The sequence below is a fragment of the Candidatus Bathyarchaeota archaeon genome, from assembly GCA_026014735.1.
Lineage (GTDB): Archaea > Thermoproteota > Bathyarchaeia > Bathyarchaeales > Bathycorpusculaceae > Bathycorpusculum.
This window is the reverse complement of sequence record JAOZHT010000003.1, coordinates 1-115,343: the sequence shown is the minus strand read 5'-3', so window position 1 is coordinate 115,343 and position 115,343 is coordinate 1. Positions and strand designations below refer to the sequence as shown.

The 115,343-nt window shown below is 49.0% G+C and carries 116 protein-coding genes and 1 rRNA gene; 37 read left to right on the top strand and 80 right to left on the bottom strand.

Annotated features, from left to right (window positions below):
• Positions 1-258 precede the first annotated feature (258 nt).
• From NWE93_10885 to NWE93_10845, 9 genes are all read right to left on the bottom strand, one after another.
• A complete protein-coding gene (locus NWE93_10885) occupies positions 259-753 on the bottom strand; it encodes a shikimate kinase (GenBank protein MCW4000735.1) in 495 nt (164 codons plus the stop codon).
• A gap of 94 nt (positions 754-847) precedes the next feature.
• On the bottom strand, positions 848-1,063 hold the full coding sequence (locus tag NWE93_10880; GenBank protein ID MCW4000734.1) for a hypothetical protein: 216 nt from the start codon (positions 1,061-1,063) through the stop codon (positions 848-850).
• 306 nt (positions 1,064-1,369) lie between these two features.
• Entirely contained in the window at positions 1,370-1,603 is a 234-nt protein-coding gene (locus NWE93_10875) for a hypothetical protein (protein MCW4000733.1), read from the bottom strand.
• Between the two features lie 283 nt (positions 1,604-1,886).
• Positions 1,887-2,156 (bottom strand): hypothetical protein, encoded by a 270-nt coding sequence (locus NWE93_10870; GenBank protein ID MCW4000732.1) that lies wholly within the window; start codon positions 2,154-2,156, stop codon positions 1,887-1,889.
• Positions 2,156-2,788 (bottom strand): hypothetical protein, encoded by a 633-nt coding sequence (locus NWE93_10865; GenBank protein ID MCW4000731.1) that lies wholly within the window; start codon positions 2,786-2,788, stop codon positions 2,156-2,158. The genes NWE93_10870 and NWE93_10865 overlap by 1 nt, the downstream gene beginning before the upstream one ends.
• A gap of 95 nt (positions 2,789-2,883) precedes the next feature.
• A complete protein-coding gene (locus NWE93_10860) occupies positions 2,884-3,528 on the bottom strand; it encodes a hypothetical protein (protein MCW4000730.1) in 645 nt (214 codons plus the stop codon).
• Positions 3,529-3,534: 6 nt separating this feature from the next.
• On the bottom strand, positions 3,535-4,131 hold the full coding sequence (locus NWE93_10855; GenBank protein MCW4000729.1) for a hypothetical protein: 597 nt from the start codon (positions 4,129-4,131) through the stop codon (positions 3,535-3,537).
• A 155-nt stretch (positions 4,132-4,286) separates the two neighbouring features.
• Complete coding sequence (locus tag NWE93_10850; protein ID MCW4000728.1) at positions 4,287-4,598, bottom strand: YhbY family RNA-binding protein; 312 nt, start codon at positions 4,596-4,598, stop codon at positions 4,287-4,289.
• Positions 4,561-4,917, bottom strand: coding sequence for a hypothetical protein (locus NWE93_10845; GenBank protein MCW4000727.1), 357 nt, complete (start codon positions 4,915-4,917; stop codon positions 4,561-4,563). Before NWE93_10845 ends, NWE93_10850 begins: the two co-directional genes overlap by 38 nt.
• A gap of 367 nt (positions 4,918-5,284) precedes the next feature.
• Here NWE93_10845 and NWE93_10840 point away from each other — a divergent pair, with 367 nt between their 5' ends.
• Complete coding sequence (locus tag NWE93_10840) at positions 5,285-5,632, top strand: hypothetical protein (protein MCW4000726.1); 348 nt, start codon at positions 5,285-5,287, stop codon at positions 5,630-5,632.
• Between the two features lie 103 nt (positions 5,633-5,735).
• Here the strand turns inward: NWE93_10840 and rfbD are convergent, their stop codons facing one another.
• The 4 genes from rfbD to NWE93_10820 form a co-directional block, all read right to left on the bottom strand.
• Positions 5,736-6,632: a dTDP-4-dehydrorhamnose reductase gene (gene rfbD, locus NWE93_10835; GenBank protein MCW4000725.1), complete on the bottom strand. Its 897-nt coding sequence runs from the start codon at positions 6,630-6,632 to the stop codon at positions 5,736-5,738.
• Positions 6,629-7,636, bottom strand: a complete 1,008-nt coding sequence (rfbB, locus tag NWE93_10830; protein MCW4000724.1) for a dTDP-glucose 4,6-dehydratase — start codon at positions 7,634-7,636, stop codon at positions 6,629-6,631. The genes rfbD and rfbB overlap by 4 nt, the downstream gene beginning before the upstream one ends.
• A gap of 9 nt (positions 7,637-7,645) precedes the next feature.
• Entirely contained in the window at positions 7,646-8,149 is a 504-nt protein-coding gene (locus NWE93_10825) for a dTDP-4-dehydrorhamnose 3,5-epimerase family protein (GenBank protein MCW4000723.1), read from the bottom strand.
• Between the two features lie 66 nt (positions 8,150-8,215).
• Positions 8,216-9,274 carry a glucose-1-phosphate thymidylyltransferase gene (locus tag NWE93_10820; protein MCW4000722.1) on the bottom strand — a complete coding sequence of 353 codons (1,059 nt, stop codon included), beginning with the start codon at positions 9,272-9,274 and terminating at the stop codon, positions 8,216-8,218.
• Positions 9,275-9,417: 143 nt separating this feature from the next.
• Between NWE93_10820 and NWE93_10815 the strand changes: the two genes are divergently transcribed.
• Complete coding sequence (locus NWE93_10815) at positions 9,418-9,621, top strand: hypothetical protein (protein MCW4000721.1); 204 nt, start codon at positions 9,418-9,420, stop codon at positions 9,619-9,621.
• A 19-nt stretch (positions 9,622-9,640) separates the two neighbouring features.
• Here NWE93_10815 and NWE93_10810 read toward each other — a convergent pair whose 3' ends face one another.
• The 5 genes from NWE93_10810 to NWE93_10790 form a co-directional block, all read right to left on the bottom strand.
• The gene (locus NWE93_10810; GenBank protein ID MCW4000720.1) at positions 9,641-11,221 is read right to left on the bottom strand and encodes a flippase; all 1,581 of its coding nucleotides are present in this window, start codon (positions 11,219-11,221) and stop codon (positions 9,641-9,643) included.
• A 165-nt stretch (positions 11,222-11,386) separates the two neighbouring features.
• Positions 11,387-12,619, bottom strand: coding sequence for a glycosyltransferase (locus NWE93_10805; GenBank protein ID MCW4000719.1), 1,233 nt, complete (start codon positions 12,617-12,619; stop codon positions 11,387-11,389).
• A gap of 12 nt (positions 12,620-12,631) precedes the next feature.
• A complete protein-coding gene (locus NWE93_10800; GenBank protein MCW4000718.1) occupies positions 12,632-13,468 on the bottom strand; it encodes a hypothetical protein in 837 nt (278 codons plus the stop codon).
• A gap of 253 nt (positions 13,469-13,721) precedes the next feature.
• Complete coding sequence (locus tag NWE93_10795) at positions 13,722-14,435, bottom strand: adenylate/guanylate cyclase domain-containing protein (protein ID MCW4000717.1); 714 nt, start codon at positions 14,433-14,435, stop codon at positions 13,722-13,724.
• Positions 14,436-14,507: 72 nt separating this feature from the next.
• Positions 14,508-14,732: a hypothetical protein gene (locus NWE93_10790; protein MCW4000716.1), complete on the bottom strand. Its 225-nt coding sequence runs from the start codon at positions 14,730-14,732 to the stop codon at positions 14,508-14,510.
• A 409-nt stretch (positions 14,733-15,141) separates the two neighbouring features.
• On the opposite strand from NWE93_10790, the gene NWE93_10785 reads away from it, so the two are divergent.
• Positions 15,142-17,229 (top strand): exosortase/archaeosortase family protein, encoded by a 2,088-nt coding sequence (locus NWE93_10785; GenBank protein MCW4000715.1) that lies wholly within the window; start codon positions 15,142-15,144, stop codon positions 17,227-17,229.
• Positions 17,230-17,698: 469 nt separating this feature from the next.
• Here the strand turns inward: NWE93_10785 and NWE93_10780 are convergent, their stop codons facing one another.
• A complete protein-coding gene (locus NWE93_10780; protein ID MCW4000714.1) occupies positions 17,699-20,209 on the bottom strand; it encodes a hypothetical protein in 2,511 nt (836 codons plus the stop codon).
• A gap of 304 nt (positions 20,210-20,513) precedes the next feature.
• Here NWE93_10780 and NWE93_10775 point away from each other — a divergent pair, with 304 nt between their 5' ends.
• Together NWE93_10775 and NWE93_10770 are read left to right on the top strand one after the other, a co-directional pair.
• Positions 20,514-21,128, top strand: a complete 615-nt coding sequence (locus NWE93_10775) for a hypothetical protein (protein MCW4000713.1) — start codon at positions 20,514-20,516, stop codon at positions 21,126-21,128.
• Positions 21,129-21,398 carry a winged helix-turn-helix domain-containing protein gene (locus NWE93_10770; protein ID MCW4000712.1) on the top strand — a complete coding sequence of 90 codons (270 nt, stop codon included), beginning with the start codon at positions 21,129-21,131 and terminating at the stop codon, positions 21,396-21,398.
• Between the two features lie 44 nt (positions 21,399-21,442).
• On the opposite strand, the gene NWE93_10765 is transcribed toward NWE93_10770, so the two are convergent.
• The 20 genes from NWE93_10765 to NWE93_10670 all read right to left on the bottom strand — a co-directional run bounded on the left by NWE93_10765 (position 21,443) and on the right by NWE93_10670 (position 44,281).
• Positions 21,443-25,330 (bottom strand): hypothetical protein, encoded by a 3,888-nt coding sequence (locus tag NWE93_10765; protein MCW4000711.1) that lies wholly within the window; start codon positions 25,328-25,330, stop codon positions 21,443-21,445.
• A gap of 493 nt (positions 25,331-25,823) precedes the next feature.
• Positions 25,824-26,447, bottom strand: a complete 624-nt coding sequence (locus NWE93_10760; GenBank protein MCW4000710.1) for a DUF1616 domain-containing protein — start codon at positions 26,445-26,447, stop codon at positions 25,824-25,826.
• A gap of 106 nt (positions 26,448-26,553) precedes the next feature.
• Complete coding sequence (locus NWE93_10755) at positions 26,554-27,324, bottom strand: hypothetical protein (GenBank protein MCW4000709.1); 771 nt, start codon at positions 27,322-27,324, stop codon at positions 26,554-26,556.
• 443 nt (positions 27,325-27,767) lie between these two features.
• On the bottom strand, positions 27,768-29,138 hold the full coding sequence (locus NWE93_10750) for a putative glycoside hydrolase family 15 protein (GenBank protein MCW4000708.1): 1,371 nt from the start codon (positions 29,136-29,138) through the stop codon (positions 27,768-27,770).
• Positions 29,139-29,298: 160 nt separating this feature from the next.
• The gene (locus tag NWE93_10745) at positions 29,299-30,312 is read right to left on the bottom strand and encodes a glycosyltransferase (GenBank protein MCW4000707.1); all 1,014 of its coding nucleotides are present in this window, start codon (positions 30,310-30,312) and stop codon (positions 29,299-29,301) included.
• A 19-nt stretch (positions 30,313-30,331) separates the two neighbouring features.
• Positions 30,332-30,979, bottom strand: coding sequence for a class I SAM-dependent methyltransferase (locus tag NWE93_10740; protein ID MCW4000706.1), 648 nt, complete (start codon positions 30,977-30,979; stop codon positions 30,332-30,334).
• Between the two features lie 58 nt (positions 30,980-31,037).
• Positions 31,038-32,771 (bottom strand): hypothetical protein, encoded by a 1,734-nt coding sequence (locus NWE93_10735; protein MCW4000705.1) that lies wholly within the window; start codon positions 32,769-32,771, stop codon positions 31,038-31,040.
• Positions 32,772-32,996: 225 nt separating this feature from the next.
• Positions 32,997-33,203, bottom strand: coding sequence for a hypothetical protein (locus tag NWE93_10730; protein ID MCW4000704.1), 207 nt, complete (start codon positions 33,201-33,203; stop codon positions 32,997-32,999).
• 443 nt (positions 33,204-33,646) lie between these two features.
• A complete protein-coding gene (locus NWE93_10725) occupies positions 33,647-34,774 on the bottom strand; it encodes a glycosyltransferase family 4 protein (GenBank protein MCW4000703.1) in 1,128 nt (375 codons plus the stop codon).
• Positions 34,762-35,223: an NUDIX domain-containing protein gene (locus tag NWE93_10720; protein MCW4000702.1), complete on the bottom strand. Its 462-nt coding sequence runs from the start codon at positions 35,221-35,223 to the stop codon at positions 34,762-34,764. Before NWE93_10720 ends, NWE93_10725 begins: the two co-directional genes overlap by 13 nt.
• A 12-nt stretch (positions 35,224-35,235) precedes the next feature.
• Positions 35,236-36,177 carry a GDP-L-fucose synthase gene (locus tag NWE93_10715; protein ID MCW4000701.1) on the bottom strand — a complete coding sequence of 314 codons (942 nt, stop codon included), beginning with the start codon at positions 36,175-36,177 and terminating at the stop codon, positions 35,236-35,238.
• Positions 36,177-37,226: a GDP-mannose 4,6-dehydratase gene (gmd, locus tag NWE93_10710; protein ID MCW4000700.1), complete on the bottom strand. Its 1,050-nt coding sequence runs from the start codon at positions 37,224-37,226 to the stop codon at positions 36,177-36,179. The genes NWE93_10715 and gmd overlap by 1 nt, the downstream gene beginning before the upstream one ends.
• Before the next feature lie 59 nt (positions 37,227-37,285).
• The gene (locus tag NWE93_10705; protein ID MCW4000699.1) at positions 37,286-38,434 is read right to left on the bottom strand and encodes a glycosyltransferase; all 1,149 of its coding nucleotides are present in this window, start codon (positions 38,432-38,434) and stop codon (positions 37,286-37,288) included.
• A 20-nt stretch (positions 38,435-38,454) separates the two neighbouring features.
• Entirely contained in the window at positions 38,455-39,381 is a 927-nt protein-coding gene (locus NWE93_10700) for a hypothetical protein (GenBank protein ID MCW4000698.1), read from the bottom strand.
• Between the two features lies 1 nt (position 39,382).
• Positions 39,383-40,378 carry a Gfo/Idh/MocA family oxidoreductase gene (locus NWE93_10695; GenBank protein ID MCW4000697.1) on the bottom strand — a complete coding sequence of 332 codons (996 nt, stop codon included), beginning with the start codon at positions 40,376-40,378 and terminating at the stop codon, positions 39,383-39,385.
• 96 nt (positions 40,379-40,474) lie between these two features.
• Positions 40,475-41,053, bottom strand: a complete 579-nt coding sequence (locus tag NWE93_10690) for a DUF1616 domain-containing protein (protein MCW4000696.1) — start codon at positions 41,051-41,053, stop codon at positions 40,475-40,477.
• Between the two features lie 19 nt (positions 41,054-41,072).
• A complete protein-coding gene (locus NWE93_10685; protein ID MCW4000695.1) occupies positions 41,073-41,582 on the bottom strand; it encodes a hypothetical protein in 510 nt (169 codons plus the stop codon).
• 377 nt (positions 41,583-41,959) lie between these two features.
• Positions 41,960-42,481: a glycosyltransferase family 2 protein gene (locus NWE93_10680; GenBank protein ID MCW4000694.1), complete on the bottom strand. Its 522-nt coding sequence runs from the start codon at positions 42,479-42,481 to the stop codon at positions 41,960-41,962.
• 192 nt (positions 42,482-42,673) lie between these two features.
• Positions 42,674-43,027 (bottom strand): winged helix-turn-helix domain-containing protein, encoded by a 354-nt coding sequence (locus NWE93_10675; protein MCW4000693.1) that lies wholly within the window; start codon positions 43,025-43,027, stop codon positions 42,674-42,676.
• A 453-nt stretch (positions 43,028-43,480) separates the two neighbouring features.
• Positions 43,481-44,281, bottom strand: a complete 801-nt coding sequence (locus NWE93_10670; protein MCW4000692.1) for a glycosyltransferase family 2 protein — start codon at positions 44,279-44,281, stop codon at positions 43,481-43,483.
• A gap of 514 nt (positions 44,282-44,795) precedes the next feature.
• Between NWE93_10670 and NWE93_10665 the strand changes: the two genes are divergently transcribed.
• The 3 genes from NWE93_10665 to NWE93_10655 all read left to right on the top strand — a co-directional run bounded on the left by NWE93_10665 (position 44,796) and on the right by NWE93_10655 (position 49,015).
• Complete coding sequence (locus NWE93_10665; protein ID MCW4000691.1) at positions 44,796-45,863, top strand: hypothetical protein; 1,068 nt, start codon at positions 44,796-44,798, stop codon at positions 45,861-45,863.
• 222 nt (positions 45,864-46,085) lie between these two features.
• Positions 46,086-47,936 (top strand): glycoside hydrolase family 15 protein, encoded by a 1,851-nt coding sequence (locus NWE93_10660; GenBank protein MCW4000690.1) that lies wholly within the window; start codon positions 46,086-46,088, stop codon positions 47,934-47,936.
• A 116-nt stretch (positions 47,937-48,052) separates the two neighbouring features.
• Positions 48,053-49,015 (top strand): hypothetical protein, encoded by a 963-nt coding sequence (locus NWE93_10655; GenBank protein ID MCW4000689.1) that lies wholly within the window; start codon positions 48,053-48,055, stop codon positions 49,013-49,015.
• On the opposite strand, the gene uvrA is transcribed toward NWE93_10655, so the two are convergent.
• The 5 genes from uvrA to NWE93_10630 form a co-directional block, all read right to left on the bottom strand.
• Positions 49,002-51,899, bottom strand: coding sequence for an excinuclease ABC subunit UvrA (gene uvrA, locus NWE93_10650; GenBank protein ID MCW4000688.1), 2,898 nt, complete (start codon positions 51,897-51,899; stop codon positions 49,002-49,004). The genes NWE93_10655 and uvrA overlap by 14 nt on opposite strands.
• An 81-nt stretch (positions 51,900-51,980) precedes the next feature.
• Positions 51,981-53,948, bottom strand: a complete 1,968-nt coding sequence (gene uvrB, locus NWE93_10645) for an excinuclease ABC subunit UvrB (GenBank protein MCW4000687.1) — start codon at positions 53,946-53,948, stop codon at positions 51,981-51,983.
• A gap of 197 nt (positions 53,949-54,145) precedes the next feature.
• Positions 54,146-54,757: a hypothetical protein gene (locus NWE93_10640; GenBank protein ID MCW4000686.1), complete on the bottom strand. Its 612-nt coding sequence runs from the start codon at positions 54,755-54,757 to the stop codon at positions 54,146-54,148.
• Positions 54,758-54,797: 40 nt separating this feature from the next.
• On the bottom strand, positions 54,798-55,091 hold the full coding sequence (locus NWE93_10635) for an OB-fold nucleic acid binding domain-containing protein (GenBank protein MCW4000685.1): 294 nt from the start codon (positions 55,089-55,091) through the stop codon (positions 54,798-54,800).
• 108 nt (positions 55,092-55,199) lie between these two features.
• Positions 55,200-56,477 carry a hypothetical protein gene (locus NWE93_10630; GenBank protein ID MCW4000684.1) on the bottom strand — a complete coding sequence of 426 codons (1,278 nt, stop codon included), beginning with the start codon at positions 56,475-56,477 and terminating at the stop codon, positions 55,200-55,202.
• Positions 56,478-56,785: 308 nt separating this feature from the next.
• Between NWE93_10630 and NWE93_10625 the strand changes: the two genes are divergently transcribed.
• Positions 56,786-58,204 (top strand): hypothetical protein, encoded by a 1,419-nt coding sequence (locus NWE93_10625; protein ID MCW4000683.1) that lies wholly within the window; start codon positions 56,786-56,788, stop codon positions 58,202-58,204.
• Between the two features lie 17 nt (positions 58,205-58,221).
• Here NWE93_10625 and NWE93_10620 read toward each other — a convergent pair whose 3' ends face one another.
• Together NWE93_10620 and NWE93_10615 are read right to left on the bottom strand one after the other, a co-directional pair.
• A complete protein-coding gene (locus tag NWE93_10620; protein MCW4000682.1) occupies positions 58,222-59,730 on the bottom strand; it encodes a hydroxymethylglutaryl-CoA synthase in 1,509 nt (502 codons plus the stop codon).
• Positions 59,727-60,929 carry a hypothetical protein gene (locus NWE93_10615; protein MCW4000681.1) on the bottom strand — a complete coding sequence of 401 codons (1,203 nt, stop codon included), beginning with the start codon at positions 60,927-60,929 and terminating at the stop codon, positions 59,727-59,729. Before NWE93_10615 ends, NWE93_10620 begins: the two co-directional genes overlap by 4 nt.
• A 135-nt stretch (positions 60,930-61,064) precedes the next feature.
• On the opposite strand from NWE93_10615, the gene NWE93_10610 reads away from it, so the two are divergent.
• On the top strand, positions 61,065-61,232 hold the full coding sequence (locus tag NWE93_10610) for a hypothetical protein (protein MCW4000680.1): 168 nt from the start codon (positions 61,065-61,067) through the stop codon (positions 61,230-61,232).
• On the opposite strand, the gene NWE93_10605 is transcribed toward NWE93_10610, so the two are convergent.
• Entirely contained in the window at positions 61,229-62,629 is a 1,401-nt protein-coding gene (locus NWE93_10605) for a nicotinate phosphoribosyltransferase (protein ID MCW4000679.1), read from the bottom strand. The genes NWE93_10610 and NWE93_10605 overlap by 4 nt on opposite strands.
• Positions 62,630-62,760: 131 nt before the next feature.
• On the opposite strand from NWE93_10605, the gene NWE93_10600 reads away from it, so the two are divergent.
• The 4 genes from NWE93_10600 (at position 62,761) to NWE93_10585 (ending at position 68,044) form a co-directional block, all read left to right on the top strand.
• A complete protein-coding gene (locus NWE93_10600; protein ID MCW4000678.1) occupies positions 62,761-65,664 on the top strand; it encodes an ABC transporter permease in 2,904 nt (967 codons plus the stop codon).
• A complete protein-coding gene (locus NWE93_10595) occupies positions 65,661-66,569 on the top strand; it encodes an ABC transporter ATP-binding protein (GenBank protein MCW4000677.1) in 909 nt (302 codons plus the stop codon). Before NWE93_10600 ends, NWE93_10595 begins: the two co-directional genes overlap by 4 nt.
• Before the next feature lie 77 nt (positions 66,570-66,646).
• Positions 66,647-67,732, top strand: a complete 1,086-nt coding sequence (locus NWE93_10590; protein ID MCW4000676.1) for a zinc ribbon domain-containing protein — start codon at positions 66,647-66,649, stop codon at positions 67,730-67,732.
• Between the two features lie 72 nt (positions 67,733-67,804).
• Positions 67,805-68,044: a cytochrome B5 gene (locus tag NWE93_10585; protein ID MCW4000675.1), complete on the top strand. Its 240-nt coding sequence runs from the start codon at positions 67,805-67,807 to the stop codon at positions 68,042-68,044.
• Here NWE93_10585 and NWE93_10580 read toward each other — a convergent pair.
• Both NWE93_10580 and NWE93_10575 read right to left on the bottom strand, forming a co-directional pair.
• Complete coding sequence (locus NWE93_10580; GenBank protein MCW4000674.1) at positions 68,041-69,267, bottom strand: class I tRNA ligase family protein; 1,227 nt, start codon at positions 69,265-69,267, stop codon at positions 68,041-68,043. The two genes, NWE93_10585 and NWE93_10580, sit on opposite strands and share 4 nt — an antisense overlap.
• A gap of 8 nt (positions 69,268-69,275) precedes the next feature.
• Entirely contained in the window at positions 69,276-69,752 is a 477-nt protein-coding gene (locus NWE93_10575) for a peroxiredoxin (GenBank protein MCW4000673.1), read from the bottom strand.
• Positions 69,753-69,865: 113 nt separating this feature from the next.
• Here NWE93_10575 and NWE93_10570 point away from each other — a divergent pair, with 113 nt between their 5' ends.
• Positions 69,866-70,474 (top strand): alpha/beta hydrolase, encoded by a 609-nt coding sequence (locus NWE93_10570; protein MCW4000672.1) that lies wholly within the window; start codon positions 69,866-69,868, stop codon positions 70,472-70,474.
• Here NWE93_10570 and NWE93_10565 read toward each other — a convergent pair.
• Positions 70,471-71,028, bottom strand: a complete 558-nt coding sequence (locus tag NWE93_10565) for a class I SAM-dependent methyltransferase (GenBank protein MCW4000671.1) — start codon at positions 71,026-71,028, stop codon at positions 70,471-70,473. The two genes, NWE93_10570 and NWE93_10565, sit on opposite strands and share 4 nt — an antisense overlap.
• A 3-nt stretch (positions 71,029-71,031) precedes the next feature.
• Positions 71,032-71,343, bottom strand: a complete 312-nt coding sequence (locus tag NWE93_10560) for a hypothetical protein (protein ID MCW4000670.1) — start codon at positions 71,341-71,343, stop codon at positions 71,032-71,034.
• A 186-nt stretch (positions 71,344-71,529) separates the two neighbouring features.
• On the opposite strand from NWE93_10560, the gene NWE93_10555 reads away from it, so the two are divergent.
• On the top strand, positions 71,530-71,769 hold the full coding sequence (locus tag NWE93_10555; protein ID MCW4000669.1) for a hypothetical protein: 240 nt from the start codon (positions 71,530-71,532) through the stop codon (positions 71,767-71,769).
• Position 71,770: 1 nt separating this feature from the next.
• Here NWE93_10555 and NWE93_10550 read toward each other — a convergent pair whose 3' ends face one another.
• Together NWE93_10550 and NWE93_10545 are read right to left on the bottom strand one after the other, a co-directional pair.
• Positions 71,771-71,914 (bottom strand): hypothetical protein, encoded by a 144-nt coding sequence (locus NWE93_10550; protein MCW4000668.1) that lies wholly within the window; start codon positions 71,912-71,914, stop codon positions 71,771-71,773.
• Positions 71,907-72,209, bottom strand: a complete 303-nt coding sequence (locus NWE93_10545; GenBank protein ID MCW4000667.1) for a hypothetical protein — start codon at positions 72,207-72,209, stop codon at positions 71,907-71,909. Before NWE93_10545 ends, NWE93_10550 begins: the two co-directional genes overlap by 8 nt.
• A 129-nt stretch (positions 72,210-72,338) precedes the next feature.
• Between NWE93_10545 and NWE93_10540 the strand changes: the two genes are divergently transcribed.
• Both NWE93_10540 and NWE93_10535 read left to right on the top strand, forming a co-directional pair.
• Entirely contained in the window at positions 72,339-72,842 is a 504-nt protein-coding gene (locus NWE93_10540) for a uracil-DNA glycosylase (protein MCW4000666.1), read from the top strand.
• Between the two features lie 26 nt (positions 72,843-72,868).
• On the top strand, positions 72,869-73,405 hold the full coding sequence (locus NWE93_10535; protein ID MCW4000665.1) for a hypothetical protein: 537 nt from the start codon (positions 72,869-72,871) through the stop codon (positions 73,403-73,405).
• 40 nt (positions 73,406-73,445) lie between these two features.
• Here the strand turns inward: NWE93_10535 and NWE93_10530 are convergent, their stop codons facing one another.
• The 5 genes from NWE93_10530 to NWE93_10510 form a co-directional block, all read right to left on the bottom strand.
• Positions 73,446-74,048 (bottom strand): GyrI-like domain-containing protein, encoded by a 603-nt coding sequence (locus NWE93_10530; protein ID MCW4000664.1) that lies wholly within the window; start codon positions 74,046-74,048, stop codon positions 73,446-73,448.
• Positions 74,049-74,149: 101 nt separating this feature from the next.
• Entirely contained in the window at positions 74,150-75,118 is a 969-nt protein-coding gene (locus NWE93_10525; GenBank protein ID MCW4000663.1) for a hypothetical protein, read from the bottom strand.
• 48 nt (positions 75,119-75,166) lie between these two features.
• Positions 75,167-76,222: a BtrH N-terminal domain-containing protein gene (locus NWE93_10520; GenBank protein MCW4000662.1), complete on the bottom strand. Its 1,056-nt coding sequence runs from the start codon at positions 76,220-76,222 to the stop codon at positions 75,167-75,169.
• A complete protein-coding gene (locus tag NWE93_10515) occupies positions 76,206-76,640 on the bottom strand; it encodes a hypothetical protein (GenBank protein ID MCW4000661.1) in 435 nt (144 codons plus the stop codon). The genes NWE93_10520 and NWE93_10515 overlap by 17 nt, the downstream gene beginning before the upstream one ends.
• Entirely contained in the window at positions 76,641-77,354 is a 714-nt protein-coding gene (locus NWE93_10510) for a hypothetical protein (GenBank protein ID MCW4000660.1), read from the bottom strand.
• 166 nt (positions 77,355-77,520) lie between these two features.
• Here NWE93_10510 and uvrC point away from each other — a divergent pair, with 166 nt between their 5' ends.
• Complete coding sequence (gene uvrC / locus NWE93_10505; GenBank protein MCW4000659.1) at positions 77,521-79,311, top strand: excinuclease ABC subunit UvrC; 1,791 nt, start codon at positions 77,521-77,523, stop codon at positions 79,309-79,311.
• Here uvrC and NWE93_10500 read toward each other — a convergent pair.
• Both NWE93_10500 and NWE93_10495 read right to left on the bottom strand, forming a co-directional pair.
• On the bottom strand, positions 79,271-79,828 hold the full coding sequence (locus NWE93_10500; GenBank protein ID MCW4000658.1) for a manganese efflux pump MntP family protein: 558 nt from the start codon (positions 79,826-79,828) through the stop codon (positions 79,271-79,273). The genes uvrC and NWE93_10500 overlap by 41 nt on opposite strands.
• A gap of 57 nt (positions 79,829-79,885) precedes the next feature.
• Positions 79,886-80,293, bottom strand: coding sequence for a nucleoside 2-deoxyribosyltransferase domain-containing protein (locus NWE93_10495; GenBank protein ID MCW4000657.1), 408 nt, complete (start codon positions 80,291-80,293; stop codon positions 79,886-79,888).
• A gap of 169 nt (positions 80,294-80,462) precedes the next feature.
• Here NWE93_10495 and NWE93_10490 point away from each other — a divergent pair, with 169 nt between their 5' ends.
• Together NWE93_10490 and NWE93_10485 are read left to right on the top strand one after the other, a co-directional pair.
• The gene (locus NWE93_10490; protein ID MCW4000656.1) at positions 80,463-81,290 is read left to right on the top strand and encodes a sulfite exporter TauE/SafE family protein; all 828 of its coding nucleotides are present in this window, start codon (positions 80,463-80,465) and stop codon (positions 81,288-81,290) included.
• Positions 81,281-81,664 carry a DUF1634 domain-containing protein gene (locus NWE93_10485; GenBank protein MCW4000655.1) on the top strand — a complete coding sequence of 128 codons (384 nt, stop codon included), beginning with the start codon at positions 81,281-81,283 and terminating at the stop codon, positions 81,662-81,664. Before NWE93_10490 ends, NWE93_10485 begins: the two co-directional genes overlap by 10 nt.
• A gap of 33 nt (positions 81,665-81,697) precedes the next feature.
• Here the strand turns inward: NWE93_10485 and NWE93_10480 are convergent, their stop codons facing one another.
• Complete coding sequence (locus NWE93_10480; protein MCW4000654.1) at positions 81,698-83,203, bottom strand: NAD(P)/FAD-dependent oxidoreductase; 1,506 nt, start codon at positions 83,201-83,203, stop codon at positions 81,698-81,700.
• A 140-nt stretch (positions 83,204-83,343) separates the two neighbouring features.
• On the opposite strand from NWE93_10480, the gene NWE93_10475 reads away from it, so the two are divergent.
• Positions 83,344-84,087: a class I SAM-dependent methyltransferase gene (locus tag NWE93_10475; GenBank protein MCW4000653.1), complete on the top strand. Its 744-nt coding sequence runs from the start codon at positions 83,344-83,346 to the stop codon at positions 84,085-84,087.
• Positions 84,088-84,105: 18 nt separating this feature from the next.
• On the opposite strand, the gene NWE93_10470 is transcribed toward NWE93_10475, so the two are convergent.
• Positions 84,106-85,251: a carboxypeptidase-like regulatory domain-containing protein gene (locus NWE93_10470; GenBank protein ID MCW4000652.1), complete on the bottom strand. Its 1,146-nt coding sequence runs from the start codon at positions 85,249-85,251 to the stop codon at positions 84,106-84,108.
• Positions 85,252-85,697: 446 nt separating this feature from the next.
• Between NWE93_10470 and NWE93_10465 the strand changes: the two genes are divergently transcribed.
• A complete protein-coding gene (locus tag NWE93_10465) occupies positions 85,698-85,934 on the top strand; it encodes a hypothetical protein (GenBank protein MCW4000651.1) in 237 nt (78 codons plus the stop codon).
• A gap of 16 nt (positions 85,935-85,950) precedes the next feature.
• On the opposite strand, the gene NWE93_10460 is transcribed toward NWE93_10465, so the two are convergent.
• Positions 85,951-86,451, bottom strand: a complete 501-nt coding sequence (locus NWE93_10460) for a DUF1947 domain-containing protein (GenBank protein ID MCW4000650.1) — start codon at positions 86,449-86,451, stop codon at positions 85,951-85,953.
• Positions 86,452-86,485: 34 nt separating this feature from the next.
• On the bottom strand, positions 86,486-87,103 hold the full coding sequence (locus NWE93_10455) for a VTT domain-containing protein (GenBank protein ID MCW4000649.1): 618 nt from the start codon (positions 87,101-87,103) through the stop codon (positions 86,486-86,488).
• Between the two features lie 178 nt (positions 87,104-87,281).
• On the opposite strand from NWE93_10455, the gene NWE93_10450 reads away from it, so the two are divergent.
• On the top strand, positions 87,282-87,509 hold the full coding sequence (locus NWE93_10450) for an LSm family protein (GenBank protein ID MCW4000648.1): 228 nt from the start codon (positions 87,282-87,284) through the stop codon (positions 87,507-87,509).
• A 5-nt stretch (positions 87,510-87,514) separates the two neighbouring features.
• Complete coding sequence (locus NWE93_10445) at positions 87,515-87,703, top strand: 50S ribosomal protein L37e (protein MCW4000647.1); 189 nt, start codon at positions 87,515-87,517, stop codon at positions 87,701-87,703.
• Between the two features lie 61 nt (positions 87,704-87,764).
• On the opposite strand, the gene NWE93_10440 is transcribed toward NWE93_10445, so the two are convergent.
• The 7 genes from NWE93_10440 to NWE93_10410 form a co-directional block, all read right to left on the bottom strand.
• Complete coding sequence (locus NWE93_10440; GenBank protein ID MCW4000646.1) at positions 87,765-88,361, bottom strand: hypothetical protein; 597 nt, start codon at positions 88,359-88,361, stop codon at positions 87,765-87,767.
• A 41-nt stretch (positions 88,362-88,402) separates the two neighbouring features.
• Positions 88,403-89,275 (bottom strand): PDC sensor domain-containing protein, encoded by an 873-nt coding sequence (locus tag NWE93_10435; GenBank protein MCW4000645.1) that lies wholly within the window; start codon positions 89,273-89,275, stop codon positions 88,403-88,405.
• A gap of 88 nt (positions 89,276-89,363) precedes the next feature.
• Positions 89,364-90,230 carry a PDC sensor domain-containing protein gene (locus NWE93_10430; GenBank protein ID MCW4000644.1) on the bottom strand — a complete coding sequence of 289 codons (867 nt, stop codon included), beginning with the start codon at positions 90,228-90,230 and terminating at the stop codon, positions 89,364-89,366.
• Between the two features lie 107 nt (positions 90,231-90,337).
• Positions 90,338-91,093: a hypothetical protein gene (locus NWE93_10425; protein MCW4000643.1), complete on the bottom strand. Its 756-nt coding sequence runs from the start codon at positions 91,091-91,093 to the stop codon at positions 90,338-90,340.
• 99 nt (positions 91,094-91,192) lie between these two features.
• Positions 91,193-91,807: a hypothetical protein gene (locus tag NWE93_10420; GenBank protein MCW4000642.1), complete on the bottom strand. Its 615-nt coding sequence runs from the start codon at positions 91,805-91,807 to the stop codon at positions 91,193-91,195.
• A 133-nt stretch (positions 91,808-91,940) separates the two neighbouring features.
• Complete coding sequence (locus NWE93_10415) at positions 91,941-92,594, bottom strand: HAD family hydrolase (GenBank protein ID MCW4000641.1); 654 nt, start codon at positions 92,592-92,594, stop codon at positions 91,941-91,943.
• Positions 92,595-92,836: 242 nt separating this feature from the next.
• Complete coding sequence (locus tag NWE93_10410; GenBank protein ID MCW4000640.1) at positions 92,837-93,262, bottom strand: HIT family protein; 426 nt, start codon at positions 93,260-93,262, stop codon at positions 92,837-92,839.
• 71 nt (positions 93,263-93,333) lie between these two features.
• Here NWE93_10410 and NWE93_10405 point away from each other — a divergent pair, with 71 nt between their 5' ends.
• Positions 93,334-94,356 (top strand): hypothetical protein, encoded by a 1,023-nt coding sequence (locus NWE93_10405; protein MCW4000639.1) that lies wholly within the window; start codon positions 93,334-93,336, stop codon positions 94,354-94,356.
• On the opposite strand, the gene NWE93_10400 is transcribed toward NWE93_10405, so the two are convergent.
• Complete coding sequence (locus NWE93_10400; protein ID MCW4000638.1) at positions 94,353-95,990, bottom strand: thiamine pyrophosphate-binding protein; 1,638 nt, start codon at positions 95,988-95,990, stop codon at positions 94,353-94,355. The genes NWE93_10405 and NWE93_10400 overlap by 4 nt on opposite strands.
• A gap of 298 nt (positions 95,991-96,288) precedes the next feature.
• Between NWE93_10400 and NWE93_10395 the strand changes: the two genes are divergently transcribed.
• Together NWE93_10395 and NWE93_10390 are read left to right on the top strand one after the other, a co-directional pair.
• On the top strand, positions 96,289-96,582 hold the full coding sequence (locus tag NWE93_10395; protein MCW4000637.1) for an AbrB/MazE/SpoVT family DNA-binding domain-containing protein: 294 nt from the start codon (positions 96,289-96,291) through the stop codon (positions 96,580-96,582).
• Positions 96,563-96,967 carry a type II toxin-antitoxin system VapC family toxin gene (locus tag NWE93_10390; GenBank protein MCW4000636.1) on the top strand — a complete coding sequence of 135 codons (405 nt, stop codon included), beginning with the start codon at positions 96,563-96,565 and terminating at the stop codon, positions 96,965-96,967. Before NWE93_10395 ends, NWE93_10390 begins: the two co-directional genes overlap by 20 nt.
• A gap of 13 nt (positions 96,968-96,980) precedes the next feature.
• Here the strand turns inward: NWE93_10390 and NWE93_10385 are convergent, their stop codons facing one another.
• The 3 genes from NWE93_10385 to NWE93_10375 form a co-directional block, all read right to left on the bottom strand.
• Complete coding sequence (locus NWE93_10385) at positions 96,981-97,112, bottom strand: hypothetical protein (protein ID MCW4000635.1); 132 nt, start codon at positions 97,110-97,112, stop codon at positions 96,981-96,983.
• An 8-nt stretch (positions 97,113-97,120) separates the two neighbouring features.
• Positions 97,121-98,044, bottom strand: a complete 924-nt coding sequence (locus NWE93_10380) for a trypsin-like peptidase domain-containing protein (GenBank protein MCW4000634.1) — start codon at positions 98,042-98,044, stop codon at positions 97,121-97,123.
• Positions 98,045-98,230: 186 nt separating this feature from the next.
• On the bottom strand, positions 98,231-99,280 hold the full coding sequence (locus tag NWE93_10375) for an AbrB/MazE/SpoVT family DNA-binding domain-containing protein (GenBank protein MCW4000633.1): 1,050 nt from the start codon (positions 99,278-99,280) through the stop codon (positions 98,231-98,233).
• A 132-nt stretch (positions 99,281-99,412) separates the two neighbouring features.
• Between NWE93_10375 and pstS the strand changes: the two genes are divergently transcribed.
• From pstS to phoU, 5 genes are all read left to right on the top strand, one after another.
• Positions 99,413-100,513 (top strand): phosphate ABC transporter substrate-binding protein PstS, encoded by a 1,101-nt coding sequence (gene pstS / locus NWE93_10370; protein ID MCW4000632.1) that lies wholly within the window; start codon positions 99,413-99,415, stop codon positions 100,511-100,513.
• Between the two features lie 71 nt (positions 100,514-100,584).
• Positions 100,585-101,517, top strand: coding sequence for a phosphate ABC transporter permease subunit PstC (gene pstC, locus NWE93_10365; protein MCW4000631.1), 933 nt, complete (start codon positions 100,585-100,587; stop codon positions 101,515-101,517).
• Complete coding sequence (gene pstA, locus NWE93_10360) at positions 101,517-102,392, top strand: phosphate ABC transporter permease PstA (protein ID MCW4000630.1); 876 nt, start codon at positions 101,517-101,519, stop codon at positions 102,390-102,392. The genes pstC and pstA overlap by 1 nt, the downstream gene beginning before the upstream one ends.
• A gap of 7 nt (positions 102,393-102,399) precedes the next feature.
• Entirely contained in the window at positions 102,400-103,167 is a 768-nt protein-coding gene (gene pstB, locus NWE93_10355) for a phosphate ABC transporter ATP-binding protein PstB (protein ID MCW4000629.1), read from the top strand.
• A 15-nt stretch (positions 103,168-103,182) separates the two neighbouring features.
• On the top strand, positions 103,183-103,827 hold the full coding sequence (gene phoU, locus NWE93_10350; protein MCW4000628.1) for a phosphate signaling complex protein PhoU: 645 nt from the start codon (positions 103,183-103,185) through the stop codon (positions 103,825-103,827).
• 177 nt (positions 103,828-104,004) lie between these two features.
• Here phoU and NWE93_10345 read toward each other — a convergent pair whose 3' ends face one another.
• Genes NWE93_10345 through ppk1 form a run of 3 tightly spaced genes read right to left on the bottom strand, consistent with a single transcriptional unit; the run spans position 104,005 to position 109,992 of the window.
• Entirely contained in the window at positions 104,005-105,585 is a 1,581-nt protein-coding gene (locus NWE93_10345) for a Ppx/GppA family phosphatase (protein MCW4000627.1), read from the bottom strand.
• A complete protein-coding gene (locus tag NWE93_10340; GenBank protein ID MCW4000626.1) occupies positions 105,570-107,882 on the bottom strand; it encodes a YfcE family phosphodiesterase in 2,313 nt (770 codons plus the stop codon). Before NWE93_10340 ends, NWE93_10345 begins: the two co-directional genes overlap by 16 nt.
• On the bottom strand, positions 107,854-109,992 hold the full coding sequence (gene ppk1 / locus NWE93_10335) for a polyphosphate kinase 1 (GenBank protein MCW4000625.1): 2,139 nt from the start codon (positions 109,990-109,992) through the stop codon (positions 107,854-107,856). Before ppk1 ends, NWE93_10340 begins: the two co-directional genes overlap by 29 nt.
• A 318-nt stretch (positions 109,993-110,310) precedes the next feature.
• Here ppk1 and NWE93_10330 point away from each other — a divergent pair, with 318 nt between their 5' ends.
• Positions 110,311-110,775, top strand: a complete 465-nt coding sequence (locus NWE93_10330) for a hypothetical protein (GenBank protein ID MCW4000624.1) — start codon at positions 110,311-110,313, stop codon at positions 110,773-110,775.
• Here NWE93_10330 and NWE93_10325 read toward each other — a convergent pair.
• Positions 110,772-111,317 carry a class IV adenylate cyclase gene (locus NWE93_10325; GenBank protein MCW4000623.1) on the bottom strand — a complete coding sequence of 182 codons (546 nt, stop codon included), beginning with the start codon at positions 111,315-111,317 and terminating at the stop codon, positions 110,772-110,774. The two genes, NWE93_10330 and NWE93_10325, sit on opposite strands and share 4 nt — an antisense overlap.
• Before the next feature lie 478 nt (positions 111,318-111,795).
• Between NWE93_10325 and NWE93_10320 the strand changes: the two genes are divergently transcribed.
• The 3 genes from NWE93_10320 (at position 111,796) to NWE93_10310 (ending at position 115,114) form a co-directional block, all read left to right on the top strand.
• Entirely contained in the window at positions 111,796-112,497 is a 702-nt protein-coding gene (locus tag NWE93_10320) for a glycosyltransferase family 2 protein (protein ID MCW4000622.1), read from the top strand.
• Positions 112,498-112,791: 294 nt separating this feature from the next.
• Positions 112,792-114,270 (top strand): hypothetical protein, encoded by a 1,479-nt coding sequence (locus NWE93_10315; protein MCW4000621.1) that lies wholly within the window; start codon positions 112,792-112,794, stop codon positions 114,268-114,270.
• A 679-nt stretch (positions 114,271-114,949) separates the two neighbouring features.
• Positions 114,950-115,114, top strand: coding sequence for a hypothetical protein (locus tag NWE93_10310; protein ID MCW4000620.1), 165 nt, complete (start codon positions 114,950-114,952; stop codon positions 115,112-115,114).
• 181 nt (positions 115,115-115,295) lie between these two features.
• Here NWE93_10310 and NWE93_10305 read toward each other — a convergent pair.
• Positions 115,296-115,343 (bottom strand): 16S ribosomal RNA (locus tag NWE93_10305); the annotation flags it as partial.

Genomic DNA, 115,343 nt, shown 5'->3' with positions numbered 1-115,343 from the left:
TCTCTATCCTATTGGTTTTTCCTTGCACTAAAACAGTGAAGCCTAATATAAATATTCTCTGAATCAGAGAGCAAACGCTGTTGCTCTGCCGCATCTATCCCCCCTCTATTTATAGGCTCAACACCTGCAGGTGGCTTGATGATGATACGCATCAGTTGCAGGCAGTTCACTTGTGCCATCCAATGTTTGTGGCGGTATTAAATGGTTTTCTAGGCAATCGCAGCCAAACCTGTTTCTGCCCGGGCTGCAAGCGATGGACTAAAATATTGCCGCGACAATCCCCTCAACCACCGCCCCGTCATCTAAGCCAGCCACCTCCACGGTCACGTCCGCGTAGCGCCGATACAGCGGCAGCCGCTCCAAAAAAACCGCCTCCAACCCCCTCGCACGCAAACCCACAATGCCCCGCTCAGAAAAATCCCCCGTGCGCCGCCTGATCTCCGCCAGGGAAGCATCCAAAAACACCACCGTCGAGATGCCCCTCAGAAAACCCATAGCCCTCTGCGAATAAATCGAACTGCCACCCGGAGAAACCACGCAGTCCCCAACCGCGCCCAAACCCAAAATGGCTTTCTCCTCCAACGCCAGAAACTTGGAATCCCCCAAACTGTCAACTAAATCCTGAAGCCTCCGCCCATGAACTGCCTCAATGACACGGTCCACGTCGATAAAACGATAATTCAGCCGCTCAGCCAAAAGCGCCCCTACACGACTCTTCCCAACACCAGACATACCAATGAGGGTAACATTCATAATGACACTATACTTTAATCGCTGTTATTTTCTTTTTTATGGCGATAGAACGGTGCGAAGAAAAGGGCACATCAACTTATTTACCTATGATTAACTATTTTTTGGTGTCCTCTTCGTTTGAAACGGGCAAAAATGTCTCGATTCTTTTGGTGTTTTGATTTTTCATTTTAACCGCCTCTTTGGGTCTATATTTGGTGAAGTCTGTTTTATGTGTTAATTCATTATTTTTTGTTTTTTTCGATGTCATTTTCTTAACCTCTAAAATTTTCTGAATTTTATTTTCATTAGGGCAGGGAAACATTGTTTCCATAAAACTATCTGAGCGGTGTGAATAAGCAGTTTTGGGTAGTCCAACGAAATGAAATCTACAATCTACACATTGTCACTTTGGCTCAGATGCCTTTTACCTTTTGCCATCGGTATACTTGCCCATTCCACAAACCGAACATTTAACTTCTTTCTCCGAGCTCTCAAGAGCGCTACTTCCGCAATAAGGACAACTATTTAAAAATTCTTTAGACATAAGAAATCATGTTCTCCAGAACATTATAGGCGACACATCTCCCTGTTAAAGATGTGGGTAACAAATGTGTAATTTTAAAAAGTGCCACGCTGATTACCTTTCTTCTTTTACCCAGATTCTGAACATTTTTTCCTTACCTTTCTTATAGCAACTAAAATCTGATGCAGCTACTTCCTCAACCTCCACAGTAACTTCCCCATAAATTTCCTTATACTGCTCCAACCAATTAACAAAATGTGCGCCCCCACCCACATATTTCTTAACCCACCTCTCACCATGCGCATTCAAGAACCAACTCTTTGCGGGGGTAAACACAGATTCTGGCATAGTTCAAAGCCTAAGGTGCCTTGGAATAAGAGATTTATCCTCGTAAGATTGCTGCAAAGAACGGTTGTGGCCCCCATTTCTGCAGTCGCATAAACAACCGCCGCTATCGCTCAGAACACTTAACACCATGCCGAAAACTAAGATTCACCGATGTCCTCTAGAAATTTTGCTATTAGTCTGTTGTCGAAATAATGGCCGTCTTTGAAGGGCTGTAACATTCCACGTTTTAGTTCTTTGCAGGTTTCGACCCGCAATGCGCTGCTTGAGCAGGCGAACTTACCGGTTATAGTCTAAACTCAGGGGTATCATCAAAGAGGTGACGGTATGTCTTGTTAAAGAGGGCGATGTATTCGCTGGCTTGCTCGGTGGATTTGAGCAGGGTCAAATCGCCGTTTTCTACTTCCACAAGAAAGTTCCGCTGTTTTAGGAAGTCTATGTGGGTTTGCCCAATCTTCGAGTTCAAATTACAGCGGTTGATTATGCTGGTGAAGCTGCGGGGCGTGCGGCAGAACGTGAGGATCTCCCAGAAGATCTCATAATGCGTCCGCTTCATTACGGCTCACCCAGAACTTTTTGCAGCGCCGCTTGGGCTTTCTCGGTTTGGGTTAGCCGCTTATCCCAAACCGCGGAGTACCTGCTAAAGAAGTGGGGAAGCAGATAGCAGGCAGCGGCGACCCCATAGCAGATGGCGATGCTTAGCAGCGAGAGCCAAAGTTGCATGCCCCCTATTCCTGAGAACGCCAGCGAGATAAGCTGCAGCGAAGCCATAAGCGCGAAGGCGGCGCAGGCGACTTTGCTGATGGTCACCATCAGTTTTAGGGTTGGCTTGTTTTCTCGGTAAGCAGCCAATAAATCAATGATTATACCCGTTAAGGCTTCCTCGTCGAGGGTGTTGTCTTTTCGGTGCTGCTTGAGGCTGTTGCCTAAATCGAAGGCGGGCTCCATTATTTGGATGGTGGAGAAAATCCATTTGAAGGCAACCGCGAAGGCCAAGCCGCCCAGCACCATCAGCCCCAGTTGGTCAAGGGGGGGAAAAGTCAAAGTTGTCGCTGCCAAAACCAGGTTAGGCATCAGGAAGTAGGCGCCGAAGGCAAACCCAAAGGCGCTGCACATCAAGTTAATTATGACTAAGCCCTGTAGGCTGCTGAGTTCATTCTGAAGTTTATGCGCCGTATCCGTTGACATGTAATGTTTCACCAGGCACAGTTAGGGTTGACTTTGAATATAAACGGGCACGAAACATCGTTACATACGCAAGTTACACAAGAAAAGCCGGAAGATTAGGGCTGGGGCACTGCGGGGGCTGCCGGAGCAGGAGCGGGTGTCGGAGCGGGGGTTTGGGGGCTGGATGCGGGGGCAGCAGGGGCCGCTGGAGGCACCACTTTTCGGTGGTAAACCCTTGCGATGATGCAGAGCGCCGCCACCACGATAGCCAAGTAGAAGGGAAAGAGAAATGCAGAGCTAACTTCAACCCGTATGTTTACGCCTCCGGGGGCAAGCCCGGCGGGGAGCCCAACTTCGCCTGCGCCCATCAGGGGGAAATTAAAGCCTGAGAGCAGGGTAACGGAGAAGTACATGATGAGCAACGAGACTACAAAGAGGATGAGTGCGTAGAGGGGTTTTTTGTAGCCGAAACTCAGGAGTGTTTTGGCGTAGGATTTGGTTGGGATAACTGAGTAGATCAGAAGGGTGATGCCGCCGGAGAGCAAGGTAAGCAGCGCGGCTAGGTTTAGAGCCCAGATGAGGGGGACTGTTAGGATGCTGCCGAAGAGGGAGAAGTTGAAGTTAACGGGGGAAAAGTTGACGGTGGCAAAGGAGGGGTTGCCTACGTTGAATTGCCACCAGGGAACATACGCTGAGACGGCAACCAGCACAACGGTGAGGATGCCGGCGGTTAAAGCTATGTAGTTGATGGCTCGCGGCATAGTTGTCTACCCTGTGAAGTTGACTCCGGAGGCGGAGAGGGGAACCGTGGCGGTGTAGGGTCCGCTTAAATCAACTTTTATGCCGTTCACGTCGATATGGAAGTTCACGACTGATATTGTGACTGAGCCGCTCTGCTGGTAGTTGTTGAGGATGTAGGTTTCGCCGCTTTGGGTCCATGAACCCACAACGGTGACGTCGGCGGTTTGGCCCGACACGATGGTTAAGGGAGCGCTTAGGCTGACGGTGGCAAGTGCCTGTCCATCCTGGGTTTGCACGTCAGCGTTTAGTGAGTTGAGGGTTAAGTCGTAGTTGAGGGGGTTGGTGAAGTTCACGGTCACACGGAAGGTTCGGCTTGTGTAGTCAACGTCTGCGCTGACTAGCTGGGGCATAACAAAGCTGTTGAGGAGTTCACTGGGGTTTTGGCTGCCTCCGGTTACGGTTTGGTTTAAGAAGAAGCTGGTATCGCCATTCATTAAGCCCTCAACCTCGGAGGGAATGACTAGCCCAGTTAAATCATCCTGGTACATAACGACGACTGCGCCCACTGGCCCAACCACTAAGCCTATGCTGATTAATGTTAATAAGACACTAATTATCTGCATGCAAACATCCCTAAACTAGAGTTTATGTTGCGATTTAGTTTTAAGGTTTGTCCCTATCATCCAAGCCAAAGCCCTGTGTTGAACAGAAATACAAAGCCAACTCATAAGCGGGGCAGTCAGGGCATCGGTTGCTTTCTGGCAGGAAGCTTCAAAGCCTAACTTGTAGGCTCCGCCTCTGGCTCGGGCGAACGCCGTTTCCTAAACAGTATAAACACGTGCCCCCGCACCTCAACAAGCGCCGACTCCGTTGCCGCCGCTGCTTTCTTGGCGATTTCCTCGGCTGTGACGAGTTCACGAAGCGCCGCGGGCAATACCCGCACTTTCACCATCTTGTTTCTTTGAAGTTGCTTTTCGATTTCCGCCACTGACTGCTCGGTTAAGCCGTCTTTGCCCACCCATATGGTGGGGTTCTCGTCTTTGAGGACATGCTTAACGTGACGTTTCATCCTTGTGGTTATCTTGCTCACTACTATGCACCTTTTTTCTGGTTCTATAACGGGTTTGGTTCCCGCAGTTTAAACATGTTACTACCACATGAGGCTCCCTTTTCTGCTTTACCCTAACACGGCAGTTGATGCCATGCACAAAGAAGCTGTTGCATTGTTTGCAGGTTTGGCGGCGATACTCCTGTGGCATGCGAATCCGTGCTGCCATGGCGATTCGCCTAGCTAAACCCACATACTCCAATGCAAGTTTGGGGTTGCTTCGCCGCAGCTTCTGAGCTTGCTCATAGAGGATTGCGATGCGTTGATGCGCGATCTGCTTGATGCTGGTCTGCTTCATCATGGCCTAACAAATGCAAAGGCGCAGAGGTGTTACATAACAATTGCGCCTAACAAGGAAAGTTCTGGGTCTGCTGCTAATTCTTTTCTATAGTTGTTGCTGCAGAGGACCCCTTTTACACAACAACAACCCGCGGGTTGCAGTAAACAATCCTTTTTTGCGTCAGACGTTGTGGCATATTGCAGGCGGGTTGTGGCGTTTTCCACAAGCACATCAACACCCAAGCATAGAGTTGTTGCTCAGCCTATACCTCCCGCCCCCATATAATAAAGGTGGCATTACTGATAGACAAACCAAATAACAAACATTGAAATTGCGAAAATTAAGGGCTGCGAAATGCAGATATATGGCTTATTTATAGTTTGATGTTATGTCATTTGCAACTCCAATTGTCGATTTTTTGCCGCCCCCTAACCCATTTATACCATTGTTATTCATTCTGTGGTTTTTATTTCCTATTTTGAGCCTAAGCGCAGTGTTGCTATTAAGAAACAACAAATCTGTCTCCGCACATACCGTTGGCGCAATGGGGCTTTTTTTGGGTGGACTTGGATTGGCCATAAATATTGGGGTTATTGCCTTTATTGATGCTTTAGCGATGAGCGGTTTCAATGACTTAATCGTTACCTTAGATCTGCTTATGATCATTGGATTACAGATGCCCAACCTGTACGTTGGTTACTCTAAGTTCACACAAAAATCAGTTGCTCAAAAATAAAAACTTGAAAATCGAAATAACGATAAATTTATCTGAACATTGCTAAACCAAAACCGCGCCGCTCAACAACCCTCGGAAAACGAACAATTAAGGGGTGAAGCCGCTATTCTGGGTGGGGTTCGGGGGATAGTTCATGTTTTAGCTGCTTTAGCGCCGCTGCCAGCGGAAGAGGCTTGCATTTGAGTTGGCGCTGCGCTTTAGAGGTGTCAAGGGAGGAGTCGGTGGGGCGCTGTGCCATCCAGTTGAACTGTGAGGTGGTTACCTTGTCGATCAGGGATTTGTCGAGGCCGAAGACTTCGGCGATTTGCTGGGCGAACTCTAGGCGGCTGACTCTGGTTGCTCCGCAGAGATGGTAAACCCCGGTTAGGCGGCGGTCGACCACTTCAAGAGTCATCTCTGCGAGGTTAGTGTTTAATGTAGGGGTGATCCATTGGTCTTTGACGATTTTGACGCGGTTGCCTTTGCGGAGGGATTCTATTAGCCATAGCGCAAAGTTGACTTTGCCAGCGGCGGGGGTAGCGCCATATATGACGCTGGGCCGAACGACACAGGAGTTAGGCAGATAATAAACGATTATTTCCGCTTCAAGCTTCGTTAAACCATAGTAGTTGAGGGGCTCAGGCGAATCGGATTCAACGTAGCAGCCTTTTTCGCCGCTAAACACGTAGTCCGTGGACACATAGAACAGGAAGGACTCGGTTTCCTCGCAGGCGTCAGCTACGTTTTTGGTGCCCTCCACGTTGACTTTCCATGCAAGAGCCTTATCCACCTCGCATTTATCAACATCAGTCAACGAGGCAGCATGAACAACAACATCCGGCTTCAGCTTTTTTATCGTCTCGAGAACTTGTTCTCTATCAGCCACGTTTAACCGCACAAAGTTTCCATAAACCGATAGTTCCTGGATGTCTGAGGAGTAAACCTCAAAACCCCGCGCCAATGCAAGCTGCGCCAGTTTGGAGCCATATAGGCCGCTGGCGCCTGTGATGAGCAGCTTCAACGCAGACCACCCAGCTTCCAAGGTGTCGGATGCAGAATTACGTCGGTTGCAAAGGGCGTCCACCAGCGCTCATTAGCCAGATACCACTCCACAGTAGACCGCAGCGCCTCATCAAAGCTCGCGCTTGGCTTCCAGCCTAATTCACTGCGAAGTTTAGAGGAATCAAGGCTGTAGCGGACATCATGGCCGGGTCGATCCTCCACGTAGGTGATGAGGGCTTCGGGCTTCTTGAGCTGCGAAAGGATACGCTTGACGATGTCAAGGTTAGCTAACTCGTTGCTTGCTGAAACATTGTAGATTTCGCCGGGTTTGCCCTTCTCAAGGACAACGCTGATGGCTTTGCAGTGGTCACCCACATATATCCAGTCGCGGATGTTGGTGCCTTTACCGTATATGGGTATGGGCAGGTCACGTAGCCCACGGATGATGGTTTTGGGAATCAGCTTCTCGGGCAACTGGTAGGAGCCAAAATTGTTGGTGCACCGAGTGATTGAAACGTTTAAGCCGAAGGTTTTATGGTAGGAGAGCACGAACATGTCGGCGGCTGCCTTTGACGCCGAATAGGGATTCGAGGGGCGTGGCGGCGTGTTCTCTGTAAAGGAGCCCTCCAAGGCTTCCCCGTAGACCTCGTCGGTGGAAACCTGCACGAACCGCGCCTTGTGGTTGTGGCGGCGGATGGCTTCCAGAACCGTGAAGGTGCCCAACGTGTTGTTCTGCAAAAAGACGTTTGGGTCAGCTATGCTGCGGTCCACATGGGTCTCCGCGGCTATGTTAACAACGGCGTCAACCTGGTGGACTAGGCGATTAATCAGCTGTGGGTTGCAGATGTCGCCTTTTATGAAGGTATAGTTCTTGTTGTTTTCGACGTCATGTAGGTTCGCGGGGTTCGCGCCTATGCCGACTTTGTCGACGTTTATGATTTCATAGTCGGGGAAGGCTGCAAGCATATATCGAATGAAGTTGCTGCCGATAAATCCTAAACCGCCTGTAACTAACACTTTCATATCTATCACCTACTTATGCGGGGGATAATTCCAGTCCCAGCTTTTACCAACACGGATGTCAGATGCTTTGCCGTTGACGATTTTCGGGATGAGTGTTGGATCATTCCAGTCACGGCGTTCCTCATCGGGGGCTTTAACGTCATAGAGGTTAGTGGTGAAGTACACCAGCATAGCCGGCTCGTTGCCCACCGCTTTAAAGCCATGCCAGTAATGCCCCGGCATACGGACCAACTGCAAATCGGTGCCGCTTGAAACCACCTCGTTAACCTCGGATGTTACCTCGTCAAAGGCACAAATCTTTATTGTACCTCGCAGCACCAAGAAGTAATCCACTTGCCCGCGGAGGTGACGGTGCCAGGCACGGATGACGTCGGGGTAAGTGTAGGAGAAATTTGCCTGCGCTATGTTGTCTTCGCCAAATAGGTCCCTCCAGTCGCTGCGCATGATTTCGCAGAAGAAGCCTCTTTCGTCAGGAAAACGTTTTATCGGTTTTATTCTTATGCCGTCCAACATTGACTTTCTTACCCACCATCAAATATATCGTTTGAAAATATTAATATAACATTCCCCAAATCTTTGCTAAACTTCAAGCTCCGAGTATTCGCCAACATGCAACTTCAAGGTTCGGTTCCGCTGGTTGCGGGTTACCTTCGCATTCTTGCCGATTAAGCTGTCCTCCAGCCGCTCGATGTCCTTAATCAACACGCAGTCCTGCACCACACAGTACTCGATGTTTGAGTTACAAATCGTTGAGCCATCACCGACGCTCGTGTAGGGACCCACAAAGGAATTCTCAACCAAAACGTTCTTGCCGATGACGCAGGGACCACGGATGGTGCTGTTGACGATTTTAGCATCCGCATCAACCTTAACGCGGCCATCCACAACGCTGCCGATGACTGAGCCCTTGACGTCATATTGGATGTATTCATCAAGGATTTTCGCGTTGGCTGAAAGTATATCGTCTTTTTTGCCTGTATCAAGCCACCAGGAATGCAGAATCTCAGCTTTAACCGAGAAGCCCATGTTTATCATTTCCTGGATGGCATCGGTGATTTCGAGTTCTCCACGCCAAGACGGCTTTATCCGCTCGATAGCCTGATGGACTTTGCTGGAGAACAGATAAGTGCCTATGATGGCGAGGTTTCCCATCGGCGTTTTAGGTTTCTCCACCAGCTTTATGATGTTGCCCTGAGAATCAAGCTGTGCGATGCCAAAGCTGGAGGGGTTCTCAACTTCCTTAAGGATTATAAGGGCATCTAGATGCTCTTTTTGGAATTTCTTAACAAACGGCGTTAAGCCCTGCCCCGTCACGTTGTCGCCCAGACACATAACAAAGGAATCCTGCCCCAGAAAACGCCGGGCAGTCTTAACGGCATGCGCCAGCCCCAGCGGCTGCTGCGGGATATAGCAGACATCTAGCTTCCAGTCTGCGCCGTCCCCGACGTATGCTTCAACGTGGTGTCCAGTTTCGGGGGCAGTGATGATGCCGACTTTTCTTATGCTGGTGGCGGCAACCTGATCGAGCACGTAGCCCAAGATGGGTTTGTTTGCCACTGGAATAAGCTGTTTTGCACATGTGAACGTTAAGGGTCGAAGGCGGGTTCCTTTGCCGCCGCTGAGTACAAGCGCTTTCATACCAGTCACCTAAGCAACCATACCTATATGCATCTTTGCTCCTACTAAAAATTTCTGTTCTGTGATTGCTACGTGACAGCAATATATACTTATAAGCTTCAGAAAGATAGTAGTAATTAGCGCTTTTTCGGCAGTTGTTTTTTATGAAAAAACCCTTCATTTTAGAGAATCCACAAACACGGAGAGCCAAATGCAAATTCAGCACAACTTGTGAATTGTTCTCGCAGACCAGCCACACCTGCATGCATACCGGCGGTAACTACTGCGGGAGATACCGTAGACTCAACGATGAATTAAAGGCTGGACCAGAATTCGGAAACGGCTACTTAACCCAAACATCCCAGTAGCACCAAGTTACTGCCCAATCTAGGCGGCCTTCTCTTTAGGCATCAACTTCTCAATGACATCAAACACTGCATTTAGGGGTTTCTTAAGGGGCCCCAAGCCGCCGATGATTTCCCGGATGTTACGCATGTCAGACTTTTCGATGCTTCGAGTTGCCAGAGCTGCAAACAGGAATAGGACAGCGAACACAAGGACCCCCAGCACCAGCCGTACGGGGCTACTGAAAGGCAAAGCCTCAACGAAAAGAAAAGTCAAGATCCCCGCTACCGCGGAGGAAACAGTGATTTTGGTTGAGGATTTCCAATCAACCGATACGCCATACCGATTTTTTATGTAGCGCAAACCCAGCAGCATACTCGGGATACCCGCAAAAATGGTTGTCATAATCAAACCAATTATGCCAAGCTGAGAAATCAGTATGAAAGCAAGCGGGAAACCAATGGAGACAGTAAGTAGCGTTAGTTTAAGGTTGTATCGGGTGTCGCCTTGGCTGTTAATCAGGTTTCCCATGCTTAGGTTTCCAGCTGCGGAGAAAAGGTAAATCACCGACAGCAAAGACAGGTACAGGGGAGCTTGCGTGTAGCTTTCCTGAAAGATTGTGCTGATTGCAGGCTGAGAGAGAGCCATAACCATAGCGGTTATGGGCATGACGATGAGCGCCGCATACTTAACAGAGTACTGAAAAACGTTTTTGAGGATATCAGGCTGCCGAGTGAAATCTAACTTGGAGAAGGCGGGCAGAAGCATCGTGGTTACTGGCGTCGCAAAAAACGTGATTAAGACAACAAAGTTTTGGGCCACAGAGTAGTTGCCGATTAAAGCGTTATCCGTCACGAAATACGCCATGATATAGTTGTAGTAGGTGCTTAGAAATCCCGCAGCTATAACGCCGATCGAGAGGGGCAAGCCATACTTAAGCATCGTTTTGATGGTGCCTAATAATTCTAAGCTGCCGCCATTAGACTTTGGCAGGGACCGATAAATCGTGAACATAAGCAGCACCCCCGTTATCCCCGCGATTAAGAGGGCAATTATGTTACCGACGACGGCTCCGAATGTCCCGAATCCCAACAGGACAAGCGCAATTATCAAACCCGTTTTAACAACGGACTGAATAATCATCATGATACTGTTGAGGTGCATGCGTTCCATGCCGGTGAAGGCAGAAGTGGCGGTGGTGGTTAAAGCGCTTGTTAGAATAATCAGCGAAGAGATCTGGATAAGTTGAGCTATAGCCGGCCTAGAAAACACGTTAGCTAAAAACCCCGAAAGAGAAATCGACACAACAGTCAGCAGGACCCCGACGATGATTTCGAAGGCAAGCCCCGACACAAATATGCTTCTTATTTTTGCTATGTCGTTTTGGCTGTTGTACTGCGCAGAATACTTGACCATCGCGGTGGTTAAGCCCCAATCCCGGAAAGTGGCGATGAGGGCTGGTGCAGCTAAAGCAATGGTGTAGAGGCCCATGTTGTCTTCGCCTAGAAACTTGGCGATGAGGATGGTGCCGACGGCTGAGATAAGCGTGGAGACTACGAGGCCCCATAGAACATGGAAGCTGCCCTTCGCCGAAACCTTCGCCATCTCGGTAGCCTTACTCATAGCTTGCGCATCCATTCGGTTATCGTTGTAACTTAAGAGTTGGGTCAAAGAGGCGTTTATCACTTGTGGTATATATGAGAGGAGAAAAGTTTTGTATCCGTGAGTAATGCCTGATTTGCCCGCTTAAAGACGAAAAGTTTATTCCCATAAAAATGGGTGGGGATGTTATCTTGTGCCCCATTTTTTGTCTTTCAAAGTAAACAAGCTATAGACAAATATGGGAACGCTTATGATGGAGAAAATCAACTGGAAAGTCACACGTGAAGTCCATGCATGCGTGTGCTTGCGTGCGTAGAGGGCATAGAGCAGACCCAGCAGGGATAAGCTGAAGAGATAAAACACTGTGCCTATCCATCCGTCCTGGATAAGGAAGGGACAGAGGTAGAGCATAAACACCAGAAAACCATAATTAACAAAATGCACAAGCGTGCTCAGGTAGAAAAATATGCTTTTAGATCGCCGCTTGTAAGCAAACGTCATCATGTAGAGGGTTTCGCGTATCCAGCTTTTGGTCCAGCGGACCTGCTGCTTGAGGAATTTCTTGGTGGTTTCAGGCACCTCGGTTTGGGCTACCGCATCCATCTGATAAACCGCTTCGTATCCCTCTCGGATGATTAGGTTGGTTATCGCTCGGTCAACGCCGGCGGTGACTTCTAAACCTAAAAACTTCCCGTAGAGCCACTCGTACTCCACCTGCGGAGTGATTGCTGCGCGGCGATGCGCCGAAAAAGCGCCTGCACAGCAGGAAACCATGCCGATTTCAGATTCGGCGCCACGGTAAACACGGAAGCCAATGAAGTACCAGACCTCCTGGAATTTAGTTAAGATGTTCTTGCTCCAGTTCTCAACAGTTAAGTGGCCGCTGACCGAGCCCACCTTGGGGTTTTTGAAGGGTGCAACCACATTGAGCAATGCGTTCTCGTCGAGGGTGGTGTCTGAATCCAGAAACACCAGGATTTCGCCTGTTGCAGCTCTTATACCCTCCATCCGCGCATATTTGTTTCCGCGGTTCTTCTCGAAGAAAATAATTTTTACTTTTTCGGGGTCAACGAGTTTGCTTAGCTGCTTTACGGAGTCGTTGGCGCTTCCGTCGTCCACGACGATTATTTCTTTTTTGCCTTCAGGATACTTTGCGTTTAAGGTAGAGTCAATTACCTTTTTGAGGACATCGAGGGGCTCGTTAAAAACAGCCAGAACCAAGCTGACTTTAGGTTGATAGCTTGGGTCAACGGGCACTGTCTTGTATTTCACGGATAATGTTAGAACTATGCCTAGAACCGTTGAGGTGCCGATGGCATACACGAAGAGGGCGGGGTTGTAAATGTGTGAAAGCCGATAAGAAAGCACAAGGGCTATCCCGATTATTATGGTTGCAATCAGCACTTTTTTATGTTGCATAGCAGTACCCGCTTAGGACGAACGCTGCTTTGCCAAAGGCAGCAAGGTTTCCTTGCGAAGAGGCGCCGTTTGAGGTTTCACGCAGTTTTGGATGTAGTTCTCGTTTGTCTGCATGGCGCCGGTTAAGAGCCCCGCAGATGGGCAAAGACTTGCCAGAAACGCAGTGTCTTTAGGAAGACACTCTTTACCGATTCCATCACGCGCCTCCAGAAGACTCACGTTCCATTTCGTGTTTATGGCCTCTCGCCATTCATCGAAGTCTATGTCGTTTTTGTCGGCAATTAGTTTTAATTCCTCAACAAAAGCGATCTGGATATACCTGTGAGCGTTTTCTGCTATCTTTGTAGCTTCAGCAACCTCTAAACTTGATACCTGATGAAGCGGAATTTTGAGTTTACTATAGAAATCGTGTGCCTGCTGCATGCTTTGGGGATCATAAGCGCCTATAACTCGGAGTTGCTTAACCCCGTGGCTTTCTTGATCTTCCTCCCACCACCTATGGGGGCAAACAGCCACTTTTCCCAGGTCATATTTAAGCCGCATTTTCCGTGCGGTACCAACCTGAAGTGTCGATTCAAAGCAGACAAGCGCATTTTTATTTAAACTGCCAATATGGCTGCAGCAGCTTTCGATGGCAGTCATGTCGGCGGTGTTGTTGCGGTAATAGGTATTTACACAGATAATGTAAGTGTCGGCCAGCGGCGGCTTTGTTGTGGCTTTAACCCCATGTGTAAGAGCCTTAGTTACAGCGCATTCATTGATGTCATAACCGATGACGTTAAAGAATTGCTGTGTGTACTTTGCAACGGGCAAGCCTATGTTGCCGAGACCCATGATGCATACTTTCACTTTCCTTTCCTGCCACCCGAGTTTGCCATCTATTATATTTAAGTTAAGATAAATAGCTATTGCCTAAGCGGTTTTTTGTTTTCTGCACCACTCTTAGACGAATGAACCTTTTTTGATTTTTTGTGCTGTTTTCAAAGGGGGATTTTTTTCATTTGATGCTGTTTTATGAGACCCGATATATCTGGACATGTGCATTTTTATTTTGCAAAAAAACCATAATAATTGCAGCTTGATTGGCAAGCGCTCGACAAAATCAAGGGCAGTTCTGTTTGTACCATTTAGTCAAATGTGAATTAACTATGCTTCCGTGATAGCAGTCTCTGGCTGAATTAAAAAGCAATAGCTTTTTGTTTTCATCATCGAGGTTATGGTAGACAATCTCCGAAACCATCGTCTCTTTATCGGCGGATTCCTTGTTTCCATAACTTGCAAGCCTTAAAGCTTCATTCAACACTTCACCAGCCCAAATAACCTCGCCGGCATCGTTGAGTTTTTGGCTCAATTTAATCATCAGGGCTTTTCCGTATGAAAGGCCAATTCCGATCTTAATCGGATTAGCCATAAACTTTTGATTAATCAATCGAACAACCGCGGAAATTTTTCCAGCAACAGCAAAAACCTCGTTGATGTCATCTTGCCATGGAGCATCAAAGATGCCTGAAACGGAGTTGCCTGCGACGGTTATTTCTACACATTTTGGGTTGCCGTTCATGACGGCGGTGACTTCGGAAAGGTAGGCTTTGTACTGCCTGGCGAGGGGGTTGTTTTCATTAAAGCACAGTTCAGCAGGTTGGCATATTTTCGCGGAGAGGACAGCGCATTTAACGTGGAAGCCGTTGGTGTTGGTTAGCAAGTTGCGAGCGGGGATTTCGTCATGTTTTTCAAAATTGGAGTCAGAGCTTTGGCTTATCTGATTGATTCGCTCGATGCCGCGTTTAGGGTCGTATTCTGCATAGTTGCTTTTCATGGCTCCACCTCATGCTCGTCTATGCTGACATGCATTCTATATACCGTCGCTTCCCCGTTAAGGCTGTTTGAGTTAGCGTTCCCTTGATTTCGCGGTTTCAGAAAGCGATTGGCTTTTTTCTGTCTTAACCAAGGATTGCAGTGAGGATAACTCCTCCTTAAGAGATGCAATATCAGCCTCTAAAGAGGCGGCTTTGGCTTCAACGATTTTTTTAAGGTCCTCGACTTGCGCTAAGAGGCTAAGCTTCTCAGCTTCCAAGCCCTTTAGCCTATCAACTGTCTCCTTTAAACTACTCAACCCTCTCTTCTCCTCTTAGCATAGAGATAACACTCTTAGCACTTAAAATTTATGTAAAAAAGGCTGCCTGCAGTTTCCAAAAAAGTAGACACCTCAAGGGACCTTAGGTAAGTTTTGCTGCGTCTTTCCCAGGCAATTATCCTAAAGGTAAGTGCCAATCGCAAACATAACGTTCCCTTTTTGGCGCAATATTAGAAGTAAGCAACAGTATACCGTCAAAATTATTACTGAAAAAGAAAAGGACACACCGGTCAAAGGGGAAACCAATAATACTTCGCCAGGTCGTCAGTGGTGGATATCTAGCCTCAATTAAGCTACTGACCGGTAAATATCTTATATATGTTATAAAGAAGCTATTGACAATACTTAAATTTTAAATACCAACCGCTTAATATTCGATGGTTGCCTCATGCACGGTCTAAATGTTTCTTCTAAAGAAAAAACGGGAGTATATCTTAATCAACATAGGCTGACATTAGCCATAAAGTGCGCTGTAATTGCAGCAGCCGTGATTGCACTGTATTTTCAGGACTTAAGCCTAATTTTTCAAGGGGCCTTAGTTGATGAATCATCTTTCCATATACTCGCTATTCCCTTCATCTTTGCATATTTGGTTTTTCGAAAACGTAAAATGGTAAAAGCGTCCTTGGAATCGGATGTTAACAATCAATCGGTTTTCCAAAAAAACCTTGGGACAATATTAGGCATAACTCTTTTTGCAATATCTATACTGATTTACTGGTATGGGAGTTATTCATTCACTCCATTAGAATTTCATGTCTTGACCTTGCCTTTCTTAACCGCAAGCTTAGTGCTTATTCTTTTTAACGTGCAGACGCTGAGGCAATTAATATTCCCTATTGCCTTCCTGATTTTCCTTGCGCCTCCACCATCAGAAATACTCTACACGGTCGGTTCAGCGCTGGCTAACTTAAGCGCAGTAGCATCCAATGGATTAGCAAACATTTTTGGGTTGAATGCAACCCTAACTTCTAGTAACGCCGGCCCAGTCATCACAATAATTAGGCCAGATGCTTCTGTTTTACCGTTTAATGTCAGCGTGGCTTGCTCAGGTATCTATAGCATAATCGGGTTTATGATATTTGCAGTAACCATCGCTTACATTACCCAGGGGAAGATATTCAATAAGCTTGTTATCCTCATTTTGGGTATCCCATTAATCATCGCTCTAAATATTATTCGAATAACTGCAATTCTGGGGATAGGCTATGCTTGGGGCGAAGACTTGGCTCTTGAGGTTTTCCATAATTTCGGTGCAACCGTGCTTATGTTTATTGGAACAGTAATCTTGCTTGGCGTGACAGAAAAAATCCTCAAGAAACCCGCCTTACCCACGCCATGCCCAACCTGCAGCACCACATCAAAGTCCCCCGCCATTCCCTGCTGTGTAAGCTGTGGGAAACTCTTCGCATACCCGAAAATGAAACTCCGCAGAGCTGACATAGCAAAAGTAGCGGGGATTCTATTAGCTACGGTTATGCTGCTTTCTATTCAAGCCCCTGTTTTTGCGTTAACTCAGGGTCCGCCAGAGGTTTTAGTTCAGACTCCTTCGGGCGTTGAGATCAGCAAGTCAACTTCAACGTTACCTGAAATATCAGGCTACAATTTGGCTTATTCATACCGTGATACGTCGTATGAGCAATTGACTGGAAACGACGCCGCCATCGCTTATGCTTATCGCCCAACTAGTGGAACCGGTTTATCTGTTTCGGTGGCGATACAAATCGGTTCCAGTTCCTCTGGGCAGCACCGCTGGGAAACCTGCCTGATCAATGTTCCCCTCAGTGCAGGTGAGGAGCCAACGGTAAAGCAGCTTGATCTGCGTGATATTCAATTGCAGGACAATCCTCCTGTGATGGCGAGGTATTTTGCTTTCCAATACACAAAAACTAGCCAGACAGAGGTTGTTCTCTACTGGTATCAGACGGCGATGTTTAACATCAATGGAACTGCCCAGACAAAAAGCGTAATGATGAGCGTTATTATGTATCCGGATTCGCCTCAAGATGTCTCGGCTTGTGAGGAGCAAGTTTTGGTGGTCGCGCAGGCAGTGAACGATCACTGGCAACCGATAAAAACTTGGACAAGCATCTCGTTGATAATTAGCCAGAATGGTCTTGCGCTTTCGTTAGGGGCAATTGCATTATTTTTGTTAATTGCCCTTTTTGCTTTGTACTTGAACTGCAAGGAGAAGCGGTCTCTTTTAATCCTATACAATAAACTTTCAGCGCAAGACCAACTCCTTATGCGCGCAATCGATTGTGCCCGCTCAAAAACGTTGCAGGCAATAACCAGTGAATACCAAAAGCTGTCTTCAACGCCCATATCGGAAAACGATATCCAACAGAGGCTGGACGAAGCAGAACATGTCGGCTTAGTTAAGAAGTCGATGAGAAATGAGCGTGATAATCCGGTGCTTGTTTGGAAAAGCCAGTTGCCTAAGCGCGGCGGCTTTTTTTCTTTACTTTCTTTTTAGCGGTGCCTTTCTTTTTGGGATTCTCTGTTCATTGCCCTGTTGCTAACTTTTACCCGGTTGATTGTGTAAACCTTGCTTCTTTTCCATGTGGACTCGCGATTTACGCACTGCAGATATGGCGCCGCGCCCTACCTGGTAGTTGCCCCCGTAGGATAAGCTTTTGCGCATTTCTCTAGGCCTTAGCTTCAGCGCTAAACTTGCCACATGCCACCGCCACCGCAAGCACCCGACCAAAACGAATTTACAGTTCCTAACATCAACCAAAAAACCAATAGGGACCAAACAAAAAGCTCATCACAACCCAACAGGATCACTCAAATTGCACTAACCCAAAAGCAACCGCCCAACAAACCAAATATACCCAAGTCCCATGGTGCCCACAAACGACCCGAATAGACTCTGACGTTAAGGCTAAAACAATACTGTTTTAAAACAAAAAAGAGAAGGGGAAATTTGTTTAGGTTTGGTTTTATGGTCGCTTTTTGATTGCAAGCAATAGGACTGCGCCGACTATGGCGATTGCGATGACTATGGCTACGACTGAGGGGAGGAAGTAGGTGTCTACAACAGATGAAATGGGCTGCGCTGTAACCGTTGGGGTTGGCTCAACTGGTTCTTCAACGTTGATGTAGGTTTGTGCAGTGGATGGATAGTATGCTCCTGAACCTTCAAAGACCGCGTAGATCGTGTATTGGCCGGGTATTTCAGGTGTCCATGAGAAGCCAAAGGTGCCGCTTGCATCAGCGGTGGCTGTTCCGATGCTGTAGACGTTGTTGTTGGAGTCAAGTACCATCAAGGAAACATCGACGCCGGTTGCGTTGCTGGGACGAGCAAACTGCTGGTAGACGTATTGCATCCATGCCGCTTGGCTGTCGTCAGAAACTGCGGGGACACCGTTGGGGAATCGCGCCGTAATTGCGTAGTTATCGACTAAGCCTGGCGAAATGTCTGTGACAGCGCCTTTAATGACAACGGAATTGCCTAAGGATATTCCAACATCAGGTGCGGTAACAGTGAGTGCGCTGGGGCCTTTGCCGATTGCATAGACCTGCTGGTCATAGGTGTTGAACAGTGAGATGACGCTGTCGCCCATGATTGGAGTTCCACCCCAGTTGGTTGTTCGGAAGAGTCCATCTGCTCTCCAGACTACGCTGCCGTCAGTGGTGTTAAGACAGACTGTGGGTGCGCCTCGTGATAGGGGCTGGTTGCCAGAGTGCTCCATGAAGAAGAAGTACGCTAATTCGTTGCTTGTTCCGTAGCAGAATAATGGCCAGTCGCTGCTCCAGAGAATTTCAGTGTATTGGTCACGGTTATTGTAGGTCCATAATAGATCGCCGTTGGATAAATCATAGCCGTTAACGATGCCTGCATAGCCGTAGGAAACGAGTTGGCCATCGATGATTTGTCTGCCCGGCCCATACATGTTAAGGTAATGTTCCGGTTCAGTGGCCCATAAGAATTTGCCGTTTTCCAAGTCGAAAGCGTAGTACTTCCTAAGTTCCTTCATCCAGATTAAGCCGATGTTCTCATTGAGGTCAGTTAAGCACCAGCTGCTTCCGTAGGTTACGAACTGTAGGCTTCCTTCAGTCCATTCAGAGGGTGTAGACCAAACATTCTTGTACAGTAATGCTCCAGAGGGGGCGCCGTTAGAGTCGTCGATGCTGAATGCCCAAGTGACTACGTGTGTGGTGTTTTGGCTGGAACCGACAACTTTCTCGCCGAGTGCAACTCCATTGACAGCACCAGGTAAGCCTTTAGGTATGGTAATGTTCCATGCCCATGCACGTTGAGCTGCCGTTCTTGCAGTGCCAGTTGTTGCTGATGCATTGATTGTAGTGCTGACGAATGATCTGCCAAAGCTGCCTTCCATCGAGATGAGGGCAGTCATGTTCCAGAGTGTCATGTAGCCAGCGTTTAGGTTGACGTTGTAGAGGAAGACGTTGCCTTTTTCATCGGTGATTCTTGTGCCTGTGGGTACGTTTGTGATTGTTCCACGCCAGTCACCGGTGTAGGGGTCAAATGCAGTCCAAGTTGTACCATCGACTACCCAAAGGTACGCGAATACACCTTGAGAGTTGTAGGATTCCCAGTAGAGTGCTTGGCAGAAGGTTATGGTTTTGTTGTTAAGGAACGTCTTTGCCCAGTATTCTTCACCGGTTCGTAAATCTACACAGTGATAGACTACAGGCATGTTACTGGCGACTGCTCGGAGTGTGCCGGGGGCATCTTGATAGTATAGTCTGCCTGCGAGGATAAAGCTGTTAATCCATTTGCCTTCATATGCGTCACCGTTCTCAAACGAAACCGAAGTACCGCCTGAACCGACAAGACCCAACTCGCCGCCGAATAGGCCCGCGTTAGTGAGTTCAGTTGCCCAAAGCACGTGGGGGGTGGTTGGTCCATCGTTGAAGTTGCCCGACATCCAAGAACTGCCGGATATTGAATACCATTCTCTGAGTTGCGAGTTAATGGGGCGAGTCCAATATTCACCTGGCAACGGGTTACCGGGGTATATTGCTATGGGGTCAGACCTTACGACAAGAGTCAGATTTTCGCTGTCGCTTGCAAGCATGGTTGTGTTAGCTGCGATGCCGCCTGCAGTGGTGGGCATTTTCTGCTCGGGGAAATGTGATTGGATTGTGTAGTTGCCAACTTTTGTTGGGGTATAGACTGTGCCTGTTCCGCCTGTGGAGTCTGTGTTGATGCCGGTTATTGTTTCTATTTTGCCGTCGGGATCAATGATTGTAACGCTCATATCTTTCCAGCCGAGGTTTGCGGTGGAAAGCTGTGCGGATATGCCTACGTGGATGAGCACTTGTTGGTTGACGCCCACTGGGTTTGGTGTTGCGCCGACGAATGGAAAAGTTTTGACTGAAGCGTCAGCGGCGCTAGCTGTTGGCAATGTGGCAAGGGGGATAGCGGTTGAGATAATCATAAGAACTGCGAATAATGTGGCTAAAGATTTAGTTTTAATTTTCATTCTATATTCTCCATTTTTTGTGAACCCCAATTCGTCGCTTGTTAGTTATAATACTCACTCCTCTTTGATGAACGTAAAAACATGTCAATACTAAGGCGCAGCACATTTTTATTTACGATAAAATTTTTGTTTTTCTGTCAAATGGGGTGGGGTTGTATTAACGTCAAGGCCTTTTTTATTATGTTGTTAAAAGGAAAAGCCCATAAAGTACCAAAGTGAATACTGTTCTATGTCTGATTTCCAGGAGTTCAGGATAGCCTTTGAGGTAGTTTCAGCCGTACTCTTTTTTGTCCTGGTATGGTTTATGATGAAACCGTACCGCTTCACAAAAAAGGGGCAGTACGTCGGTTTGCCCCTTGCTTTCGGTTTACTTGCCGCATCGCACGTTTTCTCAGCAGTTATTTATACCGAACCCAGTTTTCTTCAAAAAGATACATTTCTGTGGATTCAACTGGTAGCCAGAACCTTCGCCTTTGTCTTTCTTGCGGCAACTTACCATTTTTCCCGAGAGCAAAGCAAGCAAAGCGAGACTAACCAGCTTATCTGGAATATCACCTTCAGCGTAATCTTGGTTGCGATTATAGCCTCCGTTATATCGGCGATTTTTCTGCCTCAACTTAATTTCGCAAACTACAGAGTAGCTTCGCAGTACGTTCGCATTTTCATAATCATAAGCTTAAGTTACATTATCGTTATGGCGTTAAAAAATCAGGTAGCAAACCCCCAGCCTGCCAATGTATTGACTCCTATAGGCTACATGTTCTTTGCAATTAGCCAGTTCTTGATAATTATCTGGGCTGCAGATTCGAGTATGCTGGCGTGGTGGGGCTCACAGCTAATCCGGGGCGGCGGTATAGCGATTTTCCTATTCGTTGCATACATAACATTTTATCGATCACCTAAAAAGGACACCGATTAAATGAAGAATGCACGCAGAGACAAAGTCATCATATACGGTGATTTACTGGCTTTGCTGAACGAGGAGTCAAAGAACGAGAAGATTCTGTTAACTCATGTACAGGTTAAACTCAACGTGTCCTTTGATCGCTTAAAGAAGTACGTGAATAAGCTTGAAGATCTCGGCTTGATTGAGGATGCGGCTTCGCCTAGGCTAACGGAGAAGGGACGGCAGTACCTAAAGGAGTACGAGAAAGTCTTAGATTTCATTAAGCGCATGAATCTGGCTTAGCACTCGGAAATCACCTTTGGATTAATCATTGCCGGCCGCAGCAGCTAAATTTGTCCGGCAGCATCCACGGCGGGTTCACTGCGATTTAGCCTGCGGCGACGCCTAACCCCATAGTACCTAAACGCTCCCAGCCCAGCCAGCAGACCAGCCAGCGCCAACAACACTGCCTCCAAATATAGGTACAAGTTCACGCTTTGCTCAGTCACCGTTAACACTGCCACGTCAACCAGCCCCTCGTAGGCTGCGGTTACATTGTAGGAGCCTGCACTGCTTGCCCTAACAGAATTGCCCTCCACTAAAGCGCCCGCTGCACTGAAATTTGACAGCGCCGTAACGTCACCTAAACTGTTGCCCTCTTTGTCGTAAGCTGTAACCGTATAGTTCTGGGCAACGCCAGCCGCAACTGATGCTTTCTTGGGGCTGATTGCGATGTGGTCAACCACAGCTGAGCTGGAATTCACCATCAAACGGGCATTTCCATAGACGCTGCCTAAGGTTGCCTTCACTGTCCAGTTGCCTGCTTTAGATGAAGTGTAGGTTCCAGTTGCCTGGTTCCAAGAGCCCCCTGCAGATGCATCGATGCTCCATGTGACTTTGCCAGTAACGCTCCAGCTGGTATGGCCATCGGAGGCTAAAGCCACAAACGTCATGGACCCGCCCGCTGCAACCGATGACGATGCAGGTAACACCACTATCGATTTAATTGTCCCTACACCACTCGAGGAGCCAGAGCCAGAGTCCGAAGACGAAGACTGCCCGACTACATTGAGGATGGCAGAATCCGATTTTCCACTATACACCCCTGTGATGGTGTATTGGCCGTTGATGCTTGAACGTGCAGAGTTCCCCGAAACGACGACGTTGGAGTTGGGGCAGCTGTAGGCGGCCTCAACGGCCCAGCTGTTGCCGAAGTTATCAAAGGCAGTGGCACTATAATACTGTGCAACTCCTCTATCAACAGTTGACTCCTTGGGTGCAATCACGATTCGGTCAAGATATGCTCCGTCGACGGCGTGGGTGACTTCCAGGGCGACGCTGGCGGTTTTGCCGCTGTATGCTGCCTGTATGGTGTAGTTTCCGGCTGTGTGGGATGTGTAGACGTTTGCGTCCCAAGAGCCTCCGTCCCCACCCTTAGGTATACTCCATGTTGCCTGTGAGCTTATATCCCAGCTGTTACCAAAGGTGTCGTATGCCGTTGCTTTGCCTGTGACTTTGTTTGGTGCAGCAACAGTTGCAGGGCTTAAGGACGCAGCGATGTGGTCGAGGTATGCTGTGTCGGTTGCATGAGTGACTGTTAGAGTGGTTGTTGCGGTTTTGCCGCTGTATGAAGCTTCAACGGTGTAGTTGCCAGCGGTTTTTGAGGTGTAAACATTCTTAGCCCAGACGCCGCCGTCGTTTCCTACGGGTATGCTCCAAGCTGCCAGTGTGCTGATGTCCCAGCTATTACCGAATTTGTCGTGTGCCGTGGCTTTTCCGGTGGCATGGTCTGGTGCAGCTACGGTTGTTGGGTTGATTGATGCAACTATATGATCTAAGTATGAGACGTCAGAGGCATGTGTCACCGTCAAATCGGCGTTTGCGCTCTTGCCTCCATAAGACGCCTGTACAGTGTAGACCCCTGCTGTGTTTGAGGTGTAAACGTTCTGTTGCCAGACGCCCCCGTCGCCTCCAGAAGGAATACTCCAGATAGCTGCGGTGCTTATGTCCCAGCTGTTACCGTAAATGTCGGTTGCTGTGGCTGTTCCAGTAACCGTGTTGGGGGCAGCCACTTTAGTCGGATTCACTGAGGCGGTGATGAAAGCTAAATATGCTATATCCGTCGCGTGAGTAACAGTCAGGCTTGCAGAAGCTGATTTGCCCCCGTAAGTAGCCTGTGCAGTGTATGTCCCTGCTTTGTTAGATGTGTAAATGTTCTTTAGCCAACTGCCGCCGTCATTGCCCGCAGGTATACTCCATGCTGCTTGGGTGCTTATGTCCCAGCTGTTGCCGAATGTGTCATATGCCGTGGCTGTGCCGGTAACGGTGTTTGGTGCAGACACGGTTGTCGGGTTTAAAGAAACCGTTATGTGGTCGAGATACACGGGATCGGTTGCATGGGTGACTGTTAAGGCCGCGGTGGCGGTTTTTCCTCCGTAGGCGGCTTGTATGACATAGTTGCCTGCCGTGTGGGAGGTGTAAACGTTGCTGTTCCATGAGCCGCCGTCGCCTCCAGCTGGAATGCTCCAAGTTGCCACTGCACTTACATCCCAACTGTTGCCGAATTGGTCGGTGGCTATGGCTTTTCCTGTAGCTTGGTTTGGCGCGGCTACAGTTGATGGACTGACCGATGCCACGATACGATCCAAATAGGCAAAGTCAGTTGCGTGTGTTACCTTCAACTCAGCGGTTGCAGTCTTGCCCAAATAAGCGGCTTGCACGGTATAGTTCCCAGCTTTGCTGGAAGTGTAGATATTTTGTTGCCATGAGCCCCCATCGTTCCCTGCAGCTATACCCCACGTTGCCGATGTGCTCACGTCCCAACTGTTACCGAAGGTATCAAAAGCCCTTGCCGCGCCCGTGACTTTGCCTGGAGCGGCTACGGTGGTCGGGTTCACTCGGGCGGTTATGTAGGCTAGGTGGGCTTGGTCGGTTGCATGTGTTACTGTCAGGTCGGCGGTTGCGGTTTTGCCGTTATATGATGCTTGTACGAGGTAGCTGCCGGCTGTATGGGATGTGTAGATGTTGCTGCTCCAGGAGCCTCCGTCGCCTCCCTTAGGTAGGCTCCATGCCGCCTGGGTGCTGATGTCCCAGCTGTTACCAAAGGTATCATATGCCGTTGCGGTACCTGTGACAGTATTTGGCGCTGCCACCGTTGTCGGGCTCAAGGAGGCAGTTATGTGATCAAGATAAGCGATGTCTGTTGCATGGGTAACTGTTAGAGAAGCAGTGGCGGTTTTACCGCTATATGATGCCTGCACCGTGTAGGCTCCAGCATTCTTTGAGGCGTAAACATTATTCGACCATGTTCCCCCGTCGCCTCCGGCGGGTATGCTCCAAGCTGCCAGTGTGCTTATATCCCAACTGTTGCCGAATTTGTCGTATGCTGTCGCCGAGCCCGTTGCCGTGTTGGGTGCAGCTATGGCGGTTGGGTTGACTTGGGCGGTGATGTGGTCTATGTATGAGGGGTTAGTGGCATGTGTTACGGTTAGGTTGGCTGTGGCTGTTTTTCCCTGATAGGTGGCTTGTACAGTGTAGACTCCTGCGGTGTTTGAGGTGTAAACGTTCTGTTGCCAGACGCCGCCGTCGCCGCCAGAGAGGATTATCCATGTTGCCAAGGCACTTACGTCCCAGCTTTTACCATGAATATCATATGCTGTTGCTGTACCGACTGCGTTGCCGGGTGCCTCAACAGTTGTGGGGTTAATGGAGGCAGTTATGTGGTCCAGCTTTTGGACGTTTGTATCCTTCACCACTAAAGTTGCGGTGCCATTTTTGTCGCAGTAGCTGGCCGTAACTACCCAGGTACCGGGTTTGGTTACTTGAACAGAATTAGCCGTCCAAACATACGTGCCTTCACCACTGTTGATGCTCCAAACGATGTCTTTCGATGTGGTAATGTCCCATCCGTGGCCACATGAGTCGTATGCTGTGGCTTGGTAAGTTTGGGATTCATTAGCTTTGATTGTTGCGTTTTTTGGAGTAACGGTGATGTGGTGAACTACTGTGCACTTATCGCAGAAACATTGGTCGAAGGGGTTATGGTTTGGGTTATATGAGCAGGATAAATCTTGCATCAAGGTGTTTGGGGCGTAGGGGAAGAAGCTTTGGTTTTGGGGGTTTTCATTCAAGATGGCTGCTGGGGTCAAGTCGCCTTTGATTAAACTTGCAGAGACACACAATTGAATGATTATTAATGAAAAAACGATAAGAGTGCAGAAACTTGATTTTTTCAAGTTACCTCAAACCTGAATTGTTGCTTATCCAGTGGAGGTGCTTGGGAAAGAAACTGTACCCTATAATTGACTGAATTGTTTTCACTGAAGCCTTCTCCTCTTTACCTTGCCCTCTTCTTCAAGTGTAACTTTCTGGTCATTTATAAATTTTAATAGTTGGGCTGATATAATTTGCTTTTAAAATATTCTGGAGATTGTAATATGCATTTAATAAGATTATAGAGCGAAAAATTAAACTGATGCTAAACATTCAGGCCACGTATTTTTCATTCACCTAACAAGTGCGCTTGAAAAATTAGCAAGCCCTATTTTGTTCAGATCACTATCTCAACTCATATTTCACCATCTGATTTTAAGGCCACAAAAAAAGCAGCCAATTAATTCTGCCTTTTGCTTGTTATCCCAAGCCTGTCATAAGCAGGATTATCCACCTATTCACCACTACAGAATCGATAGTAAACAGAAAAGACTCCAATAAAAGGCAGGTTTGTAGTTAATGCTGCTCGTGAAGCACAAATTGTTTGCTTGAACGCCAAACTGCTAAAATTGCGAAAAAAACCGTTAATAAAAGTAAACAGGTGGTGAGGGGAATCAAACGTATACCCCAGGGAGTATAGTTCAAGATTAAACCCACCATGGGCACGAGCACTATACTGGTTCCAAAGCTCATAGCTATACGTTCTATGTCATCCATGTTTTGGCTTTGGGTTGTTATCGGAACTTTTATGGGAAAAAGCAATCTTATGATTGCGTAACCCGGTAGAAACAAGACGAAAATAGAACTGAAAACTAAACGAATAGGTGACGCACTATCTGAAATGATAAATGTAGACAGACAACTTCCGATTGACAGGATAATGACCACCCAGAACCAAGAGGCTTTCTTTGAAAAAATATAGCTTCTAAAATTTGAAGTTGAAGAGCGGTCAGTAAAAATCAGGTTGCCTTCGTTTTCAAGTTCAACGATCAAGTTGAGGATGGATTCAGTGTCTAAGGCGTCGGTTTTATCTTTTACGGCAGCAATTAACTGATCAGTAGTTTCTGGCGCCTGTTTTTCTATCGTATCAAGTATAAGTTGTTTAATTTGACCTCTTGTTTGGTTTAATCCTTGGGTCATTAACTTTACCTTGCCCAGCTAGATTTGTTTATTATGCTTATAAGAATCAATAAATCGAGAAGATAGCCATTAGCTTGCTCACTAGCCGCCTATACCGCGCGCATTTCTATTTTTCGACTATCGACTTAAATTGAATTGTTGTGGTTTTTGTATTTGGATCTGTGGTTTCGCTTTCGATTATGATGGGGTTTCCAATAACTTTTACCAATGCACAGGCCAATGCGCTGGAGAAAAGGCACCCGACTTGATTGTGGGCGCGGGGGGATTGGCTTGCCTGATTGCAAATTTCGCTAAAGAGACTTCCGGAGATCACGATTGTTGTAAGGTTCTGTTTAACGTTGGTTTCTATTTTTTCTGCTGATTCAAAGTCTTCGATTAGGATCTTTTTAAGTGTCGGTTCCAATTCTCGGATATCAAGTTTGGTAAACGAGACTTTGCCCACTTTTTCCATGACCTTCAGTAGTCCTTTACCGGGTGGCGTGAGGAATAAGCCATCGTTTTGTCTTAGACGCAGGTTTTCGTCGCTTTTTGTGGTAGGTATAAGGGTTTGTGGGGATTTTGGGATAAAAATTAGGCTTGATTCCACGTCTGTTAGGTTTTTCGGTGGGAGATAAATGCCTTTTTCGTTTAGGTTGAATTCAGTAAGTATACGCTCGATATTGTCAAGTTGGAAGTTTGTTGAAGCTTCAAGGTAAGATAGGGGCACGTGTTTTGTGGGGGTTAAATAGAGTAGGATTGCGCCCCAAAAAAATGCGGCTGTGCCAAGTATAGCTATGTAGGAAGAAGCGTTAATTGCTGAAACAGCCACTAGGCTCAGTCCGGCAATAAACATAATTAAGCTAAGAAGTCGGTTAAAGCCCATTTTTTTATTTGACATTCTGGTCGGCACCCGTTTATTCTTTGTAGAATTACAATTAAAGCTTTAAAATTTTATAACCTACAGCCAAAAAAGCATACCCTTCAGGTGGGCGCCTCGCAAGTTATAATCTCATAGTACGTTAAAGAAACGCAGGGCAAAGGTCAAGAAAAACAAGACGGCAAAGACATACGACAACCCCAGAAGCTTCCTCTTATTCACTACAAAATTTATGGAGCCATAATGGTGGGAAACAAATTCTGCGGTTATAAGCAAAACAATAGCTGTGATAGCGATCAAAAAGGCTAAGTCTCCAACCATTAAGGGGGGCATCTGCATACCAATCACTCTTTTTATCATTTTTCGGCGGCAACTTTGTCTGCTGCCTTGTTTTGCTAGTCTGGCGCCACCTGTTCACGTCATCTTGTTGGCGGAGAGATGCGGAGGGGTCTGTGGATTGCATCTCAAGGCTGCTTTTGGTTAAGCAGGATAACACCCTGATGTGGATTTATCACCAAAGACTGCGGCGTAGCGCTGCCATCCATCAGATAATAGTTATGACCAAGCGGGTACGTAACTGCATTATCGGATGGATTAACCAGCACTAACCCCCCCGTGAAGGTTCGGGCAAACAAAGAGGACCCAGAGGCTTGGTAGTAGTTACCAATCGGTAATCCAATGTCTAGGTTTCTGATTTGCTGAGCAAACGATAACAACTCTGTGTCTTGGCTCATTGTGCTAGGGGTTCCACCGAAGCCTATGTTGTTCTGATCGGATTTCTCAGCCGCTAAGAGTAGAGAACAGTATCCAAACATTGCTAAATCAAGTTTTGAGGTGCCTTCAGGAATGATGGAGGCTGCAGCGGGCACAAGCGCGATGAACTGATTTTCTGGGTTGGATAGGAAATTATCTTGAATCCACTTCACCATGTTGATTGACTGTTGCCATTCCGTCACGGAATAGTAATGTGTGGAATACGATTGGTAGAATGGACCTTCACTCATAATGCCCTTTAAGCCGGGGACTTGAGATAGAATATATCGGTAGTTTTGTCCCGCCATAGGAACTTCGGTGCTTGCTAGGTCGAAACAAAAGCCTGTCCATATCCCGTTAGCTGTCACCATTTTATCTGGGCCAAGGGCATTGATTATCGCGTTTAGGGTTCCTGCGCAACCATCGAGGATTTTTTGGGTAGTAAACGGCAGGCCTGTCGATTGGTCGATGGGTGTTGAGTTGGCAGCGCCAGCCCATTCAGAAGCACTATATTTTAGACCATTATCAGCCATGACACCGGCAAATTGAGGGTGCTGCTCAAGCCATAGTGCACATCTATTGGCTACCCATTGCTGATAAGAGGCATTGGTGATGTCAACCATATAATTATCCGAATACGAGGATTCAGTAACATAATTTCCCTGTGAATCCTTAAGAAGCCAGCCTTGACTGTTCGCGTAATTCCACTCATCAGACCAATAACTGTAAATTGTCATCACGTTCCTGTAGACTAAAAACTTAAAGTCAGGGTTCGTCTCTAAAACCTGAGTCATTTTTGAGTCATAATGGTTATAGGGACTGCTCGGGTCAATCCACCAGGACTGAGACATACCAAATGTATTGGATAATGTGGTTTCATTGTATTCATTGAAATTCCATGACGATTCATAAATCCTTATTTTAAGGGAACCGGTGTTTTCGTGAGTTTTTTTAATAGTGCCACTGGTAGAGATAGAAATAGTGATATCGCCTGTAGCAAGGACTTGGCCTAGAGGTAACAACATTGAGAGACATAAAATCACTACTAGAAAAGATATGACAGTTTTTGTTCCTAAACCCATAAATATCGTATGGGTTACGATTTAATATATGTTGTGTATGCCACCGCGCCGCCAACAGACATGAAACCAAAATTATAAGAAAAAATATTCCCAACAGGAAGAAATTTAAGATTTTAAGCAAATTTAACACCAAAAGACAAAAACATCGACAAGAACCCAACTAAAGAAAGTTATACAGCAAACCTTTTCGTTCCCCATTCTTAATTTGAATAATCACAGGTTCAAGCTTTGAATGTCCCCAGTTATATACTTGAGCGGGAAAACACGCGGATAAATAACGAAGATACAGACTTATTGAGCGCTTGTCCAGCTGTATCGCCTGGGAGTACTCATGCCTTGCCCTTGAATTAGCTCCATATTGAAGGTAATCAGTGCCCAAGAGCACGCGCCAACACCTTAATGCCTCGTTTTTATTAGGAGCTGAGGCAATATCCGTTAACACTTTCCGGAAAAGCAATTGTTGAGCTTTTATTATTGGGGTATAGTCGTTACTCAATCTTTTTCGGTGAAGACGATACATGTAGGTTGGGCCATCTACGCTTACAAAATTATTTTTTTTGGCAAGTCTAATCCACATATCCCAATCCTCAGAGGCAAAAAGCTGCTCATCAAAAAAACCAACTTCTGTGAAACAGTCTTTACTTGCCATAAATCCAGAACAATTTCCAGTTACGTTGCTTTTTAGTAGTTTATGATACATATCGTTGTTATTGTTATTCGGCTCGAAAAATTTAGACCCCAGAATCACACCATCTTCGTTGACCAAATAACAAGAAGAACTATAAACGCATCGAACTCCATCATTTTTCAAGACAGATACTTGTTTTTCAACGTGATGCGGTAGCCAAACGTCATCATCATCTAAAAAAGCGAGAAATCTACCCTTAGCTCGTCCAATGCCGAAATTTCTGGCCGCAGATACCCCTCGGCCACCTTCCTGGAGGTAATAACGGATTCGCTTATCCTCCAATTTACCCACCATTTCCCCAAAAATACGATTTGAGCTGCCATCGACCAGAATTATTTCTAAATCATTAAAAGTCTGGTTCAAAGCGCTTTGAACGGCTAAAGTAGCATAACTAGGCCTATTTTTTGTGGGGATAATAACACTTACCAAAGGATGAGACATTTTTTTGTCCACCAAACCATTAGGCAATAGCCGCTTACTAAACAATAATAAAATACCTGAGAGACTACTTCTTTTTGAGAAGCAGCATCACTTGGAATCCGAACCGATTTAACGGGAATCGTGTTGAACTGGAAAACCTAACATGACTTCCAAACCACCATTTTCTGTCGATATGCTCTGAAAAGATATGTGGTAAAAAGTAGTAACCGACTAATGTTTCCACTTTAAAACGCTTCTGAAAATAAGAAAGAAATTCACAAGAGGTAAAAATGTGTTTGTGCGCATCGTTCCAAGCGTTCCATTCCTTTTTAACAACATACTTTTCAAGTTTACCTTTAGCGCCTTCTAAAGACAACCTGTTTGGAGTGGAAATAAGGAGATAGCCGTTGTCAACGAGCAAATTAGCCAGTCTGTCAAGAAAGATTTCAGGGTTATCTAAGTGCTCAATGATTTCTAATGCAGTAATTAGGCTGAAACAAGACCTAAATGGAGGTGAAGTGGCATCAGCTAGCATAAGGTGCCTGTATAGATTGCAATCATGACAAGTTGAAATAGCATCTTTGGAGATATCCAAGCCTATGTATGTATACCCGCTACTTTCAATAGCCTCAGCCATTATACCGGTATTGCAACCTATATCAAGAGCAAGTTTGGTTGAAGAACTTTTTGGAATAAGACTGGCCACTTGTTTTGTTCTCTTCACATCATACATAGATATCAATTTTTTTCACCGATAATATGCGACATTTGAATTATAACAAAATTAAATATCAAGGCTGATTAAACAAAACATAAGATTCGCCATTGTTATATACGACACTATCACCCTGAACAGTTTTTGCTATTTCGGAAGGAGACCTAAATTGTGCAGGTTCAGCAAAAACTCCAGCTTTTCCAGGAAGATGAGTTACAAATATATTGTAACTCTGCAATGGTTCACCGCCTAGAGGGTAATAATAAACAGGCATATGTTCGCGGACATAACTCTCATTAGCTAAGCCAACTATTTGATTTCTCGTAACTAAATCTGAGGCTATAATGCCATAAGATGCATAACTTGTGAGGAATCCAGTCAGCGTTCTTTGATAAATTGAGTTATAAGTAAATACGTTAGCAATAGGAACATCATCAGGTAATTCCGGATACAATATGTTAGCTTGTGGAATAAGAGGTTCAGCACAGTAAACCTCTATGGTTGAAAAAAAAAGCAAGCCTACAACAAGCAAAGGTAGTACCCATCTTAATTTTTTACTAAAATAGTATAATGCGTAACCAACAAAGAAAGGAGCTAATATATTTGCAAAAGTCAGGAAACGAGCGGCACCCAGACCAAGCGCTAATCCTATTAAAGAACCAAATATTGAAAGACCAAAAAAAATTAAAAGAAAATGATCAACCCCAGTCAACTTCTGTTTTTTGAAAATTATGACAAAAATCCCCGAAGCTGCCAGTAATAGAGCAAAAAGCTCAGCCCCATAATACACCATGACTGTTGTAAAAGCGGCCAAAGGGTCAGCACTTGCTAAAGAAAATAAGACGGAGGGCACCGCTTCGGCTTTTGGGCCTGATCCACCGTAAAAAACTGAAAAAAAATAAATTGACATCTGATTTAGAGTGGCGGAAGCGTTATACATAAGCCAAGTTAGACCAATTATTGCTATCGATAAAGCAGCAGGCAACAGCACTCCTTTTGACTTTATTAGCCGTATTCTCTGCAATACAGGCATTTTCTGTAGAGCAGCAATTACGACAAGAAATACCGCAAGAAAAACAGAGGAAATCGTGTGAGCGATTGCCAACCCTAACACAAAAAAAATACACAACATCCAATACCGACGATCTTTTTTGGTAATTATTGAAACCAAGAGATACAAAATAATCAGGGAAAGTAACATCCCGAGCAATGTACCGGTAACAAAATAGCTATAGAGCGCTAGAGGAACAGAGGAGACAAATATCACGAATTTTGTGTATGTATTATTTCTAGCCAAACCTATGTTCCTAACAATTGCATAGGTCAATAGGGGATAGAGGGCTCCAAGTAAGACTGGAAGGAATTGCAGCACCGTTGCTAGCTGGATGTTTGGAAAAATCGAAGTAGCTGAAAAAAGTATGTGCTCTAAGGGCGCACTAATGTAGTATTGGAAGGATATGTCGGATGAGGAGGCGATGTGACCGGTCCAAATTACGGTTGAAGCTAAGTTGAATTGTTGTTGCTGGTCGATGTAGCCGCCTGGGAACCACATGTATTTTAAAGCTGGAACCAGAGAAAAAATGATTCTGCTGGCAACAGCAATGCATAGAATGTGAGTTATTTTTTTCTCGGTGAAGAAGACTAAGCAGAACGTTAGCAGGAACAGTATGAAGGGAATTTCGATGCCTTCAAGGACCCAACTGTCCTGGTAGTCTCTGCGCATCATCAAGGCGCTAATAATTAGATACGCTATCGCAAAGACGAATAGTATCCAGGAGAGAGAGCGCAGAGTGATTTTGTCTTTTAACATGCAATTGCTCCAAGGTAACAGGGATAATTAAATCCACAGAATATTACAGCTGATGCTTGAAAAAATGATGCTACGATGATTGTTTACTACAGTGCCAAATTATATTTTACTGGCATACGCCGAGTTAACACCTACAACCTTGTTTGCGTCTATTCTGATTGTACCACAGAATAGTCTTTTGCAAACCATCAAAAAGACCAGTTTTAGCTTGAAAACCAAAATCCTTCAGCGCCTTACTGTATCCAAATGTCTTTTCGGTTGCCCGCCAGGCGTATCTTTGTTCCAGATGATTTCGCCTTTAAACCCCGTCAACTCAGCAACCAAATTGACCAAATCTTTAATGGTTATTTCGCTGCCGGTACCGATGTTTACCGGTTCAGAGTTTTTGTACTTCTCGGCAGCCAATATTATGGCTTCGCTTGCGTCATCCACAAAGAGAATTCGCGGGAAGCCTTACTGAACCCCAAACTTCTACCGGCGAATCACCTTTTGCGTGGGCCCATACCACCTTTGTAATTAACCCAGGAATCACATGGGAGTCTTCGGGTTCAAAGTTATCATGTGGACCGTAGAGGATTGCAAGCAACAGGTGGATAACGTTAAAACCATATTGTTCTGGCTTTGGCTTTTATTCAAACTTGTGCTTTATGGCTTTTAACCCAGCAATCAAAGCGGATGTCCCAGAATTTAGCAACTGTAGTTTACCCCGACATATTCGGAAAAATGATTTTAAAAATCCTTAACCATCCTGCCTTTAGAAATCTGCCCGTAATTTAATACCTCGTTTATAATGTCCTTTTCAAGTTAACCTGCCTTAAACTCGCCCACTCCTATTCGAAGTTGGTGCCTCGCATTCAATTCAGCCCTCTGAAAGTTTATAAATCCCGATAAACCTCGTTTAATTCTCGCATAATACTTTCAGGTGAAAAAAGTTTTTTAATCTTATCGATATTTCTGACGCCGATGATTTGTCTAAGTGCAGAATCATTTGCTAAAACAACAATCTTTTCAGCTAATAAAGTAACATCACCGGGTTCAATTAAGAACCCATTAATATTGTCCTCGACAACTTCCGGAATCGACCCTACAGTAGTGGTGACAACAGGCAACCCTGCAGCCATTGCCTCAAGCAAAGCACAAGGTAAACCTTCTGCATAACTTGGCAGCGTATAGATGTCGGAACTCTGGCGAACCAGCAACATTTCGCTATTATCAAGGTAACCCAAGCATTCAACACACTTGCATTGTGCTTTGGTTTCGTTTATGGCACGCAGTTTATCACTGTCATATATTCCTGCAAAGAGGAAAACAACCGGCACTTTAGACTTTTCAAGTACAATGGGTATAGCTTTTATAACATCAAAAAAACCCTTTCTTTTTGCTTCTTCACTTCCAAGAAAAAGGACGCGTACTTTAGCATCTCGTTCGCTAAATTTTTCATTAACCAGTTTAGCAGGAATTTCTGCCGTGTTAGGTATCACTGAAATCTTACTTGACGGGGCTATCTTCGTAAAGAAAGCCTGAGTGTTCGGGGATAAAACAATCAGTCTATCAGCCGCATTCAAGGTTTTTCTAATTACTGCTTTAAAAATGGCATTGCTGCCATCATAAAAAGCTTCAAAATAGGTAGCGTGGATGTGCATAATAGATTTTTTTCTAAGCATCTTTGCTACGAACAAATAGACAGAATTCTCAAAAAAGTTAAGGTAATCTGTCGCATTTATATGCACGATTGAAGGCGATTCTGTTAATAAGGTGAAAGGATAGCTAAAAACATGATAAAAAGTCACCATAGCTGATTTAAATAGAAAAGCAGGCTTCATTTTCAAAATAATTGAGTAATCTGTTGCGTCTTTTCTCATTCCAACTGTCGGTCTGCCCGTTGTAAAAGGCAAAAAATAATAACTCTCCTTCAAAGAATTCATTATATTTAACATGCACGAAGTAATGCCACCTACCGTAGGTGGGAACGGACCAACCATAAGGATTTTCATTCTTTGCATTCTATAAAGCCCTTCAAATTCTCTGCGCAGTCAATAATCACTTCTTGAAGGTAAGGGTGCAAATCTGCAGGCGGTTCCTTTAACAGCATGTATTCCAAGTGCTCATTGTCAAGGACAACTTTTCCCTTACATTTGCATAAATAAAGTATCGTAATATCATGCCGCTCTGAAAAAACTCTTGAATACACGTTTATTAATTGAAGAGACTCGATTTCAAGCCCGGTTTCCTCCTTCACTTCCCTATGAAGGGCATCTTCGAAAGATTCGCCCTTATGGATTCTTCCACCCGCAAACCACCATAACCCCGCGGCGGGTGGGTTCTTCCTCTTTAGGAAAAGCAAAGAACCATCAAGCACTGTAACAGCTTCCACTGAAGCAATCGGCATCCAATCTACTATCTGGCTAAACAGGGGCTCTGGAATAAAGCCACATTTTCTCTTAGAAATCATCCTTAAAGCCTCTTAGACCTTGTTTACTTTATACCATTCAATGGTCTTTTTTAGTCCTTCAACAAAATCTGTTTTAGCTTCAAAACCAAACTCAGACTTTGCCCTGCTCACATCTAAGCGTCTTCTCGGTTGACCATCAGGTTTCGAAGATTCCCAAACTATTTCACCCTCAAAACCAGTTAATATCGAAATTAGCTCAACGAGATCTTTAATTTTAATTTCATGCCCTGTCCCCAAATTAACGGGGTCGGCTTTATCATATTTTTCAGTGGCAAGCATGATGCCTTCAGCCGCGTCATCGACAAACAAGAACTCACGCGAAGCAGAACCAGATCCCCAAACAGGTACTTCTTTATCATTTCGCTCAACAGCTTCTACGAATTTTCGGATTAGTGCTGGAATAACATGGGAAGAAGCCAAATCAAAATTATCCTTTGGACCATACAAGTTGACTGGCAACAGATAAATTATGTTCATGCCATACTGCTGTCGATAAGCATTAGCCATGACAAGCAGGGACTTCTTGGCTACACCATAGGGAGCGTTGGTTTCTTCAGGATATCCATTCCATAAATCGTCTTCTTTGAATGGGACGAGAGTGAATTTTGGGTAAGAACAGACTGTCCCCACCTGAACAAATTTTTCAACCCCTTCACGCCGAGAAGCCTCCATAAGCTGAGCACCCATAAGAATGTTATCGTAAAATAAAGTTCCAGGATTCTTTTGGTTGAAACCTATACCGCCAACCCTCGCGGCAAGATGGATAACGACGTCTATGTCTTTTACTGCTTTCCTGCAATCTTCCCAAACTCTCAAATCTACCGTGCTACTCCGAGGAATAACAATCTGATTCTGCAAAACGCCTCTCCGCGTAGTTAGATTCTGAAAAACAGCAGAGCCCAAAAAGCCAGCTCCACCGGTTAAGAGAATACGCTTATCAGCCCAAAACGACATCAATCGTCACTCCACCATTTATCAGGAAACTTTCTCTGTAGAATAGCATCGCCCTCACCTATTGGCTTTAATCCGGCTCTACGCATGTCAGCATCAATCATTATCTTAACCAAATCCTTAAACCTCACTTTAGCTTCCCATTTGGTAACTTTTTTAATCTTCTTAGCATCAGCGGCTAAATCATCAGTTTCGGTCGGTCGGAAATACCTTGAGTCTGTTTTAGTATGCCTTTCTGAATCTAGTCCAACATACGCGAAGGCTTCATTGACAAATTCCTTTACTGAATGTTGCTCACCAGTTCCGACAACAAAATCATCAGGAACCTCTTGCTGTAGAATCTTCCACATAACCTCCACGTATTCTGGAGCGTAACCCCAATCACGTTTGGGTTCCATGTTACCTAGATAGAGAAACTCTTGTTTCTTCGCCAGTATGCTAGCGATAGCCATAGTTATCTTTCGGGTAACAAACACTTCACCCCTCCTCGGAGACTCATGATTAAAAAGGATACCGTTACAGGCAAACATATTGTACCCCAATCGGTAATTCTTAGCCATCCAAAAAGCATAAACCTTAGCCACCGCATACGGGCTTGTGGGGCTGAAAGGGGTCTCTTCATTCTGCGGCGAGGGCGACCGCCCAAACATTTCGCTGCTTGAAGCCTGATAAAACTTTGACTTAACACAACTACGCCTAATAGACTCAAGCAACCTTACAGTCCCCAACCCCGTAACGTTCCCAGTATACTCAGGCATACTAAAACTAACTTTCACATGGCTCTGAGCGCCCAGATGATAAATCTCACCCGGCGCCACATCACTGAGAACAGTTGAAGTCTGCTCCGAATCGGAAACATCACCGTAGTGCAGGAAGAGTCGTGCTCCACGTTCATGAGGATCTGAATAAATGTGGTCAATTCTACCCGTGTTAAAAGTGCTGGCCCTCCGGATAATTCCATGCACCTCGTAGCCCTTCGAGAGTAAGAACTCAGCTAAGTAAGAACCGTCTTGACCAGTTATCCCAGTTATTAACGCCTTCTTCGTTTCCATCTTTTCCATACCAAAAACCCTCGATTCTTCTCTTGCCATTTTAACTAAATAAACCAAGCCTAGACTCTTCGAGTCGATGCAACCGTATCAATTTTGTCGTGCACTTTTTTGACAAAAATGATTTGATAGATAGCCTTAAGCAAAGAATATTCGAATTCGACGAAAGTAACCAAAATCCGTCGAGAAAAAACTAACAACAGCAAAACTGCAATACCAATTAAAGACCAAAAGTAAACAGCCGCACTCAAATTCAAGAAAGTCAGAACAACAAGTGAACAGGACCAAACTAAAATAAAAACAGGTAAAAGAGTCAATAGCGCAAAATTGAAAGGCAAAATCAAGGAACCATATTTGCCGTATCCTGGTTTAAACATCATATCCTTGTATCGCCAGAGAACCCTCATCAAGTGAGCGGCTCTAATCGTCTTTTGCTGAACCCTGCCTGAATGAGTAGCAGGCGCATACTCATGAAAGCTAACAGTAGGATCATAAATAACCTTGAAACCTTCGCGTCTTGCCGCTAACCCCACAGTCGTATCAAATGTTTCAGTTGACGCCTGCAAGTTATCTAGAGCACTCTTTCTAACAGCAGCTGCTTCTCCCTTAATGTAGAAGGTTGAATCCATGTTAGTTTCAGCAACTCTCAAGAAATTATAGAGCCTCTGATAGATACTCTCTGACTTGCCCGCATCTTCGTCAGTATTTAAGATAACGTCGCGTCCGCTAACAACGCCAATCTTTGGATCCTTGAAGCGCTCCACCATAATCGATATAGAGGATGGCTCAAGAAATGAAGCAGCATCGTTTAAGATTATAATCTCACCCTTAGCTGCCTGACAACCGGCAAGCATCGATGGACTATACCCCATCCTCTTCTCAAAATGCATCAATCGGATGTTAGGCGACTTTTCCGCATACTTAGAGATAATTTGTGGGGTAGCGTCATTCGAATCGTCGGCAAATAGAATTTCGAGTTTGGCTTGTGGATATGAACTGGATAGAAGATTCTCAATTTTTTTTGAGATAATCTTTGATTCATTATGGGTTGCCACTACAACTGACACGGAAGGCTCATAAACTTGATTCGGGGGTTTTAGCAAAACTAGGTTTTTCCTTCCATAATAAACGATGATTGAACCGTAACTTATTAAAAGCCCGATAGGAACAAATGTTAAAATATAAAAAACAGTTGAAGCAATATCTAGCATATCTAAAACACACCTAAACGCTAAACTATTAAGGGCTTTTGCAGTTTACCTTTATTGTAAACCAGATTGTTCTTGAAAAGCCCAAAGGTTTCAACCGCTTGCTTCTGACTCGACACTCCAGCAAGGACACCTCTAAGATTCCTCAGAGTATTAAGATAAGCCAACGTTTGAGGGGGTTTAATGTAGCCAGCCGCAAAAACGCTTATGGCAATGACGTTGGGGGACTTGAGCGAATTCAAGGTGTCTTCACAGGCCTGTCTGGATGGATTCATCTGGAAGCCAGCTTCATTTAAAGGCGTAACAATCAGGATTTTATCCAAGTTTATCCCCCACTCAGTAAACTTTCTTACAAGGAAGGGGAAATTTCTCGTATTGAATCCAGGTGTTATTCCCCGGGTAGACAGATACTTTATGAAAGATAAAAATAGCCAGTCAAGATCGAGTGCTAAACCCATGTCACCTATTACTTCGTTGAGCATGACAGAGACCATCTTTGCTTTTCTGCCAGCAGCAGACTTAATTCTAGATAACTCGTAGGCAAGGTATGTGTTCATGAAACCTTCAGGATCGACTCGGGCAACCGACCAAAATCCCGCTAAAACGGCTCCAACATCACCAGAGACAGCAACTTGCTTGGCAAACCTCTTCACTAATCCAGGAGTGCCAGTCTGGGTTGCTATTCTCACATATTCAAAAGCGTAAGGCACCATCGGGTAGATTTCTATATCAATATCGTTTTTCTCACGTAAAGAGCGTAGTATCGATAAGGTTAGATCACTAACTGAAAACGAAAAACCATTAGCACCATTCTTTAGAGCAGCCAAAACAACCTCAGCCGCGCGGTCAGCCGGGGATTGGATAACTTCGCCACGACTTCTAGCCCGTTCTTGAGAAAGATGGCTAATTCCCTGGAAGGGATTATCACCGACAAGTAGCAACCTATCCATTTTAAAGCAACTCCCTTTTCACTTCGCCGATAATATAATCGACCTTTGACGCCGATTCGAACGGCGGTTCGGCCCCACGACCCATCTTTAACGCGTTAATATATTCCTGGTTTTCTCGGAAATACTCTGTTTCGCCCAGTGCAAATTGGACACTGTCATCGAGGTTTTGCCGATACCAACTTTGTTTGGTCCCGTCCTTCAAAGTAAGGAAAACACGGTCATCGTTCACATCAATTGCTCCCTTTGGCCCCTTAATGGAGCAGCCGAATTCAGGCAGTCTATAATTTGGAACGCATTGTGAAATATCGAACTGGCCAGGCACACCATCGGGATTTAAAACGTTAAATGAAACAGAAGTCTCAGCCTCCCCGCTCTTTGTACAAGATAAGATACCAGTTACCTTAAAATCGCCCAGTAACCATAACGTCAAGTCTATTATGTGGCAACCGATATCCTTAATGGCGCCACCGCGAGCTGCTGATGTTTGAGATTCTTTAGTTAAACCAAGAAAATCAGATGAGAAAGCATAAGATTTAAAGGATTGCGGTTCCCCCAATTTTCCTTCTCTTAGTAACTGCTTTGCCTTCCCAAAAACAGCAGAATACCGCTTCATGTAACCAACCATGGTTAAACTGCCATTTTTCTTAGCAAGCTCACATAATTCTTTTGATTGATCATAATTTGAGGCAAGTGTTTTCTCAACAAATATGTTACGAGTAATTTGAGTTGTTAAGAGTTCTTTAATTATTGGATAATGTGATGAAATCGGAGTTGTTACATAAACTGCATCTAGATCGAGCCCAGATAGCTTGTCAGTATTGTTAAGGACTTTTATGTCTTTTTTAGAGAAAACTTTCTTGAATACCATATTCATTAAAGCGCTCTTGTCGCATACGGCAACTATTTGTGTTTCAGGTAGGGTACTTAGAAGGCTTGCATGCAGCAAACCCATTTTTCCCAATCCAACTATCGCTATTTTCAATCTTGAGTCAGACATTTTGTACACACCATATTATTGTTGGAGGGCATTGATTCTTAAGAAAAACAATTACAGGTTTTTCCAACCATGAAGGTATTCGGCAAACAGGTCAAATCAAGTCTCGGCCAATTCTTTGATTAAATTCAGTTTCAAATCGACATATCGGTTGTGATATTGAACATATCCGGAGGAAGAATTGTATAGCCAAAGCTCAAAAATTAGCCTATGGGGAAATGAGGTGCTGTTTGTGTCCCAGACAGATGGTACATCAACATTGAAGGTTAAGCCATTGATGGTTAAGCGATTGACAATCGATTGATTGCCAGCTATTGATGCATTTGAGACCGAAAACGTAAAGGGACTACTCCATTTGCCGCCGTCAGGAATAAGAAACCGGTACTCCAAAACCGGTGCAACTTGACTAGGAGTCTTGTTAACAATATCAGGCAGCAGGGCTGTTCCGTTTTGAAATTTCACGTACAAAACATAGTATCCTGCTGATTTCAGATGATTGACTACATTGGCGTAAATCATATAGTTTTGACCTATAGTTATGTTCGAAGGGTAATTCTGGGCTAGCTGTTCAGGGCCCAGCAGATATAATTCTGAAAAAGATTCCCCGTTGGGAAAGCTAATAACGCTAATGACAGGGAGAGCAGCGATTAACAAAGTGCCAATCAGGCCGACAGCCAAGAAAAATATTTTATATTCTTTAAGCTTCAGTTTCAGCCACCTTAGGCTTTGATTTTAATAATTTACAGATATGCTTCTGCTTTATGTTTCGCCACAGTAAAAATAAGAGCAAATTGAAAACAAACGCAATAGCTATTGCGAAAGCAACACTGAACCAGAAGGCGTTATTATGATTGGCTGAAGCTGCCTGTTCATAGCTTAAGGCATCGGTTTTCACTTGCTGTGCAACTGAGAGTACACTATTCGCCTGAGTGATAGCCATGGTGTAGTCTTCAGAAAGATATGAGTTTTCTGCAGAAGCCAAACCCGCCGCAGCAACATTAAGCTGGGATAGCAGAGCGGTAACGTTAGCTCCTGCTTTTTCGGCTGACAAGACAGCGGTGAATGCCTCATCAAATACAAGGGATGCTTCTTGAATGCTCGGTGATGGGGAGGTAACTTGAGAGAACGAAGAAGGTATGAAGAAGGCCGCTGCAACAACAGACAAAACCAGTAGCGTTACAGCGAGTTGCCGGCTGATAGTATGCATTTTTGTTACTCCCTCGTAAAAGTGGATGTATCTTGGGAAAGGCTTGTAATTATCATCCGTGGAATGGGAATTTAATGGATGTATGAACTCTAACGGATAGAAAATAGATTAAGCTGTAGAAGCGCATACTAAATTGGACTTACCTGCAATTCAAAGGAATGAGATAAGCAACTTTTGTACTCGGAGAGATTAACTTAGCGAGGCAGCCGCTATTGTTTTCAGGATTTTGCATCCGTCACGGAAAGTCTTAAGGTGAGATTTTCCACTTCTGCGTCTATGCTCAAAACTGGGAACCTCAACTACATTGAGGCCGAGTTTTTGGGCTTTTATGAAGAGTTCTGTTTCGATTTCAAAGTTGTTGGCTTCTAAAACCGGAGCTAAAGCGTTGATTGCTTTTTTTTAAACGCAACAAACCCGTAGCATAGGTCAGTGTAGTGCGAACCGCTTAAGGCGTTGACTGTTGAAGTCATGATTGAATTACCGATCTTACGTACAGCAGTCATGTCATGGCTGCCTCCGCCATTAAGAAACCGCGACCCCTTAACGACATCTGCACCTTTGCTTAACTCAGCAACAAAACGAGGAACCTCCTCGGGGGACATGGAGCCATCGGCGTCCATGAGAACCAAAACATCTGAATTCAAGTAGTCATTGCTTAAAACTTGTCTTACTGCTTGCCCCTTGCCTCGTCCATCTTGAAGTATGATCTTAGCGCCGTTTTCCGCCGCAACTTTGAGCGTACCATCGTTTGATAAGCCATCTATAACCAAGATGTTGTCATAGCCTATGCCGTTTAGCTCATTGAGGATTTGACCGATATTTTGCTCCTCGTTAAACGCAGGGATAGCTATACCAATTTTCGTTTTCGTGGTTGAACTAAGATGGGGAGTATGTAGCAATTTCTGGGTTGGTAGCGTTCCAATGGCAATGGAATTAGTAACCGTAATGCTTTTGCCTCCAGAAAGCTAATCGCTTGCATCGACAAACTGCACTGCCCATTCTTGAACTCCCTTTCCTGTGATGACCTGCTTTGTTAATACAAAATATTTAAGTCATTATAGAAAAGATGTAATGAAATTCTATATCCTAAATCAAAAACTGTCACGCAAGCGTTCTGATTTTATTGATTCTTGAAATTGAAATCCATAACAAAGCTTGCTTAGGCGTTCCCGCTCATAATCCAAGGTCTCCAGCACTCTGTTGGTTTGAAAATAGCGGTCATATAATTGATTGTAGGCTCTGAGGAATTCGTGGCCTCGCTCGGTGAGTTGATATTTCTGGTCATCGAGCCGAATGAACCCGGACTTAGCCACAACTGAAAGATATTTTTCCAGCAAGCTGAAGCTCAGGTTGGCCTCACTCATTATTTTTGTCTTGCTAGCTCCAGAGCTTGCCGCATCCAGAATTGCAGCTATTATGCTCAGGCGATCTCTATTCTTGCCCAAAATAACAACCTCACAATCCAATCAAGTCATTATCAGGTAATAGAACTCAAAGAGAAATACCGGTAACTAAGACTATCGAATCCCTTCCTGGCAGAAGTGGGTCTGAACAGTGTAGTTTACTTGGGATTTTTTGCTATAATCGCCTTGCTCCTTGAAAGACATGCCCTTTTCTCTTAAGCGCTCTTAAGGATTTGCAATATAGTTTTTGTTTGAATATATATGAGCAAAACTAATGGGGGATAGCATTTGGGGGGTACCCTTTTCTGTCCCTTCCTAATGGAAGCGGATAGAAAAGAAGCTACTAATGCTGTTTTTTCCTTCTCCTCCCTCCCATCTCCAGCATTACCAGTAGCAGTATTAAGCAACTTAGCCATATACTTTTTCGTGTGTCTTAACCGAGTAGATGCGAGTTTTTATGAAGAATAAAAAAACAAGTTATTACATTATGTCTTTTCAGATTAAAGATAATTGAAGGATAGTTCTTATTATCCGATAACCGTCCCTGAATGTCTTAAGGTTAGATTTGCCGCTTTTACGCTTATACTCAAAACTTGGAACCTCAACAACTTTCAACCCAAGCTTATGCGCTTTCACAAAAACCTCAGTTTCAATCTCAAAGTCGTTGGCTTCCAAAATGGGACCTAAAACCGTTACTGCTTTCCTATTCATAGCAACAAAGCCATAGCAAAGATCACTGTACTGGCAGCCACATAACAAATTGACTGAAGCAGTCATGATAGTGTTGCCTAATCGTCTTATGGCAGTGAGGTCTTGGCTTCCGCCGCTGCTCATAAATCTTGACCCCTTGACGACATCGGCGCCCCCACGAAGGGCTTCAATGTACCTTGGAACCTCCAAAGGAGACATAGAACCATCAGCATCCATAAGCACCAAAGCATCTGTATTTAAGTAATTGTTGCTCAAAACTTGCCTTATCGCTTGACCCTTGCCACGTCCATCTTGCAGGACAATTTTTGCTCCATTACGTTCAGCCACTTTTAGAGTGCCATCGCTGGATAATCCATCGATAACCAGTATCTTTGTGAAGCCTAATTGATTGAGTTGAGTAAGGACATCGCCGATATTCTTTTCTTCATTGTATGCTGGGATGGCTACTCCTATGTTTAAATCTAAAAGTTGGGGAAACTCAAGAAATTGAATCAAAGAATCGTCCAAAAGTAATGAATCGGCAGCGGGCAATGGATTGAACAGGCTATCATCTGATTCTTTTGAAGCAGAAAGACTGGTGGTCATACTAGTTGACCCCAGAATAGCGACTAAAGCTAAGAAACGAACAAGTTAGGGTCCTGTTTTCTAATTCGCTCGTAACTTGAGCCAGCCGCGAATGGTGCGATTCCCGTCTCCCCATTTTGTCTTCTCTCCTTTCCTACTGTAACGAATGCCTTCTCGAATGGAGATGAAGCAGGCAGATTATATCAAAACGCTCGACATGCTTTCTATACACCTATATTGACCAATTCTTCTTCCGTTAGCCATAATACGCTATATATTCCCTCAGAAGTGCTCATGTGCCCAGCGCCTCAAACCGAACTCGTCATCCGATGTTTTCTAAGAGGCTTATGGCTAAAAGGGGAATTCGGCATTAAGCGGGTCTGCAGGCAAACGAACATACTAAGCGGGTTTGTGGTTGCTAGTTGCATGTGACAGTCACATAGAGTAATAAGCAATGTGTTGCTGATATTACTTTCAGACAAGCACTATTTAGCTTCTAATTAAATCTTCCACGTATTTTTAAGAGGTATTTTGTATGGAACCAAACAAGCAGGTTGCATTTACGGCGGGCTTCATCGTTTTGCTTATTCTATCGGTGAGCATCGCTGCCGTGCTACTAAACCCCCAATCATCCCCCAACAGCATAACAACCCCCTCGCCAACGCCGCCGCCCACAGACACCCCAGACGCATCCACAACACCCCAGCCCACCGCCCCCCCAACCACACATCCCAAAGCCACAGCTCAACCCACCCAAAAACCCTCAGCCACCGCCAGCCCCACCCAAGCGCCCACGCCAGCCCCAACAGTCACCCCCATACCCTCACCGAGCCCCTACCCCACACCCGACCCCGCCTCAGTGGTGTTCTCAGATAGCTTCCAATCAGGGAACCTAAGCCTGTGGACAAGCACCGACACCAGCGGCGTCGCCTTATCCGTCGAGAACAGTATGCTTAAATGCGAAACCAACACCAACACGTCGGGGCACTGGGGATACGTCTACAAGTGGCTAAACCAGACTTATCAGGCGCTGAATTGGCGCTGGTACCTATTCTTCGGCAACCTCCCCACATCCGACGGCAACATCATCGGTGCAGGCGGGATGTATAATTCAGCGATAGAGGGCAACTTCACCGCCGCCAACGGCGTCTGCGCGGTAAACGTGGTGCGGCAAAACGGAAGTTGGCACTGGAACCTAGCATACGTCGACCAAAACCAAGTGTACAGCCTCAACTCGTCTTTGACGGCGCAAGCGGGCACATGGTATCTTGTGGAGCTAAAAGCCGTCCGGGGGAACGGAACAGGCGAAGTCCACTTCTACCTCAACGACAAAGAAACCCTAAACGCAACGGGCCTAGTCAACTGCAACAACGCAGGCATCGACCACGTCTCCGTCGGAGGCGGCGTAACAGCAAACCAAGCCGTCTGCTGGTACTGCACCAGCGCCATCGCCTCCACCCAGTACATCGGGCCAAAACATGAACAGGCCCCCCAAGCCCCCGCCGCAGCAGCCGCAGCCAGCCTGCTTGGCCCCGCGCTGCTAATCGGAGGCGCCACAGCCCTAAAAGCGCATGGAAAACTCAAGGCGACTCAGCGTAATTAGCGGTATCTACAGCATATTTTAACGACAAAACACCTCTCTGCTGCTCTGCCCAGATAGACCCCCCTCTATATATAGCAACATACCCGAATGGGCTGCTGAATAGCCCGGCGGGTTGATTTTGGGCTCAAAAAATGTTTAATTTAACATTGCTGTATTCGTCGATGTAGCCACATACGGTTATATCCTCGGAGCCCGTGGGGGTCATAATGGGGTTTTAGTGAAATGGCTAATTATATTCAGTCTGACTCCCGATCCACGCCAGTTTCTGATTGGGCAAAAAAAGAGCCGCTCCCCCGAATCGAAGACCACGCCCTAGTTGGGGACATGCACACCGCGGCGCTCATAACCAAAGGGGGCACCATCGATTGGCTCTGCCTACCCGCATTCGACTCCGACGCATGCTTCGCAGCCCTTCTGGGGTCTGCTGAAAACGGGTACTGGCGAATCGCCCCCCGCGACGAAGCCAAGTCCACCCGCCGATACCGCAAAGATACGCTGATTTTAGAAACGGATTTCACCACCGAAGCCGGCGCCGTCCGCCTGACCGATTTCATGCCGCCGTGGGGAACACGAGACCACTCCGAGATCTGCCGAAGCGTCGAGGGCCTCAGCGGAGAAGTCCCCATGCGATCCGAACTTACCCCCAGATTTGCCTTCGGACGCGCTATTCCACGAGTTGCCCACTATGAAGGGGCGACGCAGACGCTGGCGGGTCCTGATTCGCTCTACCTGTTTGGCGGACCCACACCCGACGTCCCTTTGCTCTCCGCGGATTTTATGCTTTCCAAAGGCGAGCGGGTGTCATACGTGCTTTGTGACGCCCGTTCCTGGGAGTCTCCTCCGCATCCATCAAACTATGATAGGGCAGAGCGTGAAACCGAGGAGTACTGGAGGCTCTGGTGCTCCAAAATCCAGCCTCCCTCCCGATGGCGCGACGAGGTCTATCGCTCATTAATCACGCTTAAAGCATGCACCTATGAGCCGACTGGCGGAATCGTGGCGGCTCCAACTACATCGCTGCCTGAAACCCCCGGCGGCGTACGAAACTGGGACTACCGCTTCTGCTGGCTACGCGACGCAGTGCTAACCGTGAACGCCCTAACACGGTCTGGGCTTGCGGAGGAAGCAATCTTGTTCTTCCGCTGGGTACTACGCGCAGTCGCCGGTGACCCCGCCCAAGTCCAGATCATGTATGGCATCCGGGGGGAGCGGCGGCTCTCAGAGGTCCAGCTAAACTGGCTTGAAGGCTACGGCAACGCAAAGCCTGTACGGGTCGGAAACGCCGCATACGAGCAATTCCAGCTTGACGTACTCGGCGAACTCTCAGTTGTCATTTATGACGTAAGCAGGATGCCTCAAATCCGCGGTTCCCTCAGACCCGAATCTGAGCGGGCCCTCTTCAACATCGCACGCTTCGTCTCAGACTCTTGGCGGCGACCGGACAGAGGCATCTGGGAAATGCGTGGACCCGAACGGTCGTTTACCGCTTCGAAGGTTTCAGCCTGGGCCTCGCTTGACCGCGCGATTCGATACGCCGAGGAAAACAAGCTGGCCGAGCCGATAGATGATCTACGGGCGGAACGTACAGCAATATTTGAGGATGTAATCCGCAATGGATTCAACCAGGAAAAGAACAGCTTCACACAGTATTACGGAGGCAAAGGACTAGACGCCAGCCTTCTGCTTATCCCCATCTCAGGTTTCCTGCCCGCCTCCGATCCCCGGGTTCTTGGAACCGTAGCAGCGCTTGAACGCGAATTGCTCCAGGACGGATTGGTGCTGCGCTTTAAACCCGAAGGCGATGTGGATGGGCTCTCCGGCGACGAAGGCGTTTTTCTTGCCTGCTCGTTCTGGCTGGCGGCGGTTTACCATATGCAGGGACGAGATGCGGATGCGCGGAGGCTGTTTGAGCGGGTTATCTCGTTGGCTAACGATGTGGGGTTGCTCGCCGAGGAATATGACCCCAAGGGAAAGCGGCAGCTTGGTAACTTCCCGCAGGCATTCAGCCATTTCCCCCTCATAAACATAGCTTACCTGCTCTCGGAGGATAAACCCATACCCGGCGCACTGTAGACAGCAAACCAAGCGGCGGCTAAACTTCTGGCATTCGCAAAGTTGCAGGACACAGGGCCCACCTAGGTTTTATATACCTGTTAAGGCCGACTTGTAAACTGTTGAGAGAGGCTGGTATGAGGAAGCATTCCGTTTTGGTGGCTGCGGTTATCTCAATTTTAGCTCTATTTACAAGCATAAGCGTAACCCAGTATCCGTTGCTAGCACTTGGAGGCACCTACCATACCCAGGCAGAAAAAGCCGTCAATTATTTAACTAACGTAATGTACGTTCCCAGTGTTGGGTTGCTTAAAGCTGCCCCTATAGCAGAGCCTAACACGATATGGCTAACTAACGATAATCTTCTAGCTTACGCAGTACTGTCAGGGTATAATCACTCTCTGTCTGAGACTTTGAACCAGAGCCTTGCTGAATATGGCGTGAGCGGAAACGGATTAGTCGAATTAACCTTAAACAAAACAATTGAACCAATTAGGGCTTCAAACAGCTACAATATTTCTGTCGGGGAGTACATAATCAAGGAAGACATCCGTGACGGCGATGTAATGCAAGACTTCACTCAGTATGCAGATCTTTGTTTTTGGTGGTCTCAGAATCTCCTCTTGAAAAATGACATCGCGGGGGCAATTACATATTTTAACCAAGGCATGTCTATGTGGAACGGCACAGGATTCATAGACAAACCTTTCAATGCTAACCCGACAGAATTTCAAACATACAAAATCGGGTTAGCCCTCTGGATAGCAAAATCACTGAATTGCACTACAAACGGGACCTTAACCCAACAAACAATTTTCACTGACGCTAACTATGCAGAAATGCAAACTATAATCTGGAACCTTCAAGACCCCACCGACGGCGGCATTCACACAGGCTATACCTCGACTTTAGGAAACATTAGCTCGAATACCGATACCAATGTCGAAACAACCTCAATTTGCTTACTGTACCGACTCGTCGCGCGTCCGCCATGTATCATACCCGAATTTACGGTGATATCTCTTGTAATATTCTTGATGGTTAATGCAAGTATAGCAGCGGTAGTTTTACACAAAAGAAAGTTGGTTAATTCTTGGTAGCCGCTACTGCCTCTTCCAGCTTATGGTTCAGTATCTTTTCTAGAAATTTGCCTGTGTAGCTCTGCGGTACTTTTGCAACTTCTTCGGGTGTGCCCTGCGCGAGGAGTTGTCCGCCTGCTGCGCCGCCTTCGGGTCCGAGGTCGATGAGGTAGTCGCAGCTTTTGATGACGTCGAGGTTGTGTTCGATGATGTAGACGGTGTTGCCGTTGTCCACCAGCCGATTGAGGACGCGGATGAGACGTTTGGTGTCGTCGAAGTGCAAGCCCGTGGTGGGCTCGTCAAGCATGTACACGACGTGGCCGCTCTTGTGTTTGCTGAGTTCGCGGGTGATTTTGATGCGCTGGCTCTCCCCGCCCGACAAAGTGGTGCTACTCTGCCCCAGCTTAATGTAACCTAAACCCACATCAAGCAGCGTCTGCAGCTTGCGCGCCACCCGCGGCGTGTTCTCAAAGAACTTCGCAGCCTCCTCCACCGTCATATCCAGCACGTCAGCGATGTTTTTGCCCTTATACTGCACACTGAGGGTTTCTTTGTTGTAGCGTTTGCCCTTGCATTCGCTGCACTGCACGTACACGTCGGGGAGGAAATTCATTTCGATGCGGATGACGCCGTCGCCCTGGCAGTTCTCGCATCTGCCGCCTTTCACGTTGAAGCTGAAGCGGCCCTCTTTGTAGCCGCGGGCTTTAGCTTCTTTGGTGGATGCGAAGATGCGGCGGATTTCGTCGAAGAGCTTGGTGTAGGTGGCTGGGTTGCTGCGGGGGGTGCGTCCGATGGGGTCTTGGTCGATGACTATGACGTTGCGGACCACTTCGGGCACTTCTATCTTCTCGTGTTTACCAACTTTGTCGACTTGTTCGCCGAACATCTGCCGCAATGCGGGGATGGTGGTGAGGTTCATAAGGGTGCTTTTGCCCGAGCCGGAGACGCCGGTGACGCCGCAGAGGACGCCGAGCGGAAGCTGCACGTTGAGGTTTTTGAGGTTGTTTTCTGTGACGCCCTTCACGCTGATGTAGCCTACGGGGCTGCGGCGTTCTGTGGGCACCTCGATTTTTAGTTCGCCGCTGAGGTATTTGCCTGTGAGGCTGCGGCTGTTCGCCATAACCTCGGTTGGTGAGCCCTCCGCGACGATGTGGCCGCCATGCACGCCAGCGCCTGGACCCATATCAACGATGTAGTCTGCGTGGCGCATCGTGTCCTCATCATGCTCCACCACAATCAACGTGTTACCGAGGTCCCGTAGCCGCGCCAATGTAGCGATGAGCTTGGCGTTGTCGCGCTGATGCAATCCGATACTGGGTTCGTCGAGGATATAGAGGACACCCATGAGGTTGCTGCCAATCTGCGTTGCCAACCGGATACGCTGGGCTTCGCCGCCCGACAATGTTTTTGCCGCGCGGGACAGCGAGAGATAACCCAACCCCACGTTTTTAAGGAAGCCCAATCGCTCGTTAATTTCTTTGAGCACCTGCTTGGCAATCATCAGTTCCTTCTCGTTAAGCTGTGGGGGTAAGTCATGGAAGAAATCCACCGATTCCTCGATGGAGAGGTCAGTTACGTCTATGATGCTTTTTCCCAATATCTGCACGGCGAGCACGACGGGCTGGAGTTTTCTGCCATGGCAGGCGTTGCAGGGACGAGCCGTCATGAATTTCTCGATGTCTTCTTTGCGCCATTCACTTTCGGTTTGCCGATACAGCCGCATCGTCTGCGGAATCACGCCTTCCCAGCCGTCACGCATCCACATGTTCGCGCCGTTGCTCCAATTCGCGTTTATGGGTTCACGGTCGCCGTAAAGCAGCACCTTCACCTGGTCCTCGGTGAAGTCCTTAATCGGGGTGAAAACGTCAAAGCCGTGTTTTTTGCCCACGGCGGCCAACTGCTGGGCGCGCCAACTTAAATCCATTGTACCCTTGTAAACCGCCAACGCGCCGTCCATGATGGATAGGTTATGGTCAGGGATGACTTTGTCGGCGGTAACCTCGGTGATTTCGCCCAAACCGTGGCAGACGGGGCAGGCGCCAAACGGCGAGTTGAAGCTGAACATGCGGGGTTCAAGGCTCTCGAACACGATTTCGGGGTGGTTGGGGCAGGCGCCGAAGGTGCTGTACATGGTTTCGCCCTCGAAGCGTTCAAGCTCCTTCTTTTCGCCCGCATCCGAGTTGGCGGCGTCGATTACCACCATGGTGCCCTTGCCGGTTTTAAGTGCGGCTTCCACGGCTTCAGCTATGCGGCTGCGTTCCTCGTCGCTGATTTCCACCGTGTCGATGACGGCTTCTATCCAGTGCTTCTCGTATCTGACCAGCTTGACTTCTTCCTTGACGTGATCGGTCTCATAGATTTTCTGGTCCACGCGGATTTTGGTGTAGCCCTCACGTTTGAGGTCGTCGAAGATGGATTCGTGGGTGCCCTTCATTCCGCGGATAATTGGCGCAAGAAAAACCAGAGTTCTGCCCTTCTCAGACATAATCAGGCTGGTGATGTTCTCGGCGCTTTGAGGGTGGATGCTGCTGCCGCATTTGGGGCAGTGATGGGTGCCGATGCGGGCAAAAAGTAATCTGAGGTAATCGTAGATTTCGGTGACGGTGCCCACGGTGCTGCGGGGGTTTTTGCTGGTGCTCTTCTGCTCGATAGATATGGCGGGGGAGAGCCCCTCGATGCTGTCCACGTCGGGTTTATCCATCAAGCCCAAGAATTGCCTTGCGTAGGCGGATAGGCTCTCGACGTAGCGGCGTTGCCCCTCGGCGTAGATGGTGTCAAAGGCCAAGGTGGATTTGCCGCTGCCCGACAGCCCAGTTATCACTATAAGTTTGTTTCGGGGCAACTCTAAATCGATGTTTTTGAGGTTATGCTCCCGTGCACCCTTGATGGATATGTTGTCACGCATTACTGAACTGTTCCCTTCTCTTTACACGCGGATTCTAGCTGTGTTTACCCTCGCAGATTAGAACTTTATTGCCATAAACCCCTAAATTTCGGGTGTCGCCGCCTCGGTTTCCGCCTTGCGATCCAATGTACGCTGCAGCTCAGCTATTGCGTCGCGGTACTGGATGGCTTTCTCAAAGTCCAATTTCTCAGCGGCTTCCCGCATCTTAGCATCCATCTCGATGATTTGGCGGCGGATATCCGACTTGGGCAGATGCTTGGTGCCCCTAATCACGCCTTCCTTCTGCGAGACGCCCTTGATGATGCTTCTAGGCGTGATGCAATGCTGGTGGTTGTAGCGTTTCTGGAAGCTGCGGCGGTAATAGGTGATTTCCATCGCGCGCTTGATTGATCTGGTTTGCACGTCGGCGTAGAGGATGACTCTGCCGTTGACGTTGCGTGCGGCGCGTCCGATGGTCTGGATGAGGCTGCGTTCATCACGCAGAAAGCCCTCTTTGTCAGCGTCGAGGATGAAGATGGTGGCGACCTCGGGGATGTCAAGGCCTTCGCGGAGCAGGTTGATGCCCACCAGGATGTCGAAGTCGCCTACGCGGAGCTGCCGCACCAGCTCGATACGGTCGAGGCTCTCGATTTCGCTGTGCATGTAGCGGACGCGGAAGCCCTCCTTGGAGAGGTAATCGGCAAGGTCCTCCGCCATACGCTTAGTCAACGTGGTGACTAGCACGCGGTCGCCCCGCCCGATGGTTTTCTTGGCTTCCGCCATCAGATGCTGCATCTGCCCCTCGATGGGCTGCATCTCCACCTCGGGATCCAAAAGCCCCGTGGGACGCGTGATAAGCTCCACAGGCGAGCCGCTCTTATCCAGCTCGTACTCGGCGGGGGTAGCGGAGACAAAGAGCACCTTGCCCATTTTGCCCTCGAACTCGTCGAATTTGAGGGGGCGATTATCCAGCGCGCTGGGTAGGCGGAAACCGAAGTCCACCAGCGTTTTTTTGCGGCTGAAGTCGCCGTTGTACATGGCGCGGGCCTGAGGGATGGTCTGATGGCTCTCGTCGATGATGAGCAGGAAATCCTTGGGGAAGTAATCGATGAGGGTGAAGGGGGGCGCGCCGGTTCGGCGTCCGTCGAAGTGGCGGCTGTAATTCTCCATTCCGGGGCAAAACCCGATTTCCTTAATCATCTCCAAATCGTAGTTGGTGCGTTGCTTAAGCCTGTGTGCCTCCAGCGGCGGCAAATCAGGGAGCCTTGTTTCGAGTTCCTGCTTGATATGCTCAAGGGCCAGGGCATGCTTCTCCTCAGGCACCACGTACTGCCGCGCCGGGTAAAGCGTGAGTTTATCCACCGTGTTTTTTATGTCTCCGTTGAGGAGACTGACTTCCCGGATTTTATGAATGACCGCGCCTTCCAGTTCCACACGTAAAATGTCACTTTCATATGAGGGCACCACATCTACACTGTCACCTCTAACGCGGAACCTGCCGGGCTCCAGCACCATGTCGTTGCGTTCGTACTGCATGTCCACGAGCTGGCGGATGAGTTCCTGGCGGCTTAGCTTTGCGCCGACTTCAAGCGACAGCGCCATGGTGCGGAAGTCATCGGGGTTGCCTAAGCTGTAGATGCAGCTAATAGAAGCCACGATGATGGTGTCGCTTCGGCTAACTATGCTTGAGACCGCGTGCATGCGCATCTTCTCAATTTGGTCGTTGACGGTGCTGTCCTTTTCGATGTACATATCCTGCGCGGGCAAGTAGGATTCAGGCTGGTAGTAATCATAGAAGCTGATGAAGTACTCCACGCGGTTATGGGGAAACAACTCCTTGAGTTCCCCGTAGAGCTGCGCCGCCAACGTTTTGTTGTGGGCTAAAATCAAGGTGGGCTTCTGGAGTTTGCTGATCAGGTTTGCCATAACGAAGGTTTTGCCGCTGCCAGTTATGCCCAGCAGCGTCTGCTTGTCTTTGCCGCCCAGATAGCGCTCGGCGAGTTTCTCCACTGCATCCTGCTGCCCCGGCGAAATTTTGTATGGCGCGACAAGCTCAAACTGCATTGCAATCCCAAACGACAATGACCCAAGCAGCTAAATTAATAAATTTTTGCACCAAACACAGCAAAATCAAGTTGACCACGGAAAGTGCAGAAAACGTCTGCTAACACCATTTGCAGCCGCTCCTCGTCAAAGGATTAAAGATTTGCGGGCTATGATAACCCAGCGAACATATCGCTTTTCGGCTCTAAGGTAGAATAGACTTACTACCGTTTTGGTTTTTTCTTGGATTTTATGCGGTAAAACTGCCAACGCTTGAAAGCAAACGCTGCCACGGAAGCCGCAAATAATCCATTAAACAAAACCAGTATTGCCCAATTCTCAAAGTCAGTGCCTGACAAACCCGCATGCACCACACCAAAGAAAAGCGCCACATACATCAGCGCATGGAAGGGACGCCAGTAAGAAGTGATTTTTTTACGCAGCAACACAGCAGCCAAGGCAACAAATATCAGGATTAGGGCTTGGCGTCCGCCAAAGAACATAAACAGGTAAAGCGAGTTGAAGTTGGGGAGAAACACGGCGGGGGTAGAGTACTGGAGTGCTAGGGTTATGGGATGCAGAGTTATGAGCACCAAACCCGCCGCGGCGAAGTAGTGGTGAATTCTCATGAAGGGCTTCTTGAAAAACAGGGTTATTTCCTTTAGGAAAGCCGCCATGATTGTGGCGATGCTAAGCGCGATGAAACCGTTGAGGGCAAACAGCCGCACAGCCAAGTTCCAGGGATTCGCTGAATCTATCGTGTAAGCGACAACAGACACGGCTACTCCCAGCGCCAACACTGCACCGAAAAAACCGATTTCTCTTAAAAAACTCATAAATAAAATAAGAAAAACGAGAAATAAAACAGTTGCCTTTCTAGTTGACGGTCATTTTGCCGAATTTGCCGACGTTAAGCTGGACTTCGCCCTTAAAGCTGGTAACGTAGCCGTTCTCGATTTTTATGTTGTCGCCCACGTTAACCTGCTCGATCTGCTCGTTCCAAAGCGTCAGCTTGATGCTGCCTGATTCATCTGCGATGACGGCGTCGGCTATTCGGTAAGTTTCATCTTTATATTTAGATTTGACTTCGCGGGTGTCGCCTTTCTCGACGACTTTGCCTTCCACGCTAACCCGTTTCATTCCATCGTTTAAGTCTTTAATATCTACCAATCTGCTTCACTTCTAACTGTCTGTAAACGCTTTTCTTTTTTCGAAAATATAAATCTTGCTAACTGGGCAGCCCAACAAAGAATGGGATGTAAAGAAGGGAGGGGCGGGTTAGATTACCCCGATGAAGAGGAACAACGTCAGTAAGGTGACTCCGACTGCTACGCCGGCGACGCCAATGCATTTAACCAACGAGAACTCAGGCTTGAGTTCTTTGAGGACAAGCGTACATAAGGCGCCCAGCCAAAAATAAGAAACCACGAACATACCTGTAACGATGCCTCTGAACACTTCCAGTGACGAGTCTATCAGGGCAAGTGTGCTCATGGATTGCGCTGTTAGGTTGCCGATGGTGCCTGCGGGGTAAGATACAGTCATGAAGCTGTTGTATCCTAACCCTAACGCTACATCATAGGGGTAGTAGACGGCTGGTATGGCGGCGGTGGCGATAATGTTGACTAAGCCGCGGATAACCATCACCATCAGGGTGCATCCGAACGCTATGAAGATCGGTTTCCATACAACCGGGTTCTTAAGTGCCCTAAAAATGATCCATGCAACCGCAGTCAACACTAGCCATGTGAAGAGGAACTGCAGCGAGAACACCTGCAGGAAACCTAGAAGCCCAAAGATGTCATATTGGACCGGCTGCATGTATTGCCCACGGAAGAACAGCGCGCCAAGCCGGATGGTTACGTCCTGGTTTTCGGCATAGTTAAACTGCATGGTTAACGCTGTGATGTTGGTCCACTGCGGGTTGCCCGTGGCGGTCCAGCCTTCTGCGTTGGGTCCCAAAGGCACAGTTAAGTTGCCCCACTGATTCACTGCGTTCGCGTCTGCTAGCATGCTTGTTAAGTCGTAGGTGTAGAAGTCGGTGTCGCTCAGCGAGTAAAGCGTTAAGGTGGCGTTTTGGGGTGCCTGCGGGGGCTCAATGAGCTTTAATGTGATGGATAGATTCTGGAAGCCGCCCGGCGTACAATCCACATTGGAGGTGTTGGATAAAGCGACAATAACCGAGTTGGTGTTGTTGGCCTGTATCTGCATGCTAAAGTTGCCAAACAGCGGATAGTACCCTTTGGCATCGTTAGGCGCCACCTGCAGCTCCGCAACGTAAACTGTGTTGTTATAGTAATCAGCAAAGTTGTTGGTTAATACCACGTTGGTGCTGCCTACCCAGTTGGTGGCGTTGTTGTAGCTCTGCATTATACCCGCGACTGGCGAAGTTACCTCAAGGGAGGTTTTGGTGAACTGGGCATACTCAAAGCCAATCATTAAACCCATGAACAGTACAAGCACGATTACGACGGCAAGATACTTGGGATTTGCAACTATATTCTTGAAGGCTTTCTTTGGTGCATATATTACTTGCAGTAGGTCAGTGAGAATCAACTCTGTTTTCCTCGGTATGTTTGAACTGCAAGGGATTTATTAAGTGTTGTTCACATCCCCGCAGACCTGCAGGCCAGCAAGGTCATTTCTGAATTTATGCAGGGCGGTTTGTCAAGAAACCTTGACTAAGCTTAGTCCAGAAATGTTGACAAGAAACCTTATACTCCATAACATCTGACGCTGATAGTGGTGAAATAATGCATACCTTGCTACCCAGAACTTATGTTTGCGCTATTTTAACAGTGGTCTTATTATCATCGGTTTTTTGTTTTTCGGCCTTCTTTCCCTCTACAGAAGCGCAGTCCGATATGATTCTATCCGATGATTTTAGTCGCGATTCGGGATCATGGCAATATGAGGGGACCGCCAACCGTGACTCCGCAAACCAAAACTTAGTTTTAACCACAAACAATTGCATTCAAGGCGGCGCTGCCTTCCTGAACGTCCCAATTCGGGGGTCCTTTACAGCTAGTTTTCGCTACAAAACAGGCGGCGATGGATTCACCTTGTTCTTCTACAAGCAGCAGTATTCCCAGCTGGATATTGGCGGCAGCTTAGGCTTTAGCTCCCGACCGGACATGAGCCGAGATTGCATACCTGTACCGGGCTATGGTGTAGAATTTGATGCTTGGCAAAATATTCCCTATGACTTTAACCAATTCACGGGTTGCTCCCAGAATCCGCAGGGCGACCCCTCAGGCAGCCACGTTGCATTGATTAAGGATTTTTCAGGCAACCATTTAAGCTTCGTTAATGATTCAAGAGCATCAGACGGCAACTGGCACCGCGCTATAGTGGAAGTCCAAGCTTCCTCGGTTAGAGTCTACATTGACCAAGACTTGGTTTTGCAGTGGAGCGGAACCTTTGACCGAACATACAGCGGTTTGGGCTTCAGCGCAGGCACGGGATCAAGCAGCAGCTGGCATATAGTGGATGACTTCTCAATTTCCTCTGACGCCGTCCATGTTCCTACTCTTACCACTTCATGTGTGAGCTCGTCGTCTCAATCAAGTTTACAAGTTAAAATCGCTGGGCAGCTAACCCAACAAGGCAACCCGATTCCAAATGCGCCCATCATGCTATCATACAGTGCATCCCTTGGAGAATCCTGGCAGGACCTTACCAGCGTCCACACCACCTCGGATGGCAGCTTCTCCGCGGTTTGGCTGCTTACTGCGACGGGGGACTACATGCTTAAGGCATTTTACCCAGGCAGTGAAAACTACCTGAGCACAACCAACATCATGAACTTCTCAATTACCCCCTGCCTGGAAAATAGCGTGTTTTCGGTTACATCCAACTCTACTCTTACAGAGTTAGCTTTCAACTCCGCCGCCAAAGAACTGAACTTTAGGGTTTCAGGCGAATCAGGCACCACCGGCTACGTCAGCTTCTACATCCCCAACTCGCTGGTCAGCGACATCTCGAACCTAAAACTCTACCTTGACAGCGCCCAAATTGACTTTAATGTGCAGCCTCAGAGCGAGGGCTGGCTCCTCTACGCCACCTATCACCACAGCTCACACTTCGTTAAGATTGCTTTAGGCTCCGCAAACTTAGACTCCCCAACGGATACGCAACCTACAGCGCCAACTATGCCCTCTAATTTATCGCAGGGCAACACTGCCACCCTTGATTGGCTTATAAAAGTCGCCATCCTCATATCCATCGGCGTCCTCACTGCTCTCTCAATCATAGTTGCCACGAGATATTTAATGAAAAAGTAGGGGGCAGCCTAAAATGGCTACATGCCCGATTTCAAGCGCCGATACGTCGCGTAATCCACGTACTCCACAAACGGGTTCTCCGCGAGGAATTTAACGGTGACTTTCTGGCGCGCACGCTTATCGAGCAGTTGGCTGGTGGTGCGGAGGAGGTAGGCGTCGCTGCCTGCGCCTGAACCGTAGCTTGCCACCAAGATGCGCTCGTCGGGTTTGGCAATGTCAAGGATAGCTGCTAAGCCGATGAGGGAGGCGCCGCTGTAGGTGTTGCCGAACTTGGTCATCTGGATAGAGGGCATGAACTGTTCCTCCTTAAAGCCCAGGTCCTTGGCGACGCGCATGGGGAAAGCGGGGTTGGGTTGATGGGGCACAAAGTAGGTTATGTCCGCGGCTTTGAGGTTGCAGCGCTCCATTAGCTTGGAGGCTGCTTTTTTGATGTGCTTGTGGTAGGCGGGGTCGCCGGTGAATCTGCCGCCATGCATCGGGTAGGGTTCGCCGTCTCTGCGCCAGAAATCAGGGGTATCCGATGTGCAACTGTACCAGCCCTCGACCTCGGCGATTACGTCCTGTTTGCCGAAGATGAAAGCAGCGCCACCGTATCCAACGAAAGCATCAAGCTCGCCTCCGGGACAACCGCGTGGAGCCGCCTGCGAGTTATCTGCACCAATAACCATGGCGTAACGTATGTTTGATTTGGGGTAGCTTACCAATGCGCAGGCATCCTTGAACATGCTGCTGCCGGCTTTGCAGGCGAATTCCGTGTCGATTGCATCTACGCCCTGCACGTCGTCTTCCTCCTCGCCTAGCTTAAGCACCTGCGCAACTTTGGCGGCGATGGGTTTAACTGCATAGGGGTTTGATTCGCTGCCAGCGTAGACTTTGCCGATCCAGGCGCTGTCGACACCGGAGTGGATAAGCGATAGTTTGCCTGCTTCCACCGCCGCAGTCACGGAGTCCTCGTCGATGAATGGCACTGCCCGCTCAAGGGTCTCTTCTTTTATGCGGAAACGCGAGGAGTAGACGCCGTAGCCCACGATGCCGGGGAGCTCATAGTCTTTGGTTGGCTGCACAACCTTGTATTCCTGATGTGGATAGTACTCGTCTGCCAACGTAAACGCCAGCGAGATAGTGGGGATCATGTCGCTTTTGCCCACGGAGTAGCGTCTGCGGAAACGCGGCACAACTTGCCTGCCCTCGAGTTCGGCAGGGTCGAAGTCTGATTTGCCGCAGAGAAGCTGGTCGGTTAGGCGGGCGGGCACCCTGATTTTTCCGTCGTGGAAGGACACGATGCCGAAGATAAAAGTGCCCAATTTGGCGAATTTGTTTGTGGGTTCATTGATTAAGGTGCATAGTTCCAAGGTGCCTTTATCGTAGAATAAATCGATGCTTTCCATTTTCCCGTAGCTTTTACGTCCACAGTTGCTGCAGTAGTCGCGAACTTCAAAGTACTCTTTGCCGCAGCACTGGCACCTACACGCTTTAAGGCGGTCGCCAAGATAGCTGACTCTACGTTCGATTGGTTCACTGCTCATTGGGGGTTTCCTCCTAAAATGGTGGCGAAGGCTTTAGTTCCAAAACCCTCGAATTCCAAGACACCGCCGTATCTGAGTCCTCCCTCAACGGTGACTTGGCGGTCTGCTGCTTCACCGCGAAGTTGACGATAAACCTCATACACCATGGCTCCGCCGGTTGCGCCCAAGGGGTTGCCGTCGGCTTTTAAGCCGCCGTTGGTGTTAACGTAGAGGGGTTTGCCGCCGAATTCGTAGAAAAGCTGGTTTTTCTGGTAGCTCTCATGGATGCTTTTCCATGCTGTGCCAGGTGGGCAGAAACCTAGGTCTTCGAGGCTAACCATCTCCATCATCGTGGATTGGTCGTTTACTTCCATTAGCCCGATTTCAGAGGCTGAAACGTTAGCTCGCTGCGTTGCCTTCTTCATGGCTAATTCAGCGGCTATGAAGCGTGAAAGGTCTGCTCTGGCGGGGTAGTTAAGGTAGTCTGTGGCTGAACCGCTTGATAAAACATAGATGGGGTGGTCAGTCATTTTCTTGGCTACTTCCTCGCTGGTTAAGATAAGCGCTGAGGCGCCGTCAGAAATAGGCGCGAAGTCAAAGAGTCCAAGGGGTTTATTGGCGGATTTGCGTGCAGCTACAACCTGTTCCACACTGATTTTGCGCTGGAACTGCGCATACTTGTTTTTTGCTCCATAGGCGTGGTTCTTAACTGCAACTTGGGCCAGCGAGGTTTTAAGGTTCTCCAGGTCCTGACCCTCGATGCCGTGTTTTTTGATGTAGGCGCGCATCATGAGTTCATGGTTGGATTCGGGGGTTCCGCCTGCAAAGTAGCTCCATGGGTCATCGAGTAGCATGAGGTCGTCTCGGATTTTGTCCCAGCGGTCAGTCATCTTTTCGATGCCGCCTACCAGCACAGTGTTGTAGATGCCTGCTTGGATGGCGCGGCAACCCGTCATCAACGCTGAACTGAAGCTGCGGGTGACCTCCATGGGTACATGTAGCTCGGTTAATTCTGAGAGGAACCCTTCTTCGAGTCCCAACTTGTTAGTTATAGGTAGAAAGCAATCCGACATGTAACAGGCTTCGAGGTTTCTGCGTTCCATATTACATTCGTTTGAGGCGGCAAGCCAAGCTTCCTCGATGAGTTTTTCGGGTTCTTTGCCGTAATGCTCACCAAACTTGGTTCGGCCGACAGCAACTATGGCTGGGCGATTTTGCATACTGTTTGCTCCCCTGTTATGTCTTTAAACCTTCCAGAAATCCACTATTAAGTGTTTGCCATCTTCCAAGCAAAATGCCCAAAATGATAAAGCTCTAATATGTCTGCCACGCATATTATGAGTGGGTAGAGGGGAATGGGGAAACTTAGCGGTGCTCTGGAGTGCATTCAGAGGCGAGTTGACGGATTCTTCTATACATGTGAATACATTAAAGAATGCAACATGGTTACGCCTCAATGCCGAGACGGCGGCAACAATTACTGCGGCGAATACCTCAAAAGAATCAACACAAAAAGGCTCTAAACTCCACCGGTAATCTCGTTTTTGGTTATCTGCTGTTTTAAAGCAGCAATCAGGTTCTGCAGTTTACTGCTTAACTCCACGGGGAACGCTGGGGCATTCAGCAGCGCCTTGTATTGCGCGGGGAGCCTAGAGAGGTTTACCGCTGCGTTTCTCCGGATTTCCCCTATCGAAGGAAGATTGTAACTTAATTCGCCGTCCTCCATGACCTTCACAAGCAGCGGTTCTCCCCCGGCTGGTTTTGGCTCATCTACTAAGGCAATCATATCCTTCACAAAGCAGCCTTCCCCGTCGACGAAGCGATAAACCTGTTTTCGCCCAGGCAGAGTGATTTTGTCTTTGCTTAGCTTCATAATCGGCGCAAAGCTGCCGTCGCCGATTTGAGTTTCACATAGCTTGTAGACGCCGTCTAAGAAGGGGCGATCTGAACTGGTGCCCATCTTGGTGCCTACCCCAAACGCGTCGATGGGCGCACCCGCCTCGAGGAGCTCGGTGATGCGGTACTCGTCGAGGTCGCCGCTGGCAAAAATCTTTGCGAAATGCAGGTTCTTGCCGTCAAGCAGGGCCCGGACTTTCTTGCTGATCTGCGCCAAGTCGCCGCTGTCCAAGCGCACCCCACTCAGCTGGATGCCCCGTTGCTGCAGCTCTTTTGCGACGACGGCGGCTTTCTCTGCGCCTGCAAGGTCATCGTAGGTGTCGATGAGCAAGGTGGATTTATCCGGGAAGGTATTGGCGAAGGCACGGAACGCCTCGATTTCATGCGGGTAAGACATGATGAACGAATGCGCCATGGTGCCGAACACTGGTATGCCATAGGCTAAGCCGGCGAGCACGTTGCTTGTGCCCTGGCAACCCGCGATGTAGCTGGACCGCGCCACCTTCATGCCCCCGTCGATGCCCGGTTCCCTTCGTAGACCAAACTCGATGACTGCCTTGCCCCCGGCGGCTTCCACGACGCGGCTGGCTTTGGTGGCAATCATGGTTTGAATGTTAACTGAGTTAAGCAGAAAGGTTTCCACCAGCTGAGCTTCAATTATGGGGGCGGTTATGCGGATAAGGGGCTCATTAGGAAAAACGACTGTTCCCTCTGGAACCGCCCAGACCTCGCCTGTGAATTTGAAGGCTTTGAGGTAAGCAAGGAAGTCGCTGCCAAAGCCCTGTGATTTTAGGTAGGCAAGGTGTTCGTCGGTGAATTTGATGGATTGCAGATAACCAAGCGCCTCTTCTAGGCCTGCGAAGAGGAAGTAGCTGCGGTTTTCGGATAGCCGGCGGATGAAGAGGTCGAAGGTGGCGGTTTCGAAGTTTTGGTTGTCAAAGTAGGCGGCGCACATGGTGAGTTCGTAGAGGTCTGTGAAGAGGCTCATGTTTTCCTCTTTGAGGTAGCCGAGAAAGGGTTTCATGATTACAGTAGAGGCGGGTTTGCCGATTTAATCATTTCTAACTGAAAAAAACCAGGTTAAGGTGAAGGGGCGGCTTATTGTTCTAATCGTTAGCTTTATTAGCGCTTTAACGCACAGACCAATGGATAGCTATGCCTCTCCTGTACCCCATAAAACATGTGTTTAGAAACTGGAAACTTTTCACTGCACTCCTCATCGGCGTCGCATTAGCCGCAACGTTTTGCGCTGCCATAGGCGTAAAAGCCAACCTTTCAGCCGAGCAAACTATGGACCAGCAAATCCGCAACATATACACCGACATAAGCTTCAACATAGAACTCAACCAGACCAATCTGCCCCAGGCTGTGAGAAACATAACCAACATCGAGGGCGTAAAAAGCATCGACTACACCGCCAGCTTCGGGTTGCCCATAAGCACCTCAACCGACAACTACACCACCTCCTACTATACACAGGCCTACAGTTTCCCAAGCACATCCCGCATAAACGGCGAGTGGCTTAACCGCCCAGACGGCGGCATACCTGAAAACCAAACCTACATCGTCGCCGGCAGCAGCTTGGCGCAGCGGCTCAAAGTAGGCGACAACATCACCACAATCATACAGTTCTCGCAGCCCAAATATTGGAATGCATCCTACTTCACAACCAACCTCACCGTGGCGGGGTTTGCAGAGTTCACCGACATGGGATATAACTACATCCAGAACAACGGCGGCATCATTTACTACGGCGGCGCCATCTCAAGCGCTTCACCTGCCCCGGTTTACGTAAACGGCGCCTCGGACTTTAGCAGCGGCTACCGCGGCGACTTCCTTGTTATCGATTGGGATAACACGCTGATGAAGCTGTGGAACCAGACAATGGACAGCAGCACCGTAAACTTGAACTTCGCCGTCAATGTGGATCGCCAAAACCTTATCAGCCCCTGGAACGTGGAGGCATCCATACTAAACCTTGACACGATAAGCAACAGGATCCAAAACGAGGTTTTAGCTAACTACATGGCTGGCAGCAGCCCAAACAACATGCTATCATCCGCGCTGTGGGGTTACCAGAGCAACTTCGACCAGATGCTGATAAACTTCATCTGGGTCTCCATCCCCGTGCTCTTCGTCGCCTGGTACCTTGGCTCAACAGTCTCAGATGTCTCCTTTAATATTCGCAGGCGAGAAATCGGGTTGCTTTCAACCAAGGGCATGTCAAGCGGCCAGATTCAGCGGCTGTTCCTCTCCGAAGCAGTCGTCATCGGCTTAATCGGCGGAGCATTGGGTGTGGTGGGCGGGTTGATTCTCAACCAGTACTACCTGGGCACGGTGGATATAAACAGCCTCTTCACCACGCAGTTGTTTAGCCCCGAAATCGCCATAGTCACAGTTATCTTCGGAGTCATACTGGCAGTTATCTCGGTGGTTTTGCCTGCCCGCAGAGCCTCAAAGATGCCCGCGGTTGAAGCCCTCCGAGATTACATGCCCATCGAAACCAAGTCACGCTTCCGCTTCCTGCCCTGGATAGCAGTCTTTCTGGGCGGATACAAAATAGTTGTTTACCTGCTGGGAGCAAACGTGTCCACGATGGTTAGCCAGTGGACGTATTATGGCGGCAACTTTTTCCTCCAAATCGGCTCTGTTGTGCTGGTCTACTTTGATATGGCAATGACCTTCTTTGGTCCCTTCCTGTTCTTCTGGGGACTAACCAAAATCATCATCCGCGACTCCACCAAGTTCCAGACAGTAGCATCCAAAATCTCCTCCGTTATGGGGGAACTGGGCGCGTTAGCAGCAAAGAACGTGCGCAGAAACCCAGCGCGCCTGGCAGCCATCGCTTTTATGGTTGCATTCATCATCGGTTTTAGCGTGCAGGTAACGGGCCAAGTTGCGAGCCAACAGGATTACATCGTCCGCCAAGTCCACGCGGACATCGGCGCAGACGTGACTGTGACGATCGCAAACGCCTCCAAGGGCCAGGTGCTCCTTAATGAAATCGTGGCTAACGTTTCAGGAATACAGAGCGCCACTATACAGAGAACCGTCTACCCGCGAGTAGGCGAATCATACAACACCATGCAGGTGCGGACAATCGAGCCTGCAAACTGGAGTCGATGCGCTTACTACGAGGACGGATGGTTTGGCGGCGCCAACGTTGAGCAGATGATGAAGGATCTGGGCGGCAGCAACAACACCATCATACTGGACCGCTCATTCGCTAAGCAGTACGGCTACGAACTCTACGACGAAATCGGCGTGAACTTCGATTCAGCCGCCCGCAAACTCAGAGTCATCGGTTTCTTTGGTCCCGAACCCAAAGAAAACAGCGCTCAACCAATCGGTGTAACCTACGACTCCAAGTACGCCAACGTCCAGAGTTACTATTACTCGGAATTCTACTCGTATGTGCCCGCTGGACTCTTCAACATGACCTCTGGCAGCGGCATCTACCAGCTTGAAAACTTCCAAACCACCTACCTAATCAAGCTGCAGCCGGGCGCAAACGGAACCACAGTTGCCCAGCAGATACGAGATATGGCGCCAACAGAGGTTGTAAGTGTTAACTCGTTTGATCAGGCTTGGCGGCAGTCACAGGGACTATCCTATCAATCCACCTATGCCAGCCTGCAGATACTGGATATTCAGAGTTTAGGCTTGATATTTGCGGTGATTTCGGCGTCGGTTGGAACAGCCCTGATAGCTATCGTTAGTTTAAAGGAACGCAGCCGAGAAGCCACCTTGATGAGTGTCCGGGGCCTGTCGTTTAGGCAGCTGGTCTGGATGTTCATAACTGAAAGCATGGCAATCATAACCTTCGCGGTTATCCTGGGCGTAGTGGTAGGCGTCATCATCGTGTATGGTTCAGTGACCTCAGCTAACAACGCATTGTACACTGCGCAACTGGTTACCCAGCGCTTAATCTACCCTGCCGACGCGTTGGCGACGATTGGAACCTACATAGCACTGATATACGCGGCTACAGTCGGCGCGATACTTGTAATGTCAAGTCAATATGTAACAAAACTGGATAAGATGGTTAGAGCAAGATGAGCACAAACATAAATAATAACCTAAAAATCAGAAACCTCGTCAAAATACACCACACCGGCAAAATCGAAGTCCAAGCCTTAAGAGGCTTAAACCTGGACATAGGCGCAGGCGAACTCGTCTCCATCATCGGTCCAAGCGGCAGCGGCAAATCCACATTGCTCAACATCATTGGGGGACTTGACAAAGCCACCGCAGGCACCGTGCAAGTCGGCGACAAAGTAGTAACAGACCTATCAGTGCGTCAACTAGTCGACTACAGACGCCGCATGGTGGGGCACATCTTCCAAAACCTCAACCTTATCCCCACTTTGACGGCGCAGGAGAACATTGAATTCTCTATGGTTGCTTCAGGAGTTAAACGTGGCAAACGCAAACAACGCATCCAAGAACTGCTTAAAACCGTCGGGCTGGAAGACCGCGCTCACCATAAACCTGAGGAATTAAGCGGCGGAGAGCAGCAGCGCATTGCAATCGCGTCGGCGCTCGCCAACGATGCGCCAGTTCTGCTTGCAGATGAACCCACAGGCGAATTGGACACGGCGAACGCAAGAATCATCGCTGAATACCTCGTCAAAATCAATCGGGAAATGGGAAAAACCATCGTTATGGTCACCCACGACCCCAGCGTGGCTCGCGTGTCCACCCGTATTCTACGCATCGAAGACGGCGTCATCAAAACCGCGTTGGCGCCCTCGGAGGTTATCGTGCAGGAGAAAGCCCACAGCTACGTGGACCAAATTAAAGACAGAATCAACGAGATAACCCAGGAGATAGTTCAGTTGGACACTGCTTTCCGAGCTGACCAAATCGACGGCGACGAATACACACAGAAGCGCCTAAACCTCAAGCATATCAGAGACAGCCTCAAAGAGGAATGCTCAAGAATGGGCGTTATCCCCCCATAATTTACCCCAGAGCTTATTTGCCCTCGGATGGTAACCCTTAAATTTTTAGAGCCACATCCCTACTTCTAGGTTAACGTATGCCTTACTGTCGAAGATGCGGCGCCCAACTGCAGGATTACGATCGCTTCTGCCCCAAATGCGGCACCCCAGTTATCACCTTCACCAAAGCGCCTGCGCCCCCACCCGTGCCTCAGTCGACGCCCCAAAAACGCCTGCTTAAGGACCCCTACGTGCTGGCGGCAATCGCGTTGGTCATCATAGTTGTCGCCGCCGTTTTGGTTGTTGCCTTTATGTTTGCGCCTTTCTCCTCATGGAGCGCGCAGCAGACCCTGCAGGACAACAGCGCTGGCGTGAACAGGGTGAACTTTAACTTTAACACAGACGTGGGCCGCGTGAACGTGGTAACCCAGAAGATAGCCGACAATAACCTTCTGCTCCATGTTTCCGCTAATGGCTCCAAAGGTTTATCGGGAGGCAACATTGAGAATCCGGTAACCGTGACTTTTGAGAACAAAACAGTCGGCGACGTCTTGGATGTCACCTGCACAGTGGAAGTGGAGGATACGCTTTCGATGGGCTCCAATGTTGTCTGCGACATCTACGTTGACCCAGCTTTAACGCTTAACCTGAATGTATCTTCCGCCACCGGGCAGGTCAGCTTCGCCGCCGACAAACCCACAACCGTCGTGAACCTAAACCTCCACGCCAACACCGGAGAAGTCCAAGCTAACCTTGAAAAAAATGTACTCGTCAAAGGCGACTTATCCCTTAAAACAAACACGGGCGCAGTACATTTCCGGATGAACCAAAATCAAGTGGAGGGCAACTGCACTCTGGATTTGCAGTCAAACACCGGCTCGGTCTACTTGGATGTTGCCCAGACAAAAACCCTTCAGGGAAACCTGCTGGTTAACGCCTTAACCGATACCGGCTCGATAAATGTTGGTTTAAACATCGACGGAGGCGTCGCCGCGAAAATTACCTCCCAAACAGGAAGCCTCGGCGAAGTCAACGTGGATGCCGAAAACTTTTCAGGAGACAAATCCCCCATCCAATCCAACAATTACCCCGCCGATAGCAACATTGAAATCAGCAACCGAATCACCGGCATGGGCAGCGTCAACATAAACGCGGCGTACCTCACCACGGTTATCCAAGCATAAACGGTAGCTGGTCAGCACTAAACGTTTAAAGCCTGCAACCGGCTTTATTTTTGGTAGCTGAAGGTGAATTTTTTGGCAGAACAAAAAAAGGTAACCCGTCAGGAACTGGAAGAAAACAACGGGCAGAACGGTAAACCCGCCTACATAGTCTATCAGGGCAAAGTCTATGACGTTTCAGAGAGCAGCTTTTGGATGGAAGGCGAACATATGGGCATGCATAATGCAGGCAAAGACTTAACTGATGAGTTGTCGATGGCACCGCATAGCGACGAAAACTTTAACCGCGTAAAGTACGTGGGCGAACTCGTTTAAAGCAGGCAATGCAGCACCGTGTCGGCTCTGCTTAGGCTATTTAACACCTTTTTTACTTTTTCCGCGTTTAACCCTGCTCTTTTGCTGTGGATTTCTTCTACGTAACGGTATAGGCCGTCGAAGGCGCCCTTCACGTCTAAGTCATTGTTCATGTGGCATTCAAAGATGCCTGCGGCTTCCACATCCAGCGCAGCCACGGCGCTGCCATGGGCTATTCCCTGCAGATCCGCAACCATGCCCCTTAACGCATCCAGCCGCCGCTTACTCTGCCCCAGCAACTCGAAGGTAAAATTCAGTTTCTCACGGTAAGCCCCATAGACCAGGAAAAACCGCAGTTCCCCTCCACTGTAGCCCTCAGCATGCACATCCTGGGGATAGTAGACATTGCCAAGGCTCTTAGACATCTTTTTTCCATCCACAAAGAGGTGTCCCCCATGGAGCCAGTAACGGGAGAACGGCTTGCCCGAAACCGCCTCGGCGACGGCGAGGTTATAGTCATGGTGCCGCACTAAAGCGTCGATGCCCCCGCAGGCAACGTCAACTTCAAAGCCAAGGTGCTTTGTGGCGATGGCGGGATCCTGGATGTTCCATGCGGGGCGCCCCTCCCCAACCGCTGTGTCGTAGCATACGTCGTGTAGGCCGCAGCCGTGCCAGAGGATAAAGTCGCCTCGGTTCCAGGGGGTGCCGGGGTAGGTGTCTTTGTGGAAGCGCCGATGCTTCCTGGGCCACTTGGACATGTCCAGATGCGCCAGTTTGCCAAAACCCACAAATTTTTGGGGATCAAAATAAGCGTTTTCTACGCCACGGTAGCGGTGCCAGTACGCGTAGCCTAAATCCACCAGCTTCTCGGTTAACATCGCCGCCTGATCCACGGCGCTTGAAGCACGGATGGGAAACGCGGGTTTCTTGATGCGGAGAAACTCAAAGTCACTAAACAGCACCGCCTCGTTTCGCTGGGTCAGCGCCTCCACGGTGAGGTTTTCCTTTTTTGCTTGGATGATGGCTTTGTCCTCTATGTCGGTGAGGCACATCAGCCGCGTAACGGGGTAGCCGAGGTATTCGAGGTAGCGCTGCAGGATATCTTCGAAGAGGAAGGTGCGGTAGTTTCCTATATGCGGGGGCTGATACGTGGAGGGGCCGCAACTGTACATTTTGACGTTTCTGGCGGCGATAGGGTGGAAAGCCTCGATTTTTCTGGTTAAGGTGTTGTAGAGGTTTAGCATGTTTTCGCCTATGCGGTGGCTTGCTCTTCTTTCTCTATCTCCTCAAGTGTGCGTTTGGCTTCTTCCACGTGCCGCTGAGCCTGCGTCTGCGAGCTGAAAATGTGGCGGACGATGCCTTTCTTGTCGATGATGTAGGTGACGCGTCCCGGCAATATCCCCATGCTTTTGGGGACACCGTAAAGTTCCCGCACCCTGTTATCCACGTCGGCAAGCAGAATAAAGGGCAGCCCATAATGGGTGGCAAACGCGACATGGGACTCCACGCTTTGCCCGCTTACCCCCAGCACCTCCGCGCCTAAATCGGCGAGTTGCTGGTAGCTGTCGCGGAAGCTGCAGGCTTCTTTGATGCAGCCGGGGGTTTCGTCTTTGGGATAAAAGTAGAGCACGATGCTTTTTTTGCCAAAATACTCGGATAAGATTACGTTGTCGCCCATTTGGCTGGGCAACGTGAAATCTGGGGCTTTATCGCCGACTTTAACCTCCAAAATCATCCACCACAAACAAGTGGTTTAGCTATGCTATTATTTCTTTCGCGTCTACGCAGTTGCTTAACTGTTATAAGATGCAGCGCCCATAATGGTTGGGTCTGGTGAATCTCTTGGAGGAGAAAACGCTCCATATCGGCGGCTTCACGTGCCCCGCGCTTTACCATAAAGCTGCGGGTACCCCGGTGGTTTTAATGCATGGTTTATCCTACACCATCGAGGTATGGCAGGAAATCGGCTTAACCGACGCATTAATCGAGAAACACATTCCCTTCCTTGCCCTCGATATGCCCTATGGCGTAAAGTGCCAGTGCCACCCTAAAAACCGCGAGCCCCAAGCCAACATCGCCTTTGCCGCAGAAGCCGCAAAATCGGTCTTCGGAGACGCCGTCCCCCTGGTTGTGGGCGCAAGCTACGGCGGCTACGTTGCCATGCGCTTTGCCCAGCAGCATTCGGTGCGGGGGCTGCTTTTGGTTGCGCCTGCCCATGCCTTCGACGATGAAGTATTGCTTGGATCCTACGACCGATTCGCGTTTCCCATACGCATCGTGTGGGGCGCCTTTGACAGCCTAATCTCCGGCGAGGAAATGCGTGCCCTAGCCGACAGGTTACCTAACGCCAAACTGCTCGTCTACAACGGCGCCGCCCACTCCGCCTACCAGGACCGCCCCGAATGGTTTAGGCGCGACCTGCTTGAACTCTACGCCAACGCCGAGTCCTAGCGGGGTCTAGCTTTGATTACGTAGTGGTAGGGTCCTGCTTCCCCGATGGATTCCACCACAAACCCGGTGGCGTCCAAGAGTTCAGTGACGTATTGCTCGCTGAAGCGTATCCGCTCGGGTGGACCAAACGGTGTGCTTTGCTTTTTCCAGTCTAAATCCACCACCTTCCCCGAGGGCTTAATCATCACGAAGGCGTTCTCAAGCACTTTTTTGGGGTCGCTGAAGTCATGCAGGTCCATGCTGAAAAAAACCATGTCGGCGCAGCCATGGCAGAACACGGTTTCTTCGGCTTTGCCTGCCCTTGAGGTGATGTTGATTAGGCCTTCGGCTTTGGCTTTGCTCTGCAGCTTCTCCACGCCTGATGAATCCACATCCACCGAGTACACCTTACCCGTTGCCCCCACCTTCTTTGCCGCCAAGATGCTGAAGTAGCCGTCGCCGCATCCCACATCCACGAATATGTCGCCCTCTTTTAGGTCTGCTAGGGCAACCTCGGGGCTGTACCAGCTGCGCCGCTGTGCTTCGTCGAGGGTGAATTTTCCGTGGCTTGCCATTTTTCAGGTCCCTTTCTGGGTGGGGCTGAGGAGCTGGCGGATTTGGTCATAGTGGGTTTGCCGCGTGGTCAGCGGGTAGATTTCGCGTTCGCATTCAAAGAAGAGGGGGTCTTGCCCGATGATTTGGCTAAGCTGCGCGTCGGATTCGGCGTTAACGATAAGCATGCTGCCCTGCTGCCCGATGAGGTGATAGTCGACGTCTATGGTTTTGTCTTTTTCAAGCTTTTCGAAGTACTTGAATTGCAGCGGCAGAAGCTTTGCCCACCGCTCCAGTGGCACCTCGCGTTTGATTTTCTGGATGATTAAAAACTTCATGTTATCCCACATCACAGGTTACTTTTGGGGTGTATATAGGCTTTCGGGGCTAAGAGAACCTGCCTGTCTGCAGCCTAAGCATCCGGGCATTCAGCCTTCATTTCGCCTGATTTACCATGGGTATGCCGAAATAAGCTTTATAAAAATAGGTTGTCGATAGTTAAAACCTGGTATCGGAATCAAACCTTGCCGGCTCACATATCAAAGAAAAAGTCCGATGAATACAGGGATTTGCCGCTGATTGAATGCTGCTGCGGCGCAAAGATACTGCTGATTCCAAACGTGAAGTTGATGAGCAAAGCCATCGAAGACCACGTTTTACTGCACATCAAAGAAATCAAGTCTGAAAAAGAAGCGGAAGCTGAAGCGGAACGTGTCCGCGACGACTTAACCGCCAAAGTCCTAATCAGAGCCAGCGAGCTTTAGGTTACTGCTTGTTATCGCTTCGCTTCATCATGTCGGGAAGACGCGCCTTAGACATAGCATCCTTTACGACATCCATCAGTTCCTCGTTGACTTCCACTTCAACGGTCAGCTTCAAGCGCCCCTTCTTCTCTACTATATCACTCATGGAACCACCTCCCATATCTGCCTAGTTGCTCAGGAAAAATGTTAGCTAAAAGATGCGTGGCCTGCATACCTGTGAGGTCAAGGTCGATTTCTACGCGGTAATGATACTTGCCTAAGCGTTTGGTGTGGGTTTTGTAGTCGCCGATTATGCCGCCTTCGCGGTAGCGGTGCAGTTGCTGGTTAAGGTAAACCGATATGGCGGTTGGCGCAAGAGGCTCAAAAGCGAAGGCTAGTCTGATTAGGACGCGAATTGCGCTTTCGATGAATGACTGCGATACTGTTTCTTCCTGCGTCATCAACTTCACCGAGCCTATAGAACACTGTTGGCCCCTGCTTTAACGGTTAAGAACTTGGTTAATTAATTAGAGGCGCATGTTTTTTTAAAGGTTGTGTGACTGTCTCTACCCAGCAACAGGCTGACACCTATGGCGATGGATGAACTTAACCTGGAAATCTATGGCTGCCGCAAATGCAGGCTTTGGCAGGGAACCAAACATGCTGTGCCCGGAGAAGGCCCGCTTAACGCTGCCGTGATGGTGGTGGGGCAGAACCCCGGCGCCGACGAAGACGAAGCGGGCAGGCCGTTTGTGGGCCGATCAGGCAAATACCTCACAAAAACCCTGGCTGAATTCGGCATAAAACGCGAAGACATCTACATAACCAACATAGTCAAGCATACCTCACCCCAGAACCGCAAACCCTACCCCGACGAAGTCGCGGCTTGCCTACCCTACCTGACAGCGCAGATAGAGATGATTAAACCCAAAATCATCGTGCTGCTGGGCGCATCCGCCAAAGAAACCCCCCGAGTACAGGGAATCGAGTACATCGAGGTTATTCATCCCTCCGCCGCCATGCGATTCACCAAAATGCGCGAAAGGTTCCGTGTGCAAGTGGCGGCTTTGGCTAAGAAAATAAGTGAAAATTAATAACGCCCTCTGGCTGTGCTTAGGGTATGAATAGCAAGCTTGCTTTAGCCGTAATTGCGGTGCTGCTGGTTAACGTCATTGTTTTGGCAGCTGGCTTTCTGTATTTGCAGGGCGAAATCAACAGCCTCAAACCCCCACAGACCACGCCAACCGCCTACCCAACCGCCCCCTCTGAGGCAACCGCGACGCCTGCGCCGCAGCCGACCAGCCAGCCGTTGCCATACAACTATGTTGTGTATGAGTTTAACCTAAAATCTGAATGTATCAATAACGTGGAATGGCTAAGCACAAAGACCCCTTATAACCAAAGCATAAGCTGGAAGGAAAACTACATTGCCTACCTCGCCAGCCTCGACAGCTACCCCGAGCAGACCCGTGATTCAATGGCAAGCATGATGTTCTCAAGCCACGAATTCGTCAGCGCAGAGTTCGATGCCTCCACAGGCGCCACAAAAGCCACCTACAACTACCTCGAATACAACGGCGTCCCAGAATTCAACAGCATAGAAACCTACCTGCCTAACCTCCACGACGGCGCCGGCTGGAACAAAAACTACCTCTAAACGCTGCAGCAACAAATTTTGCCAAGCGGTTTACCTCTTGCTACTTCATGGGTTGCCTCAGTACTGTTTTTAGTTTCTCCGGCGCTGTCTTGCGGGGGTCGCCGAGGTAGATTTCGTGGTGTTTGCCGCTTAGCTGGTGCCCGCTGTTTTTGATGGCGTCGTGGATTTTCTGCACGTTGGGGCCTTCCTCTGAGAACGGCCCGATATGCATGATTTGGGCAGCTTTGCCCTCATGGTAGGTTTCAAAGCGCACTTTGTCGATGGCGGGTAAATTCTTCTTTTTCACCTGCTCCATTGCAGCTTTGAAGTCTGCTTGGGTGACGTATTTGGGCTGCATAATCATAGCTGTCCATTTCCATTCGTCTTTGCGGTCCACGCTGAATTGGGTCATGTCATCCATCCACCAGAGCCCCTCAAGCGGCATCACGCCGTAATCGATGCCCCGGGCTTTTTTGACGGCGAATTTGAGGGCGTAGGCAAGGGGGAAGAGGGTTTGAACCGCCGTCGTATATGCCGGCGACGCTGGTGAGCCTTCCCCGTCAATCATTAAGAAGTTCATATCCGGCACATCAACGATGCTTACTTCTTTGGCTGAGGGGTTATAGAGTTGTTTTAGTTCTTTTTTGAAGTCGATCTTTTCCAAACTAACCATTGCTCCATCGTATCTAGGTCTTTTGAAGATAAATAATTACTGTCACACGATACGGTTACAGCATATCAATTGTGTACGCAAATTCTTTCTCTTTAACCATAAAACCTCTCAAATATCCTGCATACGGCTAATGCTAACCATAATTCAAGAACGTCTCTATTTTCGCCTCTTGTTACTTTGAATTTCCACAGACCGTTCTGTTGCTGGTTTTCCACAAACCATTGCAGCGCCTCCTGTATCTGTGGCTCCCCAGCGGAAAAGCCCAGAAGCGAAAGAGAATCCAAGGCAGAGATTAAATCGGTATAACAAAATGGAAAGGTGAATCGCAGCCAGTATTCGGAGCCTACTCTGTCGGGGTAGTTATCTTTTTCAAATATACTTGAAAGAAGGAGTCCCCCAGCTTGGCAAGCTTCTTTTCTTTGTCTATATTTTGGATGTGCAGCAAAAGCCCTCAGCACTACTCCGGTAACCATCCACGAAAAAGGTTTCGACGAGTCAGGCTTTATTGTTTCCAAGTCCTCGGTGATAACGCCTATTCCGTAACCTTTTGTTCTTAACGGAATCGCCCAGCCGCCGTCGTTTTGCCGAATACTCAGCAACCACTCAAACAACCTCATTATGCGGGTATCGTTTGCGTATCCCGCTTTGATGAGCAGTTCGGCTATTGCGGCAGAATAGTTAGGGGTGTATTGGTTGCCGTATATGCCTCTGAAATCGCCTTCTTTAGATTGAACGGCGAAAAAATAATCCGCAGCCGCAGCGATTGCAGGGTGATTTTTGTTAAAACCAAACTTCTCCACCAAAACACCCAAACTATTGAATGCCGCATATTGATCATAATATCCCTGTATTCGGGCATCATTTTTTGTGCTGGAGTATTTCCAAGAACCGTTGGTTTGTTGTTTTCCTAAAATTTTCTGCGGTTCGGGCAGTCTCCACAAGTTTTCTACTGAAACAGCTTCGCTCAAAAGGTCGCGTCGAACAAATAATAAAATTGCTTCACTGTGGCACTTGAGTAAAGATGTTACGGGGTCATGTTTAAGAGTGTTTAACCATTTCATGTTTTTTCTTCTCGTTGTATACCTGTGATTGGGGCATCTAATTCCCACCTAAAGGTTATCCCTGAGACAGCGGAAAGCCTTCTCTTCGATGTCAGCTATTTCATTGAATCTTTGAGATGCGATTTTAATCTTCTCCGCGGCATCGCCCATCGTTTCTGCAGCCTTAAACATCAACCCTGTCTCTGAGAACCTCTTGCCTGATTGATCAAACATCTCAGCTGCTTCTTGGAGCGCTTTGTTATCTACGATTTGCGCTGCTTCCCGCAGGAATCTGGAATACATGTACCGAAAGCATACACCGCCTGTGCCGCCGATCTCAAAGAAGACGTAAAGCATAAACAGGTTCATTCTTAAATCTCGGTCGCTGAAACTGTTCTGCCACTTCGCAATTTCATTGCTCGCATGTCTCAAGCCTTTTACACCAAGGTTTTTTATCGGGGGGCTCAGCTGAGAATCCACTGTTTGTTTAATTGCAGAAAAAATATCTGCTGGTTTTGGCTGGCGAGAATCTCTGAAGTCAAATTCGAGATAAGTGTTTTTTGGGGGAAAAGGCTTGAATGGTGAACCCCTTGCTTTGTATAATTGTTCAAGTGAGACTGGAAAATAAAATCCCTTTTTTAACCCAGACGCCTTGTTATCTATATCAGACGCCAAAACTCTACCTGTGCCGTCAAAGCCGCAGACGACAAAGGTGTGTCCACCGAAGTGATAATCCGCTGGCAGGTCGAACCATGGGAGAAAACCCATATCGCCGAAAACCATCACCGGCTCTTTCCTGACAAGTTTTTCCAATAGCGCATCCTGTGCCTTTTTGGCGCTTGAAGTAGAGACGGACCTGATTTTTACGCCTGTCCTCTTACCAAGGTCTGTAAAGAAATCTTTGTTGTTGCCTCTGCCACCGAGGAAGACATATTTTTGCTGCCCCAACTTCATTTCCCAGTAGATGAAGCCCATTCCTGAGCCAAGCCCCAAAAGCATGTCCTCCGAGAAGGGGTGACCGTAGTGGTGGAAGATTTTTGCTAAAGAATTAGTTTGGCAATGGTAGCCGTCTAGAGCAGGGCAATTTTCGAAGGGCTGTATCTCGGCGTTACCATTTTTGGGCATAGTGCCAGCCGCCCTCAAAGGTTTCCAGCATGCATTTGGTGCATTTGCCATACTCCATCGCTGAAACCGCGAGGATTCGGTCGCCTGCCCAGACTATGTTGAAGATGCGGCTTGGAAAACAAACCGAGCCCGTGTTAGCTTCTTCGCCCATGTAGTCCACGTAGATGTGGGCTTTGGTGGTTGCGAGGGGCGCGAGCGCTTTGAGTTCTTCGGTGGGCTTTTCGCCCAGAGGCAGTATAATCATGAGGTCTTTTTCTTTGAGCAGCGGTTTGAGTTCGTCAAGCAACTGCATGGGGATGCCGCTTATTCTGATGCGCCGCGATTTTTGGATTAACCGCTTTATTTCCGCTACTCCCTCAGTTGGTGTAGCAAAAGTGGTGGAGATTTTCGCCTCGTATTTTCCATCAACAATCGGCATTTATTGGCCTCCTGAGTTCCAGCCCATGTTACTCCATCCTGCGAAGCAGTGTTGGCATTCGTCGTAGAGCATTTCCTCGATTAGGTAGTTGTGGTCTACGGGGTCTTGGAGCGCGGTGAAGGTGCGTTCCTCGTCAAGGATGATGGACATGGAGGGGACTTCTTTGTTTCTGATTATGGATACCATTGCAACTTCGGCTTCTTTGAATTCGGCTTGGGGCACTGCAGGTTTTGCTTCGCCTGGGTAAAGCAGAATTCGGACGACTGCCTCTTTGACGAAGGCATCGCTGACTTTCTTCACAAACGCTGTGGTGGCGTTGTTTATTTCGACGGTTTTGGCTTTAGCTATTTCCTGCTTTAACCCGTCTATTCCAACGTTGACCTTTTTTATCACAAACTTTTCCTTCATGTTTCCCATCTCCGTTTTGAGTGTCGACTGAACCGAATCCAGAAACAGCGCATAGTCGTCTTTGACTTTGTCAAACACAGCTGTGGGCTGGTTTGCTTTGAACAGCAACGGCACGCCCGAGTACACTTTTACCCAGCCCTTACCTTGGAGGGCTTCGAGTACTGTGTAGATTTTGGTGCGGGGCACCCCTGACTTCCCGGATACCCACAGCGCGGTTGCGATGTGCGTATTGAGTAGGGCAAGGTAGGTTTTTGCTTCGTACTCGGTTAAGCCCACTTTCTGGAGCAATTCAACAACGCTCTTCATTGAACAGTCAATACTCAAAAAGGGTGGAAAAAAATAAAAAACTATTGTAACCCCCTGCGGTGACAGCACACCCTCGCCCCACCGCGCTAACGGAGAAACCAAGCAAACCAAAAAAGCAGCCGTTTCCAAATGCCGTTTCAGCCTATATATAGAGGGGGGGTAGACTGTGTGGAGCAACAGACGCCGTAGCATGAGCCTAAAAATCGATGATGACCATTCTGGGCAGAGCCGAGCGCAGACGTTTTTTGGGGTTGATGGGAAATCCTTAATGCGTTGCGCGTTCTGTGAGTTAGCATTGGCAAAGCCCATGATATCTATTTCCGGTCCAGCCGACTTTAAAGCATGCGATGTCCCAGTGGAGCCAGGAGTCTACATTTACCGCGATGAAGCAGGCGAAATCATCTATGTGGGCAAAGCCAAAAACCTGCGCTCACGGGTGAAAAGCTACTTTGCCAATGGCGACCAACCCGCAAAAACCCGCCAGCTCGTCATGCACATCCGCAGCTTAGACTGGGTCATCGTCAACAACGAAGTGGAGGCGCTGCTGCTGGAAAACAAACTCATCAAGCAGCACACCCCCAAATACAACATCAACCTCAAAGACGCCAAAACCTACGCCTACATCGCCCTCACCCGCGAAGCCTACCCGCGCCTGCTGATGAGCCGCAAAGTCAGCCGCAAACTCGAATCCTTCGGCCCATACACCGACGGCTACACCCGCCAAGACCTGCAGCGCCTAGTCGTAAAAGTCTTCAGGCTCCGCACATGCAAAAACCTCCACAAACGCGCCTGCCTCAACTACCACATCCGCCTCTGCACAGCACCCTGCGACGGCAAAGTAACCGCAGAGCAGTACGCAGAACAGGTGGCGGCTGCACGGAGTTTTCTGGGCGGCAACTATGAATCCACTGTGGCGGAACTCAACCAGAAGATGCAAGCTGCCTCCCAAAACATGCAATACGAAACCGCGCTGGAGCTGCGTAACCAAATCGCGTCGATTCGGCTGCTGACACAGCGCCAAATCGTGGATAACGAACGCCGCTTCGACCAGGACGTTATGGTTTTCCGCCGCGTCGGCGAGAAAGTGCGTGTGGTACAGATGGGCGTGCGCAAGGGCGTGCTTTTGGGGAAACGCGAGTTCTCGGTGGATTTGCAGCCGCAGGTCGAAGAGGAGTTCTTGAAGGCTTACTACACCACTAACCGCATACCCCGAGAAATCCTCCTCAACAGCCCCCTCTGGCAGGGCGCAGAGGAAAAGCGGGCGCTCGAAGAATTCCTCTCCGCCAAACGATTAGCGCCTGTATCGTTGACGGTTCCACGCCGCGCAGATAAGCTGGCGCTGGTGAAGCTGGCAGAGAAAAACCTGGAATCCGGCCTTGAAGTGGACAGTGCATTGGTGGATTTGCAGAACAACCTCAACCTCCCAGCGCTGCCCCGAGTGATCGAGTGCTTTGACATCTCCAATTTAGGCACCGAGCATGTGGTGTCGGGGATGGTGGCTTTCCGCGATGCCAAACCAGACAAGAAGAACTACCGCAAATTCAAAATCAAGTCCTTTGTGGGGCAAGACGACTTCGCCGCCATAAATGAGGTGGTTGGGCGCCGCTACAAACGGCAACTCGACGAGAAAAACCCGCTGCCTGACTTAGTCGTCATCGATGGGGGACCAGGACAGGTGGCCGCCGCCAAAGCCGCGCTGGATAAGCTGGGGCTAAAACTTCCGCTGATTGGGCTGGCAAAAGAACACGAGGAAATCTACCTGCCAAATGACCCCGCGCCCCTGCACTTTGAGCGCAACAGCCGCATGATGCTTCTGCTACGGAAAATCCGCGATGCCACACATGACTTCTCGCTGGGATATAACCGCAAACGCCGAGAAATGCAAGTCAGAGAAGAGTTTAAGACGCCTAAGCGAATTAAGCAAGCAGGTGCTCGAGCAGAATCCGCAGGCCAATGATGATAAGAACGGCTCCGCCCACAATTTTTATTCGGTGCCCAAACTGTCGGCCTAAGCCGCAGCCGAAATAGAACCCGACAAAGCTAAACCCAAAAGTGACCGCCCCGATAACGGCAACAGGCACCGCAATTTGGGTTTGCAGAAACGCGAAGCTAAACCCAACCATCAATGCATCGATGCTGGTGGCAACCGCCATAACCAAAAGAGCATGCAACCGCAAATCCGAAACGGCCTTTTCAGTTTGGTTTTTTACGCCGTCATAAACCATTTTGCCGCCGATAAACGCTAGTAGCCCAAACGCTATCCAGTGATCCAGCGCCATCACCGCGTCCTGCAGGCTTAGCCCCACTGCCCAACCCAACACGGGCATAAGCATCTGGAAAACCCCAAAAAACGTCGCGGTTAACAAGGCGCCCCTGCGTCGATTAGCCGTTGCCGCCATGCCGTTGGCAATCGACACTGCGAAGGCATCCATGGCTAAGCCGACTGCGATGAGGATGATGGTTAACGCATCCACTAGGTGCACCGATGGTTGTTGTGTTGGCTTGGCGCAATATAGGCTTTGCGAGCTACGCTACATGAACTCTTTTAGGGTTTGTTCGAGTTCGCTGAAATCGGCTATAATGGCGTCGGAATGGTACACTATCCAGGGGCTCAGGCACTTAATCGACGAGACCACGATGACTGTTTTGCCCCTGCGTTTAGCATAAAACATTTCCATGCAGGCGCCCGCGGAGAGAACCGGCAGATAAACCACCATGATGTCGCATCGGTCAGCGTCATCGAGGTCACGCTGCACAAAATCAAACGTCGGCACCTTATCCCACCAGCACTCCTCCGTGCCGTTGTAGAGCACACGCTCGCGTTTCCAGGGATCGATGATTTCTAAACCTAGCTTCTCAACGGTTTCCGTTATGGGTTCTCGGTAATCCTGCTGCTTCTCCATGCCAAGAATTGGACCGGAAATGAAAACCTTCTTCATATCCAACACAGAAAAGCAAGAAACCTCCTAACAATATATGCTTTGCCAAGATAACCCGCCATGACTCAGGCAAAAAACGCCTCAAATAAGCAAGAAAGCCAATGGTGGAGGCCTAGTTTAATAACTGACCGCTTCATCTGTTGTGAAGTGGAGACTTGCCTTGATAGATATGCTTACGCTGCTGCTGATATCCATAGCCGTCGGGTTCCTGGGTTCACTGACGGGGTTAGGCGGCGCCAGCATCCTCACCCCTATCCTGGTATTAGTCGGGGTTCCTATCCAGGAAGCCATCGCATCCGGCATGGTCGCCATCATCGCCACCTCCAGCGGATCCGCAGCTTCCTTTGTACGCCACCGCATCACTAACCTACGATTAGCCATGTACCTTGAAATGTTCACCATCATCGGCGCCATAGTCGGCGCAACCATAACCGTGCTGATCGCCCCAGTCTTCCTCTACTTCCTCTTCGCCGCCTTCCTTTTAACCTCATTTGTCAACATCAGAAAAGCCTTCCAGGACCAATACACGCCGCCTGCAACACAGGATAAACTCTCAAAATGGCTCAAACTGCAGGGAAGCTACTTTGATAAATCCAAAAACAAAACCGTCGAATACAAAGCCACCAACTCCCTGCTGGGCGGCGCCGGCATGTTTGTGGCAGGAATCGCCGCGGGGATGCTGGGAATCGGTGCAGGCGCCTTTAAAGTCATTGTCCACGAGAAAGTCCTCAAGGTGCCCGCGAAAATATCCACGGCAACCAGCAGCTTTGTCATCGGCATGACGGCGCTTGCGGGGGTCAGCGTATATTTGTTTTCTGGTTTTCTGAATTTGACTTTGATGGCTCCGATGGCTGTGGGCGTCACCGTCGGCGCAGTCATAGGCGGCAGGCTGCTGCATCGCGTCAAAGACCGCTACCTTAGAGTCCTCTTCTTTGCCATCGTTATTATGCTGATTATTCAGATGCTCTACAAAGGAGTGTTAACCATATGGCCGTAGCTGACCCCGAAGCTAAGCTTGAAGCCATCATAAGCGTTCTACTCATCGCCGGCTTGGTTCTCAGCGTCTCTCTTATCTCAGCGGGCCTGCTCCTCTACTACACTGCCTATGGCACCTTGGCGATTTCCCTTAGCCCCAGCGTCCACATAACAGGCGAGAACTTCTTTGCCTTCATCATCCAAACCATCCAGAACCTGACCGCAACCGACAACGCCCTGCTCTTCATGACTTTAGGCATCATTATCCTGATTTTGACGCCTTACATCCGCGCCATCACTTCGTTCTGCTACTTCACCTGGGAAAAAAACTGGAAGTACATGTTGATAACGCTCTTTGTCCTCGTCGTGTTAACGGTTAGTTTAGCGCTACATTGATGATGCATCGCCCGTAAAGGGGCAGATGCTCTGCTATTTCGGGGTTTGCACCTCAAATTTTCTGCCATCCTCCTTGCAGATACCCTTAACCAAGTCACGGCCCATCAAAGTAACCGTGGACAAACCAAGAGTGCCGCCTGCCCACTGCCCCACACCATAAAACCTCGCGAGCCCCGGCAAGGTTTTGAATAAGCCGTTTTTAGTGACTTCCTTTTGGAGGCCGCTTGGCGCAGGCCAGGATTGGCAGCCGCGATACGACGCTGTCCAGCGTTCCGCCGTAAGCGGGGTGGCGACATCCACGGCTTCTATGTGGCTTTGGAAAGTGGGGAACCGTTTCTCCAGCTCCGCCGCGATTTGGTCAGCGACTTTCTGCTTTTCTTTTTTGTAGACTTGGGGGTCGGCGGAAAGCGCTTTCCAGTAGTCATAGTTGGATTCCATCACGACTTTTACGACAGTTTCGCCTTTTGGCGCTATCGTGGGGTCGAAATTGAAGACTTCGATGTCTAATCGGTCATGGGATACGCCTTCCACAGTTAGGGGCTGCTCAAGGAAACGCACGATTGCATGGGGCTCGTTGGGTAACTCCATGTTGACGCCGTACCAGACCTCAAGCCCAAACGACTGCGTTTTCGGGTAAGCTTTAAAGTAGGCTTCGATGGCGGGGGTAACGTATTTGCCTTCGAGTAAACCATAGATGGTGGAGTAGCCGTCAGCGTTGGATACCACCCGCTCCGCATAATGCTCCGAGCCATCCTCAAGCTGCACGCCAACCGCCGTGTTATCTTTGACAATTATTTTTTTGACTTTGGCGTTGTAGGTGACTTCGCCGCCTAGCTCCAGATAGCGCCGCTCGATGTTGCTGGAGAGCATATTGGAGCCGCCGATGGGCCAGCCGCCGTCGCCGTGGCTTTGCACTGAGAGAAAGATAAGCGGAACCAAAACAGGCACCTCCAAAATGTCGTATTGGATGGTGGGGAAGGCTTTGCGTAGGAAGGGGTCGGTGAATTGCTCTGCGTAGTCTTTGATGTTGATTTTGCTGTACTTCATGAGGGCGCCCAGGAGGGGAAGCATTTTGAGTTTTGCCCCCGCACCTCCCATCATGGCGTCGAAGAGGTCGTGTCCACCGAATTTTTTGGTGGTGTGGACGAATTCCTCGATGAGTTTGCTGTCTGCGGGGGAAAGCTGCTGTAGGTGCGTTTCAAGTTTATCTAGGTCGGTGTATAAGCTGAGGGTTTTGCCGTCGGCGTCTTCGACTTGTACGAACTCCTTGAAACTGAACGCCTTTGTGTCTTTTAGGGCGCCGAGTTCCCGCCACACCTGCGTGTAGAGGTTTTCGACTTCGGGGTTAGTGGTGACTCCGAAGACGTTATGGACGGCGTAGTCGAAAATGTAGCCTTTGCGTTTCCAAGACACGCAGACGCCGCCGGGTTTAGCCTGAGCCTCAAAGAGTCTGGTTTTGTAGCCGTTCATTTGGGCATAGCAGCCAGCGGCTAATCCGCCAAGACCAGCGCCGATTATCAGGATGGATTTTTCGCTCACACTTACCCCTAAAAAAAATCACACTTGGCAGTATTAGGCTTTTGCGCGCAGCTGCCTCCATTTTTGGGGACAGGGAAAAAACCACCTGTTTTTTAAGCGCCAAAGTATTAGTTTATGATATGCGAAGTTCGCAGCTTTTTTTGGATCAATATCCTACTGACAAAATCAAAAACCACTACCTAGACTACTACGACCCCATCTTGGAACCATACGTTAACAGGGAAGTGAATCTTCTAGAATTAGGCATCAACAGAGGCGGATCACTGATGCTCTGGCACGACTACTTCCCCAAGGGAACAATCACCGGCGTAGACCTGCTGCTGCCAGAGGGCTTTGCCGCAACTGAGCGGATGCATCTTTTCAGGGGCAACCAGGAGAACACGGCATTTCTCACAAGGGTTGCAATGGAAGTTGCGCCCGGTGGATTTGACATAATCATCGACGACGCATCACACATTGGAGAATTCACCAAGACCGCTTTCTGGCATCTTTTTGATAACCACTTAAAACCCGGCGGGCTATACGCGATTGAAGACTGGTTCACTGGGTACTGGGAGGATTGGCCAGATGGAAAAGCCCTCGTTACCCAGAAGCCTCAGGCAACCAGCTTGAAGTGGCGCATGCTGTCTTTTCTGAATTCAAAGGCAAAGAACCATAACGTACCCGTTCCCAGCGTGGTTTATGGGGTAGCCAAAAAGGATTTTCCGTCACACTGTATGGGGATGGCGGGGTTTGTGAAGCAGCTTGTGGATGAGCAGGCAGCATCCTACTTCACCATGGGCTCTAAAGGCGGCGCCTCTAAGAGGCAGTCGAAGTTTGAGAGCCTGCTGGTTACGCCCTCGATTGTATTTGTTAAAAAACGCACAATCAGCGTGGATTCCTAAGAAAAATCAAATAGCGCATCAAAGGTGTAGGGTGCTGCGTTTCTTGAATACAACAAACCCTGCAAAACACGCAGCCAACGCCGCAAACGCACCCAACGCATATTCCGGAACCACAAATATTGATGTGCCACCGTTTGATGCAACCGCTGAACTACACCTGTAACTGGAATCGCCGGGGAACTGAGCCATAACAAAGTATGAGCCAACAGGCAAATCGGGTGCCCAAGTAAACAGATAGGCTCCATCGCTGGCGGTAGTTACTTGACCGATAAATGTCCAGCTTAAAGAGTCGACAGTAGAAGTATATGTTAAGAGCACAGTTTTTCCCCGAAGCGGACTGTTATGAGAATCAGTCAGCAATCCCGTTACTGTTACGGGTTCATTTGGATCTAGCTGTGACGGTTGGCATTGAATTGTTAAGTGTGTGGGGTTTTGGGTCGCCGTGTCAAAGTTGGCTGTGAGGGTTCCCGGTCCATTTATGATTGCTGTGGTCGTCTGTGATGTGGGGGCTGTAATGGTTATCGTGCCTGTTTGAATCCATGCGACAAAGTGGTTTCCGGCGGGATTGGCACTTACCTGCAGGGTTTCTCCGCTGTCATAGTAATACATACCTGAGGGGGTTGTGGTTCCCGAGTATTCGGGGTTAACATCAAGGCTTACCCGGTACTGGGTTTTCCAGAGGGCGGTTGCCGTTTTGGGAGAGTCCATAGTGATGGGGTCTGATTTAAGTTGGGCGCCGGTGGCATCTGCGCTCCATTCTGTGAATAGGTAGCGAATTCCATTTGCGCCATATACGGTTGACCGGGAAAGTTGAGCGTAGGCAGTTGCGCCACTGTTATACCATCCCGTCCCCGAGGGGGTATCATAGGGAGAGGTGACTGTTAGTTTGTATTGATGCTGAAAGCTGAAGGTTTTTATTGTGTATCCGCCACTTGGGGCTATTCCCGAGAGGACCTGGGCAGAATACCAGCGCTCTGAACCCGTTGATGGAGTTAAAGGATTGGGGGTAACTGACCAAGGCTTGTTTTTTCCCACCGTTACAGTTATTGTATCGGGGTAGAGGGGGATAGTTTGGCTAACTTGTTGCCCCTGAGGGTTAATGTAGTTGATTGAGGGCGCTGTAGGTGAGCCTCCCCCAACGATGTTGTAGCTTATTTTCATCATGTAGCCCAAGCTATAGGCAGATGTGGTTGAAGTGAGAACCGTAAAAGTAAGAGATAAAGTGATAAGCATTAGTATTGCTAGAGCCTGCTTTCTCGTTCCAAGTTCCCCTTCCTATTTTTTAAGGGTTGGCTGTTTAGGTATTTAAAATACCATAGATATGTTAGGGGTTTTTTCTATAATATGACTGAACAGGAGCCGACCACGACTGAAAAACGGCCGAATAATGTGCCTAGGCAACTGTTCCAAACAATCAATAGCACTATAGCGTTTTTTCCTTATCGCCTAAAAATTATTTATGCTGACATCCCATCGGGAGGGTAGCTAAATAATTTGTTTCTTTATTGAGCCGAGTACTGTGACTGGTTTGATGTAGTCACATCTTTTTAATACATTTAATCGCTGCTAGTGACGCCGAGCCAACAGAGCTTTTTTGGAGGTGATACTGTTTGAAAGACTTTGATAAAGGCGACCTTAAAGACGAACTTAAGAACGCAGGCTTTGAAGACTGCATTGCAGATAACATTGCTGACCGAGTGAATGACCGCAAAAGCGACAACTGGGACCAGGGCAACGGACGCATGGAAGCTATGAAAGAAATCGATATGCTTATCAACCGCACAAATCAAGCGAACGATAATTTCAGGAAACGCAATACATCACAAACCGCGGCTTCCATGATGTAGACAGACAAGTCCGCTGCTACTCACCCATTGTTTTTATGTACTCCCAAGTTTTGTCGCCCACAAAATGCAGCGTCTTAACAACAGGGCCTTTCTTAGTTTGCCGCGCCGCCTCGGAATCAGCCAACGCCTCAGCCACCGCCAGGGCCTTCCCGAACTTGACATCCACAACCAACACCAAATCGCCCGCTGCAAAATCGCCCTCTACGCGGACGACGCCCGGCGCCATAACGGTTGCGCCCTTGCAGACATAGGGCACAGCACCCATATCTACCACTATACGCGGCGCTTTAGCGGCGAATTCGCCAAAGAGCAGCGTAGGCAGGAGTTTGTCTGCGGATTTATGCAGCAAAGGTTTTCCGCCTATGAGATAAATCTGGCCTACTTCTGTCTCTGCGACTTCCACGTTGCCTTTTCCATCCATGAGCAGTTCTAGGTCCACATGGAGTTTCTGCAGTGTTTCCTCTATGATCTGTTTTGCCTCTCGGGTTTTCAAGGGATATCGGCGTTGTCTGGGCATGTTGGTTCTGTCTATGTGGGTTCTTTGGGGGCTATTATGGTTTTTGTTGCGTCGCTTGAGGTTTAGGTTTTCGGTGCAGGTATTTCTCGGCGAGTTTTGCCAGATCAACTTTTAGTATGATATAGGTTATGATGATGGTTAGGATGATTGACACAACGATGGAGAGGATAAAGGACTCGGTTGGGCTAAACCAGTTAGCCAAGAAGTCACCCGCGATCTCCCCCAAAAACACCCCTACAAGCGCTATAGAAAGCTTCCCCAAGAAGTAGGAGCAGAAAAACTTCGCGGGACTATACTTCATGAGTCCCAGCGGAATAACTATGGGTTCATCGGGGATCGGGCTTGCGGCGGCAGCAAACAAAAGCAGAAACGCCCACCGCTTGATTTTGGCGGAATCTGCATCGAGGCGCTGCCTTCGTTTTTCGCTGAGTTTGCCGCTGACAAAAAAAGTCACCAGATAATGAATTCCTTTAGCCAAAGCTGCGCCTAACGCTATCAAAACGGCGACTGTCAATAGGGCTGCGGGGCCAGGGTTTGCCAGTCCTATCGCGGCTGTGGAGGCAATCAGCAGGTTTGAGGGGCCTGCAAACGGAATCAAATTGAATCCAAAGGATGTTGCGAATATGATTATGAAATCAATTAGTGCAGTCATCCCTTGGGTCACCTTGTCCCAAAACAAAGTTTTTCAGCCTTATAAGTACAAGCTACCATCAGGCAGAAAACTGCGGGGGTATGCTGCTCTTAGATGCCCGATTGTACGGCGTGGTTAGATAGGTTTAAATGGGGAGACTTCAAGTATAGAAGAGATAAAGATACAAGAGGATTCCTATATGAGCGAAATGACAACCGAAATCCTTGAACAAAACCTCAGCAAAATCGTGCTGGTACGCTTAAAAGGCGGGAAAAGCCTCCGAGGCAGACTAAAGGGTTTCGACCAACACTTAAATCTGGTTCTCGAAGAAACAGAAGACACAACTGACGTTGAAGACCAAAAGAAGTTAGGGCTAATAATCGTCCGAGGAGACAACGTAGTCCTTATTTCGCCTCCGCCAAGGTGAGTTAGATGGGAAAAGGCACTCCATCGATGGGCAAACGCCAAGGCAAAACAGTCCACATTATGTGTCGACGCTGCGGCAGACGCGCATACCATGTACGTAATCACCGTTGTGCAGCATGCGGCTTTGGTGAACAAGCAACCATGCGCCGCTACACTTGGCGAACTAAGACTCTGCAGAGGCAAAGAGTCGTATAGTCGCCCGTTATCTCCATTTTAAAGTTTGTTTTATCTTTTGGTTTTCTTTGCTGCTTGAGCTTTAGCTTTGCTTTTTCCAACGATTCGCCATATACATCCAGAAAACCAACCCGATGGTGTTGGCGGATATCATGGGAACCGCGATTTTCTCGAGTATGGACAATGCCTGTGCGTAGGGCACCAAAACCAAAATCAGCCCCATAGCCGCAGACTCCAAAACTAACCCCAAAACAGCCCCCTTCACCAGATACCATTTGCCCGCCAGCCTCGTTGAAACTAACCCTGCGGTCACTCCGATGGCAACCGTGGATAGTGTGCATGGCAAAGCAGTTGCGCCGCCGACGGTGTAGCGGTGTAAGCCTCCGATTAAACCCGCGATTGTTCCGCCGACTGGTCCCCCTGAGACGCCTGCGATCATGGCGGCGAGTTCACGCACGTTTATGATGGTGCCGTCGGCCAGTTTGGTGCCCATGAGTGTGCCGAAGATCGCCAGCAGCCCCAGTACAGTGCCCACGATAATTTTGGTGAACACCGCCTTTTTCGCCAGGGGTGCATTGAGGGGTTTGAGGCCTGTTACGATGAGGGAAACCACAATCATAAAAGAGGCTGTGCCCAGCAGCACAAAGATGCTTGTCAGAGAGCCAGTTAAGTCAGCCATGGCAACTCATGTTTTATTTTGAGGGGTTCTGAATAAAAGCTTTATTGGTTTAGGGGGCGCCAAACAACCAGCCGCCACTCTGTACCATATGCACCCACCGTTGTCCAGTACGCTTCCTTCTCTACCAGATGCTTAGATTCGTCCGAGACGTCTTTATCGTAGTACTGGTAGCTCCCCTGTCCCCAACGTTGCTGGGCAACCTGATGCGCGAAGCTCTGGACCTCGGGGTATTCGATGTAGAGGGGGTCGGTGAAGAGGTTTTTGCTCTGCTGGGTGGGGTCTGGGTCGTAGATGAGGGTGCCGTTTATCTGCATAGACCACATCGAATACATTGGAGCCTCATCTAGGGATTCGATGGCGCCGCGGATGAGCAGGTAGGGCTGGATAACGATGCTAAGTGAACCCATAAATTTGTGGTCTGCATCAAAAATCGGTGCCGACAAAACCACGCCGGGGAACCCCTCAACCAGCGATATCATGTTGCTCATAGCGGGGCGCATAGTCTGATGCATCGCTAGGTTCTGTTCTTGACCGCTGATGTCTTCTCCTTCTATGCTGCTGTAGCTCTGCGGCTCCACCGCCAACAGCACGTCATCTGCGTCGCATGTTGCGGCGTTCACGATCAGCGTGTCGTTAGCTACCAGTTGGTCAAGTACCGCTCGGGCTTGGCTTCCGCTGAGTCCAGTGGCTGAGAGCTGCTGGCAGGCAACTTGCATTGCGGCGTCGAGTTTAGCGAGGTTGATGTCGATGTTGTTTTGGGTTTGCATGAGCTGGCTGAGCATTTCTTGCCCGGCGACTGCGGAAGGGCTGTTTTGCGCACCCGGGTGGTTTGTGTTTAGTTGGTAAATGTTGGCGCTTATTGAGATGATTAGGAGGGCTACAAGGGCAAGCGTTACTGCCTTCAACTTTTCCATTTCTATCAGCTAGTGTTTAGTGAAATTTGGGTTTAAGTGTTATGTAGGTTAGATTTTGGTTTGAAAAGAAAAGTTAAGGGAAAAGGGGTTACTGGTTTAGTGGCTGCGCTATAACTAAACGCCAATCAGTGTTGTAGATGCCCACTGTAGTCCAGAATCCTTCTTTGCTAATTAATGGCCTTGAAGGTGAGAGGTCATCAAAGAAAGAGTATGTGCCATATCCCGATTGCGTATCTACAGCTTGATGAATAAACGTTTGCAGCTCCGTGTAACCCGCATATTCCTCGTCAGTGAAGATATTCTTGCCCTGCTCCCCACTTGTCTTGGCGTTAGCATCATAGATCAACGTGCCGTTTTTCTGCAATGCGTAGATGGTGTAGTAGGTGCCAGTTGCGGAGGCGGATACGATGGGGTGCATAAGCTCCTGCGGCTGGAAAACAATGCTTAAGGAGCCGATGAACTGGTTGTTTGCGTCGAAAATCGGGGAAACCAAAACGATGCCGGGGAACCCCTCGACCAGCATGATGAGGTTGCTTAATGCTGGACGCATTGTTCTGTGCATTTCAACGTTCTGCTCTTGATCTTTAATGTCTTGACCCACTATATCGCTGTAGTTGCTTGGTTGCACCGCCAATAAAACGTCGTTTTCGTCTGCCGTGGCTGCGTTTACGATTATATGCGGGTTCTGCGTGTACAGGTCGCTTAGCACTGTTTCAGCCGCGGAACCGGTTAGTCCTGTAGCGGATAGTTTTTGGCATGCCTCAGAGACAAGGCGGTCTAGCCGCAGAAGCTCTGCGTTGATTGCTGCTGCATCATGAATAAGTGTGGATGCCATTTCCTGTTTGCTGCTTTGCTTTGTGAGGGAAGCGTTGTTGCTCCATTGATAGATGTTGAATGCCAACGACACAATCAACAAGACAACTAAAACTAACGCTATACTCTTACTTTTTGTCATATGTTATCGCTGAATCTTCTATTCAGGTTTAGTTTTAAGGGTTTTGTCGGCAGCTTAGCAGACAAGCAAAGAAAACTCAAAAAATGGCTTCAATGAAAAGCTGCCGGTTAGACAGCTGCCTTAAGATACTGCTCAGTAGGCGTCACGGATTTCACATCAACCGTCGAATTCGCTTTTATGATGAATTCGCTAAGACCCACATGCGAGGCGTCACTGCCCCAATCATAGGTGTAACCCATGCGCGTCCAGGGGTAACGGATGGGGTAATAGGAGTAGATTATGTTGCTGTTAAACCAATCAATGTAATCGTCGGTGGCGGTGCCGGGGAAGCAAAGCTGCGTGGTGGTGTCGTTGATTTCGCAGTCGGGGCTGGGTCGGAAGAGCAAGTCTGGTTTAACCCACATCTCCACGAAGTAGGTGTTGCTTGTGTTGGCGGGTAGCCCCAGAAGCTGCGCTGCCCGAAGCGTGACGTTGTCGGCTGGGTTGTTGGCAAAGAAGGTTTGGATTTGCGGCGCCGCAGTCACCCATGTTTCTCCCCAGCTGGTAGTTATGTTTGCGCCCACGGGGTAGCTGCTGACATATTTGGTCCAAGTTACCATAAGCACAGATGCGTTTTCGCCTTCGCCCATCCAGACCAAGTTGCTGTTGTTGGCTAATATTGGGGTTAAGTTGCTGCTGACTTCGCTTTCTCTGGCAACCATGGCGTCTTCGATTGCGGCTTGGTAGCGCTGCTCAAGGGTTGGTGGCGGCGCAAACGCGGGCACAATCACCAGTGTGTAGAGTTCGGTTATTCCAAGGGTGGCGACTAAGCCGATTATAACGATAGCTATGAGTACGGTGCGGTCTTTAGGCTGATTTCGCAAAGTGTTCCCTCTCTATCTAGGTTAACGGTTAAGCACTTTGCCTTATAAGAAATTTGGTGGAACAGAATTCGCAAAAAAGCAAAAAGGAAAAGAAAGGGGTTACTCGGCTGCTGGATTATAGTAGCCTTTGTCTATTTTCACGAAAATCAGGGGTCCACGGCTCTGCGCCATCTCCCGTGCCCTACGCAACGTGTTGTTAAGGGTGATGAAGAGGCGTTCTTTATCGTTTAGGTTTTCGGCGTATCTCTCGCCAAGCTCCATCTTGAGGAGGTTCTCCGCGAGGATTTCGGTGCCGCAGACTTCGCCGTTTTTGATGAGTGTGGCAACCACGATTTCTTGTAGTTCCTGTTTATGCTCGATTTTTCGCCAGATAGGTTCGGCGTTTTGGATGGTTTTTGCCATCTTGTTCCATTTCTGGGCGTTTTGGTTGCCTATAAGCAGCTTTACGCGTTGTTTCCACTTGCTAAACCAGATGTTGCACCAGACTTTTAGGAATTCATCGAGTTCGTCTGAGTTTTCTCGGAACAGTAATTCCAGCCGCTCGGCGACGTCGCATTGGTTTGATTCTTTACCGATTAGGTTCCAATGGAATTTTAGGTAGTTTGTGAAGTCTTGGCAAGCCACCTGCAATACTTTGCGGTCAGAGCCCACTATATCTAAGGCTTGATCCGCTTCTTTCAGTTTCTCCCCTATTATCATCTCTACGAAATTCATCACGATTCCCGCTGAAGCCCTCTCCAAAATCATTTAAGACCGAGGTTTTAATTAAACTTTATCAGAAAAAACCAATATAACTGGCTTAGGCAAAAAAATACAATATATCCAGTTTGGATATACCCTTCGGGGCTTATTCTACATGCTCTGGAAGCGCACAGACGTTGGGCAACACCAAATCTGGGTTTTCCCGAGCCAGTTCCTCTTGATTGTATAATCCCGTGAGCACCGCAACGGTTTTAGCTCCTGCTGCTTTGCCCGCACGCATGTCATTCACTGAGTCACCTGCGATTAGGCACTCCTGCATGTCAAGGCTCAGGGTTTCTACGCATCGGATCAGTGCTTCAGGCGAGGGTTTGGGTTTGGCGGTGTCCAGTGCCGTGGCGATGTGGCTGAAGTATTGGGCTATGCCGAAGTAGTCGAGTTCTTTCTGGATAACTTGGCTGGGGACAAAACGCATGGTGATTAGGGCAAGCTTGGATTTTTGGGAAAGCGTCTGCAGCGTGGCTGCCACGTTGGGGATCAACCGTGTTTTTCTCTCCGTGTAGGAATGGTACGCATCCAAATAGACGGCTAGAAACTGTTTTGTGTTGCCGCCTGTTAGGTCGTCGATGCTTATGCGTTGCTCGAGGCGCTTGGGGATATCCAGCATAAGCTGGCTGCATGGCGCCTCTTTGTCGATGCCGCAGAAAGCGGTTTTCGCCGCTTCCAAGTAGGCTTCGGTGGAGTCTACCAATGTGCCGTCTAAATCCAAGAATATGCCTTTTGCCTTCAACCTATGCTGCATGACTCGTTCTAAATCTGAGTGGCGCTCTGGTTTCTTAAAGGTTTCCTGCAGGAGAAGCGTTTTCCGCGATTTCCAGGCTCAACAGGGCTTGCTGACGCATTTTATTTTCTATAGGCCCCTTATTTATACCCTAGGCGCCTGGCATAGGGGGGTTGTTTACCGTGGGCATCTGCTGATTCGCCATTAAGGTGACTAAATGGATGCTTGGCAGACCTAAAGTTTATTGGGCGTTTGTTTTCCGTTTAGAATTGTCGGCGTATCGTCTCTGCGTCTTCTTCCAGGTCTTGGGCGCTTCTTGGGCTGGTGCGGTCGCGGAAGGCGCCGTCGTGGCCGCCCAAGTTGTGGGGCCGCATCGGAATCACGTGGATGTGCAGGTGAAAAACCACCTGTCCCCCCGCTTCGCCGTTGTTCTGCACAATCCGCAATCCCTCTGCATCCACTGCATCCCTCACTGCATGGGCAACCCGCTTAGCCACCGAAAACAGGTAAGCGGCTTCCTCCTCGGGGATGTCGTATATGGTGGCGTAGTGCTTTTTTGGTACAACCAAGGTGTGCCCAAGATTAACTGGGTGGTTACTTAGAAACGCCACTACAGTGTCGTCCTCGTAGACGAAGCTTGCGGGAAGCTCTTTTCGGATGATTTTGCAAAAGAGGCAGTTTTCGACCATGGCAATCACACTTTTCAGCGGTTTAGTGGTAGGGGAGAGTTTAATAGAATTCGCGGGTTCAATAATACTTTATGGAAACCTTAGTCGACGATATCGGAAGCTTCCCCCTGCCAGCGGGAATCAAAAGAGACGAGTACGCCCGAGCCTACGAGCAGGCACGCAGCCTCATCAGCAAAGGAGAAGACCCCTTCAAAGACGAGTTCACCGAACGGGTTTTCTGCCGTTCCGTAGTGGACGCCTTCAAGCTCAAGTTGGACTGCGGCTTGGACGTGGCGAATTTTCCTCAGGCATTCAGTGGGCTGCGCCAAGTCGGCGACGCCATCCACAGCGCCATGGAGAAGGGCTCCTTTGTCGTTGAAGAAAAAGAGGCGTTCCTACCCGAAGTTTACGTGCTTAACCATGAGGCTAAGCGGCTAAGCGAAGAGTACGGCAGAAAAATCCAGTTCCGCGTTTCCATATTTGGTCCCATCGAGCAGTACCTTCACGAAATCGGCACTACCGCCTACCCCGACGTCCTCGAGGGCTTCAGCCAAACCATTAATCGCTTCGCCAAAAACAGCATCCTAAACGGCAAATACATCCAAACAGCAGTGGTCTCCATCGACGAGCCCAGTCTGGGCCACAGCAGCTTCAGCGGCACCCCCCAGCAGCTACGGGAAACACTGGAGCGAGCCTACGACTTCAGCGGCGCCACTCGGCAGATTCACCTGCACTTCGCGGCAGGCATCCATGACCTGCTCTCCGTAAAGGGCATAGACGTGCTCTCTTTCGAGTACGCAGCTTCACCCAAGAACATCGACGCCGTCTCCAAAGCCATGCTTGATGGCGCTGACAAGCAAATCCGCGTGGGCATCGCCCGAACCGACATCGACTCCATCTGGGCGGAACAGTACGAGAAAGGCGTCACCCAACCATCCGCAGAGCAGCTAGTGGAGAGCGCCGAGGCGATGCATAAGCGGTTCCGCGCTGCCAAGGAGAAGTATGGTGAGCGAATGACGTTTACGGGTCCCGACTGCGGCTTAGGCAGCTGGCCCAGCCAAGAGGCGGCGGCGCTGGTTTTAAAGCGCTCTGTTGAAGCAGCAAAAAAAACTTAGCCCTCAGCCTTCTGCTCCGAAATCCACGCCATCAATTCCTCGGAGAGTTCATCGCGTTCAGTGACCACTTCGATAAGCGTGAAGCATTCCTGTTTGTGGGCATCCTCCAATGCGCGGTAGAGTTGCTCGCAGCTGCTGCATCGGTAGCCCTTGCCGCCCCAGAGGTCCGCAATATCCGCGTAGTGCCAATCCACCAGTTCATTGAACCCCGCTGAAGGATAAAACAGCTGCTCCATCCCCCAGCGGCGGTTGTTGACTACGAGGAATATGGGGTTGATTTTGTAGCGTGGGCAATGGCAGATTTCTGGGCCCGTCATCTGGAATCCGCCGTCGCCGACCATAACCAGCGGGCGCTTCTTGGCTGCTAAGGCGTAGCCGATGGCTGCTGGAACCGCGAATCCCATGGTGCCATAGAAGGAGGGCGCAAGCACCGCCGAAGCCGCTAAGTTAAGGGAAGCAAAGAGGCAGTTGCCTGTATCGGCGACTAGGGGCATTTCCCCGTATTCGCTAAAAAGCCAGTTTACGGCGTCGACAACCTCGCCCATCACCAACGGCGCAGAGGTAAACTTGCAGGCTCGATTCACCCTAAGAGGCACCTTAACCGGGAAAACCCAGCTTTTCCTTGGCACCCTAGCTTTTGCAAGCTCAGCCACCAACGCCTCAAGCGGCACAGCCCCCAAAACCTGCTCTTCAACGTTGACTTCGCGGTTAAAGCACCAGACTATTTCGCCCCGCTTAGACGACGCCAACTTGGCGCCCAGATTCACATCCGAAAGCATCTCGCCTAAAACCAAAACCAAATCTGACTCCGCCACAACCTTCTCAGCCGCCCTGTTTCCGGCGGCGCCCAGGTAGAGCCCAAAATAGTGGGGTTCATCCGCGCTGGGAAGGTGGTCGCGGGCAAGCATAGTTGAGACGACGGGGAGATTGAGGTTTTTTGCCAGTTGCAGTATCTGCTCTTGGAGGTTGAAGCGGTCAGATTCCACTCCCGCCATAACCACCGGTTTCTCCGCGGATGCCAGCCTTCGGGTTATAAGGTCGGCGGCTCGTTTGAGGTTCACGGCGTCGACGGGCAATGAGGCAGGCGAATGCTTGTTCGCCCGGATTTTTTGGTTAACCACATCGGCGGGTAACTCGATGTAGACGGGCAGCATTGCTTCTTTGCAGACTGATAGGGCACCTGCGATTTTCTCCGCCGCTGATTCGGGGTCGTCGAGGAGTACGGCGTGGGCGGTAATCCGGGAGGCTGCCTCAAGCATGGAACTGCAGGTTTTGACGGTGTGATGCATAAAAAAATCGTTTTGCCGCGCGCTAAGTGGGGGGCCACCCGCAACCACCACCAGGGGCGTCTTCTCCGCGTAGGCGCAGGCAACTGCATTAACCATGTTAAGCAAGCCGGGGCCATACGTGACCACTGCAAGCGCAGGCCTGCGCAGCGCTCTGGCTTCACCTACCGCCGCAAACCCCGCGCCCTGCTCATGCGAGAAAGTGCATAACTGCAAGTCAGCGTCATCTTCGATGAGTTTGAAGAATTTTATTACGAAGTCTCCTGGGATACCGTAGACGCGGCTTATTCCAAGCTGTTTTAACTGCAAAAGCAGATATTCGCCGACGCTGAGGACTTTTTGGGGCATTGTTGTTCATGGAAATTTAGGTGACAGACCATTTAAGGTTGACTAACATAGAAAAATCGCAGGTGCCTGCATTTGCGGGGCTTCTGGGTTTAATTTTCAGGTTCCGGCGGCTGTTTCTTGGCTTTTTGCCCGTGGGCAACTCTTTAAGTCCCAAACGCTTACCGGCGGCCACCCTGCCTCAGGCATCTTCGCGGGTGAGTTATTTCTGAAGCGGCTGCCAGAATAGTATTACTGAGAAAAAAAGGTAATACCAGCAAGTTAAAGTATTACCAAAGCAAAAAGTAATACGGCGAATCCAATGGTTGAAGTTGAAGCCCAAGCCATAACAGTCGTCAGCGTCACAAAGAAGGGGCAAGCCACCATACCCAAAAAGCTGCGGCAGAAATACGGCATAAAAGACAAAGTGCTAATCGTGGAAGAAAAAGGCAAAGGACTCCTGCTAAAACCTCTGCCATCCCCCCGGGACGAGTTTGGCTCGCTCAAGCACCTTTTCCCAGATAAAACAGCACATGAACTAATCGAAGAAGGGCGAGCGGCGGATTATGAAAGAGACAAAAGGTTAATGCGCCTTGTTGGAGTCTCTGACGTTTGATGCTGAACCGCTTGTGGCGTTCTTCTTAGGTGAACCCCAAGCTAAAGCAGTAATAGCCCTTCTGGAGAAAGTCCGAAGCGGCGACGCCGAGGGCTACATCAATATCGCTAATTTAACTGAAGTATACTATGCTATCGCACGCCGATACCCCGACGTAGCCGACGAAAAAATCGAGTCTCTAAGAACTTTTGGCTTACACGTTGTTCCCTTGGATGAGGAAGGCGGTTTATGGCGAAGAGCAGCGCATCTTAAAAACCGGTACGTGCTCTCGCTGGGCGACTGTTTTGCGGTTGCAACGGCGCAGACCCTAAAATCTAAGCTTGTGGTAGGATGCGACAAGCAGCTTAGAGGTCTTGATCTTCAGCTTATAAGAATTGGGAAATAAAGAAGGAGGCTGGTTAATTCCAGCGTTGGTCAATAAACAGCCGCGGCGCAGAGGGCTCGTTGCTGCTGAACTGAGGAATTATGGATGGGCGCTTGCGTAGGGGCGGAGCGGGCAACGGGGAAGGCGGCTCAATTTCCAGGGGCATTTTCGCTATCAGTCCTGTTCGCCTCCATGCGTGGTCGGTGTGAGGGTGGTTTCAAGGAGGGTTTCTCTGCGGATAATGACTGCTTGGACTTCTTTGCCTATGACATCCTCTGAGAGCAAACGGGGCAGGTCATAGAAGTCATGGACGGGTTTGCCGTTGAACTTCACCAGCACATCCCCCATCGCTAAACCAGCCTGCCTAGCGGGGGAACCGGCTTCAACACTGAAAATCATCACGCCCGTCTGCTGATCCAGCCCAGCGGCCTCAGCGATTTCCTCGGGCAAGGCAACGGTGTTGGCGACTATGCCCAAGTATCCACGCTGCGCTTTTTTGCCGGTCATGAGGCGGTCGGCGATGGCTTTAACTTTGTTTGAGGGTATGGCGATGCCGCGTTGCCACACATAGGCGGTGTTTATGCCGATGAGTTGGCCTTCGGCGTCGATGAGGGGCCCGCCGCTGAAGCCTGGGTTAAGCTGCGCGTCGGTTGCGATGACGTTTTCCATGGCGGTTGCGCCTCGCCAGCCCCGGATGGTGCTGTTGACGCTGGTAACCATGCCGCCTGTGGCGGTGGGCTGGGTGCGGTTGAAGGGGTTAGCTAATGCCAGCACATACTGGCCGACAGTGAGTTTTTCGGAGTCCCCCACCGCGATGGGAGTGAACTCGCCGTCTGCCTTAAGCAGTGCCACGTCGTTGTAGGGGTCGGCGCCCACAACTTTGGCCGCATGGGTTTTTTCGCCCTGCCCGACTTTGACGCTGCCGCAGCCCGCCAAAACGTGGTTGCAGGTGACGATGTAGCCGTCGCTTGTCAAAACAACGCCGGTGCCACGGGACATCTGCGCCTTGACGCTTACCACGGACCGCCCGGTTTTTTTGATCAGGGCGCTGGTGGCGTCTGAGAGGGATTTGAGGACTTCAAGGGAGTTTACTGTCATATTTTTCACTGCACAGTAAGTGTTCAGATAAGTATTTGTTGACTAAGACAGGGGCAAACCCAGTCACAGGCAGGCTTAACCGAAAAAAACGGTAGCTGAGGTTGGTTCTACGAAGAAACTATAGAGGGAAGCATCTACCCTAAAGCTGCGGGGCAAAACAGCCTAACCGCTTAACCTGATGAATGCTTAGCTGAGCACGGACTCAACGTTTAGGTTCAGCACAACCTCAGAAATATCAGCGGCGTACTCACCGATGCGACGCAAACTCTCGATAATCAAGCGCAGATTCACGATTTCCTCATGTGAAGCGCTAGGTAACCCCATCACAGCCTCTTTCTCGAGTTTGTGGGCTTGGCTGAGTTTTTCGATAACCGATTCGGCGAGGTTAAAATCATGCTTAAAGAGGGCTTCCATAGAGTTTTCAAACATTGAATTAGCCAGGTTGCTGAGGTCACTGATCTTCCCCATCAACTCCGCTTCCACCGGTTCCTTGAGAAGCAGGGTGTTCTCAGCGATTTTGGTGGCGTGGTCGGCGCTGCGCTCCACGGATTTAGCGATCAACCTGTAGCCAAGGCACTCTTTCTGGTAGCCTAACCCGATTTCTTTAACGACGCGCTGATTAGAAACCGCCAGTTTGAGGAGCCGTACAATGTAGAGGCCGAAGCGGTTGACTTCGCGGTCGGTTTCTATGACTGCTTTGGCGCTGGTGTAGTCGAGTTTTCCGAGGGCTAAAAGGGCTTCTTTTTGCATGGAGGAGCCGATGATGGACATGCGGCTGAGGGCGTTTTGCACGGTGAGTTCAGGATAGTTAAGCAGCACCTGCAACGTTAATTCTGTGGAGGTGTCGATTACGATTTCGGTTCCAACTAGGTAGTGGCGGGCGAAGTGTTTGAGGTAATTCCGCAGCTTTGAGGAGAGAACCTTTTGGCCCTGTGCCCGAATACGCAGGAGGTTGTAGCCGTTTAGGTAAGCGGAGATGGCGGTCCGCATGATGGCGTCGGGGTTGTCGTTGGGGTTAGCTCTAATTAGTGCTTCATCCTGTTTTTCCTTCTTGGGAAAACTCGATGGCGCGATGGAGAGTGAGCCGTCTTCTTCTTCGCGGACTATCATGCTGCTGCCGCGTTTGAGATCGTTTTTGGTTGCCCAGTCTTTGGGGAGGGATAAGATGAAAGTTGAGCCGCCTGTAACCTGCAGTTTTCGTTGTTCTTCGTTTATTTTTTCAGTTTCTTTAGTCAACGTTGACTCCAAGTCTAAACCTTTATGTATTTTTGTTATATTAGATGTATCTATATATACTATAGCTTTTACGTGGGTTTGCTATATAAAACATTTTTGGGGATACCTACACAAAAACCAAGGAAGAATAATATGAACACTAAATATACCATCATAATTGCCATAGTAGCAATCGCAATAATTGCCGGCGCAGTAGTCGCCTACACCTATCTTTCCTCACCAGCATCAACCCCCATCTCAATCAACGCATCCGGAGCCACCTTCCCACAGCCCTTCCTAACCTCCACAATCACCGAATACTCATCGATACACTCAAACGTGCAAATTAACTATCAAGGAGGAGGCAGCGGCAAAGGCATCAGCGACTTAACAAACAAAGTCGTTGACTTCGCCTGCTCAGATGCACCCTTATCCGACACACAGAGAGCCGCAGCACCCGGCGTAGTCCACATCCCCGAAACAATCGGCGCCATCACCGTAGCCTACAACCTCCCCGGTATAGACTCTGGCCTCAAACTCACGGGTCCAATAGTCGCTGACATTTTTATGGGCACCATAACCTCCTGGGATGACCCCGCAATCGCCGCCATCAACCCCGGCGTAACCCTACCTCACCAAAACATAGTCGTCGTTCACCGATCAGACGGCTCTGGAACAACTAACTGGTTCACAAAGTACCTCTCTTTAGTCAGTGAAACCTGGGCAACACACATCGGAGCAAACACAACCGTCCAGTGGCCAGTCGGAACCGGCCAAAGCGGCAACTCCGCCGTCGCAGCAACAGTCACCTCAACCAACTATGCAATCGGATACATCGAATTAGCCTATGCACTCGAAAACAACGTTACAGTTGCAGCAATCAAAAACCCAGCAGGCAACTATGTGCTGCCATCGCTTGAATCCACCACTGCAGCAGCACAATCTCTGCCAACTCCGCTTCCCTCGGGAAGTGACAGCTGGGCAAAAGTAGCCATCCTAAACACCAGCGGCGAACAAGCCTATCCAATCGTTACCCCAACTTACATGCTTGTCTACAAAGACCTCGGTGATATCCCCGATATGACCCTTGAGAAGGCAACGGCAATTGTCCAGTACATCTGGTATGTCGTGCATGACGGTCAGCAAGTTGCTCCTTCACTGCAATATGCAACGCTCCCAGCTAACCTGGTGCAAATCAACGAAGCTACCTTAGGCACTATAACTTTCAAAGGCCAAGCTATCCCCACACACTAAACAGTGAGGGCGCTAGCTATGGCATCCCAAAACCTTTTTTTCCTAAAAAATATTAATTCGGGCAGATTAGCATGAGAAAGCTAACGGGCGATAATTCTTTCAAAATCGTAACAGCAATCATCGCCGCATCCGCAGCAATCATCCTAATCCTTAACGCTTACGTACTAGTCACGGGCTCCACGCTGGTATTCGAAAGCGAGGGCTTCGGCTTCTTAACGGGGGTAAACTGGAACCCCGGCATATCCTCCTTTGGCGTGCTCCCCTATATCCTGGGCACCCTCATCACTTCGGGTCTGGCACTGCTGATAGGTGTGCCGCTTAGCTTAGGCATCGCCATCTTCATCGTGGAGATGGCTCCAAAATTCGTGCGGGTTCCCTTCTCATACCTCGTTGAGATGCTGGCCGCTGTCCCCAGCGTAATCTATGGTCTTTGGGGCCTGTTTGTTCTACGTTTCTGGGTGTTAGACTACATCGAGATACCCCTCAACACCTACCTGGGCTGGATACCGCTCTTCAGCGGAACCCCCATAGGACTGGATTTCTTCACCGCAGGGTTAATCCTTGCCATAATGATTATCCCCACAGTTGCCTCGGTCTCCAGAGAAGTCATCAGCGCCGTCCCCGGCTCGATACGGGAAGCCGCCTACAGTATAGGCGCCACAAAATGGGAAGTTATCCGCCACTGGGTCATCAGCTATGGACGCTCAGGCATCTTTGGAGCCGTAATCTTGGGTTTAGGCCGAGCTGTAGGCGAAACCATGGCGGTAACCATGGTTATAGGCAACGCCACGGGCCCCAGCGCTATGCCCACCTCGCTTTTTCAGGCAGGCCAAACGTTGCCATCTTTGATCGCTAACGGCTTTTTCGATTCACAAACTCCACTTCAAAGCTCCGCCTACATCGGCGCGGGGCTGGTTTTGCTTCTAATCAGCCTTGTCATCAACGTCTTAGCGCATGTTATGGTGACTCGGGTGCTGAAAATTAAGGGAGGCGCAATCGAGTAATGCTGGAAGGTTTGCTGCAGAAACTAAGCTTCAACAACTACCGCCTCCGCAAATTCAAAAACAAGTTCTTCTACGTCCTCTGCCTCATCTGCGTCTTAATCGCCATAGTGCCCCTGCTCAGCATACTCTTTGAAGTCATAGTGCGCGGCGCCCCCGTCATAAACTGGCAATTCCTAACTGGAAACGGCTTGCAGGGCGGCATCGGCCCCGCCATTCAGGGAACACTGATTCTAATCGGCTTAACCAGCCTCATCGGTATCCCCGTCGGCGTTCTTTCAGGCGTGTACCTTGCCGAGTACGGAAACAACAAATTCGCCACTTGGATGCGGTCCGCCAACGACATATTAACAGAGTTTCCCTCCATAATCGTAGGCATCACTGCATACAGCTTAATCGTCGTCGGCGTTCTCATACACACAGGCTTCTCCCCGCTTGCCGGAGCCGTCGCATTATCCTTCATGCTTATCCCCATCGTGGCCCGAACAACCGAGGAATCCCTCAAATTGGTCCCTAACAGCGTACGCGAAGCCTCTATGGCGCTGGGTATACATCGGTGGCGAACCATCCTAAGCGTGGTTTTACCCTCCGCAAAAGGGGGCTTAATCACCGGCACCCTGCTTGCCATCGCCCGCATAGCCGGCGAAACCGCCCCGATTCTCCTGACGATTCTTGGCAGCAGCTTCTACTTCCAGAGCTTAAGCGCGCCGATGGATGCGCTGCCCCTTAGAATTTTCCTCGATTCACGGTTGCCCTCGGCGGCGTCGCAGGCGCAGGCGTGGGGTGCATCTTTGATATTGATCTTAATAGTTTTAGCGCTCAACATAGGCGTCCGCCTACTCAGCAGAGGCAGATACCGCGGCGGAGCTTCAAGGTGAAAAATGAATGGAAAATGAAAACATAAAAATGCAAAGCATAAACCTCAACGCATGGTTTGGTCCAAAACAGGCACTTAAAGACATCAACCTGCCCATAAAATCAAACGCTGTCACAGCAATCATTGGGCCATCCGGATGCGGAAAATCCACTTTCATCCGCACCCTCAACCGAATGCATGAGTTAGTGCCCACAGCCAAGCTTACCGGGCAGATAACACTCGACGGCGAAGACATCTACGGCGCAAACGTTGACCCCGTGATGATTCGTCGCCGCGTAGGCATGGTCTTCCAGAAACCCAACCCCTTCCCAACGATGTCAATCTACGATAACGTCGCAGCCGGCCTCAAATTAACTGGTTCGCGGAAGGGCAGAAACCTCGACGAGGTAGTCAAGAAGAGCCTAGAGCAGGCTACACTCTGGGAAGAAGTTAAAGACGACTTAAAGAAGCCTGGAACCAGCATCTCCGGGGGGCAGCAGCAGCGGCTCTGCATCGCCCGCGCGATTGCCCTGCAGCCTGAGGTTATCTTGATGGATGAGCCAACCTCCGCTTTGGATCCCATTGCGTCGGCTAAGATTGAGCGGCTGGTCGTTGAGCTTAAAAAGAACTACACCGTCGCCATTGTTACCCATAACATGCAGCAGGCCTCGCGTGTCTCCGATTACACGGCGTTTATGTATCTGGGGTCGCTGATCGAGTTTGGCCCCACCGCAGAGATTTTTGAGTCACCTAAAAACAAGCTTACAGAGAAGTATATAACAGGGGAGTTCGGATAAAACATGACCTTGAATATGAGCAGAATAATCGACCGAGGATTAGAAGAACAGTCAGCTTTGCTTAGCCGCATGGGAGAGTTAACCTACGATACCCTTTCCCTTTCAATCTATGGCTACTTAGACGGCAGAAGCGTCCATAGCCAAGTTAAAGAAATGTCGGATATGCTCGTTGCCATGGCCGGTAAAGCAGAAGACAAAACCTTCGAGTTAATCGCCCGTTTCCAACCCGTCGCATCGGACCTGCGCGCCATAAAATCCTACATGAAAATAGCCAACGACTTCGCCAGGTACGCCCGCTACGCCCTGGACATATCCAGCTTAAACGATCAGCTTGGCGGCTTAAAACCCACCGATGAAGCAACCAAAGATTACTTAGCCAGCATGAGCGATAAAGTGCTTTTCATGGTGAAGACAAGCGTTGATTCCCTGCGGAAACACGACGTCGCCCTCGCCCGAACCATCACGCCCCCCGAACGCGAAGTGGACAAGATGTACCTTGAATTCCTCAACCGATTAACCAGCCAAGAGCAAGCCGACAGCAAATTCGTTATATCCAGCATACTTGTCACGCGTTACCTTGAACGCATCGCCGACCACGCCGTCTACATCTGCGAATCCGTCATCTACATCGTTTCCGGCGAAAAACTAAGCCTCGGCTAAAGGCAACCAAACGGTGCTTGTTCTGCTTGTGGGTTGCTCCACAACCTGTTTGCAATGTGCCCTCAAGCCCGTTGCTAATATGCGTTGTTTTCTACAATCCGCGGGTTGTTGTTGTGTAAAGAGGGGTCTCCCACAACAACAACTATACAAAAACCGTCCTGAAGATTTGACCTGCCGCTACAGGTTGGGGGTTACTATGCATTGGGCCTGCAGTTCCGCATCGAAGGCTTCAAAAAACGCCTGCCGATTCTGATTCACGCTCCACTCCTCCAAGCTGCAATCCGTATCCGAATAAAACCGAAGCAGCACCAAGCCCTTGCCTTCCCGGGCAAACTCCGCCTTCTTCACCAGATTGCAGTGGCTGCGATCCAGCTTCTCAGCGAAACGCAGAAAAGTCGAACCCACCACCACCGCCAACCTGCCTGCCTCATCGAGTCCCTCGGCTTTAAGCGCCTTCTTTGAGGGCAGCTTCTTGCGGTGGAAGCGAGCGATGTTTGCGATAATCTGGATTTCATGGGCATCAAACCCAGGCAACCCAGCGTTACTGATGATATAGTGCGAATGCTGATGATGATTGTTAAAGGAAAGGAAATCCCCCACGTCATGCAACGTTGCAGCGTAACCCAGCATTTCGCGTTCACGCTGCCCCAGATCATGGAGCCCTATCTGTTTTGCACTATCAAAAAGCTGCAGAGCCAACGCCGCCACGGTCTCCGAGTGCTTCTCATCAAAATTACAGGACCTGCCCAAACTCAGCACGCTTCGATCCCGCATCGGTGTCCTTTGGAGTTCGCGGAAGCCCTCGAAGTTAGAGAGGTACTCTACCAGTAAGCCGTCGCGGAGTTCACGGTGGCTAATGTGGATTTCCTCCAAGCCGAATTCCTCCATGATGGCTTCGATTACAGCTGCGCCTGCAATAATGATGTCTGCTCGATCAGGGTTAATCGCTGGGACGCTTCGTCTGTCCTCCAGCGGCAGCCAGCAGAGTGCAGTGGCGACTTTTTTGAGGTTTTTCTTGGTCAGCACCAGTTCACCGTTGCTGTTGCTTTTCTTGAACAGTTTGTTAGAGATTTCCGCCAGGTTAATCATGGTTCCAGAGGAGCCATATGCCAGTCTTACGCCGTACTCTAAAACTCGGGGTTTAACCGCCCTTATTTCATCGGCGGCGTAGGCTTTGATTTTCTTGTAAACTTCCTCTTTTATGGGTCCACGCCAGCCTTCCCCTATGAACTGCGAGGTAAGCCTGATTGCCCCCAGCTGGAGGCTTTGAACGTAGGAGCATTCATACTGGTCGCCGATAGCTATCTCGGTGCTGCCGCCGCCTAAATCGATAAACAGCGCTTTTTCGTCCCCGATGTCTATGCCGCTTGAAACCCCAAGGCAAATAAGCTTAGCTTCATCCTCGCCTGAAATGACGTTAACGTTGATTCCGGTTTCCCGGTAGAGCCTCTGGAGAAATTCCTCTTGGTTTTTGGCTTCCCTAATCGCCGAGGTCCCCACAGCGATGATCTCCGATGCACCATAAGTTCGGGCGAGGTCCGCGAATTTGCCGCAGACGAAGATGGCGCGTTCCATCGCCTCGGGTTTTAGGATGCCGTCTTTGAATTCCTGCTCGCCCAGCCGCACCACCTCTTTTTCCTGGCTGATGGTTGTGTATGAAAAGTTGGGGTTAATCCTCACCACCAACAGGCGCAACGCATTTGTGCCAATGTCTACAAAACCAACCACGTACCCCGCGGCTTTCACGGTTGTTTCCATTCCAGCACCATTTTCCTGTTAAACACTTTTTCAAACAAATCTTTCTTCTTATTAAAAGCCTGCTGCTCCAAGGCCAGTTCTGACTTGGAAAAACATTCCACCGTCACCCTTTTCGCAGCAACCCTGATGCCCAGTAGCTTAACGGCGGATTCATGGGAGTAATCTAAGCTGTCGGCGACCCGCAAAATACTTGCAAGAACACATATTTTTTGGATGGTTCGGCTGCCCTGGCCGCAAAGCAGGTACTGGCCCCGCTTGGGTAAGCCTCCACGGTGGTATTTGGCTAAGGCTGCGATTATGCGTCTGTCCTTAGATGTGATAGGCAGCGAGGTGTCGTTTAAGATGATTTCAGCGGTATTCTTGTTATGTTTGCCGCCTTCCACTGACAAGCCGATGTCATGGAGGATTGAGGCGCATTCCAGCCAGCAGCGCTCACGGCTGCCCAGCCGATGCAGAGTCGACAACCCATCGAACAGCGCCAACGCAAGATTAGTCACCTGCAGATAATGCTCCACATCAGGCCAACGCATCTTCGAATACTCCTCGCAGGCAGCCACCGTTTCTCTGCAGTTTTCAGCAAAGGCTTTCTCTCTGCCCCTGTCCCGCTTCATCACCTCATCAAGAGATACTCCACGCAGCAGCATCTGCGCATAGGTCTCCGGCAACCCTTCCAGTCGCAGAGCCATAGCAGCCGCTTTGACGGGGTAACTGAGCCGAATCAACTCTGCTTTGAAAGGGTTAAAATCCAGTAATGCATAGGCGGCCTGTGGGTTTCCATCATCGGGTCTTCCCACGCTCCCCGGATTCAGAAAAACCACGTTGCCAGCGGACCGCTGAAACTGCCTGTGACTATGTCCAACCAACACGACGTCTGCGCCGGCGAGGTCAGCTAACTCTTTTAGTCCTTCCTCAGGGATGTCAGGGTAGATGTGTTCGTCGATGGATCGGGGGCTTCCATGCGTAACCAGCAGCTTCTTATCCGCCGCCTGCAACCTCAGCTCATGCGGCAGCATCTCCAGATAGCTTCTGGCGCCCCCGGAGAGAGCCTTTTGGGCATATTTGAATGCCAGCCGCTTTTCGCCTTTAGCATCACTTCTATCCTCCAGCACCTCCAAGTCATAATTGCCCAGAATAGAGAGGACACCTTTTCGGCAAAGCAACTCCACCACCTCATTTGGGCAGGCGCCATAGCCGATGGAGTCCCCTACGTTAACAAAAACCGTTACGCCCCGCTTGTGGGCATCCTCCAGCACAGATTCAAGCGCATGCAGATTCGCATGAATATCCGAGAGAACAGCGATTCTAACCCTCTGGTGCTTCAATTTTTCCCCCGCCATAGCCTCGGCGCCTGACAAAACAATGAGGCTGACGGTTTTTCTAAGCTGAGCAAAGAAGCCCGTGCGGCAGCACTGGTTCCAGAGCTTCACGAAGTTGCCGTAATACCCGCTTCTTCTGTTTTGCAGGTAGTCTGAGAAGTTGTTAAGTGCCAGCTTGAATGGGGCTTTGGCAGATTTAGGGCTGTTTTTCTTGAGCGCTTGCACGTATTGGAGCCAAACGATGCTGTCGTGGAGTTCTCCGAGTTCATCCTGAAAATTCTTTATCATGTCAATTTCTTTTTCTAGCTTATCGGGGTAGAGGGAGGCAAAGAACTCCATGGTGTAGCGGAGCCTTTTGGCTCTAATCCGCATTTGATGATGCTGCTGATCTGCGCCCTCGACGTGGACGTATTTCTGCATAGAGAGGAATTCGTCGAGTCTAACGGATATGTGCCAATGCGCTTTCTCCACAACAGAAGCCGAACCCAAGCTTAGACTGGGCTGATCTGACAGTGCCTGCCCGCAGACGCCCCGGATTTCCTCCAATGTCCCCGCCTCTTTAAGCTCCTTTAGGCCCTCTTCCACGTTGCCCTGAACGCTTCGTCGGCGGCTCCTGTGGCTTTTAAGCAGCTGCTTCATCGCGGCTTGCTCCGCCGGCGAAGACAGCTTTTCTATATACTGCTCCAGGAAGGCAATTTGCACATCAAGGTCTCGGGCGCTGGAAAGCAACTTTGTAACCTGCTTAACGTCGCATTTCCATGCCTTGAACTGTTTCTTGGCAAAGCAATCCTGGAAAACAGGGAGCGCCGCTCTAAGCCGCCGTGAGGCAACGCGGGTTTTATGGACGTATTCGATGTCCTCGTCGGCGATGACTCCCTCGATTAGCTCCATGAAGCCGTCAGTGAGTTTTAGGATGGTTTCTGCGCCGAACCTACAGTACAGATCGTCTGCGCTACACGGGGTTGTATTCGGTGTGTTCATGCCAGACGCCTCTGTTTTGGATTAGCCAGAACTGCGAGTTGATGTTGGCTTCACCGGGTTTTGCGGTGACCCGCTGGTAGGTGCCGTCGCATAGGAGCCTGCGGGCTTTAACGTTATCATGCAGGTGAATTTTGAGCATATGCTCAAGGATGGCTTGGCGGTTTTTGGGGTCGGGAACGCTAAAGAGCACCTCCACGCGCTCGTTTAGGTTCCTAAACATCAAATCTGAGCTGCCGATTAGCACTTCGCTGTCGGGGCCATGTTGGAAGTAGTAGATGCGGGCATGCTCCAAAAAACGCCCCACAATCGAAATCACAGAGATGTTCTCGCTTACCCCGGGGATGCCCGGTTTTAGGCAGCAGAGCGCCCGCACGTTAAGGTCGATTTTAATTCCCGCCATCGAGGCACAGTAGAGGGCTTTGATTATGTCTTTCTCTTCAAGGTTATTGAGTTTAAACGCCAAATACCCGCAGCCGGTTTGCTTATGAAACTCAATTTCCCGTTCGATACGCTTAAGAATCTCGTTTTTAAGGGATTTAGGCGCCACCAGCAAATGCTTAAAGTCCTTTTCCTGTAAGCCATTGATGAGTATGCCGAAAAGCTCCTCGAGCTCGACGCCGACGTCATGTCTAGCGGTCAGGTAGCCGATGTCGCCGTAGATTCTTGCGGTCACCGCGTTGTAGTTGCCTGAGCCAACATGCGAGTAGCGGGCCAGCCCCTGCTTTTCTCTGCGTACAATCAAGCAGAGTTTAGCGTGGACTTTAAGGTTGGGGAAATTATAGACTGCTTCAACCCCCGCCTCTTTAAGGCGAGTTACAAGCAGAATGTTGTTTTCCTCGTCGAACTTGGCTTTTAACTCGACGATGGCTGTGACTTGTTTGCCGTTTCGGGCGGCCTCGATGAGGGCATCTACCACCGGTGATTTAGCATCCATACGGTACATAGTTATGCAGATGCGTTCCACCCCGTGGTCCCGCGCGGCTTCCTTGAGTAAATCCACAATTACCTCAAAGCCGTCATAGGGATGATACAGCACGATGTCATGTTTAGTGATTGTTTGAAAAAGGCTCTTTTCGGGCGTAAGCAGCGGCGTGATGGAGGGCAGGAAAGTTTTGTCTTTAAGGTCAGGCCGAGATATTTTATGCAGCTGCCACAGGTCCACGAGTCCAAGGGGGCCATTAAACTCGTAGATTAAGTAATCCGGCAACCCCAACCGTGTCGCTAAGGCATCTCTTAGGGTCTGGGGCATGTCTTTGCTGTATTCAAGGCGGCTGGGGAACCCTGTTTTGCGTTTAGTGAGTCCCTTCTTGATTGAGGAGAGGAAATCTGAGGATTCATTCATGAGTATTTCGATTTCACCGTTCCGGGTCAGCCTAAACGGGTACGCGGCAAGATGCATTTGATTAGCAAAAACCAGGTCCAGATTGGCTGCTACCAGATCCTCTAAGAAAACAAACTCATGTTGAATGTTTAGTTTCTGCCTAAAACTGGACTGGGGAACCTCAATGAGTCGACCATACTGCTCCGTGGGTAAATCAACTATGCAGAAGCCGCCGCCTTCAAAGCCGCCCACACAGAGGGACACATGGAGATTCTCGATGTCGTTTGCCTCCCAGTTTTGCCTATAAACCTTCACTGCAGGCAAAATCGATGAGGCAAACAGGCTTCGCAGCGACTCTTTTTTGGTTTCCGCTAACTCGCTGAATTTGCAGACCAAGATGTCTTCCTTTGCCAACGCAGGCAATAATTCGTTGTTCCAGCAGTCTGCGTGTTTCTCGATTAGGGGCAATATTTCTCTGCGGGTAGCGTTGATTTGCTCAGTGGGGGTCATGCCGTCCATGGTGCGTTCTTCAGAGCCCCGGTTGATTTTTTTAAGCAGTCGTGCTGCCCGGGTCATGAAGAATTCGTCGAGGTTGCTGCCGCAGATGGCTAAAAACTTGATTCGTTCCAGCAGCGGATTCCATTCGTCGTCGCGTGCCTCTTCAAGGATGCGGGCGTTGAAGCGAATCCAGCTGACTTCGCGGTTGATGTAGTAGCTGGGGTTATCCAGCGTCTTGTCTATAGCGAGGGCGCTGTTTTTTTCTGAATCACAGAAGGAGGCAGTTACCAAGAGCTAAATACCAGCCGTTATCCACTTCGCGTGGTCTCTGAGCAATAATTATGGAGTACGCCGCTTATCAATGAATCTGTCATAAACGGCAACTTGTGCTTAGCGTTTCTGCTTAGCTGGTGTTTGGTGGCTGTTGATGTTGATGGGTTTGTGGACTTGGAAGGTTTCGTATTCGAAAAGCAAGACTGGTTTATGCATGCCATGTCACTGAGTCGTTTATGATGGTTTTGTCTTTTAAGGGCTTTGAAAATAGTCTTTATAGTCTATATATTTGATATATAGCAATGAATAAATTTAGCAAGCAACCACCTATAAACCATGAATTCGATTACTCTTAAAGAAAAAGGCTTTGGCGACTTCGTCCCCCTTAAGGCACTCACCTTCGCCCACTTGCCCCCCAACAAAGCCAGCGTCATAGTCTTAGCCGACAGCACCCTCACCGACAAACCAACCTCCGACATACTCTACATCGGCAAAACTAAAAAACCCGCAAAACGCGTCTTCGCAGGCTACCTCTGCGGCGTCGGCGGAAAAGCCACCCGAAAAATCAACGCCCGCCTCCTCAACGACAGCTACCTGGAAAGAGTCTCACTCAGTTACCTGCTAACCGACACCCCCAAAGTCACCCAGAAAGAGCTGCTGGAAAGCTTCAAGAAAGAACACGGCGAATACCCCGCGTGGAATGTCACCAAAAAAGACGTGGCCCCAACCAAACCTGCGCCTAAAGCCGCCGCTGCAGTGCATACTCGGCCTCGGCGCAAAGCAGCAAAAACCAAGTCTTAACCGCTTTTTTCTTGTTTGTGCTTTTTGTTGAAATAGTAGTCTACTAGCTGGCTGGTTGACCAAGGCAAGCAATCTTTAGGCTGGTAACCTAAAAGGCCAGCGTATCTGTGTATGTTCTCCACGGTGCCTTCTATCTCCAGGAATTCTGGGATAAAACCGTAGTCGCTGCTGTAACGGTCGATGTCAAAGTGAACTCCATCAAGCCGATAGCTAACCCGGTGCTTCTGCATCTGCCCGGTTACGGTTAACCCGAGGCATTGAAGAATAGCTAGTGCGGAGTCGTAGTCTGACACCTCCAGGTTTGTTTCGTCGGCTTCCTTAACGGCTTGGGCAGCCTTGATTTTCTTGTAGGTTACCTCTGTTTTCTGCTGCATTCTTCTTATCCGCAAAACATCTCCGCGTTTGCCTATTTGGCCATCGGGGAAATCTAGAAATACCGTGGTGACTTCACCGTCAAAAACCTTTTTGGCCCCCATGCCTTCAAGGGCCCCTGTGAGCTTTTGCCGGTTGACCTCTAAAATCTTCACTTCGACTTCTTTCATAAAATAAGAAGAATCGGATCTCTTAAAAAACAATCCGCCTAGCCTGAATATGAGATCGCAAGTGAACTAGGCGAGTGGAGGTACTCGGCGGCTGCTTATGGTTCATGATCTAAACCGCTGAGGGCTGAAGACTAATTTCACGGGCAGAAAGCTACCATATATATGTCTTAGATGCTATAATATTGGCTTATCAATAGTTCAAGAGATAAGTGGAGAGGGGAGGAGAAGGCAGGAAACAGCATTGGCTACCTTTGTTTTCTATCCGCTTCCATTAGGAAGGGACAGAAGACGTGTTCCCCTAAATGTCAATGTATTCAAAATTTAAAAGCGCCAATTTTTCAGCTTAACCTTACTGTAATTTCCTTAGGCAGCCAGACACTATTATGAACGCTTCAACCGCAGCCAAAAAGTCATGAAGCCACTTGCTTATGAACGAGCGACTTTTCAGTTAAACAGTTAACCCTAAGGGTGTTGGTAATTGCAGAAAACCGAAAACCCAGCATTTCCCCTAACACAAACAGTGATTGCGGCTCTAAATGAGCAAGAAGGGATAGGCCCAACAATATCTGAACTGCTTGATAATTTACCTAAGACAAAAGTTTTAGTGGTTGATGGAAAAAGCACGGATCGAACAGTTGAAATCGCTCGGGGCCTTGGAGCCCAGGTTGCTTTTCAGGATGGAAAAGGCAAAGGTGATGCCCTGGCAAAGTCATTGGAGTTCATCAATCCAGCCGTTGAATACGTGATAATTACTGACGCGGATTTCACCTATTCAAGCGAAAGAATCCCTGAAATGATACTGATGCTGGAGCATAATCCAGATGTGGGTATGGTATGTGGAAATCGGTTTAATCACCATCTCGACACAAAGGCTTTGCATAACCTCTTCAACTTCGGCAATCGACTTATAGCGTTTGTCCATAACATACTAAACGGTGTACCCCTCAGGGACCCATTAACCGGTCTTCGGGTTGTACGTGCCTCTATTATGCGGGATTGGGTCGTGAAATCGAAGGGTTTTGACATAGAAGTAGAGCTAAATCACCATGTGGAACGAAAAGGATACACGATTGCCGAAGTCGATATTCAATATCGAGAGCGATTAGGAGAAAAGAAGCTAAAGCTCAGACATGGCGCAGAAATCTTCAAGCGAATTATGCTTGAAACGATCTATAACTAAATGTGAATTGTTGCTTCCTTGCCCCAATATGCGTTAAGCATTGATCACGAATGCCTGTTACTGGAGAAATTAGCGCTCTAAAGGATTCACAAACCAGACCAACCTCAAACGACCCCACTTCGACACTAAAAAGAACTGGGCTGTTGCTTTTTAAGGAAACAATAGATGCCTATGTGGGACGTTTGCGGTTGCTTTTGGCTTAACCTCTGTTTTTCTTGAGGCAACCCTTCTTCGGCATTTGCCTTAAATCTTAGCTTACTCTAAATTAGGCTATCAACGTTTTGAGGTTAAGATTTGGGCAGAAAAATTTTTGTCACCCTACTCTCGCTGATAGTATTGCTTGTTCCATCGATAGCTTTGATGGAAGATTCCGTATCAGCGCAAACCTCCCGACTTATCCACGTAGAAGCAACCTACACAAACCCTTTTCCCCCGCAAAGCAACATCGTCACCAACGGCGACTTTGAAGCGGCCCCTGCAACCAACACCCTTGGCAACTGGCAGGTCATCGCCTCCGACTTAAACCACAAAGGCACAATTGCCCAAACAAAAGATGCCCACGCAGGCAGCTACAGCGGCGCCTTCACCGCAACCGCCAACCCATCCGGCGGCGGTTTTGTAGCGCTTTCCGAATCAACGTTATATTGGGCAATCGGCCAAACCTACACTTTAACATTCTACTACAAGAGCAACCTAAGCAGCTGCTACGCCGAGGTATTCTGCAAGAGCACACAGGCAACAGCGGGAAATGACCTTGCATCATGGTCCAGCAGCCTTGCCCCGACAAACGTTTGGACTTCGGCGACGTTAACGTTTGGGCCAATCCCCGATGGAACAGTCGATGTGCAGATACATTTTGGTCCACCGACGGGCATCACTGGAACCCTCTTGATTGATGATGTATCCACTGGTTTCTCGACCAAGCCCCAATCATCCACGGCCCCTTCGCCTGCCCCAACAGCGAATCCAACCCAGAACAGCGCTGTAAATCCAACACCTGACTCATCCACGGCGGCTACATCAAGCACGGGCCCCGCGGCTTCCACCACAAGTGGCCCCAAAGTAACCGGCGACCCAACCGGCAACCCCGCATACTCAGACCAACCTGCAGTGCCAGAACTAACACCCCTCGCAATAATCTCCGCGTTGCTTGCCGTAACCGTCTTGGCGGCTATTAGCAGAATGAAAAGAAACCGCAGCACACCACTGAAGGTTTCCATTGCCGCCGGGCTTTTGATTGCGGTTTTGCTGTTTCCAGCTGTCGCCTATCAAACCGTTGGGCAGGAGACCTTAGTGGCGTCTGCAGCGCCGACTGTTGCTTACTCGCTTTGGTTCACCAACGGCACAGCGTTCCCCACAGGAGGCGCTAACAGCAACGGCTACGTCATCGGCGGCCCCTTCCTTAACGTCGGCGGCATCCACGCCATCGCCAGCGGATATGGCAGCTCCGCAGATAAAACCTGCAGTATAGTGGTGCTACGAAACGACGGCGATGTCCCCATTAACGTGGCTTTAACGCTTCGAAATGCCAAGGCACCCTCAAACATCCAGATTCAGATGCACTACTTTTTCCTCAACAACCAGACCTATCAGCCATATAGCAATGAATGGATGGGCAAAGGCAACGTAGGCCAAAACCCGCTTGCCCCCGGTCAGGTTATGTGGCTGGCCATAACGGTTTCGCTGGGCCAAACAAACGTTCCCTTAACTGGGACACCCAACTACGATTTCAGCTACAGTTTCGATATAGAAGTGGCAGCTGCCCAAGCATAATCACTGTCAACAAGAGGGTTGCCGCTGTTAAAAGAAGGGTGGGCATCCCCAAAACTTGAGGCTAAAAAAATCAAGATGTGGCTAACATCATTAAGACTTCACTGCTTTCCCGTTATTGCCTCTAACTGCTAATACTAATAGAATAAAGTTACCTACCAAAGCAATCCAAAACAAAATAAATGCATAGTTTGGCATCGGAATGTAGGTTGCGATCACTGACCCGCCGTCTGTTGTAGGCATTGTAACCATTTGGAAGGGGCCCCACACATTAATTGTGGTTTTTCCGTTGAAGTAATCCCAAATATACCAGTTTGCAGCAATAAAACCTAAACTAACAAGAACATCAAAGCTAATTACTAGAATTAAGAAGTCTCTTTTATCGATTTTTTATCCCCCACAGGTCAAGCATTTTTAATTTAGGTTTAGATTAAAATAGTTATTCGAAAACGATCCGCTTGGCGGCTTTTTTGGTCACCATCAACCAGGTTGAGAGAATTTTGTTTCTTCGCTAAGCGCTGCAGGAAATCGCCTTGGCAGCAATCGGCTGATTGTGAAAAGATTCGATTAATCGGCGCGGCGATTTAAGAAAAAAGAGTTTCCGAGAAGCCGCGGAAATGTTTGCAGCCAAGAAAACCCTCATGCAGAGAGGAAACGGTTTCTCCTTTTTATAAGGGGAGGGATGGCTACCCAGAGCAAGCAAACGCAGCTCCCAGAGATGCAGAGCAGCCAACGGCAAACAACCAAAAATAAAGCAACCCCCGCCACACCCAACCAACAAACCCCCACAAACAACCACAAATGCAAAAAAATCAGCTGCACACCCCAACAATCGCTGAGCCTATAAATAGAGGGGGGTATAGCTACAGCAAGCAACAGACAACAGAGGGCATCTCTGATAAAACAAATAAAATGAAAAAAAGAAACCCAGTTTGCTCAGCTACTTGGTTGCTATTAGGGGGCTTTGACGTATAGCCATGTTATGTTCTCCTTGCTCCTCCAGTTAAAGCAGCGAATGCTGTTTTCTTAGGAGGTGATCCGGCCGCAGGTTCCCCTACGGCCACCTTGTTACGACT

Coding starts and splice junctions, on each gene's coding strand:
- NWE93_10885 (MCW4000735.1), bottom strand. CDS start 753: ATGAATGTTACCCTCATTGGTATGTCTGGTGTTGGGAAGAGTCGTGTA.
- NWE93_10880 (MCW4000734.1), bottom strand. CDS start 1,063: ATGGAAACAATGTTTCCCTGCCCTAATGAAAATAAAATTCAGAAAATT.
- NWE93_10875 (MCW4000733.1), bottom strand. CDS start 1,603: ATGCCAGAATCTGTGTTTACCCCCGCAAAGAGTTGGTTCTTGAATGCG.
- NWE93_10870 (MCW4000732.1), bottom strand. CDS start 2,156: ATGAAGCGGACGCATTATGAGATCTTCTGGGAGATCCTCACGTTCTGC.
- NWE93_10865 (MCW4000731.1), bottom strand. CDS start 2,788: ATGTCAACGGATACGGCGCATAAACTTCAGAATGAACTCAGCAGCCTA.
- NWE93_10860 (MCW4000730.1), bottom strand. CDS start 3,528: ATGCCGCGAGCCATCAACTACATAGCTTTAACCGCCGGCATCCTCACC.
- NWE93_10855 (MCW4000729.1), bottom strand. CDS start 4,131: ATGCAGATAATTAGTGTCTTATTAACATTAATCAGCATAGGCTTAGTG.
- NWE93_10845 (MCW4000727.1), bottom strand. CDS start 4,917: ATGATGAAGCAGACCAGCATCAAGCAGATCGCGCATCAACGCATCGCA.
- NWE93_10840 (MCW4000726.1), top strand. CDS start 5,285: ATGTCATTTGCAACTCCAATTGTCGATTTTTTGCCGCCCCCTAACCCA.
- rfbB (MCW4000724.1), bottom strand. CDS start 7,636: ATGAAAGTGTTAGTTACAGGCGGTTTAGGATTTATCGGCAGCAACTTC.
- NWE93_10825 (MCW4000723.1), bottom strand. CDS start 8,149: ATGTTGGACGGCATAAGAATAAAACCGATAAAACGTTTTCCTGACGAA.
- NWE93_10820 (MCW4000722.1), bottom strand. CDS start 9,274: ATGAAAGCGCTTGTACTCAGCGGCGGCAAAGGAACCCGCCTTCGACCC.
- NWE93_10815 (MCW4000721.1), top strand. CDS start 9,418: ATGAAAAAACCCTTCATTTTAGAGAATCCACAAACACGGAGAGCCAAA.
- NWE93_10810 (MCW4000720.1), bottom strand. CDS start 11,221: ATGAGTAAGGCTACCGAGATGGCGAAGGTTTCGGCGAAGGGCAGCTTC.
- NWE93_10805 (MCW4000719.1), bottom strand. CDS start 12,619: ATGCAACATAAAAAAGTGCTGATTGCAACCATAATAATCGGGATAGCC.
- NWE93_10795 (MCW4000717.1), bottom strand. CDS start 14,435: ATGAAAAGCAACTATGCAGAATACGACCCTAAACGCGGCATCGAGCGA.
- NWE93_10785 (MCW4000715.1), top strand. CDS start 15,142: ATGCACGGTCTAAATGTTTCTTCTAAAGAAAAAACGGGAGTATATCTT.
- NWE93_10780 (MCW4000714.1), bottom strand. CDS start 20,209: ATGAAAATTAAAACTAAATCTTTAGCCACATTATTCGCAGTTCTTATG.
- NWE93_10775 (MCW4000713.1), top strand. CDS start 20,514: ATGATGAAACCGTACCGCTTCACAAAAAAGGGGCAGTACGTCGGTTTG.
- NWE93_10770 (MCW4000712.1), top strand. CDS start 21,129: ATGAAGAATGCACGCAGAGACAAAGTCATCATATACGGTGATTTACTG.
- NWE93_10760 (MCW4000710.1), bottom strand. CDS start 26,447: ATGACCCAAGGATTAAACCAAACAAGAGGTCAAATTAAACAACTTATA.
- NWE93_10755 (MCW4000709.1), bottom strand. CDS start 27,324: ATGTCAAATAAAAAAATGGGCTTTAACCGACTTCTTAGCTTAATTATG.
- NWE93_10750 (MCW4000708.1), bottom strand. CDS start 29,138: ATGGGTTTAGGAACAAAAACTGTCATATCTTTTCTAGTAGTGATTTTA.
- NWE93_10740 (MCW4000706.1), bottom strand. CDS start 30,979: ATGTATGATGTGAAGAGAACAAAACAAGTGGCCAGTCTTATTCCAAAA.
- NWE93_10735 (MCW4000705.1), bottom strand. CDS start 32,771: ATGTTAAAAGACAAAATCACTCTGCGCTCTCTCTCCTGGATACTATTC.
- NWE93_10725 (MCW4000703.1), bottom strand. CDS start 34,774: ATGCAAAGAATGAAAATCCTTATGGTTGGTCCGTTCCCACCTACGGTA.
- NWE93_10720 (MCW4000702.1), bottom strand. CDS start 35,223: ATGATTTCTAAGAGAAAATGTGGCTTTATTCCAGAGCCCCTGTTTAGC.
- NWE93_10715 (MCW4000701.1), bottom strand. CDS start 36,177: ATGTCGTTTTGGGCTGATAAGCGTATTCTCTTAACCGGTGGAGCTGGC.
- gmd (MCW4000700.1), bottom strand. CDS start 37,226: ATGGAAACGAAGAAGGCGTTAATAACTGGGATAACTGGTCAAGACGGT.
- NWE93_10705 (MCW4000699.1), bottom strand. CDS start 38,434: ATGCTAGATATTGCTTCAACTGTTTTTTATATTTTAACATTTGTTCCT.
- NWE93_10700 (MCW4000698.1), bottom strand. CDS start 39,381: ATGGATAGGTTGCTACTTGTCGGTGATAATCCCTTCCAGGGAATTAGC.
- NWE93_10695 (MCW4000697.1), bottom strand. CDS start 40,378: ATGTCTGACTCAAGATTGAAAATAGCGATAGTTGGATTGGGAAAAATG.
- NWE93_10685 (MCW4000695.1), bottom strand. CDS start 41,582: ATGCATACTATCAGCCGGCAACTCGCTGTAACGCTACTGGTTTTGTCT.
- NWE93_10670 (MCW4000692.1), bottom strand. CDS start 44,281: ATGACCACCAGTCTTTCTGCTTCAAAAGAATCAGATGATAGCCTGTTC.
- NWE93_10665 (MCW4000691.1), top strand. CDS start 44,796: ATGGAACCAAACAAGCAGGTTGCATTTACGGCGGGCTTCATCGTTTTG.
- NWE93_10660 (MCW4000690.1), top strand. CDS start 46,086: ATGGCTAATTATATTCAGTCTGACTCCCGATCCACGCCAGTTTCTGAT.
- NWE93_10655 (MCW4000689.1), top strand. CDS start 48,053: ATGAGGAAGCATTCCGTTTTGGTGGCTGCGGTTATCTCAATTTTAGCT.
- uvrA (MCW4000688.1), bottom strand. CDS start 51,899: ATGCGTGACAACATATCCATCAAGGGTGCACGGGAGCATAACCTCAAA.
- NWE93_10640 (MCW4000686.1), bottom strand. CDS start 54,757: ATGAGTTTTTTAAGAGAAATCGGTTTTTTCGGTGCAGTGTTGGCGCTG.
- NWE93_10625 (MCW4000683.1), top strand. CDS start 56,786: ATGATTCTATCCGATGATTTTAGTCGCGATTCGGGATCATGGCAATAT.
- NWE93_10620 (MCW4000682.1), bottom strand. CDS start 59,730: ATGAGCAGTGAACCAATCGAACGTAGAGTCAGCTATCTTGGCGACCGC.
- NWE93_10615 (MCW4000681.1), bottom strand. CDS start 60,929: ATGCAAAATCGCCCAGCCATAGTTGCTGTCGGCCGAACCAAGTTTGGT.
- NWE93_10610 (MCW4000680.1), top strand. CDS start 61,065: ATGGGGAAACTTAGCGGTGCTCTGGAGTGCATTCAGAGGCGAGTTGAC.
- NWE93_10605 (MCW4000679.1), bottom strand. CDS start 62,629: ATGAAACCCTTTCTCGGCTACCTCAAAGAGGAAAACATGAGCCTCTTC.
- NWE93_10600 (MCW4000678.1), top strand. CDS start 62,761: ATGCCTCTCCTGTACCCCATAAAACATGTGTTTAGAAACTGGAAACTT.
- NWE93_10595 (MCW4000677.1), top strand. CDS start 65,661: ATGAGCACAAACATAAATAATAACCTAAAAATCAGAAACCTCGTCAAA.
- NWE93_10590 (MCW4000676.1), top strand. CDS start 66,647: ATGCCTTACTGTCGAAGATGCGGCGCCCAACTGCAGGATTACGATCGC.
- NWE93_10580 (MCW4000674.1), bottom strand. CDS start 69,267: ATGCTAAACCTCTACAACACCTTAACCAGAAAAATCGAGGCTTTCCAC.
- NWE93_10565 (MCW4000671.1), bottom strand. CDS start 71,028: ATGGCAAGCCACGGAAAATTCACCCTCGACGAAGCACAGCGGCGCAGC.
- NWE93_10560 (MCW4000670.1), bottom strand. CDS start 71,343: ATGAAGTTTTTAATCATCCAGAAAATCAAACGCGAGGTGCCACTGGAG.
- NWE93_10550 (MCW4000668.1), bottom strand. CDS start 71,914: ATGAGTGATATAGTAGAGAAGAAGGGGCGCTTGAAGCTGACCGTTGAA.
- NWE93_10545 (MCW4000667.1), bottom strand. CDS start 72,209: ATGACGCAGGAAGAAACAGTATCGCAGTCATTCATCGAAAGCGCAATT.
- NWE93_10540 (MCW4000666.1), top strand. CDS start 72,339: ATGGCGATGGATGAACTTAACCTGGAAATCTATGGCTGCCGCAAATGC.
- NWE93_10535 (MCW4000665.1), top strand. CDS start 72,869: ATGAATAGCAAGCTTGCTTTAGCCGTAATTGCGGTGCTGCTGGTTAAC.
- NWE93_10525 (MCW4000663.1), bottom strand. CDS start 75,118: ATGAAATGGTTAAACACTCTTAAACATGACCCCGTAACATCTTTACTC.
- NWE93_10520 (MCW4000662.1), bottom strand. CDS start 76,222: ATGCCCAAAAATGGTAACGCCGAGATACAGCCCTTCGAAAATTGCCCT.
- NWE93_10515 (MCW4000661.1), bottom strand. CDS start 76,640: ATGCCGATTGTTGATGGAAAATACGAGGCGAAAATCTCCACCACTTTT.
- NWE93_10510 (MCW4000660.1), bottom strand. CDS start 77,354: ATGAAGAGCGTTGTTGAATTGCTCCAGAAAGTGGGCTTAACCGAGTAC.
- NWE93_10495 (MCW4000657.1), bottom strand. CDS start 80,293: ATGAAGAAGGTTTTCATTTCCGGTCCAATTCTTGGCATGGAGAAGCAG.
- NWE93_10490 (MCW4000656.1), top strand. CDS start 80,463: ATGCTTACGCTGCTGCTGATATCCATAGCCGTCGGGTTCCTGGGTTCA.
- NWE93_10485 (MCW4000655.1), top strand. CDS start 81,281: ATGGCCGTAGCTGACCCCGAAGCTAAGCTTGAAGCCATCATAAGCGTT.
- NWE93_10470 (MCW4000652.1), bottom strand. CDS start 85,251: ATGATGAAAATAAGCTACAACATCGTTGGGGGAGGCTCACCTACAGCG.
- NWE93_10460 (MCW4000650.1), bottom strand. CDS start 86,451: ATGCCCAGACAACGCCGATATCCCTTGAAAACCCGAGAGGCAAAACAG.
- NWE93_10455 (MCW4000649.1), bottom strand. CDS start 87,103: ATGACTGCACTAATTGATTTCATAATCATATTCGCAACATCCTTTGGA.
- NWE93_10450 (MCW4000648.1), top strand. CDS start 87,282: ATGAGCGAAATGACAACCGAAATCCTTGAACAAAACCTCAGCAAAATC.
- NWE93_10445 (MCW4000647.1), top strand. CDS start 87,515: ATGGGAAAAGGCACTCCATCGATGGGCAAACGCCAAGGCAAAACAGTC.
- NWE93_10440 (MCW4000646.1), bottom strand. CDS start 88,361: ATGGCTGACTTAACTGGCTCTCTGACAAGCATCTTTGTGCTGCTGGGC.
- NWE93_10435 (MCW4000645.1), bottom strand. CDS start 89,275: ATGGAAAAGTTGAAGGCAGTAACGCTTGCCCTTGTAGCCCTCCTAATC.
- NWE93_10430 (MCW4000644.1), bottom strand. CDS start 90,230: ATGACAAAAAGTAAGAGTATAGCGTTAGTTTTAGTTGTCTTGTTGATT.
- NWE93_10420 (MCW4000642.1), bottom strand. CDS start 91,807: ATGAATTTCGTAGAGATGATAATAGGGGAGAAACTGAAAGAAGCGGAT.
- NWE93_10415 (MCW4000641.1), bottom strand. CDS start 92,594: ATGCAGCATAGGTTGAAGGCAAAAGGCATATTCTTGGATTTAGACGGC.
- NWE93_10410 (MCW4000640.1), bottom strand. CDS start 93,262: ATGGTCGAAAACTGCCTCTTTTGCAAAATCATCCGAAAAGAGCTTCCC.
- NWE93_10405 (MCW4000639.1), top strand. CDS start 93,334: ATGGAAACCTTAGTCGACGATATCGGAAGCTTCCCCCTGCCAGCGGGA.
- NWE93_10400 (MCW4000638.1), bottom strand. CDS start 95,990: ATGCCCCAAAAAGTCCTCAGCGTCGGCGAATATCTGCTTTTGCAGTTA.
- NWE93_10395 (MCW4000637.1), top strand. CDS start 96,289: ATGGTTGAAGTTGAAGCCCAAGCCATAACAGTCGTCAGCGTCACAAAG.
- NWE93_10385 (MCW4000635.1), bottom strand. CDS start 97,112: ATGCCCCTGGAAATTGAGCCGCCTTCCCCGTTGCCCGCTCCGCCCCTA.
- NWE93_10380 (MCW4000634.1), bottom strand. CDS start 98,044: ATGACAGTAAACTCCCTTGAAGTCCTCAAATCCCTCTCAGACGCCACC.
- pstS (MCW4000632.1), top strand. CDS start 99,413: ATGAACACTAAATATACCATCATAATTGCCATAGTAGCAATCGCAATA.
- pstC (MCW4000631.1), top strand. CDS start 100,585: ATGAGAAAGCTAACGGGCGATAATTCTTTCAAAATCGTAACAGCAATC.
- pstA (MCW4000630.1), top strand. CDS start 101,517: ATGCTGGAAGGTTTGCTGCAGAAACTAAGCTTCAACAACTACCGCCTC.
- pstB (MCW4000629.1), top strand. CDS start 102,400: ATGGAAAATGAAAACATAAAAATGCAAAGCATAAACCTCAACGCATGG.
- phoU (MCW4000628.1), top strand. CDS start 103,183: ATGAGCAGAATAATCGACCGAGGATTAGAAGAACAGTCAGCTTTGCTT.
- NWE93_10345 (MCW4000627.1), bottom strand. CDS start 105,585: ATGGAAACAACCGTGAAAGCCGCGGGGTACGTGGTTGGTTTTGTAGAC.
- NWE93_10340 (MCW4000626.1), bottom strand. CDS start 107,882: ATGAACACACCGAATACAACCCCGTGTAGCGCAGACGATCTGTACTGT.
- NWE93_10330 (MCW4000624.1), top strand. CDS start 110,311: ATGAATTCGATTACTCTTAAAGAAAAAGGCTTTGGCGACTTCGTCCCC.
- NWE93_10325 (MCW4000623.1), bottom strand. CDS start 111,317: ATGAAAGAAGTCGAAGTGAAGATTTTAGAGGTCAACCGGCAAAAGCTC.
- NWE93_10310 (MCW4000620.1), top strand. CDS start 114,950: ATGGCTACCCAGAGCAAGCAAACGCAGCTCCCAGAGATGCAGAGCAGC.